This window comes from Paenibacillus sanfengchensis, assembly GCF_036864765.1.
GTDB lineage: Bacteria > Bacillota > Bacilli > Paenibacillales > Paenibacillaceae > Fontibacillus > Fontibacillus sanfengchensis.
This window is the reverse complement of the sequence record NZ_JBAGJC010000001.1, coordinates 230,687-346,029: the sequence shown is the minus strand read 5'-3', so window position 1 is coordinate 346,029 and position 115,343 is coordinate 230,687. Positions and strand designations below refer to the sequence as shown.

At 52.7% G+C, this 115,343-nt stretch carries 110 protein-coding genes, 1 tRNA gene and 1 pseudogene (2 of these 112 running past the window's edge); 103 read left to right on the top strand and 9 right to left on the bottom strand.

What is annotated here, in order from left to right; translation table 11 throughout:
* Positions 1-317, bottom strand: partial view of a hypothetical protein gene (locus V4U84_RS01590; protein ID WP_334073029.1) — the 5' portion only. Its footprint begins 85 nt before the window's first position; 317 of the gene's 402 nt are visible here — the first part of the coding sequence; it begins with the start codon at positions 315-317; the stop codon falls past the left edge of the window.
* 448 nt (positions 318-765) lie between these two features.
* Between V4U84_RS01590 and V4U84_RS01585 the strand changes: the two genes are divergently transcribed.
* From V4U84_RS01585 to coaD, 3 genes are all read left to right on the top strand, one after another.
* Positions 766-963 carry a hypothetical protein gene (locus V4U84_RS01585; protein WP_334073028.1) on the top strand — a complete coding sequence of 66 codons (198 nt, stop codon included), beginning with the start codon at positions 766-768 and terminating at the stop codon, positions 961-963.
* Positions 964-1,542: 579 nt separating this feature from the next.
* Positions 1,543-2,139, top strand: coding sequence for a 16S rRNA (guanine(966)-N(2))-methyltransferase RsmD (gene rsmD / locus V4U84_RS01580; protein ID WP_334073027.1), 597 nt, complete (start codon positions 1,543-1,545; stop codon positions 2,137-2,139).
* A gap of 1 nt (position 2,140) precedes the next feature.
* On the top strand, positions 2,141-2,644 hold the full coding sequence (coaD, locus tag V4U84_RS01575) for a pantetheine-phosphate adenylyltransferase (protein ID WP_334073026.1): 504 nt from the start codon (positions 2,141-2,143) through the stop codon (positions 2,642-2,644).
* Between the two features lie 16 nt (positions 2,645-2,660).
* Here coaD and V4U84_RS01570 read toward each other — a convergent pair whose 3' ends face one another.
* On the bottom strand, positions 2,661-3,878 hold the full coding sequence (locus tag V4U84_RS01570) for a nucleoside recognition domain-containing protein (protein ID WP_334073025.1): 1,218 nt from the start codon (positions 3,876-3,878) through the stop codon (positions 2,661-2,663).
* 83 nt (positions 3,879-3,961) lie between these two features.
* On the opposite strand from V4U84_RS01570, the gene V4U84_RS01565 reads away from it, so the two are divergent.
* Complete coding sequence (locus V4U84_RS01565; protein ID WP_334073024.1) at positions 3,962-5,032, top strand: SepM family pheromone-processing serine protease; 1,071 nt, start codon at positions 3,962-3,964, stop codon at positions 5,030-5,032.
* Positions 5,033-5,037: 5 nt separating this feature from the next.
* Here the strand turns inward: V4U84_RS01565 and V4U84_RS01560 are convergent, their stop codons facing one another.
* Entirely contained in the window at positions 5,038-6,273 is a 1,236-nt protein-coding gene (locus V4U84_RS01560) for a nucleotidyltransferase (RefSeq protein ID WP_334073023.1), read from the bottom strand.
* Between the two features lie 169 nt (positions 6,274-6,442).
* On the opposite strand from V4U84_RS01560, the gene V4U84_RS01555 reads away from it, so the two are divergent.
* The 20 genes from V4U84_RS01555 to V4U84_RS01460 all read left to right on the top strand — a co-directional run bounded on the left by V4U84_RS01555 (position 6,443) and on the right by V4U84_RS01460 (position 24,422).
* Positions 6,443-6,958, top strand: coding sequence for a YceD family protein (locus V4U84_RS01555; protein ID WP_334073022.1), 516 nt, complete (start codon positions 6,443-6,445; stop codon positions 6,956-6,958).
* 59 nt (positions 6,959-7,017) lie between these two features.
* Complete coding sequence (gene rpmF, locus V4U84_RS01550; protein ID WP_148449919.1) at positions 7,018-7,191, top strand: 50S ribosomal protein L32; 174 nt, start codon at positions 7,018-7,020, stop codon at positions 7,189-7,191.
* A 531-nt stretch (positions 7,192-7,722) separates the two neighbouring features.
* Entirely contained in the window at positions 7,723-8,319 is a 597-nt protein-coding gene (gene fapR / locus V4U84_RS01545; protein ID WP_213504851.1) for a transcription factor FapR, read from the top strand.
* The gene (gene plsX / locus V4U84_RS01540; protein ID WP_334073021.1) at positions 8,303-9,301 is read left to right on the top strand and encodes a phosphate acyltransferase PlsX; all 999 of its coding nucleotides are present in this window, start codon (positions 8,303-8,305) and stop codon (positions 9,299-9,301) included. The genes fapR and plsX overlap by 17 nt, the downstream gene beginning before the upstream one ends.
* Positions 9,298-10,284 carry a beta-ketoacyl-ACP synthase III gene (locus V4U84_RS01535; RefSeq protein ID WP_334073020.1) on the top strand — a complete coding sequence of 329 codons (987 nt, stop codon included), beginning with the start codon at positions 9,298-9,300 and terminating at the stop codon, positions 10,282-10,284. The genes plsX and V4U84_RS01535 overlap by 4 nt, the downstream gene beginning before the upstream one ends.
* Positions 10,285-10,329: 45 nt before the next feature.
* Positions 10,330-11,265, top strand: a complete 936-nt coding sequence (gene fabD, locus V4U84_RS01530; protein ID WP_334073019.1) for an ACP S-malonyltransferase — start codon at positions 10,330-10,332, stop codon at positions 11,263-11,265.
* 108 nt (positions 11,266-11,373) lie between these two features.
* The gene (gene fabG / locus V4U84_RS01525; protein WP_334073018.1) at positions 11,374-12,123 is read left to right on the top strand and encodes a 3-oxoacyl-[acyl-carrier-protein] reductase; all 750 of its coding nucleotides are present in this window, start codon (positions 11,374-11,376) and stop codon (positions 12,121-12,123) included.
* A gap of 68 nt (positions 12,124-12,191) precedes the next feature.
* Complete coding sequence (gene acpP, locus V4U84_RS01520; protein WP_018750834.1) at positions 12,192-12,425, top strand: acyl carrier protein; 234 nt, start codon at positions 12,192-12,194, stop codon at positions 12,423-12,425.
* Between the two features lie 133 nt (positions 12,426-12,558).
* Positions 12,559-13,797 (top strand): beta-ketoacyl-ACP synthase II, encoded by a 1,239-nt coding sequence (gene fabF, locus V4U84_RS01515; RefSeq protein WP_334073017.1) that lies wholly within the window; start codon positions 12,559-12,561, stop codon positions 13,795-13,797.
* A 12-nt stretch (positions 13,798-13,809) separates the two neighbouring features.
* Positions 13,810-14,508, top strand: a complete 699-nt coding sequence (rnc, locus tag V4U84_RS01510; protein WP_334073016.1) for a ribonuclease III — start codon at positions 13,810-13,812, stop codon at positions 14,506-14,508.
* A gap of 203 nt (positions 14,509-14,711) precedes the next feature.
* Positions 14,712-18,284: a chromosome segregation protein SMC gene (smc, locus tag V4U84_RS01505; protein WP_334073015.1), complete on the top strand. Its 3,573-nt coding sequence runs from the start codon at positions 14,712-14,714 to the stop codon at positions 18,282-18,284.
* 29 nt (positions 18,285-18,313) lie between these two features.
* Complete coding sequence (ftsY, locus tag V4U84_RS01500) at positions 18,314-19,315, top strand: signal recognition particle-docking protein FtsY (protein WP_334073014.1); 1,002 nt, start codon at positions 18,314-18,316, stop codon at positions 19,313-19,315.
* Between the two features lie 74 nt (positions 19,316-19,389).
* Entirely contained in the window at positions 19,390-20,037 is a 648-nt protein-coding gene (gene trhA / locus V4U84_RS01495) for a PAQR family membrane homeostasis protein TrhA (protein WP_334073013.1), read from the top strand.
* 186 nt (positions 20,038-20,223) lie between these two features.
* Complete coding sequence (locus V4U84_RS01490) at positions 20,224-20,577, top strand: putative DNA-binding protein (protein WP_334073012.1); 354 nt, start codon at positions 20,224-20,226, stop codon at positions 20,575-20,577.
* 45 nt (positions 20,578-20,622) lie between these two features.
* Positions 20,623-21,999 (top strand): signal recognition particle protein, encoded by a 1,377-nt coding sequence (gene ffh, locus V4U84_RS01485; protein WP_334073011.1) that lies wholly within the window; start codon positions 20,623-20,625, stop codon positions 21,997-21,999.
* Between the two features lie 63 nt (positions 22,000-22,062).
* Entirely contained in the window at positions 22,063-22,335 is a 273-nt protein-coding gene (gene rpsP / locus V4U84_RS01480; protein WP_114495920.1) for a 30S ribosomal protein S16, read from the top strand.
* A 22-nt stretch (positions 22,336-22,357) separates the two neighbouring features.
* Entirely contained in the window at positions 22,358-22,588 is a 231-nt protein-coding gene (locus V4U84_RS01475) for a KH domain-containing protein (RefSeq protein ID WP_068780674.1), read from the top strand.
* 108 nt (positions 22,589-22,696) lie between these two features.
* Positions 22,697-23,215, top strand: coding sequence for a ribosome maturation factor RimM (gene rimM, locus V4U84_RS01470; RefSeq protein ID WP_334073010.1), 519 nt, complete (start codon positions 22,697-22,699; stop codon positions 23,213-23,215).
* Position 23,216: 1 nt separating this feature from the next.
* Positions 23,217-23,990, top strand: a complete 774-nt coding sequence (gene trmD, locus V4U84_RS01465; RefSeq protein ID WP_334073009.1) for a tRNA (guanosine(37)-N1)-methyltransferase TrmD — start codon at positions 23,217-23,219, stop codon at positions 23,988-23,990.
* A 300-nt stretch (positions 23,991-24,290) separates the two neighbouring features.
* Positions 24,291-24,422, top strand: coding sequence for a hypothetical protein (locus tag V4U84_RS01460; RefSeq protein ID WP_334073008.1), 132 nt, complete (start codon positions 24,291-24,293; stop codon positions 24,420-24,422).
* A gap of 216 nt (positions 24,423-24,638) precedes the next feature.
* On the opposite strand, the gene V4U84_RS01455 is transcribed toward V4U84_RS01460, so the two are convergent.
* Positions 24,639-24,712 (bottom strand) — tRNA-Pro (locus V4U84_RS01455).
* A 398-nt stretch (positions 24,713-25,110) separates the two neighbouring features.
* Between V4U84_RS01455 and V4U84_RS01450 the strand changes: the two genes are divergently transcribed.
* Positions 25,111-25,656, top strand: a complete 546-nt coding sequence (locus tag V4U84_RS01450) for a GNAT family N-acetyltransferase (RefSeq protein ID WP_334073007.1) — start codon at positions 25,111-25,113, stop codon at positions 25,654-25,656.
* Positions 25,657-25,794: 138 nt separating this feature from the next.
* On the opposite strand, the gene V4U84_RS01445 is transcribed toward V4U84_RS01450, so the two are convergent.
* Positions 25,795-26,157, bottom strand: coding sequence for an excalibur calcium-binding domain-containing protein (locus tag V4U84_RS01445; RefSeq protein WP_334076601.1), 363 nt, complete (start codon positions 26,155-26,157; stop codon positions 25,795-25,797).
* A gap of 170 nt (positions 26,158-26,327) precedes the next feature.
* Here V4U84_RS01445 and V4U84_RS01440 point away from each other — a divergent pair.
* Positions 26,328-27,277 (top strand): annotated as a pseudogene (locus V4U84_RS01440) (IS3 family transposase).
* A 118-nt stretch (positions 27,278-27,395) separates the two neighbouring features.
* Here the strand turns inward: V4U84_RS01440 and V4U84_RS01435 are convergent.
* Positions 27,396-28,166, bottom strand: a complete 771-nt coding sequence (locus V4U84_RS01435) for a hypothetical protein (RefSeq protein WP_334073006.1) — start codon at positions 28,164-28,166, stop codon at positions 27,396-27,398.
* A 721-nt stretch (positions 28,167-28,887) separates the two neighbouring features.
* On the opposite strand from V4U84_RS01435, the gene V4U84_RS01430 reads away from it, so the two are divergent.
* The 8 genes from V4U84_RS01430 to V4U84_RS01395 all read left to right on the top strand — a co-directional run bounded on the left by V4U84_RS01430 (position 28,888) and on the right by V4U84_RS01395 (position 42,445).
* Complete coding sequence (locus V4U84_RS01430; protein ID WP_416367204.1) at positions 28,888-36,486, top strand: pullulanase; 7,599 nt, start codon at positions 28,888-28,890, stop codon at positions 36,484-36,486.
* Positions 36,487-36,703: 217 nt separating this feature from the next.
* Positions 36,704-37,048 (top strand): 50S ribosomal protein L19, encoded by a 345-nt coding sequence (gene rplS, locus V4U84_RS01425; protein WP_114495903.1) that lies wholly within the window; start codon positions 36,704-36,706, stop codon positions 37,046-37,048.
* Positions 37,049-37,217: 169 nt separating this feature from the next.
* On the top strand, positions 37,218-37,844 hold the full coding sequence (gene lepB, locus V4U84_RS01420; RefSeq protein WP_334073004.1) for a signal peptidase I: 627 nt from the start codon (positions 37,218-37,220) through the stop codon (positions 37,842-37,844).
* Between the two features lie 47 nt (positions 37,845-37,891).
* Positions 37,892-38,755: a ribosome biogenesis GTPase YlqF gene (gene ylqF / locus V4U84_RS01415; RefSeq protein WP_334073003.1), complete on the top strand. Its 864-nt coding sequence runs from the start codon at positions 37,892-37,894 to the stop codon at positions 38,753-38,755.
* Positions 38,756-39,115: 360 nt separating this feature from the next.
* On the top strand, positions 39,116-39,733 hold the full coding sequence (locus V4U84_RS01410; protein ID WP_334073002.1) for a ribonuclease HII: 618 nt from the start codon (positions 39,116-39,118) through the stop codon (positions 39,731-39,733).
* A 57-nt stretch (positions 39,734-39,790) separates the two neighbouring features.
* Complete coding sequence (locus V4U84_RS01405; RefSeq protein ID WP_334073001.1) at positions 39,791-41,743, top strand: flagellar hook-length control protein FliK; 1,953 nt, start codon at positions 39,791-39,793, stop codon at positions 41,741-41,743.
* Complete coding sequence (locus V4U84_RS01400) at positions 41,740-42,045, top strand: EscU/YscU/HrcU family type III secretion system export apparatus switch protein (protein WP_334073000.1); 306 nt, start codon at positions 41,740-41,742, stop codon at positions 42,043-42,045. The genes V4U84_RS01405 and V4U84_RS01400 overlap by 4 nt, the downstream gene beginning before the upstream one ends.
* Positions 42,038-42,445 carry a YraN family protein gene (locus V4U84_RS01395; protein WP_334072999.1) on the top strand — a complete coding sequence of 136 codons (408 nt, stop codon included), beginning with the start codon at positions 42,038-42,040 and terminating at the stop codon, positions 42,443-42,445. Before V4U84_RS01400 ends, V4U84_RS01395 begins: the two co-directional genes overlap by 8 nt.
* A gap of 143 nt (positions 42,446-42,588) precedes the next feature.
* Here V4U84_RS01395 and V4U84_RS01390 read toward each other — a convergent pair whose 3' ends face one another.
* The 3 genes from V4U84_RS01390 to V4U84_RS01380 all read right to left on the bottom strand — a co-directional run bounded on the left by V4U84_RS01390 (position 42,589) and on the right by V4U84_RS01380 (position 45,691).
* A complete protein-coding gene (locus V4U84_RS01390; RefSeq protein WP_334072998.1) occupies positions 42,589-43,590 on the bottom strand; it encodes a glycosyltransferase family 8 protein in 1,002 nt (333 codons plus the stop codon).
* A gap of 138 nt (positions 43,591-43,728) precedes the next feature.
* Positions 43,729-45,312, bottom strand: a complete 1,584-nt coding sequence (locus tag V4U84_RS01385) for a YifB family Mg chelatase-like AAA ATPase (protein WP_334072997.1) — start codon at positions 45,310-45,312, stop codon at positions 43,729-43,731.
* Positions 45,313-45,451: 139 nt separating this feature from the next.
* Complete coding sequence (locus tag V4U84_RS01380) at positions 45,452-45,691, bottom strand: DUF6199 family natural product biosynthesis protein (RefSeq protein WP_334072996.1); 240 nt, start codon at positions 45,689-45,691, stop codon at positions 45,452-45,454.
* A gap of 437 nt (positions 45,692-46,128) precedes the next feature.
* Here V4U84_RS01380 and sucC point away from each other — a divergent pair, with 437 nt between their 5' ends.
* The 69 genes from sucC to dpsA form a co-directional block, all read left to right on the top strand.
* A complete protein-coding gene (sucC, locus tag V4U84_RS01375) occupies positions 46,129-47,289 on the top strand; it encodes an ADP-forming succinate--CoA ligase subunit beta (RefSeq protein WP_334072995.1) in 1,161 nt (386 codons plus the stop codon).
* Positions 47,290-47,325: 36 nt separating this feature from the next.
* Positions 47,326-48,255 carry a succinate--CoA ligase subunit alpha gene (gene sucD, locus V4U84_RS01370; protein WP_334072994.1) on the top strand — a complete coding sequence of 310 codons (930 nt, stop codon included), beginning with the start codon at positions 47,326-47,328 and terminating at the stop codon, positions 48,253-48,255.
* A 109-nt stretch (positions 48,256-48,364) separates the two neighbouring features.
* Positions 48,365-49,453, top strand: a complete 1,089-nt coding sequence (dprA, locus tag V4U84_RS01365; RefSeq protein ID WP_334072993.1) for a DNA-processing protein DprA — start codon at positions 48,365-48,367, stop codon at positions 49,451-49,453.
* A 98-nt stretch (positions 49,454-49,551) separates the two neighbouring features.
* Positions 49,552-51,654 carry a type I DNA topoisomerase gene (gene topA, locus V4U84_RS01360; RefSeq protein WP_334072992.1) on the top strand — a complete coding sequence of 701 codons (2,103 nt, stop codon included), beginning with the start codon at positions 49,552-49,554 and terminating at the stop codon, positions 51,652-51,654.
* Between the two features lie 60 nt (positions 51,655-51,714).
* Positions 51,715-53,034: a methylenetetrahydrofolate--tRNA-(uracil(54)-C(5))-methyltransferase (FADH(2)-oxidizing) TrmFO gene (trmFO, locus tag V4U84_RS01355; protein WP_334072991.1), complete on the top strand. Its 1,320-nt coding sequence runs from the start codon at positions 51,715-51,717 to the stop codon at positions 53,032-53,034.
* A gap of 70 nt (positions 53,035-53,104) precedes the next feature.
* Positions 53,105-53,647, top strand: coding sequence for an ATP-dependent protease subunit HslV (hslV, locus tag V4U84_RS01350; RefSeq protein WP_148449862.1), 543 nt, complete (start codon positions 53,105-53,107; stop codon positions 53,645-53,647).
* Positions 53,648-53,663: 16 nt separating this feature from the next.
* On the top strand, positions 53,664-55,070 hold the full coding sequence (gene hslU / locus V4U84_RS01345; protein WP_334072990.1) for an ATP-dependent protease ATPase subunit HslU: 1,407 nt from the start codon (positions 53,664-53,666) through the stop codon (positions 55,068-55,070).
* A gap of 383 nt (positions 55,071-55,453) precedes the next feature.
* Positions 55,454-55,861 carry a flagellar basal body rod protein FlgB gene (gene flgB, locus V4U84_RS01340; RefSeq protein ID WP_334072989.1) on the top strand — a complete coding sequence of 136 codons (408 nt, stop codon included), beginning with the start codon at positions 55,454-55,456 and terminating at the stop codon, positions 55,859-55,861.
* A 6-nt stretch (positions 55,862-55,867) separates the two neighbouring features.
* Entirely contained in the window at positions 55,868-56,317 is a 450-nt protein-coding gene (gene flgC, locus V4U84_RS01335) for a flagellar basal body rod protein FlgC (RefSeq protein ID WP_334072988.1), read from the top strand.
* A 30-nt stretch (positions 56,318-56,347) separates the two neighbouring features.
* Positions 56,348-56,656, top strand: a complete 309-nt coding sequence (gene fliE / locus V4U84_RS01330; protein ID WP_416367196.1) for a flagellar hook-basal body complex protein FliE — start codon at positions 56,348-56,350, stop codon at positions 56,654-56,656.
* A 32-nt stretch (positions 56,657-56,688) separates the two neighbouring features.
* Positions 56,689-58,275 carry a flagellar basal-body MS-ring/collar protein FliF gene (fliF, locus tag V4U84_RS01325; protein ID WP_334072987.1) on the top strand — a complete coding sequence of 529 codons (1,587 nt, stop codon included), beginning with the start codon at positions 56,689-56,691 and terminating at the stop codon, positions 58,273-58,275.
* An 11-nt stretch (positions 58,276-58,286) separates the two neighbouring features.
* Complete coding sequence (gene fliG, locus V4U84_RS01320; RefSeq protein ID WP_148449852.1) at positions 58,287-59,306, top strand: flagellar motor switch protein FliG; 1,020 nt, start codon at positions 58,287-58,289, stop codon at positions 59,304-59,306.
* Positions 59,299-60,150, top strand: coding sequence for a FliH/SctL family protein (locus V4U84_RS01315; protein WP_334072986.1), 852 nt, complete (start codon positions 59,299-59,301; stop codon positions 60,148-60,150). Before fliG ends, V4U84_RS01315 begins: the two co-directional genes overlap by 8 nt.
* Positions 60,137-61,456, top strand: coding sequence for a flagellar protein export ATPase FliI (fliI, locus tag V4U84_RS01310; protein ID WP_334072985.1), 1,320 nt, complete (start codon positions 60,137-60,139; stop codon positions 61,454-61,456). Before V4U84_RS01315 ends, fliI begins: the two co-directional genes overlap by 14 nt.
* A 10-nt stretch (positions 61,457-61,466) precedes the next feature.
* Complete coding sequence (gene fliJ / locus V4U84_RS01305) at positions 61,467-61,910, top strand: flagellar export protein FliJ (RefSeq protein WP_334072984.1); 444 nt, start codon at positions 61,467-61,469, stop codon at positions 61,908-61,910.
* Between the two features lie 42 nt (positions 61,911-61,952).
* Positions 61,953-62,882 (top strand): MotE family protein, encoded by a 930-nt coding sequence (locus V4U84_RS01300; protein ID WP_334072983.1) that lies wholly within the window; start codon positions 61,953-61,955, stop codon positions 62,880-62,882.
* 53 nt (positions 62,883-62,935) lie between these two features.
* Positions 62,936-64,336 carry a flagellar hook-length control protein FliK gene (locus V4U84_RS01295; RefSeq protein ID WP_334072982.1) on the top strand — a complete coding sequence of 467 codons (1,401 nt, stop codon included), beginning with the start codon at positions 62,936-62,938 and terminating at the stop codon, positions 64,334-64,336.
* A 19-nt stretch (positions 64,337-64,355) separates the two neighbouring features.
* Positions 64,356-64,907 carry a flagellar hook assembly protein FlgD gene (locus V4U84_RS01290; protein ID WP_334072981.1) on the top strand — a complete coding sequence of 184 codons (552 nt, stop codon included), beginning with the start codon at positions 64,356-64,358 and terminating at the stop codon, positions 64,905-64,907.
* The gene (locus V4U84_RS01285; protein ID WP_334072980.1) at positions 64,904-65,287 is read left to right on the top strand and encodes a TIGR02530 family flagellar biosynthesis protein; all 384 of its coding nucleotides are present in this window, start codon (positions 64,904-64,906) and stop codon (positions 65,285-65,287) included. The genes V4U84_RS01290 and V4U84_RS01285 overlap by 4 nt, the downstream gene beginning before the upstream one ends.
* 100 nt (positions 65,288-65,387) lie before the next feature.
* Positions 65,388-66,203, top strand: a complete 816-nt coding sequence (gene flgG, locus V4U84_RS01280; RefSeq protein ID WP_334072979.1) for a flagellar basal body rod protein FlgG — start codon at positions 65,388-65,390, stop codon at positions 66,201-66,203.
* 59 nt (positions 66,204-66,262) lie between these two features.
* The gene (locus tag V4U84_RS01275; protein ID WP_334072978.1) at positions 66,263-66,487 is read left to right on the top strand and encodes a flagellar FlbD family protein; all 225 of its coding nucleotides are present in this window, start codon (positions 66,263-66,265) and stop codon (positions 66,485-66,487) included.
* Entirely contained in the window at positions 66,484-66,957 is a 474-nt protein-coding gene (locus V4U84_RS01270; RefSeq protein WP_334072977.1) for a flagellar basal body-associated FliL family protein, read from the top strand. The genes V4U84_RS01275 and V4U84_RS01270 overlap by 4 nt, the downstream gene beginning before the upstream one ends.
* 43 nt (positions 66,958-67,000) lie before the next feature.
* Complete coding sequence (fliM, locus tag V4U84_RS01265; RefSeq protein WP_334072976.1) at positions 67,001-67,999, top strand: flagellar motor switch protein FliM; 999 nt, start codon at positions 67,001-67,003, stop codon at positions 67,997-67,999.
* A complete protein-coding gene (gene fliY / locus V4U84_RS01260; protein WP_334072975.1) occupies positions 67,989-69,206 on the top strand; it encodes a flagellar motor switch phosphatase FliY in 1,218 nt (405 codons plus the stop codon). Before fliM ends, fliY begins: the two co-directional genes overlap by 11 nt.
* A 27-nt stretch (positions 69,207-69,233) precedes the next feature.
* Positions 69,234-69,599: a response regulator gene (locus V4U84_RS01255; RefSeq protein WP_148449831.1), complete on the top strand. Its 366-nt coding sequence runs from the start codon at positions 69,234-69,236 to the stop codon at positions 69,597-69,599.
* A gap of 9 nt (positions 69,600-69,608) precedes the next feature.
* A complete protein-coding gene (locus V4U84_RS01250; RefSeq protein ID WP_334072974.1) occupies positions 69,609-70,151 on the top strand; it encodes a flagellar biosynthetic protein FliO in 543 nt (180 codons plus the stop codon).
* A complete protein-coding gene (gene fliP, locus V4U84_RS01245; protein WP_334072973.1) occupies positions 70,148-70,912 on the top strand; it encodes a flagellar type III secretion system pore protein FliP in 765 nt (254 codons plus the stop codon). The genes V4U84_RS01250 and fliP overlap by 4 nt, the downstream gene beginning before the upstream one ends.
* A 72-nt stretch (positions 70,913-70,984) precedes the next feature.
* Positions 70,985-71,254 carry a flagellar biosynthesis protein FliQ gene (gene fliQ / locus V4U84_RS01240; protein ID WP_148449828.1) on the top strand — a complete coding sequence of 90 codons (270 nt, stop codon included), beginning with the start codon at positions 70,985-70,987 and terminating at the stop codon, positions 71,252-71,254.
* A gap of 12 nt (positions 71,255-71,266) precedes the next feature.
* Positions 71,267-72,055 (top strand): flagellar biosynthetic protein FliR, encoded by a 789-nt coding sequence (fliR, locus tag V4U84_RS01235; protein ID WP_334072972.1) that lies wholly within the window; start codon positions 71,267-71,269, stop codon positions 72,053-72,055.
* 15 nt (positions 72,056-72,070) lie between these two features.
* On the top strand, positions 72,071-73,159 hold the full coding sequence (gene flhB, locus V4U84_RS01230) for a flagellar biosynthesis protein FlhB (protein WP_334072971.1): 1,089 nt from the start codon (positions 72,071-72,073) through the stop codon (positions 73,157-73,159).
* A 23-nt stretch (positions 73,160-73,182) separates the two neighbouring features.
* Complete coding sequence (gene flhA / locus V4U84_RS01225) at positions 73,183-75,219, top strand: flagellar biosynthesis protein FlhA (RefSeq protein WP_334072970.1); 2,037 nt, start codon at positions 73,183-73,185, stop codon at positions 75,217-75,219.
* Positions 75,216-76,649 carry a flagellar biosynthesis protein FlhF gene (gene flhF / locus V4U84_RS01220; RefSeq protein ID WP_334072969.1) on the top strand — a complete coding sequence of 478 codons (1,434 nt, stop codon included), beginning with the start codon at positions 75,216-75,218 and terminating at the stop codon, positions 76,647-76,649. Before flhA ends, flhF begins: the two co-directional genes overlap by 4 nt.
* Complete coding sequence (locus V4U84_RS01215) at positions 76,646-77,533, top strand: MinD/ParA family protein (protein ID WP_334072968.1); 888 nt, start codon at positions 76,646-76,648, stop codon at positions 77,531-77,533. Before flhF ends, V4U84_RS01215 begins: the two co-directional genes overlap by 4 nt.
* 31 nt (positions 77,534-77,564) lie before the next feature.
* Positions 77,565-78,911 (top strand): protein-glutamate methylesterase/protein-glutamine glutaminase, encoded by a 1,347-nt coding sequence (locus tag V4U84_RS01210; RefSeq protein ID WP_334072967.1) that lies wholly within the window; start codon positions 77,565-77,567, stop codon positions 78,909-78,911.
* Positions 78,912-78,940: 29 nt separating this feature from the next.
* Positions 78,941-81,022 carry a chemotaxis protein CheA gene (locus tag V4U84_RS01205; RefSeq protein WP_334072966.1) on the top strand — a complete coding sequence of 694 codons (2,082 nt, stop codon included), beginning with the start codon at positions 78,941-78,943 and terminating at the stop codon, positions 81,020-81,022.
* Between the two features lie 67 nt (positions 81,023-81,089).
* Complete coding sequence (locus V4U84_RS01200; RefSeq protein ID WP_334072965.1) at positions 81,090-81,551, top strand: chemotaxis protein CheW; 462 nt, start codon at positions 81,090-81,092, stop codon at positions 81,549-81,551.
* 36 nt (positions 81,552-81,587) lie between these two features.
* The gene (locus V4U84_RS01195) at positions 81,588-82,181 is read left to right on the top strand and encodes a chemotaxis protein CheC (RefSeq protein ID WP_416367203.1); all 594 of its coding nucleotides are present in this window, start codon (positions 81,588-81,590) and stop codon (positions 82,179-82,181) included.
* Entirely contained in the window at positions 82,174-82,671 is a 498-nt protein-coding gene (locus V4U84_RS01190) for a chemotaxis protein CheD (RefSeq protein WP_334072963.1), read from the top strand. Before V4U84_RS01195 ends, V4U84_RS01190 begins: the two co-directional genes overlap by 8 nt.
* 2 nt (positions 82,672-82,673) lie before the next feature.
* Positions 82,674-83,096 carry a DUF3784 domain-containing protein gene (locus V4U84_RS01185; protein ID WP_334072962.1) on the top strand — a complete coding sequence of 141 codons (423 nt, stop codon included), beginning with the start codon at positions 82,674-82,676 and terminating at the stop codon, positions 83,094-83,096.
* 15 nt (positions 83,097-83,111) lie between these two features.
* Positions 83,112-83,900 (top strand): FliA/WhiG family RNA polymerase sigma factor, encoded by a 789-nt coding sequence (locus tag V4U84_RS01180; protein WP_334072961.1) that lies wholly within the window; start codon positions 83,112-83,114, stop codon positions 83,898-83,900.
* A 45-nt stretch (positions 83,901-83,945) separates the two neighbouring features.
* Complete coding sequence (locus V4U84_RS01175) at positions 83,946-85,352, top strand: DUF342 domain-containing protein (RefSeq protein ID WP_334072960.1); 1,407 nt, start codon at positions 83,946-83,948, stop codon at positions 85,350-85,352.
* A gap of 79 nt (positions 85,353-85,431) precedes the next feature.
* A complete protein-coding gene (locus V4U84_RS01170; protein ID WP_334076600.1) occupies positions 85,432-85,752 on the top strand; it encodes a hypothetical protein in 321 nt (106 codons plus the stop codon).
* A 73-nt stretch (positions 85,753-85,825) separates the two neighbouring features.
* On the top strand, positions 85,826-86,461 hold the full coding sequence (locus V4U84_RS01165) for a hypothetical protein (RefSeq protein ID WP_334072958.1): 636 nt from the start codon (positions 85,826-85,828) through the stop codon (positions 86,459-86,461).
* Complete coding sequence (locus V4U84_RS01160) at positions 86,458-87,075, top strand: hypothetical protein (RefSeq protein ID WP_334072957.1); 618 nt, start codon at positions 86,458-86,460, stop codon at positions 87,073-87,075. The genes V4U84_RS01165 and V4U84_RS01160 overlap by 4 nt, the downstream gene beginning before the upstream one ends.
* A 239-nt stretch (positions 87,076-87,314) precedes the next feature.
* Positions 87,315-88,013, top strand: coding sequence for a 30S ribosomal protein S2 (gene rpsB / locus V4U84_RS01155; protein ID WP_148449811.1), 699 nt, complete (start codon positions 87,315-87,317; stop codon positions 88,011-88,013).
* A 131-nt stretch (positions 88,014-88,144) separates the two neighbouring features.
* Complete coding sequence (gene tsf / locus V4U84_RS01150; protein WP_148449810.1) at positions 88,145-88,795, top strand: translation elongation factor Ts; 651 nt, start codon at positions 88,145-88,147, stop codon at positions 88,793-88,795.
* A 128-nt stretch (positions 88,796-88,923) separates the two neighbouring features.
* Positions 88,924-89,652 (top strand): UMP kinase, encoded by a 729-nt coding sequence (pyrH, locus tag V4U84_RS01145; protein ID WP_148449809.1) that lies wholly within the window; start codon positions 88,924-88,926, stop codon positions 89,650-89,652.
* Entirely contained in the window at positions 89,653-90,207 is a 555-nt protein-coding gene (gene frr / locus V4U84_RS01140; protein ID WP_334072956.1) for a ribosome recycling factor, read from the top strand.
* Between the two features lie 71 nt (positions 90,208-90,278).
* Complete coding sequence (locus V4U84_RS01135; RefSeq protein ID WP_334072955.1) at positions 90,279-91,046, top strand: isoprenyl transferase; 768 nt, start codon at positions 90,279-90,281, stop codon at positions 91,044-91,046.
* 20 nt (positions 91,047-91,066) lie between these two features.
* Positions 91,067-91,870, top strand: a complete 804-nt coding sequence (locus V4U84_RS01130) for a phosphatidate cytidylyltransferase (protein ID WP_334072954.1) — start codon at positions 91,067-91,069, stop codon at positions 91,868-91,870.
* Positions 91,871-91,897: 27 nt separating this feature from the next.
* The gene (locus V4U84_RS01125) at positions 91,898-93,037 is read left to right on the top strand and encodes a 1-deoxy-D-xylulose-5-phosphate reductoisomerase (RefSeq protein WP_334072953.1); all 1,140 of its coding nucleotides are present in this window, start codon (positions 91,898-91,900) and stop codon (positions 93,035-93,037) included.
* Between the two features lie 120 nt (positions 93,038-93,157).
* Positions 93,158-94,432 (top strand): RIP metalloprotease RseP, encoded by a 1,275-nt coding sequence (gene rseP, locus V4U84_RS01120; protein ID WP_334072952.1) that lies wholly within the window; start codon positions 93,158-93,160, stop codon positions 94,430-94,432.
* Between the two features lie 22 nt (positions 94,433-94,454).
* Positions 94,455-95,906: a proline--tRNA ligase gene (proS, locus tag V4U84_RS01115; RefSeq protein WP_334072951.1), complete on the top strand. Its 1,452-nt coding sequence runs from the start codon at positions 94,455-94,457 to the stop codon at positions 95,904-95,906.
* 543 nt (positions 95,907-96,449) lie between these two features.
* A complete protein-coding gene (locus V4U84_RS01110) occupies positions 96,450-100,772 on the top strand; it encodes a PolC-type DNA polymerase III (RefSeq protein WP_334072950.1) in 4,323 nt (1,440 codons plus the stop codon).
* A gap of 153 nt (positions 100,773-100,925) precedes the next feature.
* Entirely contained in the window at positions 100,926-101,387 is a 462-nt protein-coding gene (rimP, locus tag V4U84_RS01105; protein ID WP_213504804.1) for a ribosome maturation factor RimP, read from the top strand.
* Between the two features lie 51 nt (positions 101,388-101,438).
* Positions 101,439-102,536 (top strand): transcription termination factor NusA, encoded by a 1,098-nt coding sequence (gene nusA, locus V4U84_RS01100; RefSeq protein WP_334072949.1) that lies wholly within the window; start codon positions 101,439-101,441, stop codon positions 102,534-102,536.
* Positions 102,537-102,596: 60 nt separating this feature from the next.
* Entirely contained in the window at positions 102,597-102,911 is a 315-nt protein-coding gene (gene rnpM / locus V4U84_RS01095) for an RNase P modulator RnpM (RefSeq protein WP_334072948.1), read from the top strand.
* The gene (locus V4U84_RS01090; protein ID WP_334072947.1) at positions 102,904-103,227 is read left to right on the top strand and encodes a L7Ae/L30e/S12e/Gadd45 family ribosomal protein; all 324 of its coding nucleotides are present in this window, start codon (positions 102,904-102,906) and stop codon (positions 103,225-103,227) included. The genes rnpM and V4U84_RS01090 overlap by 8 nt, the downstream gene beginning before the upstream one ends.
* The gene (gene infB, locus V4U84_RS01085) at positions 103,220-105,874 is read left to right on the top strand and encodes a translation initiation factor IF-2 (RefSeq protein ID WP_334072946.1); all 2,655 of its coding nucleotides are present in this window, start codon (positions 103,220-103,222) and stop codon (positions 105,872-105,874) included. The genes V4U84_RS01090 and infB overlap by 8 nt, the downstream gene beginning before the upstream one ends.
* Positions 105,875-105,889: 15 nt before the next feature.
* Entirely contained in the window at positions 105,890-106,243 is a 354-nt protein-coding gene (gene rbfA / locus V4U84_RS01080) for a 30S ribosome-binding factor RbfA (RefSeq protein WP_148449796.1), read from the top strand.
* Positions 106,244-106,261: 18 nt separating this feature from the next.
* Positions 106,262-107,239, top strand: coding sequence for a DHH family phosphoesterase (locus V4U84_RS01075; RefSeq protein ID WP_334072945.1), 978 nt, complete (start codon positions 106,262-106,264; stop codon positions 107,237-107,239).
* Entirely contained in the window at positions 107,236-108,153 is a 918-nt protein-coding gene (truB, locus tag V4U84_RS01070) for a tRNA pseudouridine(55) synthase TruB (protein WP_334072944.1), read from the top strand. Before V4U84_RS01075 ends, truB begins: the two co-directional genes overlap by 4 nt.
* A gap of 58 nt (positions 108,154-108,211) precedes the next feature.
* Complete coding sequence (locus V4U84_RS01065) at positions 108,212-109,150, top strand: bifunctional riboflavin kinase/FAD synthetase (RefSeq protein ID WP_334072943.1); 939 nt, start codon at positions 108,212-108,214, stop codon at positions 109,148-109,150.
* Between the two features lie 181 nt (positions 109,151-109,331).
* Positions 109,332-109,601 carry a 30S ribosomal protein S15 gene (gene rpsO, locus V4U84_RS01060; protein ID WP_076168040.1) on the top strand — a complete coding sequence of 90 codons (270 nt, stop codon included), beginning with the start codon at positions 109,332-109,334 and terminating at the stop codon, positions 109,599-109,601.
* Positions 109,602-109,854: 253 nt separating this feature from the next.
* Positions 109,855-111,960 (top strand): polyribonucleotide nucleotidyltransferase, encoded by a 2,106-nt coding sequence (pnp, locus tag V4U84_RS01055; RefSeq protein WP_334072942.1) that lies wholly within the window; start codon positions 109,855-109,857, stop codon positions 111,958-111,960.
* 178 nt (positions 111,961-112,138) lie between these two features.
* Positions 112,139-113,125: a polysaccharide deacetylase family protein gene (locus V4U84_RS01050; protein WP_334072941.1), complete on the top strand. Its 987-nt coding sequence runs from the start codon at positions 112,139-112,141 to the stop codon at positions 113,123-113,125.
* Between the two features lie 102 nt (positions 113,126-113,227).
* A complete protein-coding gene (locus tag V4U84_RS01045) occupies positions 113,228-114,481 on the top strand; it encodes a M16 family metallopeptidase (protein ID WP_334072940.1) in 1,254 nt (417 codons plus the stop codon).
* A complete protein-coding gene (dut, locus tag V4U84_RS01040; protein ID WP_334072939.1) occupies positions 114,471-114,920 on the top strand; it encodes a dUTP diphosphatase in 450 nt (149 codons plus the stop codon). The genes V4U84_RS01045 and dut overlap by 11 nt, the downstream gene beginning before the upstream one ends.
* A 129-nt stretch (positions 114,921-115,049) precedes the next feature.
* Positions 115,050-115,343: the 5' end (the start) of a dipicolinate synthase subunit DpsA gene (dpsA, locus tag V4U84_RS01035; protein ID WP_334073370.1), read on the top strand. The gene runs 606 nt beyond the window's last position; 294 of the gene's 900 nt are visible here — the first part of the coding sequence; it begins with the start codon at positions 115,050-115,052; its stop codon lies off the right edge, out of view.

Sequence of the window (115,343 nt, the reverse complement as noted above, 5' to 3'; positions counted from 1 at the left end):
TCGAGATGTACGGTAAAGGAGGAAGTTTGGATTTGCTTCCCCTGATAGAAATGGTTGCCTTGTTCATCCGTCAGGGAAATATCCAGCTGTCCGGCATCCGTGGTTACTTCAAACCCGACATCCAAAGGCCGACCATCTTCCACTTGAATGGTCTTTTCTTTTTGACCTGTAAATTTGGCGTATTTCATGGTCATAGTGGTTGATGTATTTGTCTCCACGGCCATTTGCGTAGATTCACAGCTTGTGAGCAGGAGCGCCGACATCATCAAGGCCAAAATTCCTTTAAACGAAAAGACGTTGCGCCACAATGGACTCATAAAGGAACCTCCATGTTCTAGACTTTTTACTAATATAGATCATACAACAGAATCTGGAATAGCATCTATGAGTTCTTATATATCGGTTGGAACTGCGCATCGATTCCCGACAAAATGATGGAAGCGGCGCGGATCGACGGCTGTCAAACAGTGGAATAACTTCCTCTGGACCTCGGTGATATTAAGATCACAGGAGAGTATGACTTTATCCGTCGCCTTAAAAGCGCTCGAAGAGAGCAACAAATACGCCGTACCATCTGATTATGGCCGGTTCCGTCAAGGGTTAGGGAAGATTAGGAATAGCCATGTCTCTTAAAAACACATCTTGCCGTCGAAAGACGATGAGTTAAGATGTGTTTTTTGTTCGCAAACAAGAACCCAAATCAGTAGAAATTAAGCAAGGCTCTTGGTACAATATCCTCATAAAGTTTAAAAGGAGCGGAGTCAATTGGACAACGGCCTTAAAGAATTGTTGCAGTCTGTTATCCGTGCTGAATTAGTTCCAGTGAATGAACGCTTGGAACGAATTGAAATAGAGCAGCAGGGAATGAAAGAAGAGCTTCAGGGGATGAAGCAAGAGCAGCAAGGGATGAAAGAGATCTGGATTTGGTCAAGCGTGCAGTATTGGAAACCAATGACCGCCTGAAAAATGTGGAAACAATTCTAGAGAATCAACATAAAACCATGAGCTGCTTTCCGCCCGTTCCATCCAGCAGGAAGCTGAACTGAAAAGAATAAGGAACTCGATCCGATGTCGGCGCATCGGATTTTCTTTTCGGCAAAGAAAAGTGAATATCTCTCAATGGTTTTACTTTCAATGTAGTAAGCTACAATGTTGCTATACTTAGCCGCTCATTTTGAACGGTTTTTTAATGATGTAAGACAAGTACAAATTCATAAGATAATTGTGAATTTGGTCATCAATCCATAAAAAAAAGGACAAAAACCTTCGTAGAATTCTTGCTACAAAGGCTTTTGTCCGGGCGCCCCTTGCGGGACGCCCATCATGGGAGAGGAGAAACCGGACGAAGAGCTTATGGGGAAACGTAAGTCTTCTCCGCGGTTGTCTACGACATTTGTGATGTCGATAGTACCATTCTGATCACTTTAAGGGTGGTTTATACATCCGAGCAAAGAAATGTTATGACGTTTCAATTTTTCATTCCCCGTGCGAGTGTGGTACGATAGCGTCAGGCATTTTTGCATGAAGGAAGGGAAGCGTAGCATGAGAGTCATATCGGGCAGCGCCCGGGGAAGAGCGCTGAAGGCGGTTCCCGGCATGGGGACGAGGCCCACGACCGACAAAGTCAAGGAGGCCCTGTTCAGCATGGTCGGGCCTTATTTTGAAGGGGGCAGCGCGCTGGATTTGTTTGCGGGCACCGGCGGCCTCGGAATTGAAGCCTTGAGCCGCGGCATGGACAAAGCGGTGTTCGTGGACTTGGATTATAAGAGTATTGAAGTGGTTCGCGCGAATTTGCGGACGGCGGGGCTTGAGGACAAAGCCGAGGTTTACAAAAATGACGCCGAACGGGCGCTCAAGGCGTTAGCCAAGCGCGAGGCGAAGTTTGATCTAGTCTTCCTGGATCCGCCCTATCGTTTAAAGCATGGGGACAAGCTGATGAATATGATGGGCGAACTGAATTTACTCCATCCCGGCGCAACGGTCGTATTGGAGTATGAATCCTCGTACGCTTATCCTGAGCGGATCGGGGGCTTTGTCGAGACAAGAAAGGCCCATTACGGCGAGACGGCCGTATCTATATACCTTTACAACGACGAGGATCATAAACTCCCGGTTCGAGAAGCGGGGGAGGAGGCATAAGATGGAACAACAAATCAAAAGGCCGCGGGTCGCGGTTTATCCGGGAAGCTTTGATCCGGTGACAAAAGGGCACATGGATATCATTCAGCGGGCGTCCCGCCAGTTCGACAAACTGATCGTCGCCGTGCTGAACAACTTGAGCAAAAATCCTTTGTTTACGGTAGACGAGCGCAAAGAATTGCTGGGCAAGGTTACGGCGCATTTGCCGAACGTGGAAATCGACAGTTTCCGGGATTTGCTCGTCAATTATATGGACTTGAAGCAGGCGCATGTCATCGTCAGAGGAATCCGGTCCGTCACGGATTTCGAATACGAGCTTCAACTGGCGTCGACGAACCACAAGCTGAACAGCGATGTGGAGACGATTTTTATGATGACGAATCCGAAATATTCCTACCTCAGTTCCAGCGTGGTGAAGGAAATCGCCAGCTTCCATGGAGACGTGGGCGATCTTGTTCCGGCGGATGTGGAGAAGGCGCTGAAGGAAAAGTTTGCGAAACTTTGAAGAATAGTCGGCCGCATTAATTCATTTTTTTCTTGTGAAAAAGCGAGATAAACAGAAATGCCGCAACCAAGAACAGCAGCAGCCAGAATTGGGCTTGCACGAGTCGGGAAATTTGTTCCCAGCCCGGAATGGGAAAAGAGTCCGCAGCAACGGGATGGATATCAAATTCCGCCGTAGTGGACTGCGCTTGGGGAATCCACTTGGTCATAGGACTCCAAAGCAGCAAAGTCAATACATAGGCGTATGCCCCGTGCACCAAACGCGTCAGCAGAAAATACCGCGCACCGCCCAGGCCGGCGGGCTTCAGGACCGACCTCGCCTGCAGGAAGGCGCAGATTCCGCTCCACCCAAGCAAAGCACTGAGAAGAGCGCAGACGATCGCCGGAGGAAGCGAAAGCTGGGCGGCTGCGTAGGTTCCCAAATGGACTTCCAGCAGACCGGCTACGAAGAAGGCGGGAACAAATCCGGGCAATATGCCAGTCAACACATGGATGACTACAGCAAATATAAGCATATAACCGCCGGTTGTCATCGAGATCTGTACTCCCGAGCTGACCGCGTCCCCCAGCAGCTTGCCGATACTGCGGCCGTCGGCGTTGCGGGCTTCCTCCATTTGCGCGAGCGCAAGGCGGAAGCGGGACGCCCGGGGCCGGGAGGAAGAGGTGGCGGCCGGCTTTGCTCTGTGTTCCGGGTTCGCGCCGCGATCCAGAAGATGAAGCGTAATGCCCGCGGCCAGGCCGCCGAGCCAATGCGCGGCGAGGAGCAGCAGCCCCCACTCCGGCCGTCCCCAAAAGCCGGTCCCAACCACAACCGCGATGAGCATTGGACTGGCAAAGTGGGCGGCGGCAGCCATCTTCTCCGCCTCAGTAGCCGAGATTTTTCCCTGTTTGTAGAGGGTGGCCGCGGATGCGGCGGCGGCAGGAAACCCGGCCGTAACACCGAGCGGCAGCACCCAGGCAAAAGAACCGGGCAGACCCAATCCTCTTCGGGTTAACGGCTCAACCAAGACGCCAAGCCCGTGAGCGAAGCCGCCGGCAAGCAAAATTTCAGACAGGACCAAAAAAGGCAGCAGGGCGGGAAACACGATCCGCCACCAGATGGATAACCCCTGGCCGGAAGCCTGAAAGGCCTCCCTGGGGTCGAGCATGATACAGACGACGAGCAGGACGGCGGACAGCCCGAAAAACAGCGTCGCCGAGAGTCTGCCTCCGGAAGTGGAGCTCTTGCTTGGCAAGGAGTTCACCTACTTTTTGAAAATTGAATATACAATGATGAATGAATTTGAATAGTACAAGATATGCGCGGGAGGCAAAGTACATGCCTTCGTCAAAGGGCGGCAAAGTCAGAGGGGGGGAGCGGGAATTGCGCAGAAGCAGATCGTCCGTCATTAAAGCGGGGCTTTATTTTATATCGTTGGCAATATTAATTTACGTCTTGGTGTACATGCCCACGCCTTACATGATCCATCAGCCCGGTTCGGCGGAAGAGATCAAACCGATGGTCAGTGTCAAGGAAGGGGATACGGCAGAGAAAGGAACATTTATGCTTACTACCGTTTCCGTCAGCTATGCGAATATCGCCATGCTGGTTACTTCACAGTTCCGGCCTCACACGGAAATCATCCGCAAGGAACCGGATCGGGATGAGGAGGAGTACCAGACCGAACAGCGCTACTACATGAATACCTCACAATCCAGCGCGATCATGGCGGCGTACAAATACGCCGGAGTCGAGTACAAGATCGTCCCGGAATACGTTTTTGTGATCGGTTTTTCCGACAAGATTACCCCCAAGGGAGACTTTCATCCGGGAGATATTATTAAGAAGGTGGATGGAAAAGCGGTTGAGAAGTTCGAGCAACTGGCGGAGCTCATGTCCGGAAAATCGGTGGGAGATCAAGTGGCGGTCGAATTGGAGCGAAACGGAGAAAAGGTTGAACAGCGGGTTGAGTTGGTGAAGCTTGGCGATACAAACGGGATTTCCAAGGTAGGGTTCGGGGTCAGCGTTGGGGAGGTACGAAAAATCCAGCCGCAGGATCCCGGCAAGGAGGTTCATTTTGCCGAAACCCGAATCGGCGGCCCTTCCGCCGGGTTGATGTTCTCCCTGGAAATTTATAATCAACTGACGCCCGGAGACTTGAGTAAAGGCTACCGCGTTGCCGGAACGGGCACGGTGGCCGAGGACGGAACGGTCGGGCCGATCGGCGGGGTCCAGTTTAAAATCGTCGCTTCCGATCGGGAGAAGGCGGATATATTTTTTGTCCCGGAGGACAATTATAAGGAAGCAAAGGCAAAGGCCGACGAGATCGGCACCTCGATGAAGCTGGTTCCGGTCAAGCGGGTCGATGATGCGTTAAATTATTTAAAGGAACTGTCGTACAAATCATAACGGTCTTACAATTGAAGCGGAGGTTGCCGATAGTCCCGCAAAATATCTTCCGCCGTTCTTATGATCATCGCATTTGCGTAAAGAGCGGAAGCTTTTAAATCAAGCGCCAACTGGAAGTGTGCTGTTCCGCTTGCAACCCGGGTTATGACGGGGAGGGCGGCCGTTTTTTTCATCGTTTTCAACAGCTTCCTGCCGGTCTCCGAAAAGCCCAACACCCGCAAGTATTGCGGCCCTTGCTCCAAAGACCAGGGGGACAGGGAATCGGCTGGATGCTGCAGCAATACATGCAGCAGCGTCCGTTGAAGCTTGGTATGCGTGTAGCGCTTTGTTTTGAGTTGCCGGAGCAGTTCGGATACCGAGGGGTGCTTTAAGTCGGATAATTGCTTTTTGATCCGGTACTCCAGCCCCTCGGTCATCTCGTGATGGGCTGCGAGCTCGCCGGGCGAGCAGGCGAGCAGCCGGTGAAACAACTGGGGCGCGAAGCGTTCCCAGTCCATTGGCCCCCGCCCGGCGGCGAACTCGCGGGCCAGTACGGCCGCCGTGAACGGCGGCACGTACGGCTCCGCGGCTGCAAGCCCGCGCGCCTTGGCCAGAAGCGCCCGCACAGCGGTGGCGCTGGCGATCGCGGCGTCCTGTGGCGCCGCGTCGTGGTAGCCCGCGGCCCGCCGCCGCACCGTCAGCGGCGCGATGCCGCTGGACAGCCGCCGCAGCGCGATCAGGTAATGCAGCCCCAAACTGTTGTTGGGCTGCATCAACAGCGCTCGCGCCTCGGCGGCATCGCCGCCCGCGCAGGTGCGGGCGGCCGCGGCGGCGTAGGCGGCGGGGTAGCTCGCACCGGTGGCGAGCTCCTCGCGGACCGCCGCCTGGAGGGCGGCGCTCTCGTCCGCCAGCCGCCCGGCGAGCGGCTGCAGGGCCTCGAGCGCCCCGGCCTCGCTGCCGAAGCAGAGATGCGTGACGACGCCCGTCGCCTGCAAGATGGCGACAGCGCCGTACGCGAACCATTCGGCCGGTTGTACCGCGTAGACCGCCGGCAGCTCCAGCACGAGGTCCACGCCGAGGCGCAGCGCCATTTCGGTCCGGGCCCATTTGCTGACGATCGCGGGCTCGCCACGCTGCAAAAAATCGCCGCTCATCACGGCGATCGCGGCTTCGGCGCCGGCGAGCCGTTTGGCTTCGGCGAAATGATAGGCATGTCCGTTGTGAAGCGGATTATATTCAACGATGAGTCCGACGGTATTCAAAGTTTGATCCCCTCTGCGGCACAGCTTCCCGCATTGCGCTTTAAACTATGCGCGGGCGGTTACTGCACGATGATTTTGTTTATTTAATATGAATAATAACACAGCAGAGCTGTTGACAAAACTTACTGGAAATCGGTATAATAAATTTTGTTTGTTTGGAGTGATACTCATGATCTTAAATTTTCGTCAGTTGGCGTCATCCGACGGCCCGGTGAAGTTCCGCCAGACGCTGGATGTCAGCCAGGTTATCAAGGGACGCAAGGATATTCAGGCGGCCGGACCGCTGAAAGCCGATCTTCAGGCCGAGCCTGCCGGCGGCGGAGTGGTGAAGGTGACCGGAACCCTTGCGGGCGAGCTGGACATGTTCTGTTCCCGATGTCTGAAGCCCTTGAACCACAAAGTCGATATCGAGTTTGAAGAACGCTTCAAGCAAAGCGATCATCCCGAGGCGGAAACGCAGGATGAAGATGAGGAACTGCAAGTGGTAGCCGAAGACCAACTGGATCTGAAGCCGTATTTGGAAGAGTCCTTTCTTCTGAACCTTCCGTTTGCGGCCTTGTGCAAGGAAGATTGCAAAGGACTTTGCCCTGCTTGCGGAACCGATCGCAATGAGCGAGATTGCGGCTGCAATACGGAAGTGATTGATCCTCGTCTGGCCTCGCTCGGCGATTTTTTCAAAAAGTAAACAACGAACAGCGTAAGAACACCGGAAACCCGGGTTGACTTGATAAGGAGGTGGGAACCATGGCAGTACCTCAACGGAGAACGTCCAAAACGCGCCGCGACAAACGTCGTACGCATTTCAAATTGGCTGTGCCGGGCATGGTAAAATGTGAACAATGCGGAGAATTGAAGCTTGCTCACCACGTATGCAAAGTTTGCGGAACATACAAATCGAGAGAAATTATCAACGCGTAAGCGACTGGGATTTCAAGAACTTCAGGTAGTATCTCATTTCGATGAGATACTATTTTTTTTGCATTACCGATCTCTTGGACACGGTCTCATCTTAGCAAGTCTCCACGGTTGCTCTTAAGGACGTAATAGCCGCTACTTTAGCCGAGGTAACCCATGAGAAATTGTAACGGTCATGAGCGCGGTGATTTCCCTGGATTTCCTTCACGACAGCTCTGTTTATGCGAAATAAGCGCTGTGGCGGCCGTTAGAATGGGAAATCGCCGTTTTCAGGGGAAATAACGGCTGTGGCAACCGTTAGCGTAATTTTTGCGAAGCAGGCTATTGTATTTCGATAATAAAGCGCAGATGTCCGGTATCCAAACGACCGGGGTCAACATGACGGAAGGCGGGCGGTTTGAAGCATTGCCTCTTTCTTTTTACGGGGAGATGTTTTATACTAGAATTTAGTACCAGGTTCTAAAAAATGATGTCATTATACTTAGAGTTGAGAATAGATTGAACTGATCCTCGGAGGGGATATCCATCGAACGTTTGCCGAAAAGAGCGAGACAGCAGCAGCTCGTGAAACTTATAGAGGAAAATCCGTTTGTGACGGATCAGGAGCTGACGCGTCAGCTTAAAGTCAGCATTCAGACGATTCGACTGGACCGCCTGGAGCTGGGAATCCCCGAGCTCAGGGAACGGATGAAGCTGATGGCGGAGCGTTCCTACGACCAGGTTCGGTCCCTGCCTCTGCATGAAGTGATCGGGGAAATCGTCGATCTCCAGCTGGACAAGAGCGGGATTTCCATCTTCGAAATCCGGGAGGAGCATGTTTTTTCCCGAACGGGAATTGCCCGGGGACACCATGTGTTCGCTCAGGCGAACTCCTTGGCCGTCGCCGTCATCAACGACGAGATCGCGCTGACGTTCTCCGCCGATATCCGGTTTATCCGCTCGGTTCATTTGGGGGAGAAATGCATCGCGAAGGCCTATGTGCGTCCGATGTCCGGCAACAAGGGCAAGGCTCGGGTCGAAGTATTCACCTATGTGGGAGAAGAGATGGTGTTTCAAGGGAACTTTGTCATCTACCGGTCGACCGCCGATGACAATCAAGAGGGAGGAAATAACCATGCGAATCGCGATTGATGCCATGGGCGGGGACCATGCGCCTAAGAGTACCGTGGAAGGCGCGATGGCCGCGGCCCGGGAATGGAGCGACATTCAAATCGTGCTCGTCGGCCGCAAGGAGGCCTTGGAGCCGCTGATGGCGGGGGCTCCGTCCAATCTGACGATCCATCATGCGGAAGAAGTGATTGAGGCGGAGGATGAACCCGTCAAGGCGGTCCGCCGCAAGAAGGACGCTTCGATGGTTGTGGCCGGACGGATGGTCCGCGAAGGCCAGGCGGACGCGATGATTTCGGCGGGCAATACGGGCGCGCTTATGACGACCGGCCTGCTCGTCGTCGGACGGCTGGAGGGGATCGAACGGCCGGCCCTGGCGCCGATGATTCCTACGCTGGACGGACGCGGCGTATTGGCGCTGGACCTGGGCGCAAATATGGACGCGAAGCCGGAGCATCTGGCGCAATACGCGCTGATGGGCAGTATTTACCGGCAAAGGGTTCACGGCATCGAGAAACCCCGCGTCGGCTTGCTGAACGTCGGAACCGAAGCGAAGAAGGGCAATGAATTGACGAAGGCGGCTTATCCGCTGCTGGAGGAGATGCCGATTGCGTTTGCCGGCAACGTCGAGGCGCGGGATATTCTGACGGGGGCTTGCGATGTGCTCGTTTGCGACGGTTTTGCCGGGAATATTCTGCTTAAAACTTTGGAAGGTACGGCCGGCGCCATGTTCTCCTTGCTGAAGCAGGAGTTCACCAAAACGCTGAAGAACAAGCTGGCGGCGGCAATGCTGATGCCATCCCTGAAGGGGCTTAAACAGACCATGGACTATAAGGAGCATGGCGGAGCTCCGCTGCTCGGGCTTAGCGGCCTGGTCGTCAAAGGGCACGGCTCCTCGGACAGGGATGCGATCAAAAACGCGGTGCGCCAGGCACGAACGGCCCTGCAGAGCCGGTTGACGGAAAGTATCGCGGAGGAAATCGGGAAACGGATGGTGCAATCATGAAATTTCGTTCAATAGGAATCGTAGGGTACGGCAAATATGTGCCCGAGAAGGTGTTGACCAACGCCGATTTGGAAAAAATGGTGGAGACGAACGACGAATGGATCGTATCGCGGACGGGCATCCGCGAGCGCCATATCGCCGCACCGGAGCAGGCGACGTCCGATCTGGCGTACGAGGCGGCGGTCCAGGCGCTGAAAACGGCCGGACTAGCGGCGGAGGATGTGGAACTGATCATCGTCGCGACCGTGACGCCGGATACGACATTTCCATCGACCGCCTGCATTTTGCAGGAGAAGCTGGGGGCGAAGAAAGCCGCCGCTTTCGACCTGTCCGCGGCATGTTCGGGCTTTGTTTACAGCATGGCTACGGCGAACGGTTTATTGCAGACCGGCATGTATAACAACGCCCTGATCATCGGGGCGGATACGTTGTCCCGGATTACCGATTACAGCGACCGGAACACTTGCGTCCTGTTCGGGGATGGAGCCGGGGCGGTCGTGCTGGGCGAAGTACCGGAAGGCCGCGGTTTTCTCTCCTTCGATCTAGGAGCGGAAGGCGCGGGCGGACCTTTGCTGAAGCTCGAAGGCGGCGGGTCCCGCCTCCCGGCATCGGAAGAAACGGTGAAGGGCGGCAAGCACTTTATTTACATGAACGGACGCGAGGTGTTCAAATTCGCGGTGCGGGTCATGGGGACGGCGACGGAGGAAGTGCTCCGCAAGGCGGGCAAGAGCAAAGAGGATATCGATCTTTTCGTGCCGCATCAGGCCAACATTCGGATCATTCAATCCGCGATGCAGCGGCTGGAATTGCCGGAAGAAAAATGCGTGATCAATGTGGACAAATATGCGAATACTTCGGCGGCTTCGATTCCGCTTGCCTTGGTTGAGGCGGCGGAAGAGGGACGGATGAAGGAAGGCGACACGGTGCTTCTGGTCGGCTTCGGTGGGGGATTGACCTGGGGCGCTTCCGTGCTCGTTTGGTAATTCGTGGTTTCTGATAAAGTAGGACAAGGAGGGCGTGATCGAAAGATGGGGAAGATCGCCTTTGTTTTTCCGGGACAGGGTTCCCAAAGTGTAGGAATGGGCAAAGATATGTATGACAGCGTGCCGGAGAGCCGACGCTTGTTCGAACAGGCGGATGAGGTTCTGGGCTTTCCGCTGTCCAAGCTGGTGTTTGAAGGGCCGGACAGCGATCTGAAGCAAACGGCCAATACGCAGCCGGCGCTGCTGACGACGAGTGTGGCGCTTTATCAAGCGTTCGCCGCCAAAGGGGTTAAACCGGACTTTATGGCCGGGCACAGCCTCGGCGAATACAGCGCTTTGACGGCGGCGGGCGCGCTGAAGTTCGAGGACGCTGTCGCAACCGTGCGGGCCCGCGGCGAGTTTATGGAGCAAGCGGTGCCCGGCGGCAAAGGCGCCATGGCGGCCATATTGGGCAGCGAGCGCGAGGCGCTGGCGGGGCTTTGCAAGGAGATCACGGACGGCGGAGACCTTGTCGAACTGGCCAATATCAATTGCCCGGGTCAAATCGTCGTCTCGGGAACCAAGGAAGGGATCGCCAAGGTTGTCGAGCGGGCGAAGGAGATCGGCGCCAAGCGGGCGATTCCGCTGGAAGTGAGCGGGCCGTTCCACTCGTCGTTGATGACATCGGCGGCGGAGCGGCTTCGGGCGAAGCTTGCCGAGGCGCAATTCCGCGACGCCGCGGTTCCTGTAGTCGCCAATGTGACGGCGCGCCCGGTTCAAAGCGCCGGGGAGCTTTCGGACCTTTTGGTTCGTCAAGTGTACAGCCCGGTACTCTGGGAAGACAGCGTGAAGTTTCTGATCGCCGAAGGTGTGGATACCTTTGTCGAATTGGGACCCGGCAGCGTACTGGCGGGCTTGATCAAGAAAATCGACAAGAGCGTCCGAATTCTTAACGTCAACGGGCTGGAGAGCCTGGAGTCATCGGCGGAAGCGCTCCGTTAGAAGATAAGGGCTGACAAGCTCATCCTTTTCTGGTATTTTTAAGCTTGACATTCCGTGGTTTGGAGTCCAAAAGGTATATCCTCTTTGGGGAAGGAGATGAATGACATTATGGCAATACCGCTTGAAGGGCAGAACGCCTTGGTTACGGGCGCATCCCGAGGAATCGGGCGCAGCATCGCCCTGGCCCTCGCCGGGGCCGGCGCGAATGTCGCGGTCAACTATGCCGGGAATGAACAGGCGGCCGCGAGCGTCGTGGCCGAAATCGAAGCGCTGGGCGTCAAAGCTTATGCGGTGAAGGCCCATGTCGGAAGCAGCGAACAGTTTGAAGGGATGGTCAAGGGCGTGCTTGACGCCTGGGGCAAGATCGACATCCTCGTAAACAACGCGGGAATCACTAGAGATAATCTTATTATGCGGATGAAAGAGGAAGAGTTCGACGAAGTCATCGAAACGAATCTGAAGGGCGTGTTCAACGGCATCAAAGCGGTCACGCGGCCGATGATGAAGCAGCGTTCCGGCCGAATCATCAACATCTCTTCGGTCGTCGGCTCGCTCGGCAATCCCGGGCAGGCCAACTATGTTGCCGCCAAGGCCGGCGTTATCGGCTTGACGAAATCGTCGGCCCGGGAGCTTGCTTCACGCGGAATCACCGTCAACTGCATCGCCCCCGGCTTTATCGAAACGGATATGACCGACCAGCTTTCTGAAGAACTTCGGGAAGGCATGCTGAAAGGCATTCCGCTCGCCAGGCTCGGTCAGCCGGAAGAGATTGGCAAAGTGGCCGTCTTTCTGGCGTCGGACAGCGCGTCCTATATGACCGGACAGACGCTGCACGTCGACGGCGGAATGTATATGTGATTTGCCCGCTATCGCTTCTGGCATTTTACTTTTAATTCTCGTATAATACCAAAGAGGAGGTGAACCGGATGTCCGATGTATTGGATCGCGTAAAACGCATTGTGGTGGATCGCCTTGGTGCTGATGAAGCCGAAGTTACGCTTGAAGCTTCTTTCAAAGATGATTTGGGTGCGGATTCTCTCGATGTCGTGGAATTGGTTATGGAACTCGAAGATGAATTCGACCTGGAAATTTCCGACGAAGATGCAGAGAAGATTACGACCGTAGGTGAAGTTGTAAACTACATACAATCTCATACCTAAAGTCATCTTTAAAAGTCCCGTACCTCCTTATTAAGCAGGCGGGACTTCTCCTCATCTTGAGAGGATGTTCAGGTTAGGACAAGGGCAACAACGAAGTAAGATTACACATGAAGTCTATACGAGGTGAGTGTGTTTGAAACATAGAGTAGTAGTGACCGGCATGGGCGCGGTGACGGCACTCGGACACGATCTTGAAACGTTCTGGGGCAACCTTACGCAAGGTAAATCCGGCGTATCCCGGATCGAGTCGTTCGATGTCAGCGAGTATCCGACCCAAATAGCCGCTTCGGTGAAAGACTTCAATCCCGAAGATTATATGGATCGCAAGGAAGCGAGAAAAATGGACCGCTTCGTCCAGTTCGCCGTAGCCGCGGCGACGACGGCTTTGAAGGACAGCGGCCTGAATATAGCCGAGCAGACCGACCCCGAGCGGGTTGGCGTCATGATTGGCTCGGGCATCGGGGGTTTGGGCACGTGGGAGGACCAGCACAACATTTTGCTGCAAAAAGGTCCTAAACGCGTCAGCCCATTCTTTATTCCCATGATGATCGCGAACATGGCCTCCGGGCATGTTTCGATCCTGTTCGGGGCCAAAGGCCCGAACAGCACGGCGGTGACTGCGTGCGCGACCGGAACTCATTCCATCGGCGATTCGTACAAGCTGATTCAGCGCGGCGATGCGGATGTGATGATTTGCGGCGGCGCGGAAGCAACGATCCGTCCAACCGGCCTCGCCGGCTTCTGCTCGATGCGGGCGATGTCGACGCGCAACGACGAGCCGGAGAAAGCCAGCCGGCCCTTCGACGCGGAGCGCGACGGTTTTGTCATGGGCGAAGGCTCGGGTATCCTCATTCTGGAGTCGTTGGAGCATGCGCAGAAACGTGGCGCCAAGATCTACGCCGAGGTGATCGGCTACGGACTTAGCGGCGATGCCCATCACATGACCGAACCGGACCCGAACGGACCGGAGCGGTGCATGAAGATGGCGATTCGCGATGCGGGCATCGATGCCTCCGAGGTGGATTACATCAACGCTCATGGCACATCGACGCCGGTGGGTGACCGCTCGGAGACGATTGCCATCAAGCAGGCGCTCGGTGATCATGCCTCCAAAGTCGCGGTCAGCTCGACCAAATCGATGACAGGCCATCTGCTCGGCGCAGCCGGCGGCGTGGAAGCGGTCATCTGCGGTCTGACGCTGCAGAACGGTGTTATTCCGCCAACGATCAATCTGGAGCACCCGGATCCGGAGTGCGACCTGGATTATGTTCCGAACGTAGCCAGACAAGCCGACGTCAAAGTGGCCATGTCCAACTCCTTCGGGTTCGGCGGGCATAACGCCACGATCATTCTGAAGAAATTCGAAGCGTAAGGGGACAGTCTGTTGAGCGGAGATCTGAAGCAGTTACAACAAAAACTTCAACTGGCATTCCAAAACAGACAGCTCTTGAAACAGGCCTTTACTCATGCGTCTTATGTGAATGAGCACCGGTTCAACCATCATGAGGATAACGAGCGTCTGGAATTTTTGGGAGATGCCGTGTTGGAACTGACGGTTTCGGAACATTTGTATCGGATTTTCCCGGACCGGCCCGAAGGAGAGTTGACCAAGCTGCGCGCGGCAATCGTCTGTGAGCCTTCCTTGGTCAAATTCGCGGAGAGCCTGGAGTTCGGAAAGTACGTCTTTCTGGGTAAAGGCGAGGAGTTGACCGGCGGCAGAACCCGTCCGGCGCTGCTGGCCGATGTTTTTGAATCCTTCATCGGCGCGCTTTACCTGGATCAGGGGCTTGAGGCGGTCACGTCGTTCCTGCATCAATACGTGTTCTCCCAGATTACCTTGGACGGCAAGCTCCAGACGACGGATTACAAAACCGAGCTGCAGGAGTTGACCCAACATCATAACATGGGCGTGCTGGAGTACCGGATCATCGAGGAGCGGGGACCAGCGCACGAGCGGGAATTCGTATCCGAGGTATACATGGAAGGACGGGGATTGGGCCGCGGAAGCGGCAGATCCAAGAAAGAGGCCGAACAGCAGGCGGCAGCCGTAGCGCTGGAGCGGTTGAAGCAGGATCTGTCGTAAGCGGACCATCCTTGAAGAAGAGCCGTGTGCTCTCGATTGCAGCCTTAGCCGGCATTGTGCCGGCTAAGGCTGCTTTTCTTATTCACGCTTTTTCCGTGAAAAGCGATTTTCGGGGCCGGAGAACAAGGAGCGGGGATCTTTTCTTCGCCTGTCCCGGGGGCTTGCGGTATGGTACAATAGTCGTCAGAGGTGATCGTGAACGTATGTTTTTGAAACGGATCGAATTAGCAGGTTTTAAATCTTTTGCCGACAAAACGGAAATGGAATTCGTCCGCGGGATTACGGCGGTGGTCGGGCCCAACGGTAGCGGCAAGAGCAATATCTCCGACGGGATCCGCTGGGTGCTTGGCGAACAGAGCGCCAAATCGCTGCGTGGCGGCAAGATGGAGGATATCATTTTTGCCGGAAGCGATGCGAGAAAGGCGGTCAATTACGGGGAGGTTTCCCTGACGCTGGACAATGCCGATCACGCACTGCCGCTGGATTTCAGCGAAGTGACGGTCACCCGGCGGGTCCACCGGAGCGGGGAAAGCGAATACCTGATCAACAAGCAGTCCTGCCGGCTCAAGGATATTACCGAGCTGTTTATGGATACCGGGATCGGCAAAGAAGCTTATTCGATCATTGGACAAGGGCGGATCGAAGAGATCTTAAGTACCCGGTCCGAGGATCGCAGAGGGATTTTTGAAGAAGCTTCAGGAATTGTCAAATACAAAAGCCGCAAACGCGATGCTCGCCGCAAGCTGGATGAAACGGAGCAGAATTTGCTGCGCATCCACGATCTGGTCAGCGAATTGGAGGATCAAATCGGTCCGCTGAAGGAGCAATCGGAGAAAGCCCATAAGTATAAAGAACTGCGCGAACAGTTGAAACATAAAGAAATTTCATTGTACGTCCACCAAATCGAGCAAATCCACGAAACGTGGAGCGAGGCGAACAGCCGCCTGACCAAGCTTCAGGATGAGCATACCGCCCTTTCGACGGTGGTGTCGGCGCACGATGCCAAGCTGGAGAACGAACGGCTGGCCCTGCGGCAGGTGGAAGATCAAATCGAGCTGCTGCAAGCCCAGCTTCTGGAGTACAGCGAGAGCTACGAGAAGAGCGAAGGCTTCGGCGAGGTGTTGAAGGAACGCGCCAAGAACCTGACCCAAAACCGCGACCAGCTCCGCCAATCGCTTGCCGTGAGCGAGGAGCGGTATGCCCAGCGGGCTGCCGAGATGGAGGCGCTCGCGGCCAAATTCGCGGTTTCGGAGAAACAGCTGACGGAGCTTCGTACCGAGCTGTCCGCCGAGGAAGCAAAGTTGGTCGGAGTGACGGGAGGAATCAGCCAGGAGCAGGAGGAAGGGCTGAAGGGCCAACTCCTGGAGATTATGAACCTGATGGCCCATACCCGGAGCGAGGTCCGCTATGCGGATCAGCAAAAAGAAGGTGTACAGCGCAGAATGGCCCGTTCCGAGGAGGAGGGCGCCAAATGGCAAGGCGAGCTTGATCGGCTCAAAGGCAAGAAGCAGGAGCTGGAACGTACGCTGGAACAGCTTGGAAAAGAAATCGCCGATTTGCGGAACAAGTATATCGCCGAGAGCGAGAAGCACCAGTCCCTCCAAAAATTAATTGAAGAAAGCCAAAACGGGATCCGCAAGTGGGAGCAGAAACGGGAAGGTTTGATTTCCCGCCGAGACACGATGAAGGAGATGGAAGAAGATTTTGACGGGTTTGCGCTGGGGGTCAAGGAAGTGCTGAAGGCGGCCCGCAAATCGGCGCTTCAAGGCGTTCACGGTGCGGTTGCCGAGTTGATCCGCGTGCCGGAGAAGCTGGAGATCGCCGTAGAGACGGCTTTGGGCATGGCGATGCAGCATATCGTCATGGAGAACGAAGCGGTCTCCCGTCAGGCGATCGCTTTTCTGAAGCAGCGCCAGCTCGGCCGGGCGACGTTCTTGCCGCTGGACGTCATTCGTCCGCGGCAGATTTCCGCCTCCGACAAGCGGCTGCTGGAGGAAGCCGACGGTTTTGTCGGCATCGGTGCGGAGCTCGTCGGCTACGAGCCACGCTATGCCGACATCGTCGGAAGCCTGCTGGGCAATGTCGTCTTCGCCAGCGACTTGGAGCGGGCCAACAAAATGGCGGCCCGCTGTCAATACCGCTTCCGCATCGTTACGCTGGAAGGCGATGTCGTCAACGCCGGCGGTTCGATGACCGGCGGCAGCCAGCATCGCAAGAACAGCAACCTGCTGGGGCGCAAGCGCCAGTTGGATCAATTGGCCGCTGACATCGCCGAGAGCGACGAGATGCTGACCAAGCTCCGCCACGGTTTGCGGGATATCCGCGAGCAGGTGGCGACCGCGGAGAAGGAATTGGAGAAGCTGCGCGAGGCCGGTGACCAGAAGCGGACGGAGGAGCAAGGGGTTGCCGGGACGCTGAAGCAGATCGACCACGAGTGGCGCCACGTCTCGGAGCAGTACCAGCTCTACGGCCAGGAGAAAGGCCACTACAACAAGGAGCTTGAAGACCTTGACAAGAGCAAGGCCGAGGCCGAAGCCAAACTGCTCGAACTGGAGAAGGAAGAACAGTCCATTCAGCAATCCATTCAGGCGGCGGAATTCGCCCGTAAAGCCAACGAATCGGCGAAGGAAGAGCTGCAGGATTTACTTACCGGGCTGAAAGTTCGCGAGGGCAAGCTGGATCAGGAGGTGTTCTCGCTCCGGGAGCAGCTTCGGCGATCCGAAGAAGACTGCAGCCTGCTCAAACGGGAGCTTGATCAGAACCGCAGCATCCTCCAGTCGATTGAGGCCGATCTGGCGCAGAACGAACGCCAGACGGTCACTCAGCGGGAGGAATTGAACGACTACAAGCTTAAGAAGTCTCGCGCCGGCGAGCAACTGGAGCTGGAGCGGGCTTCCCGCATGGCGCTCGTAAAGAAACTCGAGGAAGGCGAGAGCGAGACGAAAGAGCAGCGCATCGCGCTCAAAACCGTCGAGGAGCAGTTGCGTCAGACGGAAATCCAGGCAAACCGGCTCGATGTGGAGCTGGACAACATTCTCCGCAAGCTGGCCGATGATTACGAGCTGACGTATGAACGGGCGAAGCAGCTTTACGCCGTACCGGAGGACGTGCCGCAGACCCAGGCGGACATCAAGGAGCTAAAACGGCAAATCGCCATTCTCGGTGAAGTGAACCTGGGCGCGATTGAGGAATATGAACGGGTGAATGAACGCTATCGTTTCCTCAGCGAGCAGAAAGAAGACCTCGTGGAAGCGAAAACGACGCTGTACCAGGTAATCAAGGAAATGGACGACGAGATGTCCAAGCGGTTCAAAACGACATTCGACGCGATCCGCCGGGAATTTGTCATCGTGTTCTCCAAGCTGTTTGGTGGAGGACGGGCCGATCTGATTCTGATCGATCCGGAGAATCTGCTGGAGACGGGGATCGACGTGGTCGCCCAGCCGCCCGGGAAGAAGCTGCAAAACCTGCAGCTGCTCTCCGGCGGGGAACGGGCGCTGACCGCGATGGCGCTGCTGTTTGCAATTCTGCAGGTCAAGCCCGTGCCGTTCTGCGTGCTCGACGAGGTGGAGGCGGCGCTGGACGAAGCCAATGTGGCGCGGTTTGCCCAGTATCTTCGCGAGTTTTCGGAGCAGACGCAGTTTATCGTCGTTACTCATCGGAAAGGCACGATGGAGGAAGCCGACGTGCTGTACGGGGTCACGATGGAGGAAGGCGGGGTTTCCAAACTGGTCTCCGTCAAGCTCGAGGATGAGGAAACGATGGAAATTGCCTGAGACTTCAATATAGATGCAGGAGGGAACCTATGAGTTTTTTTAAAAGACTGAAGGAGAGCATTGCTTCCAAAACCGAATCGGTGACGAAGCAGTTTAAGGAAGGACTGGAGAAAAGCCGCAAGGGGTTTGTCGAGAAGGTAACGGAGCTCATTACCCGGCGCAAAAAAATCGATGAAGAATTTTTTGAGGAGCTGGAAGAAATTCTAATTGGTGCCGATGTCGGCGTGAATACGGTGATGAAGCTGATCGACGAATTGCGCGCCGAAGTGAAGAAGCGCCGGATCGAGGATGCGGCCGAGTTGCAGCCGATTTTGTCGGAGAAGCTGGTGGAGCTGCTGCGCGGCGATGAAGACAACGACCTGCACCTGAACCCGAGCGGCATCACCGTCATTTTGTTCGTCGGCGTCAATGGGGTCGGCAAGACGACGACGATCGGCAAATTGGCGCATCACTTCAAGCAGCAGGGCAAAAAAGTGCTCATGGCCGCAGGGGACACGTTCCGGGCCGGAGCGATCGAGCAACTGGAAGTCTGGGGCAAACGCGTCGGCGTGGACGTGATCAAGCAGCAGGCGGGTTCCGATCCGGCGGCGGTGATGTTCGATGCGGTTCAGGCCGCCAAGCAGCGCGGCGCTGACATTCTCTTGTGCGATACGGCAGGGCGTCTGCAGAATAAATCGAATCTGATGGAAGAGCTGAATAAAATTTTCCGCGTGATTCAGCGGGAGATTCCCGGTGCGCCGCATGAGGTGCTGATGGTTCTCGACGCCACCACCGGCCAGAACGCGCTCAGCCAGGCGAAGCTGTTCGGCGAGAAGAGCGGGGTGACCGGGCTTGTGCTGACCAAGCTCGACGGGACAGCGAAAGGCGGTATCGTAATTGCGATCCGCCAGGAGCTCAGTCTTCCGGTCAAGCTCGTCGGCCTTGGCGAGAAAATGGAAGACCTGCAGAAATTCGATTCCGAGCAGTTCGTTCACGGCCTCTTCGCCGGTTTGATCCGGGATGAGGAAGAAGCCGAGGAAAAGGCGGAGTGACGGATTTGGGCGAACGCCCATATGCTGTTTTATAGTAATGTAGCTCAAAACAAGAATTTCACGGAGGTGAAAAGATGGCCAATACGCATACTTATCCCCGCCGGGAGGAAATCGCCAATGCCATTACCCATGGCGTCGGCGCACTGCTCAGCTTGGCCGGATTGGTGCTGCTGATCGTTTTTTCCAGCATAAAGGGAACGGCCTGGCACGTCGTCAGCTTCACGATCTATGGGGTGAGCATGCTTCTGCTCTATCTGTGCTCTACGCTGGTCCACAGCTTTAAGGAAGGGAAAGTCAAGGATCTGTTCGAGTTTCTTGATCACTCGTCCATCTATATTTACATTGCCGGCACGTACACCCCGTTTCTTCTGGTTGCGATCCGCGGACCGCTCGGATGGAGTCTGTTCGGGATCGTATGGGGGATTGCGCTGCTCGGCGTCGTGTTCAAAGCCTATTTCGTGAAGCGATTCCTGTTCATGTCCACGTTTTTTTACCTCATTATGGGCTGGTTGATCGTGGCTGCCTGGGGGCCGTTGACGGCGGCCGTCCCTGAGCCGGGCATCGTGCTGCTTGTAACGGGAGGCATTCTGTATACGCTGGGCACGGTATTTTATGTATGGAGAGCCTTTCCTTATCACCATGCGATTTGGCATTTGTTTGTCCTGGGGGGTAGCATCACGCACTTTTTTGCGATTTTGATGTACCTGCTTCCGCATCGATAGGCCTTGCATCGACCATTTGGGCAGTGAGCCACAGTCCGTGTTTTCGGGCTGTGGCTCTTTATTTTGGCGGCTATGGCGACACTATTGTTGTTAAGGAGTTTTACTTGACAATGCCTTCGCGATTGGGTATGATTAGGTTCGTTGATGCGCTGTAAAGTGTTTTTCCTTGACGGAGGGGGTGCCCAAATGAGTCAAGAGAATAGGCTTGAGAAGACCAATCGGATCAACTTGTTGTTTGATTTCTACGAAACGCTGCTGACCGAAAAGCAGCAGACGTTTCTCAGATATTATTTTCTCGATGATTTTTCTTTGGGCGAGATCGCCTCGGAATTTGCAATTAGCCGCCAGGCGGTGTATGAACATATTAAGCGGGCCGAAGAGATGTTGGAGGCTTACGAGGAAAAGCTGGGGCTGCTTCGGAAGGACGAAGAGCGCAGCGGGCTGCTGTCCCGTTTGGAGCAAGTGCTGGAGGACAGCGGGATGTCTCAGCTACATAAAGAGACGGCCAAACAGCTGCTCCGGCAAGCAGAACAGCTGTAAAACTAAGCGGTTGGACAAGGACTATGGAACGGAGGTGACCGGTGAATGGCTTTTGAAGGTTTGACGAATCGATTGCAGAGCGTGTTCAGCAAGCTTCGCGGCAAAGGCAAAGTTTCGGAGGATGATGTGAACGAAGCGATGCGCGAAGTTCGCCTCGCTTTGCTGGAAGCGGATGTCAACTTTAAAGTGGTCAAGGATTTTATCGCCAAAGTGAAAGAGAAGGCTGTCGGCAGCGAGGTGATGGACAGCTTCACGCCGGGCATGGTCATCATCGATATCGTGAACAAAGAGCTGACCGAACTGATGGGCGGCAGCCAAGCCAAACTGGCGAAGAACAACCGGCCGCCGACCGTCGTGATGATGGCGGGTCTGCAGGGGGCCGGGAAGACGACGACTTCGGCCAAGCTGGCCAAGCTGCTCTTGAAGGGCAACCATCGTCCGCTTTTGGTGGCGGGGGATATTTACCGTCCGGCGGCGATCAAGCAGCTGCAGGTGCTCGGCGAGCAGATCAAAGTCCCGGTATTTACGCTTCCGGAAGGCAACAGCCCGGTAGAGATCGCCAAACAGGCTTTGCAGCATGCGAAGGACAACGGCAACGACTACCTGCTAATCGATACGGCCGGACGGCTGCATGTCGACGAGGCGTTGATGGAGGAACTCCGTCAAATCCACGAGGTCACGAAGCCGGATGAAGTACTGCTCGTGGTCGACGCGATGACCGGTCAGGATGCGGTGAATGTGGCCGAGAGCTTCAATCAGCAGTTGGAATTGACCGGGGTCGTGCTCACCAAGCTGGACGGCGATACCCGCGGCGGTGCGGCGCTGTCGGTTAAAGCGGTGACGGGCTGTCCGATCAAATTTGCCGCTTTGGGCGAGAAGATCGATGCGCTGGAACCGTTCTATCCCGAGCGGATGGCTTCCCGGATTCTCGGGATGGGCGACATGCTCTCGCTGATCGAGAAAGCCCAGTCCAATATCGATGCCGAGAAGGCCAAGGAAATGGAACGTAAGATGCGCAATGCGGAATTTACGTTTGATGATTTCCTGGAACAGATGGATCAAGTGAAGAAGCTCGGTCCGATCGACCAGATCATGGATATGATTCCCGGCATGGGTAAGATGAAGCAGATGAAGGATATCAAGGTCGACGAGAAGCAAATGAGCCGGGTCGAAGCGATCGTGCATTCCATGACGAAGCAGGAGAAACAGAATCCGGACATGATCAACCACAGCCGCCGCAAGCGGATCGCCGCGGGAAGCGGAACGACGCTGGCCGATGTGAACCGTCTGATCAAGCAGTTTGACGAGATGCGCCGCATGATGAAGCAGTTTTCGGACATGATGGGCCCGAAAGGCAAAGGGTCAAAAATGATGAAGCAGCTCGGCAAGGCAGGCAAAGGTATGAGGTTTCCTTTCCGGTAAGAGTCCTGTACAATTACCGGATGAAATATATGCAAGTTTGATTTTTTAAAGGAGGTGAATTTCGTGGCAGTTCGTATTCGTTTGAAACGCATGGGCGCTCATAAAGCTCCTTTCTATCGTATCGTGGTGTCGAATTCCCGTTCCCCGCGTGACGGCCGTTTTATCGAGGAGATTGGTTTCTACAACCCGGTTGCTGAACCGGCTGTAGTGAACATCGACGAAGAGAAAGCATTGAAATGGCTGCAAGACGGTGCGCAAGCATCCGATACCGTTCGCAATCTGCTCAGCAAAGCAGGCGTAATGAAGAAATTTCATGAGCTTAAGCAGCAAAAATAATTGCTGATTTCGGAGGGTCCTTATGGAACAATTAGTCGGCGTTATTGCGAAGGCTCTTGTTGATCATCCGGACGATGTCCGTGTGGAGGTCGTGGAGAAGGAACATCTGATTGTTTATGAACTGTCCGTACATCCCGATGATGTAGGGAAAGTGATTGGCAAGCAGGGGAGAATCGCCAAGGCGCTCCGCACGGTTGTGGCATCGGCAGCCGTTAAGATGGATAAGCGGGTTACCGTGGACATCATGTCTTAAAAATATACGAAAGCGGGTTAGGATGTTTGTCCTAGCCCTTTTTCGTACATGCTGAAGCTTGAGGGAAACGGGAGAACCCCGATAAGAATAGATTTTTGGGAGGTAAAGATGTCGGACTCATTATTGCAGGTAGGAAAAATCGTGAATACGCACGGCATTCGCGGCGAATTGAAGGTGCTGCTCCATACCGACTTCCCGGAGGTGCGCTTTGCGCCTAAGTCGAAGCTGTTGATGATCGATCCCGAGAAGGGCGGCCAAATTCAGGTAACTGTGGCGGCGGCCAGACCGTACAAACAGATGTATATCGTGAAGTTGGAGGAATACGGAAATATCAATGACGTGGAAAAATATAAAGGCTATGATTTGAAGGTGCCGAAGGAAGAGAGCGTGGAGCTACCGGAAAACGAGTATTACTTCCACGAAATTATCGGGTGCCGGGTCGTGGACGAAGAGGGCCGCGAACTCGGCGTGATCGAGGAAATTTTGCGCCCGGGGGCTAATGATGTGTGGGTCGTGAAGCAGCCCTCGCGCAAGGAGCTCCTGCTTCCTGTTATCGATGAAGTGGTCCTGGATGTGGACGTCAAAGCGAAGCTCGTCAAGATTCATCTGATGGAAGGACTGCTCTGACATGCGCATGGACGTCTTGACCCTGTTTCCGGAAATGTTCGAAGGCGTGTTTCACAGCAGCATTCTGGGGAAAGCTCGGGAAAAAGGCATCGTCAAGCTCCACGCGGTGAATTTTCGCGAATATGCGGGAAACAAGCACGGCAGCGTGGATGACACGCCCTATGGCGGGGGCGGGGGGATGGTGCTGAAGCCGGAGCCCATTTTTCATGCGGTGGAAGATCTGCTGGAAAGGCGGAGGGAAGCCGGGGAGGAAGCCGGTCGCCCTCCGCGGATAGTTCTGATGTGCCCGCAAGGGGAGAGCTTTACGCAGCGGAAGGCGGAGGAATTGGCCGCCGAGGATCATTTGATTTTCATTTGCGGGCACTATGAAGGCTATGACGAACGGATCCGCGAGCATCTGGTAACCGACGAGCTGTCGATCGGCGACTATGTGCTCACCGGCGGGGAACTTCCGGCCATGGTCATCATCGACAGTGTCACTCGCCTGCTCCCCGGCGTACTGGGCAATGAAATGAGCGCCGTAACGGATTCGTTCAGCACGGGTATGCTGGAGTATCCCCATTATACGCGTCCTGTGGAATTCCGCGGCTGGAAGGTGCCCGATATTTTACTAAGCGGACATCACGCCAACGTCGCGGATTGGCGACGCAAGGAAGCGCTGCGCCGAACCTGGCAGCGCCGGCCCGACCTCTTGGAGAATCTGCATTTATCGGCCAAGGATCGGCAGTGGTTGAAGGAATTTGAGGAAGAATCCGGGCGGACCCGGAATGAATAAAAGATCCATAAAGGAAGAACCGCCGATGAGGCTGCGGTTCTTTTTTGATATAGGGAATAGGACGTCGCTTCGTACTCATAGGATGAACTTGGTAACCTGATGTTGAAGGTGAGGTGCGAACGTGATGAGTATATAGAAATTGTCACCTTTTGCAGGCTTGCGGCATATACTGAAAACCTAGTGTGGGGAAGCGGAGTGCTCGTGGTGTTACATTTATGACCAAACGGGGTAAATAAGATTGCAGGACCTTCATTAGATGAGGGTTGCAAGGGTTGCAACGACGTAGGAGGCAAGCGAAATATGGAACAGCAGATAAACCAGACGGAATCTGTACAGCAGCAACCGTTTTCCGATCAGGAAACGACCCGACAGGAAGACGATGTATTTTTGACGGTGGATGATATTTTAAAATTTTACGGTGAACAAACCTGAGTTTTACTTCAAGGAGGTCGTCATTATGCTTGAATTTTTGATCGATCCGCTCGAGACGGAACAGGAATTGTTAAGCGAAGTACTGCCCTACGAATGAAAAAGCGAAAAGATCATCGCTCAGCGGTGTTGGAGACATCTTTTTATAGGATAGACAGAAACAAAACCACCTTGCTCCGGTAGAAACCGGAATAAGGTGGTTTTGTTTGGTTTAAATGATCGGAGTAGCGGGATTCGAACCCACGGCCTCACCCACCCCAAGGGTGCGCGCTACCTGACTGCGCCATACCCCGATAAAGTTACGCGTTAGAACTCCGCATGGTTACACGGTTTCGCGAACATTGTACGATAACCCAGGCGAAGGATTTTCGCTCAAAATATCGTTTACATTACGATTATACAGCATAGGCGCGGACCCTTGCAAGATTTAAGGGCGCACCCCTGAGGATAATTTTTCCTTATAAGCGGAGCTTTTCCGGTCTCATATACCGCAACCCCTTGCGATCATCTCTTCGAGGTATGTCCGCGGCACCACGTAAACAAAGTAGCAATCCTCCCGCCAAACTCGATAATTCCCACTGGACGAACGCGGCCCCACTCATCCGCCACACCCGCAAAGTAAACTTCCCTTTTACTGCTTATAAAATTATATTATTATTGGAAATATTAAAGGAAATAAGGGAGGAATATTTTGGAGAAATTGAGAGAGTTTGAGATTGTCGAAATGACGTGTAATAACAAAAATTATTATGAATGCAAGGATTATCCCTTCACTGTCATAGGCAGGCTTATACCTAAATTAGAAAATCGAAATTGGAGCTATCAAGAAGAACTTTATGAACAATCATATGAGTCAACATACCCTGAACACGAAGAGCTTGATGATTATATAAATAGCGATGACAGCATCGCGTTCTTATACTATTCCGAAGGAAAATGCTTGGGACACATCAGATTAAGCATAGGTTACGAAAATAGATTTGCTTCTATTGATAGACTTATTGTATTCGAAGGTAGCAGAGGAAAAGGAATTGGAACTGCCTTACTAAACAAGGCAAAGGAATGGGCATTACACAATGAGATGAAAGGATTTACGCTTGAAACGCAGGATGTTAATTTACTAGCTTGCCGATTTTATTTGAAGAACGGATTTGAAATTGGCGCTGTAGATACTATGATGTATTCAAACTCAAAATACAAAGATGAAAATACAATATTCTTCTATTTAAAATTCTAATATGTTCAAAAACTAACTAGAGTGTTTAAACAGGTAAAGAACGACCAGGCCAAGGCGCCCGCCAACGCAATAAAAAGAACTCTCCATACAGGGAGAGTTCTTACATCTAACTGCGTCATAATCCTCCCCCTGGTTGCTTCATTCACACGCTACTCCATCGTCGTCGCGGTCCAATTTTTTACGGTATCCCGGATCACCTTTGTACAGGGGCGCTGCACCGGCCTCTCTGGCTACGGAACAGTTTTTGTAATAAACCTCATCGCTCGATTTTTTCGTTGTAGTTGTTGTTTTTTTCTTGGTTGTTGTTTTCTTCGGTTTGGATGTCGTCGTCTTCTTTTTTGTCGTCGTTTTTTTAGTCGTTGTGGCCTTATTCGTAGTTGCTTTCGTTGCCGCCGCTAAGCTGTCGACTTTGATGTCTTTTCCGGCCGCTGTTGAGGCCCCCCCGGACATCGTCAGCACAAGCGTACAGGACAGTATGAAAGTTAGAATTTTCTTGGTCACTTTAACCTCATTTCCTTTCTTGGGTAATTTATTCTCGTTAAATTCGTCATATAGTTCTTTTTTTCTCCCTAAATAAAGAGAAAAAGACCACCTTGGCCGTGATATGCTCCCATCATAGTAGACAGTAGAAAAAACAAAACTCTACTTCTACCATGATGGGAGTTTTTGTAATGTCCAAAAGAAGCCCGATTTCATATGAAATTAAGATTCAGGTTGTAAGGCGTTGCCTGCAACATGAATCCAATCCTAACCACGAGGCAAAACAACTGGGGGTCCATAAAAACACGGTTACCGATTGGATAAGAAAATACAAAGAAGATGGAGAAGAAGGATTAAGAGAATCCAGGGGATGGAAATCTTACTCCAAGGAGCTAAAACTATCCGCCATTCAAGATGTACTCTCTGGTGAACACTCTGTACGAGCGGCGGCGGAGAAGTACCATATTTCGAGTAAATCTGTGTTAGATAACTGGATTTCCAAGTATACTGAAGGGGTGAAAATAAATCCAACTTGGAAAAGGATTGAATCTCCTCATATGAATAAAGGACGGAAAACCACTTACGAAGAACGTATTGAAATTGTACAATTTACCCTCGCTCATGATTTGAATTACCAGAAAGCCATCGACAAGAGCGGATGCCCCCAACCAAAAGTGGTGTACCGATGTAACAGAGTTAAAGTACGGAACTGACCGCAAGGCCTATCTGAGTGCCATTATTGACGGCTATGACAACTCTGTGGTGTCATGGGTGCTCAGCCATTCCAATAACAATGAGCTTGTCATGAATACGGTAAAGAAAGCTTATAAAAGAAACCCTAAGGCTACGCCGCTCTTGCACAGTGATCGTGGTTTTCAGTATACTTCGCTGGAATACAAACAACTTCAAAAGAGATACAAGTTTACAAAAAGTATGTCTCGTGTAAGCCGGTGTTTGGACAACCAACCCATTGAACGATTCTGGGGTACCTATAAAGCAGAAAGCTTTTATCTGGAGAAGTACGATACGTATGACAGTCTCCTTCGAAGTGTAAGAACTTATATCCATGTATTACAATAATTTTCGATACACCGAACGACTAAACGGCTTATCCCCTAACGAATATCGACGAGCAGCATAACTAAGAAAAATAATCCCCTCAGCTTTGATAACCGAGGGGATTGAACACTTATGATTTTGTTTTTTGGTCTGTCTACTTGACAGGGCGCACTTCACGCGGCCGTAGTGGTCGTTCTCGTTTATTTGTTGTATGTTGCAGATGTTGCCGTGTACTCGTTCACTTCAAACGTAAGAATGTTATTAAAGATAACGTAATCCGTCCGCTTGCTAAACGGTCCTTTGTTGTTATCGTGCTTGTTTATTGCGTATTTGGAAGAGCCGCTGCCGGCATCTTTTGCATCATACCAATTGATGAACGCGTTAATTTCATCCATCGAGAGGTCGTACTCTTTTTCAAGGCCGGTCGTCATTGTTACTGTCAGGATTGCTCGGTCCCCGGTTGGATCAGGTGTGGGTGTTGGGTCTGGTGTGGGTGTTGGCTCAGGATTTAAAGTGTTGATCATATCAAACTCATAAATTTTAATGTTTTCATTGTTATCCGAAGCAATTGTTACGTACTGATAAACATTTGTATTCAATGATTTTTCAGTACCATCAGGTATGTCAGTATAACTGTAATCTACACGGGTCCCCCCACTGGAAGACTTATTTGCCGCATATATATTTATTCTTATCTTATTAGAACTTGCTTTTATTCTGTATTTATTTGTAATTACTTCTTTGCCAAGATTAATTGTAATGGTTTTGCCTTTCGGAAGTGTATAAAACGTCGATTCGTCATTATCAGTGATTAACGAGGTAACATCGAGAGTCTCTCCTCCAAACTTGGTGGATACTGTTGCTGGTTTTCCATTTGCATAACCGCCGGCATAGGCGCTAACAGATACCACCGGAATAAAAATGGACATAAATAGAGTAAAGCATAACAATAATCCAAACTTCTTTTTCATACATAATCTCCTTTGAATTTTTTTTGGCGTTTCTAATATAAACCATTTACGTCATCCAGGTCCAAACAATTTTGTCTATATTTATAAAATAATGTCGAATGCAAAAAGGATTTTTTTGTTGCACAAGAACACTTGTTTGGCAATACAGTATTTGTAGAAGTGATTCGGATATGTCAACGAATAAACTTACGCCGGGATTGAATATGCTATGGGAGTCATCGCGCATGATCCTGCCGGAGCATAATGAGGCGATGCTACGCGCACGCCACGAAGAGAAGCGTAAATGTCACCCGGAAATCGACAAACAGTCTTAGGTGAAAATCCTCTCATCGGGATTATCAGTAACGTCCCTGAACAAAAACTGAGGTGGAGATACACTATGTTGTGGGTATAAAGCCTTATGATATTAATAAATCTCTCAAACACTGGACTCCGCAACATCCCTGAGCGAGTCTTTTTTTCGTAATTTCTCACCCCAACTCTGCCACCCCTTCGTAATTTACGGTTGACGGACGAGATAAGGATGAATACAATGATAAATGCAAACGTTTCCAATGAAGCGTTTACATTTGTTTCGTTTAAGCTTCTCTGGAGCTGAAATTGGTGAATTTGTCCGGCTTTGTCCATAAAAGGACCCAGGGAGAGTTAAACTTGTTTGCGCAAGCGTTTGCGCCGTTTTTGTCGATTTCACGAATCAAAAAGGAGGCTATGTACAGTGAGGTTGAGGTTGAATGCACCAGACAGGCGGATTTGGGTTATTATCCTAGCGTTTTCAATGGTTGTCTCGATGATTTGGATCCCTCCAGCCGTGAAGGCGAACACGGACCACGCCAAGGTTGTGGTGACAGGCGATTTGCAAACGCACCTCGGGTCGGACACGAATTGGGATCCCGCCGCGGCGGCTACCGAAATGACGTATCTGGGAGACGGTGAGTACAGGTTTACCGGAACATTGCCGGCCGGGACGTTCGAGTATAAGGTGGCTATTGACGGCGATGGGAAGGAAAGCTACGGGATCGATCATTACAGCCATCCGGACGGAATGGGTTCCGAAGGGAATATCCAGCTTCGTTTGCCCCGGGAAACCGAGGTTACTTTTTACTATAATCACCACACACACCGGATTGCGGATTCCACTTTTTACAAACCGCTTCCGGCGGATCGGTTGCCGCGAGTGATCGGCAGCTTCCAGCATGGGACTGGAGAATCCGAAAATGGGTCTTCGGCGAACGCAGACCTGATCCTGAAGGACGCGGACTATGACCATGTGTATTCCGTAACGGCCGATGTGTACGCAGGCCTTCATGAGTTCCAGATCAGCTTGGGGAATGAACCTGAAAGCGAAATATACCCGACTGCGAAGGAACCGCTTCATTTGACGGAGAATCGCCAAGTAATCTTCTTGTATGACGTGATCGACCATACGGTCTCCGTTGATTACGCAGCTCCGGTTTCCGAAAAATCGGGCCAGATGAACCCGGTGCCCGCCAATCATTTACGGGTTCATTATAAACGGACGGACGGTAATTACCGAAATTTGGGACTGTGGCTGTTCGAGGACGTGGCGGCTCCGTCCGCGAATTGGCCGGCCGGGGCAACAGTTTTCCCCGACGGGCAAATGGATACTTACGGAGCCTATGTCGATATCCCGTTGGCGGCATCCTCTAAAAAAGTCGGGATGGTTATCGTCAATACGGCAACCGGTGACAAGGACGGCGGTGATAAAACCGTTGAACTGGTAACGCCGCAGATGAATGAGGTTTGGCTGAAGGAAGGGACGGATACGGCTTACAGCTTTGAGCCTGCCGAGCTTCCGGCCAATACGGTGAGGATTCATTACGTCAGACAGGATCAGCAATATGACGCTTTTGGAGTTTGGCTATGGGGCGATGCCGAAAGTCCGTCCAGCGGCTGGCCGACCGGCGCAACAATGTTCACGGGCGAGCGGCGCGACAGCTATGGCGCTTATGTGGACGTCAAGCTGAAGAGCGATGCGCAAAGAATCGGTTTTCTGGTCCTTGACCCTTCCAAAGGGGATGCGGGAAAGGACGCGGGCGATAAAAGCTTTACCATGATGGACCGTTTCCGCCACTTGTTCATAAAGGAAGGAAACAATACGGTCTACGTTTCTCCTTATGGGGAGATTCCGACCGGACTCGTCTCGGCGGAAGTTGCGGGAGCCGGAAAGCTGCGCCTGAGTCTTACCTCGACCGATGGCCTGGAGCCCGAGACTTTGAAGCGGGAACTGCGGATCATGGGCAAGGACGGTCAGGCCATTACGGTCCAACGGGTGCATATGACTGGGGAAACAAGCGTAGAGGTGGAAGCTCAATTTACTTTGGACGAAATCCCCCTCCAGGTAACTTACGCGGGCAAAACGGTTTTGGCCGCTAGCGGTTGGAGAATGCTGGATGAGCTGTACGAGTATGACGGCGATGATCTCGGTGCGACTTACCGGGCGGGTGGAGCGGAGCTAAAACTATGGGCACCTCTCGCCGAAAAGGTATCCGTTCAAGTTTATCATAAAGATGATGCGGCCCGTCCCGCCGGGGCGCCCATCGAACTGGCCAAAGGCGACAAAGGTGTATGGTCGCTGGCGTTAAAACCAGGGGACCTGGGGATTCCGGACTTCAAGGGATACTTTTATCAGTACGAAGTGACCCATAACGGGACCGCCAAGAAGGTGCTGGATCCGTATGCCAAATCGATGGCGGAATTCAGAGTTAACACCAGGGGGGAGGCCGGGCCGGATGGGGATCCGGTCGGCAAAGCGGCGATCGTGGACCTGAGTCAAACGGATCCGCCGGGCTATGATTTCGCGGATATTCCGGGTTATGAGCAGAGGGAAGATGCCGTGATCTGGGAAATTCATGTTCGCGACTTTACCTCGGATCCCGCCATAGCCGCGGATCTGCATCAGTCCACCTGGGGAACTTATGACGCTTTTACCAAGAAGCTGGAATATATCAAATCCCTGGGTGTGACGCATATTCAACTTCTTCCGGTCATGGCCTGGTACAACGGAGATGAAGCGAACATGAAAAATCCCGAGGCCGCTTACTCCACCCAAGATAACCAGTACAACTGGGGATACGATCCGCACAGCTATTTTTCCCCGGACGGCGCTTACTCGGAAGATCCGGCAGACCCTCATTTGCGCATCAAAGAGTTGAAGGCGATGATCCATGCGATTCATGAGGCCGGCATGGGCGTCATTTTGGATGTTGCGTATACACATATGGCGAAGGCGGATTTTCTCAATGACATCGTGCCCAATTATTACGCATTCCAGGATCAGAACGGCAATTTTCTTGGAGGCTTCGGCAACAACCTGGCGACCAACCGTAAAATGGCCGAAAAATTAATGATCGACTCCGTCAAGTATTGGTTCACCGAGTACAAAATTGACGGGATGCGCTTCGATATGATGGGGGACGCCACCTATGAGGCGATTCAAAACGCCTACAACGCGGCTTCCGGCATTCATCCGAAAGCCCTGTTTATCGGCGAAGGCTGGAAGACGTTCAGCGGCGCGGTTTCCGATCCGTCCTTGGCCGGCAAAGGAGCGGATCAGGATTGGATGGACCAAACGGACGATGTCGGCGTTTTCTCCGACGAGTTCCGCAATGAATTGAAATCGGGATACGGTAACGAGGGAGAGCCCAGGTTTATCACCGGGGGAGCACGCGACATTCAGACGATATTCAAAAATATAAAAGCCCAGCCCGGCAACACCCCGGCCGATGATCCCGGGGACATGGTCCAATATATCGAAGCGCACGATAATTTGACCTTGCATGATATCATCGCTCAGGCGACCAAGAAGGATCCGGCCGTTCCCGCCAATGAAGCGGAAATATTGAAACGGTTACGGCTCGGCAATTTGCTTACTCTGGTGTCTCAAGGCACCGCCTTCCTCCATGCCGGGCAGGAGTATGGACGGACGAAGCAGTGGCTTGGGGAAGGGGTTCCGGAGCAGAAATATCATGAACTTAGGGATGAAAACGGGAAATCATTCGGTTATTTCATCCATGATTCTTATGATTCTTCCGACGCTGTCAACAAGTTCGATTGGACCAAAGCCACGGATGCGGACACGTTTCCGGAGCAAGTGAAGACCAAAGAGTACACGGCAGGGTTGATCGAACTCAGAAAATCTACGGATGCTTTCCGGCTCGGCGGCCAGACGTTGGTCAATACGAACGTGACATTGTTGCAAATTCCTGAAATAAGCACACAGGATCTCGTTATTGCGTTTAAAAATAAAGCGACGGACGGCACCGGCAATTATTACGTATTTGTTAATGCTGACAATAAGGCCAGAAAGCTATCGCTTTCTGAAGATCTGACCTCAGGCGCCGTATTGGTTGACAATGACGAGGCCGGCAAAGATCCTGTAACGGTAAAGTCCGGATTTACGCTTACCGGGGGCTCGATCACACTGGAACCTTTAACGGCCGTAATCATACGGACCGATGCGGCCGCAGCCGTGATCAAAGACTTGTCGGTCGACAAGGACAGCTATGCTTTGCCCATCGGAAAAACGCACCAAACAGCGGTTTATGCCAACTATGAAGATGGCGGGAAACGGACGGTAACCAAGCAAGCGGTTTACGCCTCCAGCGATCCGAAAGTCGCTTCGGTGACAAGTTCCGGTCTGGTTCAAGGGAACGCGGAAGGCGTTGCTGTCATTTCCGTAACGTACGGCGGGTTCCGAAAAGAGATCACCGTTACGGTTACAGCCGACTCTGTAGACGCCAAGCGGTACGTGCAGTTGAACTACATCCGTCCGGACCGCGATTATACGAATTGGAACTTGTGGGTCTGGAATACTGGAGTGAAGAATGACGAAATCCGTTTTGACAGAATCGAAAACGGTATAGCGACGGCTCTGATCGAGGTGTCGCCCGACGCCACAAACGTAGGGTTTGTCCTGCGGAAGGGAACGGATTGGAGCACGGCCAAACAGGATATCCCGGACGACCGAATCATCCCGCTACTTCCGGGAGAAGGTTTTACGAAGATCAATGTAACAAGTATGGTGCATGAGTTGGATATTTTGCCGAGTATTCTGGGACCCGTTCTTGAGGACGGCAACATTACGTTCCTATATCGGGACGATAAGCTGTTCCGTGAAGGCCGCCTCGATACGATTTCCGAAGTGAAAGTCGTGATCAACGGAAAAGCGGAGACGATGAGATATATCCCGGAAAAAGAGTGGTTCAGCTACACCCTGAAGGGTGCGGCCCCGGGAACGTACGAGTATACGTTTTTGGTCACCCGAGACGGCGTAACCCGCGAGCTGACCGATCCGAAAAATACGGTGAACGGGAAATCCGTCCTTATCTTCTCGGTACCGAAGGTAACCGTTAAAGCGGAGGTGAATCCGGGGGCTTTTGTGACAGATGAAAACGCGGTGCTGCGCATCGAGGCGATTACGTCCGAATCCGTGACTTTTAAGGATGCGTATATCGACCTTTCGGAGCTGGGCGGACCGGTCAAGGCGAAGCTTGATCCGCAGCTTCTTAAGCAAAGCATCGCCGTAAAGGATACGGTGACGCCGGGGAACAAGAGCATACCGGTCACGCTGGTGGACCAGTACGGCAACCGACACACGGGTACGGCGAAAGTGACCGTTAAAACGCGAGCGCAGGCTGGGGAATCCGACGATTTTGACTGGGACGAAGCGCGGATTTATTTTATTTTGACAGACCGGTTTATGGATGGTGACCCCGCGAACAATGCGGATGTGGACAAAAATCACCTGGAAGCCTATCACGGCGGAGATTTCAGGGGCTTGATCGACAAGTTGGATTATATCGATAAACTGGGGATCAATACGCTCTGGATTACGCCGATAGTCGATAATATCGATTATAATGTCGGGGCGGGATTTAACGGTAAACAGTATGGCTACCATGGCTATTGGGCCAAAGATTTTACCCGGATCGACGAACACTTAGGGGACATGGAAACTTTTAAAGAACTGATCGATAAAGCGCATGACCGCGGCATAAAAATCATGGTCGATGTGGTCTTGAATCATACCGGATATGGTTTAAAACCGGGAGATGACGCCCCGGGCATTACCCGGCAGGATAAGGAAAGGTTTGCCGGCAAGCTTCGGACGGACGGCGTCTCGGCAGATACGGACCCGGTAAAAGGCGAGCTTGCCGGTTTGCCGGATTTGTTAACCGAAGATCCGTTGGTCCGGCAGCAAGTGATCGAGTGGCAGGCTGGCTGGCTTGAGCGGGCGAGAACGGACCGTGGGGATACGATCGACTACTTCCGGGTGGACACAGTCAAGCATGTCGATGATACGACCTGGAAGTCTTTCAAAAATGCGCTGACGGCGATCGATACGGATTTTAAGCTGATCGGCGAATATTTTGGAGCTACCGTCCAAAGCGACGGGGGGCAACTGCAGAGCGGTACAATGGACAGTTTGCTCGATTTTGGCTTCAAGCAGGAAGCGCGAAAACTGGCGAACGGCGATGTTGAATCGGTCGAGGCCTATCTCGCCGAACGCGAAGCCAAGCTGGACAATACGAGGATGATGGGGCAATTCCTCAGCAGTCATGACGAGGACGGTTTTTTGACCCATTATGTCAACGGGGATAAAGGCAAAATGATGGCTGCCGCCGCGATGCAAATCACGTCCAAGGGCCAACCGGTCATTTATTATGGTGAGGAACTCGGACGTTCCGGCAAAAACGCAGGGGACATCAGTAAAGGGGAATTCGGTGAAAACCGGAGCGATATGCCGTGGGACCGGCTTGAAGCGGAGAAAAAACTGCTCACGCATTATCAAAAGCTATTGAACATCCGGGCCGATCACTCGAAAGTGTTCTCCAAAGGGGTGCGTACCCCGATTGCGGCGTCCAATAAGGAAGGCTACCTGGCGTTTGCCAAGCAATACGGCGGGGAGCAGCTTGTGACGGCAATTCATGTGAAGAATGAAGCCAAACAGGTTACCTTGCCGGTTCCGTTTACGGCGGGCAGCAAGGTGAAGGATCTGTACGGAGGAACCGAATACCGGGTAAGTTCGGAGCGGAAAGTCACGGTGACGCTCCAGGCTATGACGGAGGGCGGAACGGTTATTTTAGCTCCGGTTCCGGCGGGTGGCGGTGACTCCGGCTCCGGCGGCAGCTCGAGCTCCGGCAACACGGGAGCGGGTGTTCCTACCGCATCGATGGCCGATAACTGGCCAGCCGCGGCCAACCGAAAAATAGTCTCAGGGCAAGCGCTACAAGCCGGTACTTCAAATGTGACGATTTTCCTCGAGGCCGGTGACCAGGAAGTACTTCTTCCGCGGAATGCAGGGGAAATCCTTGTTTCAAGATCGCTTGAGCTGAAGAGAGCCGGTGTCGTATTGACGATCCCGTCCAAAGTGCTTCAGGCCGTGGAGAAACACATCTTGGAGGCTCCATCCCGGGATGCGTTCATCTCGATCAAGCTGCGGGAGTTGGCCAAATCCGAGTTGGACCCGCTGTGGGCGAAAGTGGCGGATTCCGACATAGTACGGCGCGGCAGCGGAATGATTGACCTGGGCATCGCCGTGATTACGAAAGACGGAACAAAGAGCGGGCCGGAACAGTTCCCGCTACCCGTCACGATTTCGCTGGATCCGGATGGTCATATCGACAGCAAGCTGGCCGGCATATACCGCGTGACCGATGACGGCTCGCTGATTTATATTCCCGGCCAGCGGGCGGACGGGAAACTCGTGGCGGATATTGCGCATGCTGGACATTACGCCGTATTGGAACTCAACAAGGCATTCGCCGATCTTACCGGTCACTGGGCGGAGTCCGCCGTCAAACAGCTTGCGGCCCGGCATATCGTAAACGGGACGGGCGGATCGGAGTTCAATCCGGGTCGGCAATTAACGCGGGCGGAATTTGCGGCCATGCTCGTTCGGGGACTGAATTTGAACGCTCAGGAAGGCGGCATATTTAATGATACGGAAAGCTCGGCCTGGTATGCATCGGCCGTCGGCACGGCCCAACTTCACGGTCTAATCAATGGGAAGGACAAGGGCGTCTTTGCGCCGAACGATCCGATTACGCGTGAAGAAATGGCTGTTATGCTGGTGCGTGCTTACCGAATGACTAAAGAAGCGATCGCCGCATCCGAATCGATGACATACACGGACGGAGTGCAAGTTTCCGTCTGGGCGGCCAAAGCGGTCCGGGAAGCCGGGGGACTTGGTCTTATGAAAGGGCAGGGGAACGGCAAGTTCTCCCCGAAGGCTTACGCGACCCGAGCCGAGAGTGCGCAGGCGATGCTGAATTTGCTGACCAAGCTGGAGATGAAGTAGAATAAGAATATCCGGAGTATGCATTTCGACATGAGGAAGATGATGCGCTTGGCGAATCCCCCTTCGCCAGAGCCCAATTAAAATTCCTTGCTATGCATAGAAAATTATGATAAAATTCTTTTTGTTGTGAATTCGGTGGTCCTCTGCGGATGATGAGGGAGAACAAGAGGTTCTCCGGAAGAGGCATGAACACCTGAGTGGAAGGAGGGAGTCCTAGATGAATATCGTACAAGCGATTACGCAAGAACAACTTCGCAAAGATATTCCGAGCTTTCGTCCTGGTGACACTTTAAAAGTGTTCGTAAAGGTTATTGAGGGAACTCGTGAACGTATCCAGTTGTTTGAAGGTGTTGTTATTAAGCGTCGTGGCGGCGGAATCAGCGAAACTTTTACAGTTCGTAAAATTTCGAACGGTGTAGGCGTGGAAAGAACTTTCCCGCTTCATTCCCCAAAAATCGATAAGATCGAAGTGGCTCGCCGTGGTAAAGTGCGTCGTGCGAAGCTGTACTATCTTCGTGAACTTCGCGGTAAAGCAGCGAGAATTAAAGAAGTACGTCGTTAATTCGTTAACGATCAGGGGGGCTTGGGCGATCAAGCCCCTTTACTTTTTTTATGAAGGAATTTTTATATGATTTCAGCAGAGCTGAAGGAACTCCTTTTAAAATACGTCGGTAGACGTTTTTCTTTATAAACAGGCAACTTACATATTTGACGAAGAGAGGTCAGGAACTATGGAGCATCAAGTTCAATCCGAACAACCGGTCTCGTCGGAAACCCCGCAAGATCCGCCCAAGAAGGAAAAGAGCGAGGCGCTGGAATGGCTGAAAGCCATCGTTATCGCTGTCGTGCTTGTACTCCTGATTCGCTGGCTTTTCTTTGCCCCGTTTATTGTGGACGGTCCGTCGATGCAGCCGAACTTCCATACCGGTGAAAGAATTATCGTGAACAAGATTATTTACGACATTCGTGCGCCTAAACATGGCGAAGTCGTCGTTTTCCATGTGCCTTCCGAGGGGCGTGATTTTATCAAACGGGTCATCGGCGTTCCCGGGGATACGGTAAAAGTGGAAGGGGATACGGTTACCGTCAACGGTAAAGCGATTGAAGAACCTTATATTCAGGATATCCTGAATGAAAAACATAGGAATAATGAACTCTATAATACGGAAGCGAATTTTCCCAATGACTTCGTTCCGGAAGGCGTTGTGCCGGAGGGCTATATCTTTGTGCTTGGCGACAACCGGTCCAACAGTACGGACAGCCGGAGAATCGGATTCGTGCCGTACGGGGACATTATTGGCCGGGCGGATCTCGTGTTCTGGCCTTTGAAAGATATCCAATTCATCAAGCACTATTAAACGACATCCGGTTGGCCTGGCTAATCGGGAGCTAGAGGTGAAAGAGCATGACAATTCAATGGTTTCCCGGACATATGACCAAGGCCCGCCGCCAGATCCAGGAAAAACTGAAGCTGATTGACGTGGTGATTGAACTCATTGACGCCAGGCTTCCGTTATCCAGCAGAAATCCGATGATTGACGAGATTTTGCAGGGAAAACCGCGGCTCATTGTTTTGAATAAGGCGGATCTGGCCGATCCGGCGATTACCCGGCAGTGGATCGATTACTTTAAGGAAGAAGGCCATGCGGCCATTCAAGTGGATGCCACGAGCGGGCAAGGCGTGAAGGACATCCCGGTGATGGCGAAGGAACTACTCAGGGACAAAATCGAACGTCAATTGGCCAAAGGAATTAACCCGCGTGCCGTTCGGGCGCTGATCGTGGGGATTCCGAATGTCGGCAAATCGACGCTGATCAACCGCCTGGCGGGACGGAGCATCGCCGCGACGGGCGATCGTCCCGGGGTTACCAAAGCCCAGCAGTGGATTAAGGTAGGAACGGAAATGGAGCTTCTAGACACCCCGGGTATTCTCTGGCCCAAGTTTGAGGATCAGAACGTAGGTTATCGTCTGGCTTTGACCGGGGCGATCCGGGAGGAAATTTTAAATATTGAGGACATCGCTTTTTTCGGGGTCAAATACTTGTCGAAGTATTACTGGAATCCGCTTCAGGAACGATTTGACCTGAAGGAGCAGCCGCAGGATACCGAAAATCCCGACGAGATCGTAGCCGTCATGGAAGAGATCGGTCGAAAACGCGGTTGTATCGTCAGCGGCGGACGGGTGGATTTGGAGAAGGCTTCCGGCATTTTTCTTCGTGAGCTTCGCGCCGGAAAGCTGGGCAGGTATAGCCTGGAAGCCCCTTATTAACGGGCATGGACGGACGCTACGTTCGCTTTTTGTACCAAGCACGAATCCACTGGGATTCGTGCTTTTTTTTCTATGCCCCCCAGGTAGACCGGGGTTCAGCAATAGGGCTAATGGGAGCCAAAGGCTAAGCCGGTGGCTTTAGCTATAGGACAAAAGAAACTGATGTCTAACTTAGGTAAGATGAATTTTAGGCATCTACTCTCAAAATAGAGGTTATATGCCGATAATAAAGGTGATGCGTTGAATTGTCTTCAGTCATGTTCATGCATAACCAGACAAGTCGGCCGGAGTCCGGAAGAACTTGATCATCACAATCCAGAAGAGTAAGCTTGTATAAGGTTGCGTCATGAAGGAGGCACTATGAGCGATCTATTAATGTATGAAAAAGAATATTGGCGGTCATACCACAATATCGCCGGCATTGACGAAGTCGGACGGGGATGCCTGTTTGGCGATGTGGTGGCTGCTGCGGTCATTTTACCGCAAGGGTTAGTTCTGGAGGATGTCAATGACTCCAAGAGGCTAAGTCCGAAAAAACGGGACGTGCTGTATGATCTTATTATGGATCAGGCGGTCGCAGTAGGAATCGGTTATGCGGATTCCGAGACAATTGATCAAATCAATATAAAACAGGCTACACGCCTGGCCATGAAGCAGGCCGTAGAGCAATTGGCGGTAGCTCCGGATTATCTTCTTATCGATGCCGAGAAAATCGACTCGCCGATTCCGCAGTTATCGGTGATTAAAGGGGACGCCACGAGTCAATCGATCGCTGCGGCTTCGATCGTGGCCAAAGTGACGCGTGACCGGCTATGTCAAGGGACCTGGGATGCGCTTTATCCCGAATACGGGATTGCGGTACATAAAGGGTATGCCACGAAGTTTCACAGAGAGCAAATTCTGGCTCTCGGTCCAACGCCTATGCATCGTAAAAGCTTTATGCGGAACTTATTTGTTGAAGAACAAACCTTATTTTAACAAGCCCGCCCCGCAAGGGCGGGTTTTCCATACACTTTGGCGGATGGGAGTGGGATAATGAATATTGGACCTATACTGCGCGGCATGATCGGGGAGAGTAAGCCCGGCACACCAAAGACGTTGGATTTGAAAGCCGGTCAGGTCGTTCGGGGGACGGTGTTAAGTGTTTCGGAAGACGGCCAGGAAGCGGTTATTCAAGTGCAGGGGGTCAAATTGCATGCTACATTGGAGACTCCGCTGAAGGAAGGACAGACTACGTTGCTGCAGGTCCAGCCTCAGATGGAGGATGGGGTCCTAATGTTAAAGCCGATTCAGACTACGCCGGCAGGCACGATGTCGGCGGCCTCTTTAGCCAGCGCTTTGGAAACAATGGGACTGGAAAACACTCCGGAAAACCGTGATTTGCTGCAGTTGATGCAGACGAACGGAATTCCATTGACAAAAGAAAACGTAACGAAGCTCTTATCGTTAAATAGTCTGAAGCCGCCCGAGACTCCGTTGGCGGAGTGGATTCATGCGGCGGGGATTGCCATAAATCGCGCGCTCCCTCTTACGGGGGAAACCGTTAGAGGCCTGCAGCAGGCCGTATTTGGCCCGCCGCTCCATACGCTGTTATCCGCGCTGGAAGAGCAGTTGGGCCAGTGGTTCGGGCAAGTTGCTTCAACGGAAGCCGGTTTGCCTGCCGGAAAAGATGCCGCCGGTACGGCATGGGACGGAAAAGGCGGAATACCGGCCGGAAGAACCGCGGAGCCATCCGGTCCGGAAGCGAAGGCTCTGCTTGGGAAGGCCCCGCAGGCTGAAGGGGCCGTAAGGGCAACTGGCGGCGGCATTCCGGGTGCTCAAGCCGCCGCCGCGGAACCGGAGCCCCCGGCGGCTATGATGAGCCAGGGGGCCAATGTCAAGCCGGAGAGCGGGCTCCCACCGCAGCTTCTGCAGAAGCTGCAGGCCGTGCTCTCCGAAGTGAAGGCGGCCGTGCTGCTGGAAGGCACGGCCGCGGGGAGCGCGTCCCCGCCCGCAGCGGGGACGGCCGGGACCGGCGCCGCCGGCGGGCAACAGCCGCTGGCGGGCGCCGCTGCCGCTGCCGGCGAGCCTGCGGCAGCGGCGGTGCCCGGCGAAGGACCCGCCGGGCCTTCGCCGCAGCAGCGCCCCACCCCCCCGGCGGAGCCGTGGGTGGGGCGCGTGCTGAAGCTGCTCGGTGCGGAGCACGAGCAGCAGGTGCTTCGCGCGGGCGCCTCCGGCGAGCCCGCGGCAAGCGCAGCGCCATCGCCCGCGGGCGCTGCTCCCGGCGGCGTGCAGCAGGCCGCGCCGGGGCAGCCCGGCTTGGCCGGGCCGGCCGCCGCGGCCATCGCCGCCGAGATCGGGGCGGGCCCGCAGGAGTCGGCGCCGGCGCACCCGGCCGGTGCAGCGGCGCTGCCGGGCGCGGCCGCGCAGGAGGCGCCCGACGCCGCGTCGGCTAGCGCCCGCGACACCTTGAAAAGCCTCCTGCTGCAGGTTGCCGCCGCCGATGATCTGCCGGCTCCGCTCCAGGAGACCGCCCGGCAAATCGTCCAGCAGCTGACCGGACAGCAGCTGCTTTTGACGACGGACCGGACCGCGCCTTTTGCCCAGGTGACGATGTTCCTGCCGTTTATCGGGCCGGACGGAGAGCAGACCGCCGCGGTTCACATCGAATCGCGCCGCGGAAGAAAAGGCGAACTTGATGCCGATAACTGCCGGCTTTGGTTTGACCTGCAGATGAAAGCGCTGGGACAGCTCATGGTGGATGTGCAGGTGGCGGATAAAAAAGTGCTGCTCAAAATTTATAGCGAACGGGATATCGCCGGGGTCTTCTTGGAATCCAGGCAGCAGGAGATCGAAGCCGCGCTCGATGCCGCGGGATACCGTCTGCTGTCTTTAAAGGCCGAGCCACTGATTCCGTCGGGGGAAACGGGAGAAAAGCCGGGACACGAGCTGGCCCCATCCCTGTCTTATGCGCCCAGTCCCTATAAAGGGGTGGATTATCGCGTATGAACGAGAAGGACGAACAGCGAGAGCTTTCCTTGAAAAAAGCCGTCGCTTTGAAATACGATCCGCAGAAGCATGATGCCCCGGTAGTGGCGGCCAAGGGCAGCGGACTGCTGGCGGAGAAAATACTGGATCTGGCCCGGGAGAACGATATACCGGTTCAGGAGGATGCGGCTTTGGTCGAGGTGCTGTCCAAGCTCGACCTGGACCGGCAAATCCCGCCGGAGTTATATACGTTGGTTGCCGAGATCCTAAGTTTTATCTACCGCTCGGACAAGCTTGCGGAAAGAGGGATGGATCTTGAGTAAACACTACTCTTCGTCGGAGGACAAGAGTCGTGGACTCCGGGATGAGCGCATAGCCCGGGGCCGGCGGGCCGAGCAGTTGGCGGCCGATTACCTGATCGGCCAAGGGTATGAAATTTTGCATCGGAACTGGCGCTGCAGAAGCGGGGAACTGGACCTGGTGGCGAAAAAGGAGGGCGTACTCGTCGTCGTGGAGGTACGCAGCCGAAAAAGCCGGAATTCAGCCTTCGGCACGCCGGCGGAATCCGTGACGGCCCGCAAGATCAAGCAGGTTCGCGATACGGCTGCGATTTATTTTCAACGAACCGGCAAATCCGCCGCTCTTATTCGTTTTGACGTGGTCGCCGTTACTTTTGGCCTCGGGGACGAGTTGACCCTGGAACATATTAAGGCTGCCTTTTGAAACCGGACGTAAGGAATATGACTTGGCAATGCCAAAAAAGAAGTACAAAACCACATGGTTCTGTACTTCTTTTTTCTACTTAAAAGGGCCCCGTGGCTTTAGATCTGACGAAAGAGAGGTGTCATCCGCTTGTTTTTGTTAGCTTATAGGGGCCGCCGGCGAGTTCCCCTTCTTTTTTTGCGGAGAGTCGCCTTGCGCCTGCCCGCGGATTTGACCGATTTCGAATGGGGTAAAGCGATGCGGGGAATTCTGCTCCTTTTTGATCGGAGTTTTACTCCCGTCGCTTTCCGCTTTCTTCGTCTTATGCGCGTCTGGCCCTTTATCTCCCTTGCAGCAGCGGGTGTCACGAAGTAATGGGGTGCTTGTTTGCTCCACGGCGTCAAACTAAGGTATTTGAGGTACAGTTCCCAGCCTGGGGAATGGCGGTCCCAACATTTATCTTCTCCGGCGAAATGGACGATTTTATTATGATAGTCAGGGTCGGCCGCCGCCATGCTAAAAAGGTTGAAACGCAGGTCGAGCGGAAGGTAATTCCCCCCGTAAACCGCATTCAAGGCATCCTGATCGGGCATGGTAGTACCCGGGAAATTCCGGAAAAAGTTCAGCGTTTCTCCATACCAGTCAGGTTTTTGGCGGATGCTGTTCAAATCGAATAAAATAACCCCTGAGTTGAAATAAAGATCCGGATTTAACCCCATGGAACTGATCGTATGCGTTACATTCATAATGTTCTGGTCCCAAACTGCCCCCAAATAAGCACCATTTAACTCAATTTTCCATAGTTCTTCAATATCCATGTTTACCAGAATATCGCAATCCAGATAAATGATTTTGTCTACCGGCACTAGTCCCGGTATCAGCAACCGATACATGCAGGCTGTTGTCCAGACGTTAACCGAAGCCACATTCTCCATCACCTGGCGCAGGTCTTCAGGAATGGCAACCGGATAAAATTGAATGGTCTGATTAAAGGCGGTCGCCAACTCAAAAAGTTTTTGCCGGTTATCTTCACTCAGTGTTTCATCGTGCAAGATATGAACATTCACCGCGGATTTCGTGTTATGGAAAATCGATGCAAGAACGACACCTGCATGCTCAGCGTACTGCCCATCCTTATCCTGAAAGGCCAAGGCTAGTTCAATCATCTGATTTATCCTCTCTTTAGTATAGTTGTATGCACATTATACGTTAGTGGAGAGGTGGTGGGTAAGGCGCTATCCCAAAGCAAGAAGCCTAAATTTATTTTATTGATCGATAATAAATTTGGAAATTGTTGTATTGGATTATCCCGATACATCCAACTGCCGGCGGTCGAGGTGGCGGTATTGAATTGCTTCTGCAACCTGTTCTTCCCGGATATTCTCCAGTCCCTCCAGGTCCGCAATCGTGCGTGACAGCTTCACGATCCGGTCGTAGGCACGCATGCTGAGTCCCAGGGTTTCAAAGGAGGCATCCAACAAACGTACAGCTCCCGAGCTCATCTGGGCGTATTTTCGCAGCAGGCTGCCGGATAATTCGCTGTTCCGGGAAATCCCCAGGCCCTGGTAACGCTGTAGTTGGATTTGTTCGGCCCGCCGCACCTGCTCCCGCATTTCTTTCGAGGAGAGCGGCTTCGTATCCTCCTGCCAGCGCTGTGGGCGAGGTACCTCCACTTGCATATCCACCCGGTCAAGCAAGGGCCCGGAAATTCTCTCCCGATATTGAGCGATTCGAAAAGGCGGACAGGTGCAAACGGGTTGGGGGAATTCCGATCCGAACCAGCCGCACGGACACGGATTTAACGACCCGGCGAGCAAAAAGTGCGCCGGAAAGGTGAATGCGGCCCGTGAACGGCTGATCGTGACGATCCGCTCTTCCAGCGGCTGTCTGAGTACTTCCAGGACGTTGCGGGAGAACTCCGGCAGTTCGTCCAGGAACAAGACGCCTCTATGGGCGAGGCTGACTTCGCCCGGTTTGGGGATGCTTCCGCCGCCGATAAGGCCCCCACCGGAAATCGTATGATGCGGCGAGCGGAAAGGCCGTTTGGTCATCAAGCCGTCCCGTTGCTTCAACTTGCCGGCGGAGCTGTAAATCTTGGTAACCTCCAGCGATTCTTCGGGGGTAAGCGGGGGTAATATCCCGGGGAGGCGGCGGATGAGCATCGTTTTGCCCGTGCCGGGCGGGCCGATGAGCACGATATTGTGCATTCCGGCCGCGGCGATGGTCAGGGCCCGCTTGATCGGCCGTTGGCCAAGCACGTCTCGGTAATCCTCGCGCAGGGTGTCCGGAAGTTGGGCAGGATTGCCGGCAGGCACGCTGCTTCTCGTTTGCTTTAAATGGTCTAAAGAATGAAGGACAACCGATTCCGTGAGGTTTTGATCCCGTTGACACCCGGGAACCAGTTCACTGAGATGGCCGATGCCGAAGACGGTGACCCCCTCCAGCAGCAGCGCTTCCGAGACGCTGCTTTTGGGTACAAGGACAGCCTGAAAGCCGCGCTTGCGGGCCAGGTCGACCATGGGAAGGATTCCTGGAACCCCGCGCAGTGTTCCATCGAGAGCCAATTCACCGATAACCAGCATGTTTCCGCTCGCCGGAAGGGTGACCTGACCGCTAGCGGTCAATAGCCCGAGCGCGATCGCCAGATCAAAGGCCGTGCCCTCTTTCCGCAAATCGGCCGGAGCAAGATTGATGGTCACCCGCTGCAGCGGAAAGGCAAAGCCGCAGTTCTTGATGGCTGCCCTTACGCGGTCTACCGCTTCGCGAACCGCGGAATCCGGCAAGCCTACCACCTGGGTCTGCGGGATCCCGTTCGCCAAATCCACCTCGACTTCAATTAAAACGCCGTCGATTCCATAAAGACAGGCGCTATACAGTTTTCCGTACAATAAAAAACACCCCTCTCCCGTTGAAAGGCCGGTTAGGCCGAATTCCGGAAAAAAGGTGCTTCCATATTTTCCATATTCTTATGTTCGTATCTTAGAAGTTTCCCGCTAAAAAGTCAACCCCGGGTTTGCCCCCGGGTCATTAAGAAGCCAAGGCCGACCATAAGCTTAGAAGACCACACACCAAAAAGAAGGAGCCAAGCAGAATCGCTACAAAACCCGCAAATTTCATATACTCCAAATAAGATTCGCTCGGTTCCGAGTCGCCCTTGACTTTCCAGCCTTCATTGCTTCTCCAACCGAAAGAAGGCTTTCTTCTGGTAAATATACCATAAAAAATAATCAAAATCCCGATCAACATGAGCACAAGCGCGATAAACACAAGATCAGCTCCTTTTTTATGAATACGGAGTTCGACAGATCCAGTTTCAAGTAAAAATCAGTTCAATTCCAATTATATACTATTTATACAGGAGCTTGCGACATCGTTACCTAGTTCATTACCCAAGATTAACAAGTGATATATATGAAAAAAAGCAAGTGCAGATAGCACAATAATGGATTAAGTGTTTTTCGACAAAATTAAAGGAAATTTGCGGGTTTCATCGAAATTTGGCATAGCTAAAACGCTATCATTGCCGCGATACATCCAATAAACCGGATAAATTCATCTCGGAATGAGATGATTATGATATAAAAAAGTTGTGTATAAATCATGAACTTTTTAAGGAAAGCGTTTTAAAAACATGGTACAATAATTTGGGTTTTACTATTGTTTGACTACCATTAAAACCGCCTGTTGATAGGAGGATTCCAAGCATGAATATCCATGAATATCAAGGAAAAGAAGTCCTTAAGCAGTACGGGGTCGCCGTCCCCGAAGGGCAAGTGGCATTTACGGTGGAAGAAGCCGTAGAGGCGGCGAAAACGCTGGGCAGTCCGGTGGTTGTCGTCAAGGCGCAAATCCATGCTGGAGGCCGGGGGAAGGCCGGTGGTGTCAAGGTCGCGAAGAACCTGGATGAAGTACGCGCTTATGCTCAGGAGATTCTGGGGAAGGTGCTGGTTACCCACCAAACGGGGCCGGAAGGCAAGGAAGTCAAGCGGCTGCTGATTGAGCAGGGCTGCGATATTAAGAAGGAATATTATGTCGGCGTCGTGGTGGACCGGGCGACCGGACGCGTCGTGATGATGGCTTCCGAAGAGGGCGGTACGGAGATTGAAGAAGTGGCGGCGCAGACGCCTGAAAAAATATTTAAAGAAGTGATTGATCCGGCAATAGGTCTACAGGCCTATCAAGCCCGGAGATTGGCATTTGCCATCAACATTCCGAAGGAATTGGTGAATAAGGCTTCCCAGTTTATGCTGGCGCTTTATCGCGCATTTGTCGATAAGGACTGCTCCATTGCGGAGATCAACCCGCTTGTCGTTACCGGCGACGGGGATGTGATGGCGCTTGATGCCAAGCTTAACTTTGATTCCAACGCGCTGTTCCGCCATCCGGATATTTTGGCCTTGCGCGATTTGGAAGAAGAGGACGAGAAGGAGATCGAGGCTTCCAAGTATGATCTGAGCTACATCGCTTTGGACGGGAATATCGGCTGTATGGTCAACGGTGCCGGCTTGGCGATGGCCACGATGGACATCATCAAAACCTACGGCGGGGATCCGGCCAACTTCCTGGACGTAGGGGGCGGCGCAACGGCCGAGAAAGTTACGGAAGCGTTCAAAATCATCCTCTCCGACGCGAAGGTGAAGGGGATTTTCGTCAATATTTTCGGCGGCATCATGAGATGCGATGTCATCGCCTCCGGGATCGTGGAAGCGGCGAAGCAGGTCGGGCTGGATCGTCCGCTCGTGGTTCGTTTGGAAGGCACGAATGTGGAGAAGGGCAAATTGATTTTGGCCGAGTCTGGCCTTGCGATCGTGTCCGCGGATTCGATGGCGGACGGCGCGCAAAAAATCGTTTCGCTCGTATCTTGATCTCATCACCATATCCATGAACGGGAGGCTCGAAGCATGAGTATTTTGGTCGATAAAAATACAAAAGTCATCACCCAGGGGATTACGGGAAAAACCGCCCTTTTCCATGCCAAAGGGGCACTGGATTACGGGACGCAAATGGTCGGAGGAACTTCGCCCGGCAAAGGCGGGACAACGGTGGATATCGCTTTGGAGAACGGAGAAACCGTCAGCCTTCCGGTTTTTAATACCGTCCGCGAAGCCAAGGAAGCTACCGGGGCCAACGCCAGCGTCATCTATGTACCTCCCGCGGCGGCCGCGGATTCGATTCTCGAGGCGGTTGAAGCGGAGATGGATCTGGTCATCTGCATCACGGAAGGAATTCCGGTGCTGGACATGGTCAAAGTAAAGCGTTATATGGAAGGCAAAAAAACGGTTCTCATCGGACCGAACTGCCCGGGCGTCATTACGCCGGGCGAGTGCAAAATCGGCATCATGCCGGGATACATCCATTTACCGGGCCATGTGGGCGTCGTGTCGCGCAGCGGTACGCTCACGTATGAGGCGGTTCATCAGTTGACAACCCGCGGCATCGGTCAATCCTCGGCGGTCGGGATCGGCGGCGATCCCGTCAAAGGTTCGGAATTTATCGATATTCTAAAGAGATTCAACGAGGACGAGGACACTTACGCCGTCATCATGATCGGGGAAATCGGCGGTACGGCGGAGGAAGAAGCGGCGGAGTGGATTCGCGACAATATGAAGAAGCCGGTTGTCGGTTTTATCGGTGGCGTAACGGCGCCTCCGGGTAAACGGATGGGCCATGCCGGCGCGATCATCTCCGGGGGCAAAGGGACGGCCAGCGAGAAGATCGCCAAGCTGGAGGAATGCGGTATCCGCGTGGCGCCGACGCCTTCCGAAATGGGTGCGACCCTGGTTAGTGTGCTCGAAGAGCAGGGCATTTTGAATACCTGCACGACACATTAGGGGATTTCTGGTATAATCAAACCAAAGGTAAGCAACCTTCTGTTCCTAAAGGGATGGAGGGTTGCTTTTTTTATGGATTGATCTTAACCGAGAGGGAGGTAGGGAAGGGATGGATAAACGTTGGATTCTGATAGGACTCCATGAATGCCCCGGTTTGGGATGGAAAAAAATAAAAGGGATCTTGTCGAAGAATGAGGATTGGGCGTTCGCTCTCGATTTCGAACCCGGCGATTGGGTGGAGCGGGATCTTGAACCGGAATTGGCCCTCCGCGTGACGGAGCGGTTTACGGCCGGCTGGATCGAGGAGCGAGCGGAAGTGATGCGGCAGAAGGGTATTGAACCGGTCACGATTTTCGATGAGTCATATCCTATATTAATGAAGGAAACGGGAAAACCGCCTTGGGTTTTGTATACCATCGGGAACCGGGCGCTTCTGAACAGCTTATCCGTCGCCTTGGTCGGCACCCGGGTGCCGACCGCTTACGGCCGCAAAGTGGCCGCCTGGCTTGCGGAGTCTTTATGCAGCTCAGGGGTGACGGTCGTCAGCGGGCTGGCTCGCGGCATCGACGGCGTCTGCCACGAAGCCGCGCTGCGTGCGGAAGGATCGACCATCGCGGTGCTTGGAACGGCGATCGACGTAGCTTATCCGAGGGAGCATGCCGCGATGTACAGGTGCATCGCGGAGCGCGGGCTCCTGGTGTCCGAGTACCCGGTTGGCACCCCGGGGCATCCCGGATTGTTTCCGCAGCGCAACCGGATCCTGGCGGGAATGACGCGGGGGACGGTCGTCGTGGAAGCCGATTCCCGCAGCGGTTCGCTGATCACGGCGGATCAGGCGCTTGAGGAAGGCCGCGACGTGTTCGCCGTGCCGGGCCCGATTACTTCCCCCAAGAGCCGGGGGACGCTGGGCCTTCTTAAGCAAGGCGCCAAGCTGGTCATGGAGCCCGCGGACGTTTTGGAGGAATACGAATCGTTCCTGCCAAGGGCTTATGAGGGTCCCGAGGCCATGCCGTCCGCAGCCGATTTGACAACTGAGGAGCGGGCCATATACCATATGTTGGAGCAGGGAGACATGGCTTTTGAGGAACTGCTGCATCGTTCCGGGTGGGATTTTGGACATTTACATTCAGTTCTGTTATCTTTAATCATGAAAAAAGCGGTAGTTCAGTTGCCGGGTTCTGTTTATAGGATTATATAGTCCATTCTTCGGTGAGTGGTTTCATATTAAGGCTATATATCAAGAATTCAAAATATCGAGAAAATCAGTAGTGAGCTGTATGAGAGGAGGATGAACCTGTGGCGGATTCTCTCGTCATCGTCGAGTCGCCGGCCAAGGCGAAAACGATTGGCAAATACTTAGGGAGCAAATACATCGTGAAAGCTTCAATGGGTCATGTTCGCGATTTGCCCAAAAGTCAGATCGGGGTTGAAGTGGAGAACGACTTCAGTCCAAAGTATATTACAATCCGTGGGAAAGGTTCAGTTTTAAAAGAACTAAAGGATGCCAGCAAAAAGGTGAAGAAAATCTATCTGGCGGCTGACCCGGATCGCGAAGGAGAGGCGATCGCCTGGCACTTGGCCCATGTTCTGGATGTGGACCAATCGGAAAGCTGCCGCGTCGTCTTTAACGAAATTACAAAAGACGCCGTAAAAGATGCTTTTAAAACTCCGCGAAAAATAAATATGGACCTTGTTAATGCCCAACAAGCGAGGCGGATTTTGGACCGTCTGGTCGGCTACAAGATCAGCCCGCTGTTGTGGAAAAAGGTTAAGAAAGGGTTGTCGGCCGGCCGCGTTCAATCGGTTGCCGTGAAGATCATTCTCGATCGTGAGAATGAAATCTCGGCTTTTATTCCGGAGGAATATTGGAGCATTACGGCCAAACTCAAAACCGGACAAACGCCGTTTGAGGCCAAGTTCCATCAATATAAGGGAGAGAAGCTGGAACTCGGCAACGAGGAACAGGTGCAAGAAATCCTGAAGTCCATCGAGAAAGCGGAGTTCCGGGTCGCCGATGTGAAGGAGAAGGAACGGCTGCGTCATCCTGCGGCTCCTTTTACGACCAGCTCCCTGCAGCAGGAAGCGGCGCGGAAGTTAAACTTCCGTGCGGCCAAGACGATGTCCGTGGCCCAGCAGCTATACGAGGGTGTAGACCTCGGCAAGGAGGGCACCGTGGGTCTGATCACTTACATGCGTACGGACTCGACGCGGATTTCCACAACAGCCCAGGAAGAGGCGAAGGAATATATCGTCGGCAAGTTCGGGGGAGACTTCGTGCCTGAATCGCCGCGGCAGTATTCCAAAAAGGCGGCCGGAGCCCAGGATGCTCACGAAGCGGTCCGCCCGACTTCCGCTATGCGAGATCCCGAATCGGTTAAAGCGTTTACCAGCCGCGACCAATATCGGCTGTATAAGCTGATCTGGGAACGCTTTATGGCCAGTCAAATGGCTTCCGCGATTCTGGATACGATGTCCGTGGATATTGCCGCAGGCGACGCGACCTTCCGGGCCGTGGGATCCAAAATCCGCTTTCCGGGCTTTATGAAGGTATACGTAGAAGGCAATGATGATGGAACCACCGAGGACGACAAGTTCCTGCCGCCTCTGCACAGCGGAGATAAGCTGACGCCTGAATCGATTGAGCCGAAGCAGCATTTTACCCAGCCGCCGCCAAGATATACGGAGGCCCGGCTTGTGAAGACGTTGGAGGAGCTCGGGATCGGTCGGCCGAGTACGTATGCCCCGACGCTGGAAACGATCCAGAAACGCGGTTACGTGGCGATTGAAGAGAAGAAATTCGTGCCTACCGAGCTTGGTGAGCTCGTTATTGAACAAATGGAGCAATTTTTCCCGGAGATTCTGGACGTTGAATTTACCGCCCATATGGAGGGTGACCTTGACCATGTGGAGGAAGGCTCCGAAGATTGGGTGAGGGTCCTGGGCGAATTTTACGAGACCTTTGAGAAGCGTCTGGAAGTCGCGGAAGAAGAAATGAAGGAAATCGAAATCGAAGATGAGGTTTCCGATGAGATCTGCGAAAAATGCGGAAAGCCGCTTGTATATAAACTGGGTCGCTTCGGTAAGTTTTTGGCCTGCTCCGGGTTCCCGGATTGCCGGAATACGAAGCCGATCGTCAAGGACATCGGAGTCACCTGTCCGAAGTGTAAAGAAGGGCATGTCGTCGAACGCCGCAGCAAAAAGGGACGCGTGTTCTATGGCTGCGACAGATATCCGGAATGCGATTTCGTGTCCTGGGACCGGCCGTCGCCGAAGCCTTGCCCGAAGTGCAGCTCGCTGCTTGTCGTTAAGCGAAACAAACAGGGGGGCAAGCTGCAATGTACCGCTTGCGATTACACAGAGCCGATTGAAGAGCAGGATGATGAGGCGGCAGTGGAATAATTCCTAAACTTGAATGAACTAGAATATGCGTTACAGCGAGAGATGCGGGGGAATTCAAAAGTGACAGAGAAGAATAGGGTAACCGTCATCGGAGCGGGCCTGGCGGGCAGTGAAGCCGCCTGGCAACTTGCGAGCCGGGGCGTGCCCGTTACGTTATATGAGATGCGGCCGGTTGTCAAAACGCCGGCCCACCACACGGATAAATTCGCGGAACTGGTATGCAGCAACTCGCTCCGGGCAAACGGCCTGACCAATGCGGTCGGCGTTTTGAAGGAAGAAATGCGCATGTTGAACTCGCTTGTTCTCGGGTCCGCGGACCGGAATGCCGTACCGGCGGGAGGCGCCTTGGCCGTCGACCGGGACGGTTTCTCCGGCGAGATTACGAAGACGCTTCATGAGCACCCTCTTGTCGAGGTTGTGAATGAAGAAATCAGGGAGATTCCGCAGGACGGTATCGTCATCGTCGCCACCGGTCCCCTGACCTCCCCGGCTCTGTCGGAGCAGATCCGGAGTTTGACAGGCGAGGACTATTTTTATTTCTATGACGCGGCCGCTCCGATCGTGGAGAAGGACTCTATCGATATGGGCAAAGTCTACTTGGCATCCCGTTATGACAAGGGGGAGGCCGCGTATTTGAATTGCCCGATGACGGAGGAAGAATTCGAGGCGTTCTATGAGGCCTTGATTGCGGCCGAGGTCACCCAATTGAAAGAGTTTGAAAAAGAAGTGTATTTTGAAGGCTGCATGCCGATCGAGATTATGATGCGCCGCGGCAAACAAACGGCTCTGTTCGGTCCGATGAAGCCGGTCGGGCTCGTGAATCCGCACACGGGCAAGCTTCCGCATGCGGTCGTTCAGCTGCGTCAGGATAATGCGGCAGGCACGCTGTACAATCTGGTAGGATTTCAAACGCATTTGAAATGGGGCGAACAGAAGCGGGTGTTCTCCATGATCCCCGGACTCGAAAACGCCGAATTCGTTCGTTATGGCGTGATGCACCGCAATACGTTTATCAATTCGCCTAAATTATTGCAGCCGACTTATCAGTTGAAGGAGCGCCCGACGCTCTTTTTTGCCGGGCAAATGACCGGGGTGGAAGGATATGTTGAATCGGCCGCTTCAGGTCTTATCGCGGGCATTAATGCGGCGCAGGCGTATGCCGGGCGGGAGGGGATCATCTTCCCCGAAGATACGACGCTCGGCAGTATGGCGCGGTACATCACAACCGCTGACTTCAAGCATTTTCAGCCGATGAATGCCAATTTCGGGTTGTTTCCGAAGCTGGAGACCCGGCACCGGAAAAAAGCGGAAAAAAATGAAGCGCTTGCCCGCCGCGCTCTCGATAGCCTGCGTACTTTCATGGATCGTACGGGGCTATAGGACCGGGTTGAGGCATACGATAAAAGAGCGATTCCATCTAGAAATTGAGTAATGAAAGGGAGCGGTAGCTATGGTTCCTAGTTTTCATGCGACCACGATTTGCGCGGTCCGACATAACGGCAAAGGAGCGATCGCCGGAGATGGCCAGGTGACCTTCGGCGAAAGCGTCGTCATGAAGCAGACGGCCAAAAAGGTCCGCCGTTTGTACAGAGGTCAAGTCCTGGCCGGTTTTGCGGGGTCGGTGGCCGACGCCATCACCCTGTTTGAGAAGTTTGAAGGGAAGCTGGAGGAGCATCACGGGAATTTGCAGCGGGCGGCGGTGGAACTGGCAAAGGATTGGCGCCAGGACCGCGTTCTGCGCAAGCTCGAGGCGCTGATGATCGTGATGGATCACTCCGGAATGTTGCTAATTTCGGGAGGCGGGGAGATCATCGAGCCCGATGACGATGTGCTCGCTATCGGCTCCGGCGGGAACTTTGCGCTTTCGGCGGCCCGGGCTTTGAAACGCCATGCCGGGCAGCTGGAGGCCAAAGACATCGTGCGTGAAGCGCTTCAGGTTGCTTCGGAGATTTGCGTGTATACCAACAGCAACATCATCGTTGAAGAATTGTGATCGGGGGAACGAACTTATGCCTAACGCCAATTTAACGCCCAGACAAATTGTCGCCGAATTGGATAAGTACATCGTGGGGCAGAAGCAGGCGAAGAAATCGGTGGCGGTCGCTTTGCGAAACCGCTACCGCCGCAGTCTGCTGAGCGAAGAAGTCCAGGATGAGATCGTGCCGAAGAACATCCTTATGATCGGCCCCACCGGCGTGGGGAAAACGGAAATTGCCCGGCGTCTTGCCAAACTGGTGGGTGCTCCGTTTATCAAAGTTGAGGCCACCAAATTTACGGAGGTCGGTTATGTCGGGCGAGACGTGGAATCGATGGTGCGCGATCTCGTGGAAACCGCGATTCGCACCGTTAAGCTGGAGCGGACCGAGAAGGTGAAGGATAGGGCTGAGGATCTAGCCAATGAACGCTTGGTGCAAATTCTCGTGCCGTCCCCGAACAAGTCCAAGAACAGCCGGAATCCGTTGGAGCTGCTGTTCGGAAACCAGAATGCCGGTGAGACAAAAGGGGCTCAGGAGCAGTCCGAGGAGGACGGCGATCTGGCGGAACGCCGCCGCCAGGTCCGCTTCAAACTGCTTGCCGGGCAACTGGAGAACGACATCGTGGAGATCGAGGTGGAGGACAATGCCCCGACCATGATGGATATGTTTGCCGGCCAAGGGAACGATCAGATGGGTATGAATATGCAGGAGATGTTTGGAAACCTGCTGCCGCGCCGCACAAAGCGCAGAAAGTTGTCCATTAAGGAAGCGAGAAAGGTGCTGACCCAGGAAGAGGCGTCAAAGCTGATCGATCATGACGACCTGGTTCAGGAGGCGGTGGAGCGTGCTGAACAAACCGGGATTATTTTTATCGATGAGATCGATAAAGTCGCCAGCCGGGGCCAAGGTTCCGGTCCGGACGTGTCCCGGGAAGGTGTTCAGCGCGATATTTTGCCCATCGTGGAGGGATCTACGGTGATGACCAAATATGGACCGGTCAAAACGGACTACATTCTGTTTATCGCGGCCGGAGCCTTCCATATCGCCAAACCGTCCGATCTGATTCCCGAGTTGCAGGGGCGTTTTCCGATCCGGGTAGAGCTCAGCAGCTTGTCGTTGGATGATTTTGTCTCGATTTTAACGGAGCCCAAGAACGCTTTGACCAAGCAGTATGTTGAGCTTCTGCGGACCGAAGAAATCGAAATCGAGTTTTCTCCGGAAGCGATTCGCGAGATCGCCGCCATTGCGGCCAGCGTGAATGCCAATACGGAGAACATCGGAGCGAGAAGACTCCATACGATTTTGGAGAAGTTACTGGAGGACCTATCGTTTGAAGCGCCTGAACTAACCTTGGGAAAAATGACGATTACCCCCGAATATGTTCGGGAGAAGTTGGGGGATATAGCCAAGGATCGCGATTTAAGCCAATATATCTTGTAGCAAGTAGGACCTGTTCTGGTTTTCACTATACATTTACAAAGGCCGTAAGACCCAGTCTATCCATCGGGTTTACGGTCTTTTTTCGTATTACCCAGGATTTAACATGGGAATAGGACGTGTCGAAATATTGCGAAAAATTGAAATAATTTCAAAAAGTGCAAAAAATATCGTCAATTTCGTCAAAGATAGTGCTTTTTTCTTATTGTAATAATGTCGATTCTCCCTGAAACTTAGGATATATGACATTCTCCTATTTTTTTCTACATTAGGACATTTGAAAGACGTAAAAAACTAGTTTTTTGTCGAAAAAAAGAGGAATGTTGGAAAGGCCGTTGAATATTTAAAACTTGGTTTATTAATGTATTTACAAGGGGGGAAATTAGATGCAGTTATTGAATGGTATCGGGTTCCAACGCTTGGAAACTGCTTTGCAGGCGGCCAATCTTAGGCAAGGAGTTCTTGTCAATAATATTGCAAACGTGGATACCCCTTACTTCAAACGATCGGGCGTATCCTTTGAAAGTCTTTTGCAGCAGGAAATGAGCGGAGCGACGAGGGCCTTGGAGGGGCGAAGAACTCATTCGAAACATTTTGCAATAGGTCTATCGGCCCGTTTGGCCGGACCTGAAGTTTATACTGATCAGTCAACGATGATGACCAATAACCAAAATAATGTGGATATTGATAGCGAAATGACTCAGTTGGCTGAAAATCAACTCCGCTACAATTCTTACATAGAACAAGTCAATTACCAAATCAAAATGAAGCGAACCGCTTTGGAAGGGAGATAACGCATTTTGAAGATCAGCAACGCTTTTAACATTAGTGCTTCCGCATTGACGGCTCAACGGCTCCGGATGGATGTCATATCCTCAAATATCGCCAATGCCGAAACGACCCGAGCTCAGGTTGTGGGTGGCAAAGCCGTTCCCTACCGCCGCAAGATGGTGGTGCTGTCCCCTATGAAGACCGACTTTGGTCAAGCCCTGGGTTCCGCACTCGGAAACAGTCAGCCGAGCCAAGGTGTAAAGGTTACCCGAATCAAGGAAGATTCGGCCCCGTTTAAACCGGTATACAACCCCACACATCCAGATGCCGACAGCGAAGGTTATGTCTATATGCCTAATGTAGACATTTTGAAAGAAATGGTGGACGTCATTTCCGCTTCTAGGTCTTATGAGGCTAACGTCACGGCTTTGAACGCTTCTAAAGCTATGATGACGAAAGCACTTCAAATCGGTAAATAGAATCTTTCAGAAAGATAGGAGTGTTGAGTTTTGATACAGGCTATGAATTTTAATGCCTTAAAGGCCGTGGACGCCATAGATCAGCCCAGTAAGCCGGTTTCTCCCACGCCCGCGGAATCCCTGAAAGAGTTCGGCGCCTTTCTTACGGAAGCCCTAAACGGGGTAGACGCCCAGGAAAAAAATGTACAGTCCATGAATAACAAATTTCTGCTTGGTGAAGTAAGCGCGGACCAGGTGATGATCACCTCAGAGCAAGCGATGTTAAGTTTGCAGTTGACTACGCAAGTTAGAAATAAAGTGATAGAAGCTTATCAAGAAATTATGCGTACGCAAATTTAATAAAAAAAGCATGCTTCGGATGAGGTGACGTTGTGAATGAGAGAATTGCCCAGTATCGGGATAAATTAACGGGATACTGGAACCATTTCAGCAAAAAACAGAAAATTTTGCTAATTTCCACTGTAGCCATTGTATTGTTGGCGATTGTCCTATTAACGATCCAGTTTTCTAAAACGGAATACGAAGTAGCCTTCACCGGACTGGACTCCACGGATGCAGCAGGGATTATCAAGCACCTGGAGTCGGGAAAAATTCCCTACAAACTCGGGCCGGATGGCACCAGTATCTCGGTTCCCAGCAAAGACGCTTCCCGCGTCAAAGTCGATGTAGGGTCCCAGGGGATCATCCAGAATGGCTCCATCGGCTGGGAATCCTTTAATGAGAGTTCTTCCCTAATCGGGATGACGGACAACGAATTCGGCGTCAAGTATAAGAGCGCATTGAACGGCGAGATCGAGCAACTCTTGAAACGGATGCAAGGCGTAAACGACGCCAAGGTGTTGATCAATCTTCCGGCCGAAAATGTATTTGCCAGTCCAGAGGAACAGGAGAAAGCTTCCGCCTCCGTGGTACTGACGTTTAAGCCGGGCTACCGCCCGACGCAAGAAGCGGTCGACGGATATTTTAACCTCGTTAAAACATCCGTGCCTAACCTGCCGGTCGAAAACATCTCCTTGTCTTCGAGCGACGACACCGTGCTTCTTCCTACGGGGCAAGGCGGCCAAATCGGATCGCTGACGACGGCGGTCCAGGAAAATATGGCTCTTCAGAAAAAATTCGAGAGCGACGTAAAACAAAGCGTTAAACAGTTCTTGTCCAGATTGATGGGTCAAGACAAAGTGGAAGTGCTGGTGACTTCCAAGCTCAATTTTGACCAGGTCAGCCAAAAGGAAAACTTGGTGACGCCTGTAGATACCGAAAATATAAAAGGTATCGAAATCAGTGCTCAAAAAATTCAAAAGAGCTACACCGGACAGGGAAGCCCTGACAGCGGAGTAGCGGGGACCGGTGAAACGGACGTATCGAACTACCCGGGTACCGAAGCAGGAAGCGGGGGCTCCTCTTCGGAAGAATCTTCGTCCACGATCAACTACGAAGTGAACCGAATTACCAAGGATATTGTAGCCAGTCCCTACGTTATAAAAGATTTAACCATTAATGTTGCAGTTGAACCACCCGACGGTCAAGAAAATTTGGATCAGCAGACTCAAACGGATATTAAGAATATCTTGACCAATATTGTCGGTTCCTATTTGGCTGATTCTGGTACTACTTATACAGACGCAGATTTGGAGAGAAAAGTTTCAGTTTACTCCCAACCTTTTCATAATTCTGGGACAGAACGTTCCGGTTTGAGTCTTTCGAGCCCGATCGTATGGGGAATTGGAGCCGCAGCGTTGCTCGCTATCGCGGGGGTCGTATTCCTCTTGATTCGCAGAAAAGGCAAAGCTGAAGAGGTGGAAGAAGAAATCCCGCTGCCGCTTACGCCGGAATTTCCTTCCATTAACTTGGAATCTGTCACAAACGAAAACCAAGTGCGCAAACAGCTTGAGACGCTGGCCAAGAAGAAGCCGGACGAATTCGTCAACTTGCTTCGCACCTGGCTGGCTGACGAATAGAGGTGAACGCATTGTCAAAATCAACAACAAGCCAAGTTTTAAGCGGCAGACAGAAAGCGGCGATTCTGCTGATTACACTCGGGCCGGAAGTATCCGCCCAAATCTTCAAGCATTTGCGTGAGGACGAAATTGAACAATTGACCCTGGAAATTGCCAATGTCCGGAAAGTGGACAGTGCCGAAAAAGAGATGATTATGGCGGAATTTCACCAAATCTGTCTCGCTCAGGAATATATTTCCCAAGGCGGCATTACTTACGCCAAAGAAATTTTGGAGAAGGCGCTCGGCCAGTCGAAAGCGATCGATATCATCAACCGCCTGACGGCCACTCTGCAGGTCAGACCGTTTGATTTCGCCCGCAAAGCGGATCCGAATCAAATTTTGAACTTCATTCAGAACGAGAATGCACAAACGATCGCTCTCGTCTTGTCATACCTGCAATTTGAACAGGCTGCGGTCATTCTGTCTTCCCTCCCTCAGGAGAAGCAGGCCGAAGTGGCCCGGAGAATCGCTGTCATGGACAGCACGTCTCCGGAGGTTATTTCGCAAGTGGAGCGCGTGCTGGAGCAAAAACTGTCCGCTACCGTGACCCAGGATTACACCAGCGCCGGCGGCATCGAAGCGATCGTTCAAATTTTGAACGGCGTCGACCGCGGTACGGAACGTACGATTCTCGACTCGCTGGAAATTCAGGATCCGGAGCTCGCGGAAGAAATCAAAAAGCGGATGTTCGTCTTCGAGGACATCGTCAACATCGACAACCGTTCGATTCAACGGATTATCCGCGACATCGAAAACGCGGATTTGCAGCTTGCGCTTAAAGTGGCGAGCGAAGAAGTTCGTGAGGCGGTATTCCGCAACATGTCGAAACGGATGTCCGATACGTTCAAGGAAGAAATGGAATTTATGGGGCCCGTGCGGCTTCGTGACGTGGAAGAAGCTCAAACCCGCATCGTAGCAACGATCCGCAGGTTGGAAGATGCCGGAGAGATTATAATTGCCCGCGGCGGAGGAGATGACATCATTGTCTAATTTGATCAAAGTATCCCAATACGTTCCGGTGGACATTTTGAAACAGCTGAATTTGGCCAAAACGTATGAGGCATCCGAGGAACAGCGATCAGACGATGATATGGCTACTGTGCAGGAGGAAGTGATTTCGGCACAGGATGCCGCGGCGGAAGAAGCCAGAAGACAGATGCTGGCCGACGCTAAAGAATTTGCGGAAAGCCAGGTGAAAGCCGCTTCCGAGCAGGCTGAGCAGATTTTGGCCGGAGCCAGGCAACAGATTGAAGACTGGTGGAAAGAACGGCGGGAACAGGACGAACATCTGATCGAGGCCGTAAAATCGGAAGCATTCAATGAAGGCTTTGAAGAAGGCCGTGTTCAGGCCGAGGAAGCCCTTAAGCTCAGAATCGATGAAATGATGAGTGAGGCCGGCGCTGTTCTGCAGCAAGCTTATGTTGAGAAAGAGCGGATTATCCAAGAGGCCGAGCCGTTTTTGGTGGAACTGAGCTGTGCGATCGCCGAGAAGATTATCGACAGACAGCTTGAAGTGGAGCCGGACTACTCGGTGGAACTGATCAAGAAGAGCTTGTCGCGAAAACGGGAGCAGGGCGTACTGACGCTTTGCGTATCGCCCTCACAGTTTGCTTTTGTGCAAGCGGCGCGGGAAGAGCTTAGCCTGGTGATCGATTCGCAGGCCGAGCTGCAGATTCTTCCCGATCCATCGGTTCAGGACCGGGGATGCGTCATCCGTTCTTCCTTCGGAAGTGTGGATGCCAGAATCGATACCCAGCTTGCCGAAATCAAGAAGGAGCTGCTGCGGATTTCGCGGCAGACCGAGGAACGGGGAATGACGAATGACGATCATTAATCCGGCTCGATATATCGACCATCTTCGCCAGCTGGACCCGGTTCGGATCAATGGCAAGGTCACCCAGGTTATCGGTTTGATGGTAGAGTCGGAAGGTCCGGATGCGAGCATCGGGGATGTCTGCTACATCTACCCGAGCAAGTCGTCGCAGCCGCTGCAAGCGGAGGTTGTCGGCTTCAGGGACAACAAGGTGCTCCTCATGCCGCTCGGCGAACTGACGTCGATCGGACCGGGCTGCGATGTGGTCGGTACCGGGAAACCCCTGACTGTGCAGGTCGGTTCGGAGCTGCTCGGCAAAGTGCTCGACGGCTTGGGACAGCCGCTTGACGGCTCCGTTCTTCCCTCGCGGATGGGCCACTACTCGACGTATAACAAACCGATGAACCCGCTCAACCGGCCGCGTGTGATTGAGCCGATCAGCATCGGCGTCAGGGCGATCGACGGTTTGCTGACCATCGGGAAAGGCCAGCGGGTCGGGATTTTTGCCGGCTCCGGGGTCGGCAAAAGTACCTTGATGGGAATGATCGCCCGCAACACCTCGGCCGATGTCAATGTCATCGCGCTGATCGGCGAACGGGGCCGCGAGGTCCTGGATTTTATCGAACGCGATCTGGGACCGGAAGGATTGGAACGATCCGTGGTGATCGTGGCGACTTCGGACCAGCCGGCCCTGATTCGGATGAAAGGGGCGCTCATCGCCACGACGATTGCGGAATATTTCCGGGATCGCGGGTTGAACGTCATGCTGATGATGGACTCCGTCACCCGTTACGCCATGGCGCTGCGGGAAGTGGGGCTTGCGGTCGGCGAACCGCCGGCGATGCGGGGTTACACCCCGTCCGTGTTCGCCGCCCTGCCCAAGCTGATGGAGCGGGCCGGCACGGGACCAACGGGTTCGATCACCGCGTTTTATACCGTGCTGGTAGACGGGGATGACATGAATGAGCCTATCGCGGATGCCGTGCGCGGCATTCTGGACGGACACATTGTACTGAATCGGAATATCGCCAATAAGGGGCATTTTCCCGCCATTGATATTTTGGCCAGTATCAGCCGGGTCATGAAGGACATTGTGACCGATGAACAAAACGATGCCGCCGAGAATCTGAAACGGCTTCTGGCCGTGTACAAGGATTCCGAGGATCTCATCAATATTGGGGCATACCAACAGGGCTCCAATGGGGAAATCGATGAAGCGATCGGTTACATCCAGCGGATTTGGGCTTTTGCGAAACAGAAGGTCAATGAGAAAGTGACGCTGCCCGAAGCGCAGGAACAACTTATTTCCGAATTTGCAAGGAGCTGAATAGTAAAGGATGAGATTCCGTTACGTATATCAGAAGGTCGTGGACTTGAAGTCCAATGAGAAGACTCAGGCTGAATGGATGCTGTCTGCGGCCGTAGGAATTCTACAGGCGGAGCAGTGCTCCCTGGAACAGTTGGTGGAGGAGCGGTCACGAATCCATACCGCCATTCAAAATGAGATGGAAAACAAGGCTTCGATGATCAAGCTGCAAGAACTTCAACGGTATATGGACTATCTCGAAAACTGCATCACGCGAAAAATCGGAGATGTGCAGCGGGCGGAAGTCAATGTGGACCAGAAAAAGTCGATATTAAGCACGAAGATGTTGGATGAAAAAGTGTGGCTGAAAGCCAGGGACAAAGCGAAGGAAAAGTTTCAGCAAGAATTGCTTCTTCGGGAACAAAACGAATTGGATGAAATGGCAACGGTCCGGTTCGCCATGAGAGCCCGTTAAAGGAGTCGGGGCCTACAATGGGTTTGCGAAGGAGGAGAAGAAATGTCACAGACTGAACTGGATGAGGAACTGGAGGAGTCAGGCGGAGGGTTATCAAGATTTTTGTTCTTTATGACCCCGATCTTGTTCACGGTCGTACTGCTTGGCGTGTTGTTGACCTTATTCAATGTAAATATCAAACAATCCTTGCTGGATATCGGTGAGAAAATCCCGATCGTCAAAAACTGGATCCCGGATCAAACGGAAGAAGTTGCCAAGGATGCGGAAAAGGATGAGAAAAAGCAGCAGGAAAGCACCGAGGCTACCGTTAAAGAATTGAAAGAGCAGGTGGCCAAGCAGGAAGATGAGTTGAAGCAAGCCAACCAGCTTGCCGCTGAGCAAGAAACGAAAACGAAGGAGCTCCAGGAACAGCTGGATACCGCGCAAAATGCGGAGGAAGAGCAGAAAAAGGCCGAAGAAGAAGCCGCTTATTTAAAGGAAGTCAAAAAACTGGCATCGATCTATTCGGCGATGAGTCCAAGCAAGGCGGCGGCGATTTTTGACAAGTTGACCACCGATGAAACACTTCAGATGTTCAGCGTCATGAGCAACGAGAGCAAAGTGGCTATCTTGGAAAAAATGGATCCCGAGAAAGCGGCGAATATTTCCATCCGGCTGAAAGACGTTAAGCCGGCGGAAGACCTGGCGATTGCGGCGCTGCAATCCCGGCTGAAAAAGGAAGCCACCGAAGAGGCGCCTGCCAAAGCCTCCGGGGCCGCGTTGGATGATGCGCAGCTCAGTCAAACGTTCCGAACGATGTCGGCGGATTCAGCTTCCAAGCTGATTGTCCAGACCTATAAAATCAGTCCGGAAAAGGCTTTGAAAATCTTGAAATCGATCGATGACACAACGCGATCCAAAATTTTGGACGCCATGACCAAAGCGGATGAGAAGCTGTCGGTGAAGATCGTAAACCAACTGGTCGGCAAGTGAGCAGCAGGGGATGACTTTTTGGACGACCTCTAGGGAAAGGAGGTGAAAAGAAAATGAGTCAACCATTATCTAATGTAGGAACTTCAGCTCCCGCAAAATCATTGTGGTTCGGAAGCGCCGGTAAAGTGGCGGGCGCGGAAGGCACAGGAGCTACCTTCGGTCAAACGCTGGTATCGATGCTCGCCGGGGAGGCCGGCTCGCAAGAAGGACAGTTGACCGCACAGTTGGCGATTTTGGCAGGCTTGACGGACACGTCGAACGGGTTGGCGGCAGAAGGCGAGAACGAAAGTTTGAACGCACTGCTGGAAAACCTGCTTGAGCAGTTGGAATCGTTGGATGACGCGCTGGCGGAGAATCCGGAACTCCTCGCGATGCTGCAAGGCTGGCTGCAAAATGCGCATCTCTATCTGCAAAACGTGCAGCAAGCCGACGGTTCCGACGGGGCTCCAAGCGATTCGGGGATTCCGGCGCTGGCCGAGCATGCCGAAACAGTCCGATTCGCGGTTCAGGATACGTTGGTCCAACTGGTGGCGGCTTCAGGTTCAAAACCTTCGGCAAACGCCGAGCTGAATTCGCTGCAGGCGAAAGCTCTTTTGGAATCGCTGCAGACGCTTCTTTCCTCGGCAGGAATCACCGGAGAACATAAGTCACCGTCCGGGAAGTACGCATCGACTCTGGCTGATTTGAAAGGCATTTTGAAGGAGAACTCGTCCGTTCATCCGGATCGGACAGGGACAGCCGCCGACAAGAATGTGGCTGAAGCTCCGAAAGTGCAAGTAGTCTCTCAAGCCGAGACCGCTTCGGTCAAAGCATCGGCATCCACAGTGTTGCTGGCAGGTGAAGATACGGCTTCTACTGCCGTAGAAACCTCGGATGGCGAACATCCGTTTCAATCGGGCAACGTGGTGACGGCGGGGCAATTAGCCCTTCGCGATGCGGCGGCGGCTCCATTAAAGGCACCGGCTCCTCCGGTACCGGTCGAGAAGTTCGGCGAAGAAATGTCCCGCTTCTTGGTGAGCAAGCTGGAGATTATTCAGGCGGGCGGCGTATCCGAGGCGAAAATTTCGCTCTTTCCCGAGCATTTGGGACAAGTAGACGTCAAAATTACGATGCAAAACGGCCAAATGATCGCCCAGTTTATGACGGAGCACGCTTTTGCCAAGGAATCGCTTGAATCCCAAATGGCTCAACTCAGATCGGCATTGCAGTCCCAAGGGCTCCAGGTCAACAAATTGGAAGTGACGCAAAACACGCCGTTGTCCTCCCATATGTACCAGGATGGTCGTCAACCGGGAAGCGGTACGGGGCAACAGCAAAACGGAAAGCGTCGTGAAGTGGTTTCCGAGGAAGAACTGCTGGGCATCCATGATCTGAACGAGGAATGGAACGAGTGGATCTCGAGCGTCAGAGAAACAGAAGGAACGTTAGGAAGTTCCTTTGTGGCTAGAGCCTAGCAGAAAGGAGGCTGATTTCATGGCCGAAATTATACCACCGAAGGTCAACTGGCCGCATTATTCGACCGAGAATGTCGAAAGAGCCAGTAAATTGGATAACAAACTGGGGAAGGACGACTTTCTGAAGCTGATGATGGCTCAGATGAAGTACCAAGACCCGATGTCTCCGATGGATAACAAAGACATGGTTGCGCAGATGGCCCAGTTCAGTTCGGTCGAACAGTTGACCAACATATCCGATCAGCTAAAGGCGATGAGCGCGTCGCTCGGCAACAGTTCGGGCTTGATCGGTAAAATGGTAAGCTGGGCGGGAGAAACGAAGACCGGCAACTACGATATTGCGACCGGGAAACCGGAAGTGATCGCAACGACAGAGAGCGGTTTGGTCGATTCGATTATCGTTCGCGGCGGTGTTCATTACGTGAAAGTTGGCGATAAAGAAATCGAGCTTACCAAGGTTGAAAAGGTGGAGAACGCACCTGAACCGGAACCGGAGCAGCCTGCCGAAGGAGACGGCGGTACGGGCAACAATGCGCCTCCACCGGCAGAACAAGGAGCGGGTGCGGAGTGAGCGACCCAATCCGTATAGGGCACCTGTATACCGGCCGGATTCAGCCGGGGACGGTCCCCTACTCCAGAAATCAGCAGGCTGAGAGCTCACCCAATGGTTTAAGTTTCGAGGAAATGCTCCAGGATCGGCTGCTGCATTTCAGCAACCATGCCGTGAAAAGGCTGGAGCAGCGCGGAATTGAGCTTAAGCCGGAGGAACTGAGCCGCATCGAATCGGCGATCGACAGTGCGGCCGCCAAAGGCGCGAAGGAAACTTTGATATTAATGAAAGATACGGCCCTGATCGTCAACGTGAATAATCGCACGGTTGTTACGGCGATGCATGGGAGCAGCATGAAGGACAATGTATTCACCCAGATTGACAGCGCAGTTATCATTTGACAAACAATTGGCTGGCCCGGATTCGGAAGCCGACAAGGGCCGCGGATCGACTGAAGCGGTCCTAGAAATTACATTTGTCCCAGGGGAGGAATTTTGCAAAATGTTAAGATCCATGTATTCGGGTGTTTCAGGCATGCGCGGGTTTCAAACGAAACTCGACGTGATCGGCAACAATATTGCCAACGTAAATACCGTTGGTTTTAAATCGGGACGCGTTATGTTTAAGGATATTATGAGCCAGACCGTTGCAGGGGTAACCGCACCTACCGACGAAACCGGTGGTATTAACGCTAGACAAATAGGTCTTGGGGTCTCCATCGGATCGATCGACACGCTGCACACCGGCGGCAGCGCCCAGACGACGAACAATCCGCTTGATTTGCGGATCGACGGCGACGGTTTCTTCATGGTGACACTGAATGACGAGCAGGAGGTCCCTTTTCTAACCCGTGCCGGTGACTTCCACCTGGATGCGAACCGCCGTTTGGTGACATCCGATGGTCTGCTCGTTTGTAACGCAGACGGTGAACCGTTGGAGGCTATTGAGGATGATGTTACTGCTTTTTCAATTGGAGCAAACGGTATTATCATGCAGAAACTGAACACCGGGGCTACCGAGGAAGGGCAAACCATCGGGTTAGCTAAGGTAACCAACCCGGAAGGTCTTGAGAAAATCGGGGGCAATCTCTATCGGACGACCTTGAATGCACAAAATGGCGAACTGGTGATGTCCGCTCCGAACAGCCAGGAAACCGGCACTGGCGCGCTCGTACCTGGGCAGTTGGAAATGTCGAACGTCGACCTGACGGGCGAATTCACCGAGATGATCGTGGCGCAGCGCGGTTTCCAGGCGAACTCCCGGATTATCACGACTTCGGATGAAGTGCTGCAGGAAGTAGTTAACCTGAAGCGTTAAGATGAAGGTTAGCGGGGGAAGGGGACTTTCCTTTCCCCGGTCTAATTGGGAGGTTTATCATGATTTCTGTAACCAAGCTCAACGGTGCGCAAATGTGGCTTAACGCCATTATGATCGAAACCGTAGAAGAAACACCCGATACATACGTGACCCTTGTAACCGGCAAGCGTATTATCGTGCTGGAGAAGGCGTCCGAAATTATCGCGATGATCAACGAGTATTACAGCGAGATCGGTATCCACGCAGCAACTATTAAAGTGCAACAAACGGAGGAATTGTCATGAAAAAGATGGCACCATGGCTGATTACGATATTGCTGGCCATAACCCTGATCGTAATGGCCGCCTTTCTGCTCGTCAATCAGATGACGGGACCGGCTTCGGGCGGTGAAGTGAAGGCCGCGGTTGACGAAGTAACCGTTCCTAAACACTTGACTGCGGATGAACTGGTTGAAGTGACTTCAACCATCAATGATATCAAAACGAATCTATCCGATCCGAATTATGTCGTTGTCCTCGATTTTGCGTTCCAGCTCGATAGCGCCGCTTCCAAGGAAGCCTTTGATAAAATCAAGGATTTCAAAATCACGCCGATCATTATTAAAACGCTGGCGGACACCAAGCCGGAAGAATTGAACGGGGCCAGAGGTAAGGACAATATGAGTTCGAAGCTGCTGAACCTGATCAACAAATCGCTGCCGGAAGGAAAATTGATTCAAATCGATATTACCAAATTCATTATGACGGCGATCTAGACTAATATCGGTTTTCGATTACTTTTCCAAGGGGGTGAGTTGTTTGGTAGATGTGTTGTCGCAAAATGAAATCGATGCCCTGCTTGCCGCGCTTTCTTCGGGCGAGATGGATGCCGAGGAATTGAAAAAGGAAGAGACGCAGCGGAAAATCCGGGCTTACGATTTCAAAAGAGCCGTTCGTTTTTCCAAGGATCATATCCGCAGTTTGACGCGTATTCATGAAAACTTTGCCCGTTTTCTCACCACCTATTTCTCGGCACAGCTTAGAACGTTTGTCCAGATCAATGTGGTTCAGGTTGAACAGCTTCCGTATGATGAATTCATCCGGTCCATCCCGAAGATGACGATCCTTAACATTTTTGAGGCTGAGCCGCTGGAAGGCAGAATGGTGCTGGAGGTTCACCCCAATATCGCTTTCGCCATGTTGGACAGATTGCTGGGGGGGATCGGAACGGCACCGTCAAAAATCGGTTCTTTAACGGAAATCGAAACGATTATCATGGAACGAATTTTCAGCCGGGCGTTCGAAAGCTTGCAGGAAGCTTGGAAAACCGTGATTGATATCAATCCGCGGATGGAAGGTCTGGAGACCAATCCTCAATTTATGCAAATCGTTTCGCCGAACGAAACGATCGCGCTGATCTCTTTGAGTACGAAAATCGGGGACACGTCGGGGATGATTAACCTTTGTATCCCTCACGTCGTAATTGAGCCGATTATGCCGAAGCTGTCGGTGCACCATTGGTTCGTCTCCCAGAAAAAAGCGCGGGTGCCTGAAGAGGTGGATGCGCTCCGCCATCGTGTGAATAGAGCCAAGCTTCCGATCATCGCAGAGCTCGGAGAGTCCCAAATTACCGTTCAGGAATTTTTGGAACTGTCCGCAGGCGATGTGATTTCCCTGAATAAATCGGTGCAGGACGGGTTGTCCATCAGGGTTGGCGATCGATTGAAATATATCGGAAGTCCCGGTACGTTAAAAGACCGAGTTGCCGTGCAAATTGATGAAATTGTCAACGAAGGAGTTGAGGAACTTGACGAGTAAAGATTATTTGTCCCAGGAAGAGATCGATGCCTTGCTAAAGCAGTCCAACCCGGACTCGGCACCCGAACCGACGGTCTCCGATTATTTGTCGCCACTGGAGCAGGACGCTCTTGGCGAGATCGGAAACATCACCTTCGGGAGCGCGGCAACGGCGCTCTCTACCCTGCTTAGCAAAAAAGTGGATATCACAACTCCCAAGGTATCCATAATTACGAGATCTCAGTTTGAAACGGAGTTCCCGAAACCGCATGTTGCCATTCATGTTCAATATGTAGACGGTTTTGAAGGCGTCAATTCTCTCGTTATCAAAACTAGAGATGCCCAGGTCATTGCCGACTTAATGTTGGGCGGCGAAGGAAACCCGGCTGATGAGGAACTGAATGAAATTCATATCAGCGCGGTTCAGGAAGCCATGAACCAGATGATGGGCTCATCCGCGACCTCCATGTCGACGATCTTTAACCGGTTTGTAAATATTTCTCCACCGGGGATCGATATTTTGAACATGACGAACGGGGACGGCGTAGCCAGTCTGCCGCCGGATGAAACCTTGATCAAAATTTCGTTCCGGTTGACGATCGGCGATTTGATCGACTCGACGATCATGCAGCTGTTAACCGTCAAATTCGCGAAGGAAATGGTCGACAGTCTCATTAACGGCTCGTCTTCCGAACCGTCCGCTCAAGAGGTTGCAGCCGCAGCTCCGGCGGCCGCGGCACCAGCTTACGAGGCTCCGGCTTACCAACAGCCGCCCGCACATGCACAGCAGCCAATGGCACAGCCGCCGATGCAACAACCGCCGATGCAGCAGCAAGGATACTATTATCCGCCGCAAGAACGGCCTTATGGCGAACCGCAGCATTTTGGCGGTGTACCCGGAAGGAACGTGAATGTGCAGCCCGTACAATTCGCTAACCTTGGCAACCCGGCATACGGTCAAGCCGACATTAATAATTTGAACTTATTGATGGACATTCCGCTTAAGGTCACCGTAGAATTAGGAAGGACCCAAAAGCAGATCAAAGATATCCTCGAATTGTCCCAAGGTTCGATTATCGAGTTGGACAAGCTTGCCGGCGAACCGGTGGACATTCTGGTCAACAACAAGTTGATTGCCAAAGGCGAGGTTGTTGTTATCGACGAAAACTTCGGTGTTCGCGTTACGGATATTGTCAGCCAATGGGATCGCATACAAAATTTACAATAGTAGAAGTTTAGGGAGGATTTTAAATCAATGGCAAACCGAATTCTTATCGTAGACGACGCAGCATTTATGAGAATGATGATCCGGGATATTTTGACGAAAAACGGATTTGAGGTTGTCGGTGAAGCACAAGACGGCGCGCAGGCGGTGGAGAAATTCAAGGAATTGCGTCCGGATTTGATTACGATGGACATTACCATGCCGGAGATGGATGGCATCGCGGCGTTGAAAGAGATCAAGAAGCTGGAACCGAATGCGAAGGTCATCATGTGCTCCGCGATGGGGCAACAGGCCATGGTTATCGATGCCATTCAGGCGGGGGCGAAGGACTTTATTGTCAAGCCGTTCCAATCCGACCGGGTTATCGAAGCGATCAACAAAACGCTCGGATTGTAGGCGAAACCGATGTTTCTATCGCAAACTGACGTTCCGCCGGGATTTAGTAGGGATGTCAACCTTTGGGGGAATTTGATTAATGTCATTGTCGTACTGGCGATAATCATTGTTTTGATCGTAGTCTTAATCCGTTTTTTGGGGAAGAGAAACCGGTTATTCTCCCAAAGCCGTTCGATCCGTACGATGGGAGCTGTCGGTCTCGGTCCGAACAAGTCGCTCCAGGTGATCGAAATCGGCAGCAGCGTGTATCTTGTCGGCGTGGGTGAAGATATCACCTTGCTTGACAAGATTACCGATCCGGAAGAACTGGCGGCTTTGCAGCAGGCTTTTGAAGAGGAGGGGACGGAGTTTGCCGGAGTGACTTCGGTTCTGTCTGGCCTCGTCTCCCGATTCCGCAAAGCGCCTCCGCAGGAAGCGGAGGAACTCGAAGGGACATCGTTTCATGAAATGTTTCATTCCCAGTTGCAAAAAATGCCTAGCCGCAAACGTCAGATGGAGGAACTGCTGAAGGACCAGGAAGAAGAATCTACAGATCGGTTGAGGGATTCATGAAGAACAAAGTTCTAATTGCGACATTACTTTTTACGTTGTGGAGCGTTTTGACAGTAACCATCGCCTCCGCGGCTCCCGTCGATCCTATTCCCGAAATCGGGATACAAATCGGGGGGAATACGGGAACAGAGGGCGGCACCAGCTCGCTATCGCTCATATTGCTTATTACGGTGTTAAGCGTAGCGCCGGCGATTCTGGTTCTGATGACCAGCTTTACGCGAATTGTGATCGTGCTCGGATTTGTCCGCAGCTCGCTGGGAACGCAGACTTCGCCGCCCAATCAGGTTCTGGTCGGCCTGGCGCTGTTCCTGACGCTGTTTGTCATGAGTCCAACGCTGTCAACGATTAATGAGGTAGCGTTACAGCCTTACATTAAAGGGGAAATCACCCAGACGGAAGCTTTAAATAAAGCGGCTGTTCCTATGAAAAAGTTCATGTATTCACACACGCGGCCGAAGGATCTGCAATTATTTATGAGTTATACCAAAACCGAGAAGCCGAGCAGCTACGAGGAAATTCCGATTTCGGTCCTGGTTCCCGCGTTCGCCATCAGTGAGCTGAAGACCGCATTCCAGATGGGGTTCATGATATTTATACCTTTTCTAATTATAGATATCGTGGTCTCAAGTGTGCTCATGGCGATGGGGATGATGATGCTTCCGCCGGTTATGATCTCATTGCCGTTCAAAATTTTGTTGTTCGTCTTGGTTGATGGATGGTATCTGATTGTGAAGTCTCTGCTGGTCAGCTTCAATCCTTAGCGAGACTAGGGTTGAAAGCTGTGGCTATGCGCATATGATGGATTTACTATTTCATAGAGGGGGAAAACGGTTATGAGTTCGGAGTTTATTATCGGTTTGGCCGGACAAGCCGTTTATACCGTTTTAAAGGTTAGCGCTCCGATGTTGGTGATCGGTCTGGTCGTCGGTTTAATTATCAGTATCTTTCAAGCCACGACCCAGATTCAAGAGCAAACGCTCGCGTTCGTTCCGAAAATTGTCGCCGTGCTGTTGGCCCTGCTGATGTTCGGACCATGGATATTAACGACGCTGGTCGATTTCACCTATGGTATTCTGAACAATCTATCTAATTATATCGGTTAGGCTTCGGTGAACATGGAGATCATTTTACACGGAATTTCCGTCTTTTTGCTAATTTTTTGTCGAATGACAGCCTTTTTTGTAGTTGCACCCATATTTTCATCGCGCGGCGTACCCATGAACTTTAAAGTGGGGATCGCGGGAATCATCTCTTTGCTGATCGTGACGATTCAGGGAACGAACCAGGCCATCCCCAATGATCTGGGATATCTTCTGCTCGTTTTTCGCGAGGTCTTGATCGGTTTATTGATGGGCTATGTTGCTTATCTGATCTTTTCCGTCATTCAGACGGCCGGGTCGTTTATCGACATCCAGATCGGATTCGGCATCGCCAACGTGATTGACCCGATGACCGGCGCGTCAGCCCCGGTAATCGGCAACTTTAAATATCTGATTGCCACATTGCTGTTTCTGACGATTAACGGACATCATTATTTGCTGGACGCGGTGATCCGCAGCTACAACTGGATTCCGCTATCGAATGAAGCATTCCAGAGATTATACCACGGCAGTGTATCCGAGTTTTTGGTGCGTACCTTTAGCCAGTCGTTTATGCTGGCCTTCCAGATGTCCGCGCCGTTGGTCGTAGCCTTGTTTTTAACCGACGTTGCGCTCGGTTTCCTGGCCCGGACAGCTCCGCAGTTCAACGTATTTGTGATCGGGATTCCCGTAAAAATCATTGTGGGTTTGGTCGTACTGCTGCTGTTGGTTCCGGGATTTATCGTTGCCTTCGAGAATCTGTTTGAAGTGATGTTTAAGGCGCTACATAATCTGTTCGGTACGCTTGGAGATCGACCGACGTAAGGAGGGGAGTCGCTGATGATCTATCGGTACAGCCTCGATTTGCAGATGTTTGCCGGAGAGAAGACGGAGAAAGCGACACCCAAAAAACGTCAGGATGCGAGAAAAAAAGGTCAGGTGGCCAAGAGTCAGGATGTTTCCGGTGCGCTCATTCTGCTGGCTACATTTATGTGCCTTATGGCCTTCGGCGCTTATATCAAGGAGCGGCTCGTCGCTCTGTTCAGCGATGTTTTTTATCATAGACTTACGACCGATGTGACGCAAGAGAACGTCATGGTGATGCTCGGGGATTACGGGATGCAAATTTTGTTGCTGCTCGCCCCGGTCTTTTTGGTCGTCGTCGTTATGGGCGTCATCGCCAATTATGCGCAAGTCGGCTTTTTGCTCACCGGGGAACCGCTCAAGATGAAATTCAGCAAGCTGAGCCCCATCCAGGGGTTTAAAAAGATCTTTTCCATGCATGCGCTTGTTGAGTTTCTGAAATCGGTTCTAAAGCTGGTGATTATCGGCTATCTGGTTTATTCCACCATTTGGGGAGCCAGGAGCAGTATCGCTGCGATCGGTAAGGTCCCGGTGGAGGAAGCATTTCATTTCACAGCGAAAATTACGATGAGTTTGGGGCTTAAAATCGCCGCGGCACTGTTCGTCCTGGCGGTGCTCGATTATATGTATCAACGATACGAGCATGAGAAAAGTTTGAAGATGTCCAAGCAGGACATCAAGGACGAGTATAAAAAAATGGAAGGCGACCCGCTGATCAAGGGGAAAATCAGGGAAAGGCAGCGCCGGATGGCCCTCCAGCGCATGATGCAAGAGGTGCCGAAGGCGGATGTCATCATCACCAACCCGACGCATTTTGCCGTTGCATTAAAATACGACGGATCGCAAATGGAAGCTCCTCAGGTCATCGCCAAGGGGCAGGATTTCGTCGCCCTTCGAATTAAGGAGATCGCCAAGGAGCATGGCGTTGTGACGATTGAAAACAAACCGCTGGCACGGGCGTTGTTCCAGAGAGCCGAGATCGGGGATATGATCCCGGGGGATTTGTTCCAGGCTGTAGCCGAAGTGCTTGCGTATGTATATAAATTGCAAGGCAAAGTGAAATAAGCTCGGGATCGGAGGAAGAACCGGTGAAGAAGTATAAAGATCTATTCATCCTAGTCGGCATTATCGGTATTGTTCTACTTATGATCGTCCCGATCCCGCCGTTGCTTTTGGATATTCTTCTAATTATTAATATATCGATTGCTCTCATGATTTTGCTCGTCGCCATGAATACCAGGGAGGCGCTGCAGTTCTCCATCTTTCCGGCGATGCTGTTAATCACCACGTTGTTCCGGCTGGCGCTGAATGTGTCGACGACCAAACTTATTTTGGGACATGCCGAGGCCGGTGACGTCGTGGCGACGTTCGGTTCATGGGTTTCCCAAGGGCAACCCGTCGTCGGATTTATCGTGTTTCTGATCCTCGTGGTTGTTCAATTCATCGTCATAACCAAGGGCTCGGAGCGCGTGGCCGAAGTGGCGGCGCGCTTCACCCTCGATGCGATGCCAGGGAAGCAGATGAGTATCGACGCCGACCTGAATGCGGGGCTGATCAATGAACAGCAGGCCCGTGAACGTCGGAGCAAAATCGAACGCGAGGCCGATTTCTACGGTGCGATGGACGGGGCGAGTAAATTCGTCAAGGGCGATGCGATCGCCAGTATCATTATATTGCTTATCAATCTGATCGGCGGTTTTATTATCGGGATGTCCATTCATGGCATGCCGTTTAACGAAGCGCTCTCCACTTATTCGATCCTGACGATCGGTGACGGTCTGGTTAGCCAGATTCCGGCTTTGCTGATTTCAACCGCCGCAGGTCTGATCGTGACGCGGGCTTCCTCCGAGGGGAACCTGGCGGAAGACATCACGGGACAGCTGTTCACCTATCCGAAACTGATCTATGTTGTGGCTGGTACGCTAACCTTGCTGGGACTTTTTACCCCAATCGGACCATGGACCACCCTTCCTTTTGCCGGATTGCTGGTTTTTGCCGGTAGACGGATGCAAAAGAACATGAACCTCAAGGCGATCCAGCAGGAAATCCAGGAGGAGGAGCAGCAAATCGAAGAGGTGCGCAGCCCGGAAAGTGTCATCAACTTGCTCCAGGTCGATCCGATCGAATTCGAGTTCGGCTACGGTTTGATTCCGCTCGCGGATACGGGGCAGGGCGGGGATTTGCTCGACCGGATCATCATGATCCGCCGGCAATGCGCGCTCGAATTGGGCCTTGTTGTCCCGGTGATTCGTATTCGGGATAATATTCAACTAAAACCTAATGAATACGTGATAAAAATTAAAGGAAATCTTGTCGGCGGCGGTGAATTATTACTTAATCACTATTTGGCGATGAGTCCAGGGATGGATGATGACACGATAACGGGTATTGAGACCCAGGAACCCGCCTTCGGTCTTCCGGCCCTCTGGATCGATGAATCTACGAAGGACAGAGCCGAATTATCCGGCTACACGGTCGTGGATCCGCCGTCGGTGGTTGCGACGCATTTGACGGAACTGATCAAGAAGCATGCTCATGAGCTGCTCGGTCGTCAAGAAACGAAGGCATTGGTCGACAATCTCCGCGAGAATTATGCCGTGCTTGTCGATGAATTGATTCCTTCGGTACTTTCGATCGGGGATGTTCAGAAGGTGCTGGCCAAACTGCTGCGCGAGAAAATTTCGATTCGCGATCTGGTGACGATTTTCGAAACGCTGGCCGATTACGGGGCGTATACGAAAGACCCGGATGTTCTTACGGAATATGTGCGGCAGGCGTTGTCCCGGCAAATCACGCAGCAGTATACCCAGCAAGGGGAAACGATGCGCGTGATTACGGTTGGCCCTACGCTGGAGAAGAAAATCGCGGAAAGTGTCCAACAGACCGAACAGGGCAGCTTTCTGGCATTGGATCCGGTTTCTACCCAAACCTTGTTTCAGAAGCTTTCCGATCAGATCAACCGTCTTTTGCAATCCGGTCAACAGCCTATCGTCTTGACATCACCGACCATCCGGATGTATTTGCGTCAAATTATTGAAAGAAGCATGCAAGATATCCCGGTGCTGTCGTATAGTGAGCTTGAGCCGAATGTTGAAATTCAAAGTGTCGGAGTGGTGAACTTATGAGAGTGAAGCGTTATATCGTCGACACGATGCCTGACGCAATGGCTAAAATACGCACAGAGCTGGGAGCCGATGCCGTAATTTTAAGTACGAAGGATTTGAAGATCGGCGGGTTTCTGGGCATGTTCGGGAAGAAGAAAATCGAGGTCATTGCGGCCTCGGAAGGCGAAGACAATGGGGCCGCCCCGCCTAAGCCCCAGCCGCGGCCGACGCGCCCGCCTGCAGCTCCGGTCGTAAGACAAGCGGTGCCGGAGGCGTATCGCAAATCCGCAGAAGCTTTGAATTCCGCACCGGTCGTGATCCCGGAAGAAACGGCAACCCCTCCAGCGCCACCGGCGCGGAGAGAAGTTCCGGAGAGGCCGGCCGCCGTGAAGGCGCCTGCGCCCGAGACGATTCCCTCACCTTTGCCTGATCCTTCGCTTACGGCGGACATCCGGGAAGCGGAAGAGCAGACGGCCGCCAGCCGCTGGGATGAGGCGATTCGGCAGGCCGGACGGGAGTTGGAGAGCCCGCCGGTTTCGCCGCCGTTGATGGCGAAGCCGGCGACAGGCGTGAAGGAAGAAATGGTTTTGGAAGAACTGCGGGAGATGAAATCCTGGATCGGCCAACTGGCAAGACAGCAGCATGAACACCGCGAGCTGCCGGAACCTTTGCCGGAGCTCAAGCAGAGGCTTGCAGCCCATGAAATTTCACCGGAGTTGATCGACAGCTGGATCGACGCCGCCTACCAGGAATGGATCGATTCGGGCAAAACGGCGACGCCGGAATCCCTGTCGCTTAAAGTCCGGGAAGCGGCTGCAGGCTTCCTCGCCGAACGCGTCGGAGAAGGCATTCGGGACGAGACAAACATTGTTTACATCGCCGGTCCCACGGGAGTCGGCAAAACGACGACAATCGCCAAGCTTGCCGCAGATCAAATTTTCAGAGCTCAAAAGAAGGTGGGCTTTATTACGGCGGATACGTACCGGATTTCGGCGATTGAACAATTGCGAACCTACTCCTCGATTTTGAACGTACCGCTCGAGGTTGTTCAGTCGCCGGGGGACGTGCAGAGAGCGATGCAGCGCCTCTCTTACTGTGACCTGATTCTCATGGATACCGCCGGAAGAAACTATCTCAACGAGATTCATGTCGCTGAGCTTCACAGTCTGCTCAGCCCTCATGAGAAAAGCGAAACTTACCTCGTTTTGAGCTTGACCTCCAAGACGCAGGATATGAAAAAAATTACCGAACATTTCAGCCGCTATGGGCTGGATAAAGTGATTTTTACCAAATTGGACGAGACCGAGAGCGTGGGACCCATGTACAATTTGCTGGAGGAATATCCGCTGAAGGTTTCATATATCGCCAATGGACAAAACGTGCCTGATGATTTGTTGTCCGCTAACCAGGATCTGCTCCTCAATCTGATCTTGGGAGACAATCCCTCATGAATGATCAGGCCCAGTCGCTTAGAAATCTGGTTTCATTGCGTGAGAAGCTTGCCGATCAGGGCAGAATCAAAACGCCGGCCCGCATCATCACGGTTACGAGCGGAAAGGGCGGGGTCGGGAAGTCGAATTTCTCCCTCAATTTTGCTTTGGCTTTGAAATCGCTGGGACGCAAAGTACTCATCTTCGATGCGGATATCGGAATGGCGAATATCGACGTATTGATGGGGGTTCGTCCCAGATACAGCTTGTATCACTTGCTGAAAGGCGAGAGGGACATTTCGGAGATCATCGAATTGGGAACTCAGGCTGTTCCTTTCATCGCCGGCGGTTCGGGGATGGCGGATTTGTTCAGCTTGTCGGAGAGCGATCTTGATTATTTTACATCACAGATCGAACATATTTCCGATGAAATGGATTTTATCATTTTCGATACCGGAGCCGGCCTTTCCAAAGAGACGTTGAAATTTATTACCTCGGCCGATGACTGTTTTATCGTCACAACCCCAGAACCTACGTCGATCACCGATGCATACGCATTGATCAAAGTAGTTCACGGGATCGATCCCGAGGTGGGGTTCCGGCTCGTGATCAACCGGGTAAGCGGCGAGGGTGAAGCTAAGCAGGTTGCGGACAAAATCTCCTTGGTCGCCAAGCAGTTTTTGAATCTGGATATCCCGACATTGGGGTACTTGAGCGATGATTCCCACGTTATGCAGGCGGTGAAGAAGCAGGTTCCGTTTTCGGCCGCTTTTCCCGGCTGCGCCGCCTCTAGGGATATCAAGAGGTTGGCCATGAAGTATATGGATGTTCCACGAGAAAGGTCTAATGAAACTTTGTCAGGAATCAAAGGATTTATGCACAAATGGTTAAGGCGAGCAAAATGATTCTGCATGAAGGACAGGAGTGGAACGGAATATGCCTTATCGGGTAATGGTGGTTGACGATTCGGCGTTTATGCGAAAAATCATATCCGATTTAATCGAACAGGATCCGGATTTTCAAGTTAGTGGAACGGCCACGAACGGACGGGAGGCCATCGAAATGATCGGTTCGGTCTCTCCGGATCTGGTGACGATGGATGTCGAAATGCCTGAGATGAACGGGCTGGAGGCTTTGCAACGGGTTATGAAGGAACATCCGCTTCCTGTGATCATGTTGTCCGGGATTAATGAACAGGGGATGCGGGAAACGATTTTGGCTCTTGAACTCGGAGCTTTCGACTTTATCCGCAAGCCTTCCGCGACGACGAGTTCGCATGATATCGAGAAGGTCGGGCGGGACCTGCGGGAGCAAATGCGGGCGGCTATGGCGGCCAAAGAACGCAAGCTGGCCAGGGAGAAGACGTTGAAGCCCAAAGGGTTGGAGCTTCAGCCGCCTACGGAGGACAAAACCCGAGGCCGCAAAAACGCTCCCGTTCTGCCGAAACCTTCGGCGGGGCCGCCAGGATGGGCTTCTGGCTTGGACCAGGTAGCGGCTGCAGAGGCCCCGAAGGAAGCAACGAAGCGAGCGGTGCCGAAGGCGCCCGATCTTCGCGGCGCGCCGGATCGGCCGAAGCCTGCTTTAATGCCGGAGGAGAAGCGGCCGATCGGAGGTGGACAGCCATCTGCGAAGTCCAAGCCCGGCAAAGAGCGGGGTGATGTAGTTGCGAAACCGCCATCTGCGCCCGTTCGGGAGCGGAATATGGCGTTTACCGATCTGGTGGCGATCGGAACTTCGACGGGCGGACCCAAAGCGTTGAAGGCGGTGTTGGAGAAGCTGCCCGCCGATTTCCCGGCACCGGTCGTGATCGTACAGCATATGCCGCCGAATTTCACCAAATCATTGGCTCAGCGTCTACACAGCCTGAGCGCTCTGACCGTGGTGGAGGCCGAGGAGGGCATGGCGTTGCAGGCCGGAACCGCCTATATCGCGCCCGGGGGATTTCATCTCCATGTCGTTTCCGGCGCGAAAGGAAGCTACAAGGTATCGTTATCGAAGCAGGAGCTGCGCAATGGGCACAGGCCGTCCGTTGATGTTTTGTACGAATCGTTACTGCCTTTGACTTCGTTGAAACGGCATATTGTTCTTCTAACCGGCATGGGGAGCGATGGAGCGAGAAGTATGAAATTATTGTATGATTCCGGCGTTTCCTCGACGATTGCCGAAAGCGAAGAAACCTGCGTCGTATACGGCATGCCGAGGTCGGCCATCGAACTTGGCTGCGTCAGCCGGATTCTCCCGCTGCACGAGATAGGCTCCAAGCTTGCACAAGATGTGAAATAAACGGAATCTCTTGAAGGAGGTGCCTCACCATGGACATGAACCAATATTTATCCATGTTTATCGATGAGTCCAATGATCACTTACAGTCACTAAACGAAAATATGCTCGAGCTGGAAAACAACCCCGAGGATTTGAGCATCGTTCAGGTTATTTTCCGCTCGGCCCATACCCTCAAAGGGATGGCTGCAACCATGGGTTTTGAGGATCTTTCCTCCCTGACGCACCAGATGGAGAATGTGCTGGACTTGGTGCGGAACGAAAAGCTGAAGATGCAGGATTTTATTTTCGATACCCTGTTTCAAAGTTTGGATGCTCTGCAGTCCATGGTGCAGGACATTACGCAGGGCGGCGAGGGAAAAGCTGACGTCAGCTCGATCGTGGCGAATCTTCAGGCGATCGTACGCGGAGATATGGCAGCGGGAGGCGGCAGTCCGGGAGCGGGTTCGGACCATTCATCGGTTGCTTCCGGGGAAACCGGCAAGGCGATTCAACTGGATGAATATCAGTACTCCGTTCTGGAGCAATCCATTGCCGAAGGTCACAAGGTGATGTACCTCGAAGTGGCCATTCGAGAAGATTGCCAATTGAAAGCGGCCAGAGCATACCTCGTTTTCGATCTCCTGGAGCGGTACGGGGAAGTCGTTAAATCGCATCCGTCCGTTCAGGAAATCGAGCAGGAACAATTCGACCGCAGTTTTTCCCTCTACTACATAACCCAGAAGGAAGCTGGCGAACTGCAAAGTATGATCATGAACCTGTCGGAAATCGAGTCGGCCCAAGCGGTCGTTCTGGATCATGAGACACTGGGCCAGCTGAACTCGGGAGCCCAAGAAACCGCTGCGGCATCCGCGGTGGTTGAACCTGCCGCGAAAGAACCGGCAGCGAAGGCAGAGCCGGCGAAGCCCGCGAAAGCGGAGTCGGGCAAGGTCAGCTCCAAGCCTTCCGGAACGGCAGCCGCGCCGTCGCGAACCATCCGCGTCGATATCGATCGGCTCGACGTACTGATGAATCTCCTCAGCGAGCTGCTGATCGATCGGTCGCGCATGGAACAGCTGGCGAATGAAGTGAAGCGCGCCGATTTAACCGAGACGGTGGAGCATATGAGCCGGGTTGGCAGCGATTTGCAAAATATCGTACTTAAGCTGCGGATGGTTCCGATCGATACGGTATTCAACCGTTTCCCGCGGATGGTGCGCGACTTGGCCAAATCGCTCGATAAAAAAATCGATCTGATTATTACCGGCGCGGAGACGGAACTGGACCGCACGGTCATCGACGAGATCGGCGATCCGCTCGTTCACCTGCTGCGAAATGCCGTCGACCATGGGGTGGAGCCGACGGCCGAACGGATTTCCGCCGGGAAGCCGGAAACCGGAACGGTGAACCTGCGTGCGTTCCACAGTGGAAACCACGTGTTCATCGAAATTGAAGACGACGGGCACGGCATAAACCGCGACAAAATATTGGCGAAGGCGCTCAAAAATGGCGTCGTTACGGAAGCCGAAGCCGGAGCCCTGAGCGATGAACAGGTGTACATGCTGTTGTTCGCGCCCGGGTTCAGTACGGCGGAAGTGATTTCCGACATCTCCGGCCGCGGCGTGGGCCTGGATGTCGTCAAAACGAAAATCGAATCTTTGAGCGGGGTTGTTTCGGTACAATCCACCCTGGGCCAAGGCACGAAGTTTTCGGTACAGCTTCCGCTGACCTTATCGATCATATCGGCGATGCTGATCAAGGTCGGCTCGGAAAAATATGCGATTCCTTTGTCGTCCATCGTGGAAACCGGGTTGATTAAACGTGAGCAAATCCGGAAGGTTCATGGCTATACGATGGTTCCTTATCGGGATGCTCATATTCCGCTATTGTCATTGGCGCAGCTGTTTGATGTCACCGACTTTGACGAAAGCGCCGAGGAAGAAACGGAAATCGTCGTCATTCGCAAAGGGGAGCGCCTTGCGGCTTTGACGGTGGAGGATTTCATTGGGCAAAACGAAATCGTCATTAAAAACCTTGGAAAGTATCTTCCTGCCATTCAGGGCGTAGCTGGCGCTACGATACTGGGAGACGGGCAAGTTGCCTTAATCATCGATCCGAACTCATTCATTAAATAATGCCGCTTGCTTTTCACCCCCGCCGGAGGATCATGCTCCGGACGGGATCATTAAAGGAGGGATTTCCGTGGGAGAGGAATTAAAAGTTATCGTATTTAAACTGGGCCATGAGGAGTATGGCATCGAAGTGGACAAAGTCCAAACGATCGAGCGGATGATGCCGATTACGCGTGTGCCGAAAACTTTCTCGTTTGTAAAAGGCGTCATCAACCTGCGCGGTGTTGTTATTCCCGTGATCGATTTGCGGGGCCGGTTTGGTCTGCCGGAGGCCGAGTATACCGACCAGAGCCGGATTATTATCGTCGCGGCTAATGAGATGGAAGTCGGTTTCATTGTGGATTCGGCCAACGATGTCATCGATTTGGATTCGGAATCGATCGACACGCCGCCTGATGTAGTCGGCGGCGTAAAAGCCAAATATTTGCAAGGCGTGGCCCGCTTGTCCGATGAGCGTCTTCTGGTGATGCTGAATCTGTCCGAAGTTTTGAATCGCAATGAAATTATCCAGTTGGAAAGTTTAGAGGGATAAGCGGTGGATCTGTTTAAGGACTTTGCGGAATTCAAGATGGATGTTCTGAAAGAAGTCGGCAATATCGGTGCCGGAAATGCGGCGACCGCTTTGTCCAAGTTGCTTGACAAGCCGATCGACATGGCGGTTCCCAAAGTCCAGATGCTGCCGTTTGAGGCGATTGCGGAGCGAGTGGGCGGCGGGGAGCAAATTGTGCTGGCGATCTTCTTCCGCGTGGAGGGAGACACGCCGAGTAACCTGTTCTTCATTTTGAGCCCCGAGGCGGCGAAGAAGCTGCTTCACCGCCTCGCCGGAATCGAAGTGGAGAGCGAGGAGAACTTCTCGGAGATGGAATGGTCCGCGCTTTCGGAAATCGGAAACATTTTGGCGGGATCGTATATTTCCTCGTTGGCCGATTTCACTTCGTTAGCCATGACTCCGACAGTTCCGGCGCTTGCGCTGGATATGGCCGGTGCGATTTTGAGCTACGGACTGCTGCAGTTCGGAGAAATGGGCGACTCCGCCCTATTGATCGATACAACTTTTATTGAAGGCCAGCATGAAGTTGAAGGACAGTTTTTCCTGATTCCAGACCCCGAGTCCTTCGATAAAATATTTGCCGCTCTGGGAGTTCCAACCCATCATGATTGATGAGCAGCACATTGTTAAAGTGGGAATGGCGGACTTGAACGTGATTCGCGGACAGGGGTTAATCCGCACCACAGGGCTAGGGTCATGTGTCGGGGTCACGTTGTTTGATCCGATGCTTAAGGTAGCCGGTCTTGCTCATGTCATGCTTCCTTCCTCGGAAATTGCGAGAGAAGGGGCGCTCAATCTGGCCAAGTATGCAGATACTGCACTGCCTGAGCTTGTGCGCAGGCTGTCGGAGCTTGGAGTAATGAAAAGCCGTCTGATCGCCAAAATGGCGGGAGGTTCCCAGATGTTTACTTTTGCAGGCAAAGGGGATTCCATGAGGATCGGTCCGAGAAATGCAGAGTCGTGCAAAGCGATGTTGAGCGAACTCGGTATTCCGCTGGTTGCGGAGGATACGGGCGGTAATTACGGAAGAACGATTGAATTGGATTGCGAAACGGGTATTTTATTCATACGCAGTGTACAAATGGGTATAAAGGAATTGTAGCCATGTCACGAAAAATGGGATATTATCTTCTATTCGGATTTATCGGTTTTTTGATAACCTATGCGGTATCGGCTGGAAATAACTTGTTTATGACGAGCTTCATCCGCGGCTTGATCGCTTTTGTGGTGTGGTTCTTGCTCGCATTTGCGGCAAACTGGGTTATTACCTTTCTCAAGGAACAGGAGCCGCAGCCTGATGTCAGAGACCTAACGGACGCGCTTAAGGAACAGGATAAAGGTGCCAGCCTCGACCTTACGACACCGGATCAAAGTGAGGAATTAAACGATTTATTGAAACAAACACCAGAGGACCAGTCACAGACTCAAGAGTTTACACCATTGAATCCGCCGAAACTAGTAAAAACACTTGACGATAAAGATCCTGAAGAGCTGGCTAAGGTCGTTCGTCACCTGACAGACAAATAAGGAGGGTGAAGGCAATTGAACGAGCGGAAGACATCCACTCTAAATTATGCCGATGTTTGGGAGCGATGGAAGGAACACGGCGATTTGGAGGCCAAGAAACAACTTATCGAGAAGTATCTGCATATTGTCGACTACGTTTCGGGACGTCTGGCCGTAGGTCTGCCCAAGAACGTTTCCAAAGATGATTTGTCCAGCAACGGGGTGATGGGACTGATTGATGCGGTCGAGAAATTCGACTATAAGCGCGGTCTGCAGTTCGAAACCTATGCTTCATGGAGGGTCAGGGGAGCGATCTTGGACGGATTGCGCCAGGGGGACTGGGTTCCCCGTTCCGTAAGAGAAAAAGCCAAGAAGATTGAAGAAGGCTACCAGCAGTTGGAGCAGCAGTTTCTCCGGTCCGTCACCGATGCGGAAATGAGCAAGCATTTGCGGATCAGCGAGAAAGAGTTCCAAAGCATGCTTCAGGAAGTCGCTGTCATGACTCTCTGCTCCCTGGAAGATCCGATCCGTGAAGAGGAATCTGAGACCCGGCTGACTTTGCTTGTTGACGATAAGGCCAAAAATCCGGATTATAAAGTACAGGAGCAGTTTTTGCGGGAATCGCTGGCCAAGGGAATCGAAAAGTTAACGGAGAAGGAACGGACCGTCGTCTCTCTGTTATATTATGAAGATTTGTCGCTGAGTGAGATCGCCGAGGTGATGTCTTTGTCGCCATCCCGGATCTCCCAGCTTCACTCCAAAGCGATTTTGCGGCTTCGAGGCACATTGGACAAGCAACGTGATCTGCTGATGCGAGAGAATTAGAAAGCGGAATTTCTTAGAATTATGAAGATGGAAGGAGGAACGAAAATGGAATTTACGGCCGATTTAGGGAAACTTCTTAGCGTCACCTTTAATGATGATAAAACCGTCGCTTATCTGCAGTTTACCCAAAAAGACGATACCTTTTCCTGCACTAAGGATGCAATGTATCAATTTTTGCAGCACCACGGCATCAAGTACGGGATCCAGGACGATATTGTCGAGCGGTTTGCCATCAACCCCAGAGAATATTTCTACAGTAAAACCCCCATTGCCATCGGTTTGGATCCGGAGCCCGGGGAGGATGGAAAGATTCGGTACGCCGTCCAGCTTGAGGATGTAAGGTACAAACCTCTGGAGACGGATGACGGCAAGGTGGACTACAAAGAAATCACACGTTTGAACAATGTCCGGAAAGGACAGCTTATCGCCGAATTAGTTCCTCCGCTTCCCGGACGCCCCGGAACGGCGGTGACCGGGGAACCGATCCCCAACAAATCCGGGAAGGAAGCCAGATTCAAAGTCGGGAAGAATGTGGTGTTGAACCCCGAGCAAACCGCGATGTACGCGGCGATTGACGGCTTGGTTACAGTGACCGATAAAGGGAAATTGAATGTATTCCCGGTTTATGAAATCAACGGGGACGTCGACTACAGCACGGGAAATATCGATTTTGTCGGCACGGTCGTCATCCGCGGCAATGTATTGACGGGCTTTAAAGTCAGTGCTGCCGGGGATATTCGTGTTGTCGGCGGCGTCGAGGGGGCCGAGCTGTATTCGGAAGGTTCCATCGAAATTACCGGCGGCATTATCGGATACAATAAAGGCTTGGTCAAAGCGGGCCACTCTGTCAAAAGTTCTTTTATTCAAGATGGCAATGTAGTGGCCGGAGAAGATGTCATCGTTAGCCAAAGCATTATGCATTCGAATATCCGTGCGGGCCGGGACGTCGTTTGCAACGGAACCAAAGGCTTGATCGTAGGCGGAAGCATTCAAGCCGGGGAACGGGTCATCGCCCGGGTCATCGGCAATCCGATGTCGACGACGACCTCCATTGAAGTCGGCGTACTTCCCGAACTACGCAACGAGTTAATGGAACTGAGGCAGAAGGTCAGAGAGATCATGGCGAACCTGGAAAAGTCGGAAAAAGCGCTGTCTCTGCTGGATCAACTCGCCTCTTTAGGGAAGCTGACTCCGGAGAAGGTGGAAATGCGCTCGAAGCTGAATATGACCAAAAAATCGAACATTCAGGAAATGAACGAATTTAAAGAGCGGATGCTTACTATTGAAAAAACGCTGGAGGAAACGGTCAGAGCGCGTGTGGATGTCCTAAAAACGATCTACGGCGGGTCCAGAATCGTGATCGGACGCTATACAAAGTATGTTAAGGAACCTCTATCCCACATGTCTTTTTACTTTAATGAAGGGGATATCACGATGTCCGCCTATGTCTAGTGCCTGCTATCGGCACCGCTTTCGCTCATTATACGAACAGTTTTAGGGCGTCCATAATCCAAGCGATGAGGTGATTTCCATGAATTTGAAAGCCGTAGAAATGCAGATCGCGGTACCCCGGACCAATGAAGCCGGACGGATTCAACAGGAGAATCAGCAACGCCCTGTCACCGATCAGAGCTTGCTCTCTGCGGAGAATATTAAGGAGCGCGAGCTTGAACGCCAGAGAAGCACCAATATTGACGAAAGCGCACACAATACAAAAATAAAACGCGAGGGCAACTCCCCGGACCAAGAGCGACAACATCACTCGTCGCAGGGTGAGCATCAGGAGGAGCAGGAAAAAGAACACCCCGCCGAGCACCCTTTCAAGGGCCGTCATATCGATTTGTCATTGTAGCGGCATCTTCCGCTCTACGCCCACCGGGGCAAGATTTTACGCACTTATTTAAACATCAAAGGTGAGGATTACATTGTCATTTGGAGACCCGTGGTTTTATATTGTATTGCTGGGAGCCGCCGCCCTGGTTTATGCGCTTCTTCTTCCCGGCCGGACGACGGGGGCGGCACCTTCTTCGGGCGGCTCCGCGGAACTGGAAGCTACGCTGGAGCAGTTTATGGCGGAGATTGAAAAGGAAAATGAAGAGCTCATCGATTTGGTAGCCCGGATGAAGCAGGATTTTGCATCAAAGCAGCTTGCCCAGCAGGAACAGATTGTCGAACTGCGCAAGCGCCTGTTGGAAGTGGAGCAAAACTCGCTTCAGTACAAATCCCGGCTGGACGGGCTGGAACAGCGGGTCCTTGCAGCCCCGCCGCGGTTGGCGGGATCCGCGACCGAACCGAAGAGTGAGCCGTCGGCAGCGGACATTCCTTCAGCCCGTTTGCCTGAGAAGGCTATTGTGGAAAATTCACCCGCCGCTTCTGTGGGGACGGAGCCAGAGGTGCCAGAAGAGCCGCCTCGGGCTGAATCGGTCAGGGATCGCTACCCCGAGCTGTTTGATTTGTATGCGAAAGGGAAATCCATCGATATCATCGCCAAATCGGTGGGCATTCAAAGAGGTGAAGTCCAGCTGATCCTGCAACTGGCTAAAAGGGAGGAATCCCGATGATCCGAAACCGCCAATTTATGTTGGGATTGGGCGCAGGACTTATCGCGGGCGCCCTGCTGCTACAGCTAATGATGATCGGCCAAGGGACGGGGAAATTGCAGACCAGGGCACAGATCGAGCAGGCCGCGGCCCTCTTGAATTTGAAAGTCGTGGCAGCCGATCGGGAGCTGCTGACCGAGGAAGAGTGGAAGGAGAAGCAGGAGGGAGCCGGAGGACAAGAGGCGAATCCGGCAAAGGAGCCGAAGGCGCCAAATGTTCCGGGAACTCCGAAACCGCCGGGTAAGCCTGAAACTTCAAAAACACCGGATACCTCGAAAGTGCCTGCAGCCTCCAAAACCCCGGTTGAGGCCGCCACGCCAAAAACCGAAGCTCCGGTTAAGCCGCAGTCACCCCAAAAAACGACGGTAACCTACAAAATTTCTTCCGGCAGTACCCTCTCCGGTGTGGCGGAAGGGCTGGAAAAGGCGGGAGTTATCCCCGATAAATCCGCCTTCTTGAAGGAAGCCAAGAGCAAAAAGATTAATACCAAAATTCGGACCGGCACATTTACGTTTGAACCCGGGGAAGATATCACCTCGATTATCTCAAAAATCACATCCGCTCCGGCAGAATAAGTTATACCCGTAAGCTCCTGACAAGGAGCTTTTTTTGTGAGGCTAACATGAAGATGAAATTTGTCGGAAAAGCCTTGACTCTGGTTGCATCGGTTTTTCAGTTGTGGTATAGTAGTTGACGGTGTTATAACGCACGCTGGTTGATTTCGTTAAGGGTGCTCCCTACCGGGAGTCTTGGCGGAAGATGACACTTGCGGAGGAAGCATCACAATAAAACCAAACTTAGGAGGTGCGTGAAGATGGCAGTAATCTCCATGAAACAACTGCTTGAGGCAGGGGTTCACTTCGGACACCAAACACGTCGTTGGAATCCGAAAATGGATCGTTATATCTTCACCGAAAGAAACGGTATTTACATTATTGACCTGCAAAAAACGGTCAAGAAAGTAGAAGAAGCTTACAACTTCGTTAAGAGCGTAGCTGAAGAGAACGGGACGATCCTGTTCGTCGGCACCAAGAAGCAAGCTCAAGACTCCGTGAAGGAAGAAGCTGAGCGCGCGGGTCAATTCTACATTAACCAACGCTGGCTCGGCGGTACGCTGACCAACTTCCAAACAATTCAAAAGCGGATCGACCGCTTGAAACAACTCGAAACTTGGGAAGAAGACGGAACATTCGAAGTTCTGCCTAAGAAAGAAGTCATCATTCTTCGCAAAGAGAAAGATCGTCTCGAGAAGTTCCTCGGCGGAATCAAGAACATGAAGGGACTGCCAAGCGCGCTCTTCGTTATTGATCCTCGCAAAGAACGCATCGCCGTTGCGGAAGCCCGCAAATTGGGTATCCCAATCGTGGGTATCGTAGATACCAACTGCGATCCGGACGAAATCGACTACGTTATCCCTGGTAACGACGACGCGATCCGCGCGGTTAAACTGCTTACCAGCAAAATGGCGGATGCCGTTATCGAAGCGAACCAAGGCGAGCAAACTACCGCCTAATTTCGCGAACTTGCACAAAGAACAAAGAATGAATTAAATGAAAAGGGTGGTTGGTAGGTGTCAAACCTCTCACTGCCCTTTTTTTAAGATGAAAAGAGTCCCATCATTTTAAATGTGGAGGTTTTATAAACATGGCTGTTGATGCAAAATCTGTAAAAGAACTGCGTGAAAAAACAGGTGCGGGCATGCTGGATTGCAAAAAAGCACTCGAAGAAGCAAACGGTGATTTGACCAAAGCAACGGAACTTCTGCGTGAGAAAGGTCTGGCTGCCGCGGCTAACAAAGCCGGCCGGATCGCTACGGAAGGCGTTGTCGAGTCCTACATTCATGCCGGCGGTCGGATCGGCGTACTTGTAGAAATCAACTGTGAAACTGACTTTGTTGCGAAAACGGATCAATTCAAGGAATTTGCCCGCGACATCGCGATGCATATCGCGGCCATGAGCCCTCGTTACGTTCGTCGTGAAGAAGTGCCGCAGGATGACCTGGAGAAAGAAAAGGAAATTTTGAGAGCACAGGCCCTTAACGAAGGGAAACCTGAAAAAATTGTCGATAAGATGGTCGAAGGCCGGATCGGCAAATACTACGAAGAATTCTGCTTGCTTGAGCAAGCTTTCGTGAAGGATCCGGACAAGACGATCGCGGCGCTTGTAAACGAGAAGATCAGCGCGATCGGCGAAAACATCACCATCCGTCGCTTTGTCCGTTATGAACTGGGCGAAGGTTTGGAGAAGAAAGTGGACAACTTCGTTGAAGAAGTTATGTCCCAAGTAAGACAATAAAATAAATATAATAAACGTCATTGGATCACATGCACGTTTGAAGAGTTGGAACACGTCGTGTTCCTTCTTTTTTAACCTGACACCCTTTTCCCGGTTATACATAGGGGGTCTATAGTGGAGGTATACATTTGGAACAGCCAGTTTTTAAACGAGTTGTCTTGAAGGTTAGCGGTGAATCGCTTGCCGGACAAAATGGATACGGCATTGACGCCGAAACGATTTCGTCCATTGCTCAGCAGGTAAAGGAAGTGACCCAGCTCGGCGTTCAGGTTGCGATCGTTTGCGGTGGCGGCAATATTTGGCGGGGGATTGCGGGCAGTGCGAAGGGTATTGATCGCGCGACAGCCGACTACATGGGGATGTTGGCGACCGTGATGAATTCGCTGGCCTTGCAGGATGCGCTTGAACAAATCGAGGTTCCGACCCGAGTGCAAACCTCCATCGCCATGCAGCAAATCGCCGAACCGTATATTCGTCGCCGCGCGATCCGGCATTTGGAAAAAGGCAGAGTCGTTATTTTTGCCGCCGGTACGGGGAACCCGTTCTTCTCTACGGACACGACCGCCGCTCTCCGCGCAGCGGAAATCGAAGCCGAAGTGATTCTGATGGCGAAGAACAAGGTCGATGGCGTATACTCCGCCGATCCGTTTGTCGATCCGAATGCCGAGAAGTACGAAACGCTTACCTATCTGGAAGTGTTGAACAAAAACCTGGGTGTTATGGACTCTACGGCTTCTTCGCTGTGTATGGACAATAACATCCCGCTGATCGTTTTCGCGATTACGGAACAAGGAAATATCAAGCGAGTCGTCCTGGGAGAAAAAATCGGGACGATCGTCAAGGGGAGTGTAGATTAAATGCCGCAAAGTATCAAAAGTCATGCCGAAGAACGCATGGATAAAGCGATTCAGGCACTTAAACGGGACCTCGCGACCCTGCGAGCGGGAAGAGCAGCGCCTTCCTTGCTCGACCGCATTCAGGTGGATTACTACGGATCGCCGACTCCGATTAACCAGCTTGCCAACATCAATACGCCGGATTCGCGTACCCTGATGATTCAGCCTTGGGACAAATCTTCCCTTGCTGAAATCGAACGCGCGATCCAGAAGTCCGATTTGGGTCTGACGCCGGCCAACGACGGGACATCCATCCGGTTAAGCATCCCGGCTTTGACGGAAGAACGCCGTGTTGAGCTTGTCAAAATGACGAAGAAGTTCGGAGAAGAAGCGAAGGTGGCCATCCGGAACATTCGGCGGGATGCGAACGACGATATCAAGAAGTTGGAGAAAACCGACATCTCTGAAGACGAATCGCGTAGGCACCAGGAAGACATCCAGAAGACCACCGACAAATTCATCGCGGAAGTCGACAAAGTGCTTGCTGCGAAAGAGAAAGAGATTATGGAAGTTTAAGAGACGATAAGCGGCCCCTCCTATTACGGTGGGGTTTTGTCTCTTTTTCATCACCAGCTGGAGGAAAAGCAATGATCAAGTTATTTGAGTCCTGGCGGAAAAAAGGCAGCCGTCCTGCAACCGAGGTCCCGACCGGGGACAATATTCCGAAGCATGTCGCCATAATTATGGACGGCAATGGCCGCTGGGCGCGCAAGCTTGGTTTGCCGCGCATCGTCGGCCATCGCAACGGAATGAAGGCGGTCAAGCGGGCTACGATCGCCGCGGATGAGCTCGGGATCTCCGTTTTGACGCTGTACGCGTTCTCGACCGAGAACTGGAAGCGGCCGAAGGAGGAAGTCGATTTTCTGATGTCGTTGCCCCAAGAGTTTTTGGCCATCGAACTGGAGGAATTGATCGAGAAGAATGTCCAGGTTCGCATGATGGGGCACCCCGATGAACTTCCCGCCCACACGATCGCGGCGATGGAGGAAGCGATTGAGCGGACCAAAAATAATACCGGCCTTATCTTGAATTTTGCGCTCAATTACGGAAGTCACCGCGAAATCACCGAATGCGTCAAGGAGATTGCCGTTCGTGTCCAGAACGGAAGCGTCAAGCCGGAGGATATCACGCAGGAAATGATCGGCTCGGGACTCTTGACCGGGGATCTGCCGGATCCCGATTTGCTTATTCGCACTGGGGGCGAACTTCGGCTAAGTAATTTCATGTTATGGCAAACGGCGTACAGTGAGCTGTGGTTTACGGACCTGTACTGGCCGGAGTTCGGCCGTGAACAGTTGTTTGCCGCAGTGGCGGAGTACCAAAGACGCACCCGGCGATACGGCGGATTATCCTAGCGGATGGAAGGTGTAGACAGTTGAGACAACGGTTGATTACCGGCTTGATCGCCGGGGGCGGATTTTTGGGAATATGTCTATGGGGAGGACTCGGATACCATGCCCTCGTCGTGATTATGGCGCTAATCGGGTTTTACGAGTTCGTTCGCATGATCGGACTGCCGGTATTCGGAGGCACCGCGGCGATCGGGTATGCGAGCGTTCTATATGCCGTGTTCCCCTGGAGCCTGCTCCATCTGCAAATGCCGCTCGGCATGATGGGATTCTTCTGGCTGCTCATGCTGCTGTTTTTTGTGGTGACTGTGGTGTCCAAAAATGATATTCATATCGGCCAAGTCGCCCTGATATTCCTGGGGACCGTGTATATCGGGTCGGGTTTTGCCTATTTGGCGGCAACGCGCAGCGCACCGGACGGCCACGGTTTGTTTTGGACCATCCTGATGCTGGCTGCGATTTGGAGCAGTGACGCGGGGGCGTATTTTACCGGACGGAGATTCGGCAAATCGAAGCTTTGGCCGGCCATTAGCCCGAACAAAACGGTGGAGGGAGCCGTCGGGGGCGTGCTGCTTGCGGTTATCGTCGCGGCCCTGTTCGCGGTATTCTCCGGCGGTCTTCTTTCGGTCGGACGAGCTCTGCTTCTTGGAGGCTCCGCCGCGGTTGTCGGCCAGATGGGGGATCTGATACAGTCCGCTTATAAACGGGTGTACGGGATTAAGGATTCAGGCACACTGCTGCCCGGTCATGGAGGTATTTTGGATCGGTGCGACAGCTGGATTGCGGTTTTTCCGTTCGTACATATTCTAGGCTTTCTTCCGATGTACTAAATCTAAATGAAGCATGGGGGAGACAGGATGAAGAAGATTACGGTGATCGGTTCCACCGGATCGATTGGGACGCAGACGTTGGATGTCGTAAGGCAGCATAAGGATCATTTTGCGGTAGAGGGCTTGGCCGCAGGGACCAATGTCGATTTGTTTGTGGAACAGGTCCGCGCTTTTCGCCCGAAGAAAGCTTCGGTGGCAACCAAAGAACTCGCCGACAAAGTGCGTTCGCAAATTCCTTCCGAGATCCAACTTTTCTATGGGGAAGAGGGGCTTGTGAAGGTCGCGGCCGAAACGGACGCCCATACGGTCGTTACGGCGATTGTCGGCAGCGCGGGATTGCCCGCCACGCTGGCTGCGATCTCCGCTGGCAAGCATATCGCGTTAGCCAATAAAGAAACCCTGGTAACCGCGGGGCATCTTGTAACCGAGCTGGCCCGGAAAAAGGGTGTGAAGCTGCTGCCTGTGGACAGTGAACATTCCGCCATTTTTCAATGTTTGAACGGCGAACGTTCGGAAGCTGTGGAGCGGATCACGTTGACGGCTTCGGGCGGTTCCTTTCGTGATTTGAATCGCGACCAGCTTCGCCATGTAACGGTAGAGGACGCTCTGAAGCACCCGAACTGGTCGATGGGAGCCAAAGTGACAATTGATTCCGCCACGATGGTCAACAAAGGACTGGAAGTGATCGAGGCCCGCTGGCTGTTCGGGATGGATTTCGAGCGGATCGGGGTGCTGCTTCACCCGGAAAGTATCATCCACTCTTTCGTTGAATATCGTGACGGCAGCGTGATTGCGCAACTGGGAACTCCGGATATGAGGGTGCCGATTCAATATGCATTGACTTACCCGGAACGCTGGTTCTCCGAAACCAAGCGCTTGTCGCTGGCGGATGTGGGCAAGCTTCATTTTCGCGAAATGGACTTCGATCGTTACCCTTGTTTAAGGCTGGCCTATGAATGTGGTAAAATAGGAGGCACAGCGACAAGTGTGTACAACGCGGCCAATGAGGTCGCAGTCGCCCGTTTTCTAAATAAGGAGATTCCTTTTCTGCAGATTGAACATATTATCGAAACGGTTCTTTCCAGACATGAGGTCCAGGCCGAACCGGGGCTGGAGGTTATCAAGGAAGCCGACCGGTGGGCAAGGGAGATCGCAAGATCGATTTGACCAAGGCCCTACGTCCGGTGTGGAAAAGTTCCATCCCGGTATTCTCTTGTGCCTGATCGGAGAATAATGATAATCTGAAGGAATATTGGACGATCCGTGGCCAAAGGAGGATGCTAACGATTGGAATTGCTTAAGATCATTTTTATGACGGTTCTCATGTTCTTTGTCATTGTGACGGTGCATGAATGGGGACACTATTACTTTGCCAAACGCGCGGGGATTTTGGTAAGGGAATTTGCGATCGGCTTCGGTCCGAAGTTGTTCTCTTACCGAAGAGACGAGACGCAATTTACACTTCGGCTGCTGCCTTTTGGCGGCTATGCGCGGATGGCCGGGGAAGATCCCGAGCTGATCCAAATTGCAACCGGACAAACCGTGGCATTGCGATTGTCCGGAGATAACGTGAGCAAGATTTATCTGGACCGTTTGGATAGCCGAAAAAACGTGATCCGCGGTGAGGTGACCGAGGTCGATCTGGAGGATCGATTGCTGATCAAACTTGCTGTTGATGGAGAAGTACTGGAATATCGGGTTCATCGACAAGCGATGCTGGTGACGAAGGGGAAAGAAACGCAAATCGCGCCCAGAGACCGCCAATACGGCAGCAAAACGGTAGGCCAGCGCGCTCTCTCCATCTTTGCGGGTCCTTTGATGAACTTTATTCTCGCTTTTGTCCTGTTTGCCCTGCATACGCAGATGGCGGGAATTCCGATGCCGGATCCGACGCATCTTGAGGTCGGGGATGTGATGAAGGGCATGCCTGCGGAAGAAGCCGGCGTGAAGCCCGGAGACATCATCCAGTCGGTGGACGGCAAACAGGTAGGCACCGATGCCAACGGGCTGATCGAGATGATCAAAGGCGCGCAAGACAAACCGATGGTGTGGACGGTGAAGCGCGGGGAAGAGACGCTGAACCTTACGCTCACTCCACGTTCTGTGGAGAACGAACAGGGGGGCAAGGTCGGAAGTACGATCGTCACGTATTTCCCTTCAAGGAGCGCTTCCTTCGGAGAAACCTTTACCGTGGCCGGCCAGAAAATGGTCGACACCACAAAAATGATCTTTCTTGGTTTTCAACAGTTGATTCAAAAGTTTTCTATGGACGATCTCGGCGGACCTGTACGGACTTTCGAAGTTACCGGCCAGATTGCGAAGCAAGGGATCGTGAAATTTACGCAGTGGGCGGCGATCCTGAGTCTGTATCTGGGGATATTTAATCTGCTGCCGATCCCGGCTTTGGACGGAAGCAGACTTGTGTTCCTCGGTGTGGAGGCGCTGCGCGGCAAACCGGTTGATCCGAACCGCGAAGGGCTTGTGCATTTTATCGGCTTTGCGATGTTGTTCCTGCTGATGATCGCGGTCACTTACAATGATATTTTGCGCTTGATAGGTTAATAAACGGGAGGCTAATGGTTTAATGGCAAACGAGGAGAAACAATTCGTAACGGAAATTACCCCGCAGGGAGAAGATTTTTCCCGCTGGTATATCGATGTGATCAAGAAAGCGGATCTGATGGATTATTCGCCGGTCCGCGGGTGCATCGTATTCAAGCCTGACGGCTATGAGATTTGGGAGCATATCCAGGCGGAACTCGACCGCCGATTTAAGGAGACCGGGCATCGCAACGCGTATTTCCCGCTCTTTATTCCCGAAAGCTTTTTCCAGAAGGAGAAAGAGCACGTGGAGGGCTTCAATCCGGAGCTTCCATGGGTAACTGAAGCCGCCGGCGAGAAGCTGGAGGAACGCCTGGCGATCCGTCCGACCTCGGAGACGATGATCGGGCATATGTACGAGAAATGGATTCAGTCCTATCGGGATCTTCCGGTGCTGATCAACCAATGGGCGAATGTGGTTCGTTGGGAAAAGCGGACACTGCCTTTCCTGCGGACGAGCGAATTTCTCTGGCAAGAGGGGCACACGGCTCACGAGAACGAGCAGGAAGCGCGCGAAGAGACGATGCGGATGCTGGAAATCTATCGCGACTTCGTGGAGAATTACTTGGCGATTCCGGTCATCGTCGGCCAGAAGACGCCTTCCGAGAAATTTGCCGGGGCCGTTGACACTTACTCCATCGAGGCGATGATGAAGGACGGACGGGCTGTTCAGGCGGGAACGTCGCATTATCTCGGCACTAATTTCGCTACGGCGTTCGATATCCAATATTTGAATCGGGAAAACGTTCGCGAATATGTTCACACCACTTCCTGGGGCGTAAGTACGCGTTTGATCGGCTCGCTTATTATGGTTCACGGCGATGACCGCGGTTTGGCACTGCCGCCGAAGGTGGCTCCCAAGCAGGTCATGATTATCCCGATCGGCCCGCCTAAAACCCGGGATGCCGTCGTGGGACGGGCGGACGAGCTGTTTGCCGAGCTGAAGAAAGCCGGCGTTCGCGTCGGCATGGACGACCGGGCTGACGTTCGTCCGGGCTGGAAGTTTAACGAGTATGAAATGCGCGGCGTTCCGGTCCGCCTTGAGATCGGTCCGCGTGATATGGAGAACGGAGTTTGCGTGCTTGTTTCCCGAATCAGCGGCGAGAAGAAGGTCATTTCCCAGGAGAACCTGGTGGAGGAAGTCAAGGCGATGCTCGAACAGGTGCATAACGAGATGTACGAACGCGCCAAGGCCTTCCGGGAGGAGCATTTCTACTCCGTCGATACGCTGGAGGAAATGAAAGCCAGCATTGAGGAAAAACGCGGCTTCACCCTCGCCGGATGGTGCGGATCCGAGGCTTGCGAACGTCATGTTAAAGACGAAACGGGCGCGACAAGCCGGAACATTCCGTTCCATCCCGAGGTTACAAAAACTACTTGCCTGGTGTGCGGAGAAGCAGCTCGTCATACCGTCGTATTTGCCAGAGCCTATTAGTCATATCGGAACATGATGGAAGGCTTCCGGCAGGAAACTGTCGGCGGGGGCGCGGGTTCCCCGCCGGCGATTGCCGGGGGCTTTGCTTTTTTGAAATTACGTCGTTATATAGGTTGAACTATTGATTTGCATATTAGATAGCGGTGTAAAGGGCTCTTTTTTTACACTCTTAAGCTAAAACTATTTGTTGGGTTCGAATTAAAGGGAATTCCTCCCGTTAATTTGGTGCGTATGCGGCTGCAGAGGCGAATTAGCTGGAAAACCTCCCGTTAATTCCCCTGAAATTGTGTATATCGGCAAAAAGGGTCGTGAATTAGATGAAGCTTTTCCAGCTAAATCCGATCGAAGAGCCAAGCGGTACATTAACGGGAGATTTTCCCGTTAATGATGTAGACTCCGCCGGTGCGGCTTCATATTTACAATTGTGGATGTTGGCAATGGATCTTTCGAAAACCATTTCATATCCTTGCCCAACGCCAATTCTTTAGTTCAACCTATATAGACGTTTTTCTTGCGTCATATCAATGCGGGGGAGGGGAAATCATGTCCGACGCGAACGCCAAGGGGAAAAGAACGAGGCTCGAGTTATTGATGAAGCAGGCGGAGGTTCCGGCTTCCGTGGTGGACCCTTATTTTCTCGACGGGTTTATCGACCGCGTCGAAGTCAGCCGGACGAATAAGGAATGGAAGATCACACTTCGCAAATCGACGCTCGTTCCCGCGCAAGTCTACCGGACGTTCTGTATGCGTGTGAAGGAGCGGATGGGCCATATCGCGGACATCACTTTTTTGTTCCAGTATGAGAATGATGTAGCCGGTGCGGCCATTGTACAGGAATATTGGAAGATGTTCCTCGAATGGGTGCAGCGGGAGGTGCCATCCGTAAACGGTTGGATGGCCCGGGCGGGCTATGAGGTGGACGGTGATCTGGTGACGGTCACGTTCAGCGACGCTACTTCTTTGGAGCTGGCCCGCAAAAAAAATATCGATAAAGCGATTCCCGCTTTTTACGACACTTACTTCGGCCTTTCGCTCAGAGTGAAACTGCTGTCCGGCGAGAGCAGCAGTGAGGCTTTCGAAGAGTTCCAGCAGCGGATCGTCGAGGAAGAGCGGGAAGTCATCAACAAATTGATGGAAAGCATACCCGTGGAGGCGCCGCCTGAGGAGGTCGATGGCGAGGTCATCAAGCTGCAGGTCGGGTATGACATCAAGGAGCCGCCTGTACCGATTCAGGAAATCAAGGATGAAGAGAAGAAAATTACGATTCAGGGCACCATCTTCGGCTTGGACCGGAAGGAACTGCGCAACGGAAACACCTTGTTTACGTTCTACCTAACCGATTTTACCGATTCCCTGCAAATGAAAATGTTCGCCAAGAGCAAAGACGACTTGAAGGTCATGGGGCAACTGGCCAACGGAAAGTGGGTCAAAGCCCGGGGGAAGGTGGAGTATGACCGGTTTATGCAGATTCCCGAATTGGTGATGATTCCTTCGGATCTTTGCGAGGTATCCGCACCGCCTTCCCGAAAAGATAACGCCGAGGAGAAGCGCGTGGAGTTCCATCTGCATACAATGATGAGTACGATGGACGCCGTTACCTCGATCGGCGACTATGTCAAGACAGCGGCAAAATGGGGACACAAAGCGATAGCCGTCACGGACCATGGCGGGGTTCAGTGTTACCCCGATGCGGCGAAAGCAGCCAAAAAGAACGGAATCAAAATGATTTACGGCGTGGAAGCGAATGTGGTTAACGATAACGTGGCGGTTGTATTGAATCCGCGGCCGATCGATCTGAAGACGGCGACCTTTATCGTGTTCGATATCGAGACCACCGGCCTCTCGGTGACGCAGAACAAAATCATTGAGGTGGCGGCGGTGAAGATGCAAGAGGGCAAGGAGATCGATCGCTACGCCACATTTGTAAATCCGCACGAGCGCATCCCGTATAACATCCAGCAGTTGACCAGCATCACGGACGAGATGGTTCAGGACGCGCCTGATGTGGAGCCGGTTCTGAAACAGTTCGTCGAATTTGCGGGAGATGCGATCCTGGTGGCCCACAACGCCCGGTTTGACGTCGACTTTGTCAATGCCAAGCTGAAGGAACTGGGGATGCCCATGATGGAGAACCCGGTGCTCGATACGTTGGAGTTGGCCCGGATGCTGTTTCCGACCTTAAAAAACCACCGTCTGAACACGCTCGCCGCCAAATACAAAGTTTCGCTGGAAAATCACCACCGCGCCATCGATGATACGGTGGCCCTCGGCGAGATTTTAAACGGCCTGCTGGATGACGCGGCGAAAATCGAAGGCATCACTTCGCTGGAGCGGATGAACGACAAGGTGGGCAAAGATTTGTCCAACGCCCGCCCGTTCCATTGCGGGATCTACGCGCTCAACATGGTCGGCAAGAAAAATCTGTTCAAATTGATTTCGATGTCCCATACGGGATACTTTAAGCGGGTTCCGTGCATCCCGAAATCCAAACTTTTGGAAATGAGAGAAGGGCTTCTAATCATTTCCGGCTGCGAAAAGGGCGAGTTTTTCGAGGCCGTTCTCAACAAGTCGGTGGAGGAAGCAGAAGGCATCGCGGAGTTTTACGATGTCTTGGAGATTCAGCCGCTCACCATGTATATGCATTTGGTGGATAAGGGGCTTGTCGGCAGCGTTGAAGAAGTGAAGACCGCGATTCGTAAAGTGGTGGAAATCGGTGGAAAATTAGGAAAACCGGTTGTGGCTACAGGGAATGTGCACTATTTGGAGCCACGGGACAAAATCTACAGGGACATCACCATCCACGGTATCACCGGCTTCAGCCCGCTGAAGGATATCCGCAAGCCGGACGCGCATTTCCGGACGACGGACGAAATGCTGGAGGAGTTTGAGTTTTTGGGGAAGGACAAGGCCTTTGAAGTGGTGGTCAAAAATACATCAGAATTGGCCGATACCTTCGAGGAGCTTGAGCTGTTCCCGGACAAGCTGTACACGCCGATCATCGAAGGGGCGGACGAGGAAATCCGCAATACCTGCTATGCGACGGCCCGGACGATTTACGGGGAGGAACTCCCCGAGGTGGTCGTCAAGCGATTGGAGAAAGAGCTGGAGCCGATCATCAAGTACGGCTTCTCGGCGAACTATTTGATTTCCGAACGACTGGTTAAGAAATCCAATCAGGACGGCTATCTCGTAGGTTCGCGGGGGTCGGTCGGCTCCTCGGTCGTGGCGACCTTCCTGGGAATCTCCGAGGTGAATCCGCTGCCGGCCCATTACGTTTGCTTGAACTCCGAATGCAAGTACAGCGAATGGTTCCTCGACGGCAGCGTGCCGAGCGGGTTTGACCTGCCGGACAAGGATTGCCCGAAATGCGGCCGGAAGCTGAAGGGCGAAGGGCAGGATATCCCCTTTGAAACGTTCCTCGGGTTTAAGGGCGACAAGGTTCCCGATATCGATCTTAACTTTTCCGGGGAATACCAGCCGCATGCCCATAACTATACGAAGGTGCTTTTTGGCGAAAAAAGTGTATTCCGGGCCGGAACGATCGGTACGGTCGCCGAGAAGACCGCTTTTGGCTTCGCCAAGAAATATGAGGAAGAGCATCATAAACATTGGCGCGGCGCCGAGTTGAACCGCCTGGCTGCGGGATGTACCGGGGTCAAGCGCAGCACCGGCCAGCACCCTGGGGGAATCGTCGTCGTTCCCGATTATATTGAAGTTGAAGATATTACACCGGTTCAGTACCCGGCCGACGATACGAGCGCGGAATGGATGACCACGCATTTCGATTATCACGCCTTCGATGCCAACCTGCTCAAGCTCGATATTCTCGGGCACGATGATCCGACGATGATGCGGATGCTGCAGGACTTGACGGGCGTTGACCCGACGACGATTCCGATGAACGATCCGAAGGTCATGAGCATGTTTAACTCTACGGAGGCACTCGGGGTTACTCAGGAGCAAATCCGCACCCCTGTAGCCACCTACGGGGTTCCGGAGATGGGGACGAAGTTCGTGCGCCAGATGTTGGTGGAATCGCAGCCTTCCAGCTTTGCCGACCTGCTGCAGATTTCCGGCCTTTCCCACGGAACCGGCGTATGGCTGGGAAATGCGCAGGAACTGATCAAAAACGGCACCTGCAACATTAAAACTGTGATCGGCTGCCGGGACGACATCATGCTTTTCCTGATTTACAAAGCCGGCATGGATGCCGGGCTCGCCTTTAAAATTACGGAAAGCGTCCGTAAAGGGAAAGGCTTGACGCCTGAGTGGATCGAGGAAATGAAGAAATGCAAGGTGCCCCAGTGGTACATTGATTCCTGCCTGAAAATCCAGTACATGTTTCCGAAGGCGCACGCCGCCGCTTATGTCATCTCAGCCGTTCGGACCGCCTATTTCAAGCTGTATCATCCGATCGAATACTATGCGACCTATTTCTCGGTACGGGGCGAGGATTTCGATATCGAACTGTTCTGCCAAGGGTATGAAGCGATTTACCGAAAAATCGAAGAGATCGAGCAAAAAGGCTTCCAGGCCCTGCCGAAGGAGAAAAACATGCTGCCGATTCTGGAGATGGCCCTGGAGATGACCGCTCGCGGCTTCCGCTTCAAGAATATCGACCTCTACCGCTCCGACGCCACGAAGTTTATTGTGGACGGCGACTCCCTGATTCCGCCGTTTTCGGCACTTGCCGGAATCGGCGAGAACGCGGCAAAGAACATCGCGGCAGCCAAAGAGCAAGGGGAATTCCTCTCCATTGAGGATTTCCAGCAGAAATCCAAGGCGAGCAAAACGATCGTGGAGTTGCTCGGCACGATGGGCTGCTTCCGCGGCTTGCCGGAAAGCAACCAGCTCTCCCTGTTCTAAGCTTGTCGTCAAGGCGTTTTACTTGTCACTCTTACCGGACTATGTTATAATTTTTTTGGTAATCATGAAGATAGAACCGTTGTTTAAAGAGTGGGGAAACCCACTCTTTACTCTTTGGTATACAGGAAAGAACCATATGGAGGTAATGTACGCTTGAGCACACCGAAGATCAAAGCGGCCGTGGAAGAGATGGTCAACCCTTTTTTGGAGGAACATGGCTTTGAACTGGTAGACATCGAGTATGTAAAGGAAGGAAGCAACTGGTTCCTGCGCGTATTTGTGGATAAAGACGGGGGCATCGACATTGATGACTGCGGTCGGATCAGCGAATATCTCAGCGAGAAGCTGGATCAAAACGACCCGATTCCATCCGCCTATTTTCTTGAAGTTTCTTCTCCCGGCGCGGAGCGCCCGCTGAAGAAGGCGGAGGACGTGAAGAAAGCCGTCGGCAAGGATGTATTCGTCACTACATATGAACCGGTAAACGGCTTGAAAGAGTTTGAAGGACGGCTCCTTTCGTTTGAAAATGAGGAGCTGGTCGTCGAAGTCGGCAAGAAGAGCCATGCCATTCCATACAGCAAAGTTGCCAGCGCCAGGTTGGCCATCATTTTTTAGCAGGCTTTCAACTGCACTGCAGGAGACTATGAAAGGGGGAACACGAGGCAAATGAGTATGGATTTTATCGAGGCCTTGAATGAACTGGAAAGGGAAAAGGGGATCAGCAAAGACATTATATTTGAGGCGATCGAAGCCGCTTTGATCTCCAGTTATAAACGCAATTTCAACACCGCTCAGAACGTGCGCGTGGATATGAACCGCCATACCGGGGCGATCAAAGTGTTTGCCCGCAAGCTGGTGGTCGAGGAAGTGCTCGACCCGCGAACGGAAATTTCGCTGCCGGCTTCCCGGGAAATCAATCCGAACTTCCAGCTTGAGGATATCGCGGAGATTGAAGTGACGCCTCGGGACTTCGGGCGGATCGCCGCTCAGACCGCCAAACAGGTCGTGACGCAGCGGATTCGCGAAGCGGAGCGCGGCCTGATCTACAACGCTTTTGTCGAGAAGGAAGAGGATATCGTCACCGGAATTGTGCAGCGCCAAGATTTGCGGAACATTTTTGTGGATCTCGGGAAGGTGGAGGCTCATCTGCCTTTGAATGAGCTGATGCCGAACGAGAAGTTCAAGCACGGTGACCGGATCAAGGCCTACATCACCAAAGTGGAGAATACGACGAAGGGTCCGCAAATTTTGTTGTCTCGTACTCATCCCGGTTTATTGAAGCGGCTCTTTGAGCTTGAAGTGCCGGAGATTTTCGACGGGGTCGTGGAGATTCGTTCCGTCGCCCGGGAAGCCGGTTTCCGCTCGAAAATTGCGGTGTATTCCCGCAACAGTGAAGTGGATCCGGTCGGTTCCTGCGTCGGACCTAAAGGTACACGGGTCCAAACGATCGTGAATGAGCTCCGCGGGGAGAAAATCGATATCGTCAAATACTCCGACAATGTGGAGGAGTATGTGGCTAATGCGCTCAGCCCATCCCGGGTGCTTGAGGTTCAGGTCTTCGAAGCGGAGAAGATGGCCCGCGTCATTGTTCCGGATTATCAGCTTTCTCTGGCGATCGGGATCAAAGGGCAAAACGCCCGCTTGGCCGCCAAGCTGACCGGCTGGAAAATCGATATCAAGAGCGAAAGCCAGGCGGAAGAGGAATTCGGAAGAGAGAAGACCGATCAGGAAGAAATGCCTCAAGATTCCGTTTCCATCGATTAGGCGCCGAGAATTCCAAGCTTAATCAACCGACCTGTTTAGTTAGGAACGGGGGTCTGTACCATGAAACCTAGAAAAATACCGCTGCGTAAATGCGTGGCTTGCCAGCAGATGATGCCCAAAAAATCGCTGATCCGCGTCGTTCGGTCGCCCGAAGGGGAAGTATTTATTGACCTGACCGGCAAAAAATCGGGACGCGGGGCGTACCTTTGCGGTCAAGTCTCCTGCTTCAAGCTTGCCCATAAGAACCGCGCGCTGGACCGGGCGCTGAAAGCGCCGGTGGGTCCGGAGGTTTATGAACAACTGGCCCGGGATTTTCTGGCGGTGGAAGAGGAATTCATCGCCAGCCGGGACCAAGGGGAGGAAGGCGATGAGTAAGCTGCTCAATCAGCTGGGACTCGCCACCCGGGCCGGGAAGTTGGTGACCGGGGATGAACTGGTGTTGAAAGCCATTCGTTCCTCCGAAGCCAGGCTAGTTATCGTTGCGGGCGATGCCTCCTCCAACACCCGGAAGAAATTCCGGGACAAGTGCGCAACGTACAAAGTTCCCCTGATGATTGGCTTTGACCGCGAGCGGCTGGGAACCAGTGTTGGACGCCCGGAGCGGGTTGTGCTTGCGCTCACCGATCAGGGGTTTGCCGATATGATTGCTAAAGAAATCGTGAAAACGTCGGAGGTGGAGTATATTGAGTAAACAAGATAACAAAGATAAACTCAGGGTGTATGAATACGCCAAATCACTTAATATGAGCAGTAAAGAAATTATTACCATTCTTAAACGGCTTAATATCCCGGTCAATAACCATATGAGTGTCATGGAGAACGACGCGGTTTCCCGGGTAGAGCAGTTCTTCAAGGATATTAAGAGCAACGCCGCTGCGAAAAGAGAAAACCCGGGACGCGCTGAAGCTGCAAGCAAATCGCCGGCTCCGGCTTCCGCAGGAGGAAGCCAGACACCGAAAACATCCGCCGGGGACAAAACCGGTCAGCGTGGAGAACATGTTCGCATTTCCCAGAATCACCAAACCCAAGGGACTCAAACCTTTGGAAACAATAAAAATCAACAAGAAAAGCAGGTAAGCATGAATAATAAAACAAATTCCAATCACACGTCTGCCTCAGGCAGCGCACAAGCCACACAGGAAAGAACGAATCGTCCGTCAGGCAATCAGCAAGGACAAGGGGGACGCCCGCAGCAAGGCGGCGGCTCTTCCCAAAATCGCAATGCCCAGCAAAATCGCGGCCAAAATCAAGGGGGCGGACCGCGCAATGATTCCTCCCGCCCGGGGAATGGAGCCGGCGGGAGCCGCGGCCCTCAGCAAAACCGGAATACCGGTTCGGGCGGTAATGGAGCCGGGAATGCCAACCGCGGTCAAGGTAGCCAAGGCGGCCAAGGTGGCCAAGGTGGCCAGAACCAAGGCTTCCGTAAAGGAAATGGCGGCGGCTTTAACAACAACAATAATAGATCCGGAAGAAACTTTGACGATAACCGTCAAGGCGGGTTTAAGAACAACCGCGGCGGAAAAGGCGGCCGTGGAGGAAGAAATAATTATAATCAGCAGCCTCCCCGCGAGAAAATCGATAATACGCCGAAGAAAATTATCGTTCGCGGTACGATGACTGTGGGCGAGACAGCTAAGCTGCTCCATAAAGATGCTTCCGAGGTGATCAAGAAGCTGATTTCGCTCGGCGTGATGGCAACGATCAACCAGGAGCTGGACATCGACACGATTCTGCTTCTGGCCGGCGATTTCGGCGTTGAGGTCGAAGTGAAGATTCCGGTCGAGGACGACCGTTTCGAAACGATCGAAGAAGTGGACGATGAGGCCGATTTGCTGGAACGTCCTCCGGTCGTTACGATTATGGGCCACGTTGACCATGGTAAAACGACGCTCCTCGATGCGATCCGTTCGACGAATGTTACCGGCGGGGAAGCCGGCGGGATTACCCAACATATCGGGGCCTACCAGGTTGAGATTAACAACAAGAAAATCACGTTCCTCGATACCCCGGGTCACGAAGCCTTTACGGCCATGCGCGCCCGCGGTGCCCAATTGACCGATATCACGATCATCGTGGTGGCGGCCGACGACGGCGTCATGCCGCAGACGGTGGAGGCGGTCAACCATGCCAAGGCAGCGGGGCTGCCGATTATCGTGGCGGTAAACAAAATCGACAAACCGGACGCCAATCCGGACAAAGTGAAGCAAGAGTTGACCGAATACGGTCTCGTTCCGGAAGAGTGGGGCGGGGACACCATCTTCGTTAATGTGTCCGCGAAGCAAAAAATGGGTCTGGAAGATCTGCTTGAAATGATCCTGCTCGTAGCCGAAGTCAACGAGTACAAAGCGAACCCTGATAAACGCGCCCGCGGCGCAGTTATCGAGGCTGAGTTGGACAAAAATCGCGGGCCTGTTGCCCGCATTCTGGTGCAGCATGGTACGCTCAAAGTCGGCGATGCTTTCGTGGCCGGCAACTGCTTCGGACGTGTCCGCGCGATGGTGAACGATAAAGGACGCCGCTTGAAAGAAGCCGGACCGTCCACGCCGGTGGAAATTACGGGATTGACGGAAGTGCCGCAGGCGGGCGATCCGTTCATGGTGTTTGAGGATGAACGCAAAGCGCGTTCCATCGCCGAGAAACGGGCCATTACGCAGCGCCAGTCCGATCTGGGAGCCAATACGCGCGTGACGCTGGACGATCTGTTCCGTCATATCAAGGAAGGCGAGATCAAGGACCTCAACGTCATTATCAAGGCGGACGTGCAAGGTTCGGTCGAAGCGCTGAAAGGATCCCTGGAGAAAATCGAAGTGGAGGGCGTTCGCGTCAAAATCATTCACAGCGGCGCCGGCGCCATTACGGAATCCGACATTATTTTGGCCGCTGCTTCCAATGCGATCGTCATCGGCTTCAACGTTCGTCCGGACAGTCAGACCAAGGCCACGGCCGAGCAGGAAAAGGTCGATATCCGTTTGCACCGCGTCATCTACAATGCGATCGAAGAGATCGAACAGGCGATGAAGGGGATGCTCGATCCGGTATACAAAGAAACCGTCATCGGTCACGCCGAAGTGCGCAATACGTTTAAAATCAGCAAAGTCGGCACCATCGCGGGCTGTATGGTTACCTCGGGCAAGATTTCACGCTCGGCGGAAGCCCGGTTGATCCGCGACGGAATCGTCGTTTACGAAGGCAAAATAGACTCGCTTAAACGGTTTAAGGATGATGCTAAGGATGTTGCGCAGGGCTATGAATGCGGGATTACCCTTGACAATTACAATGACCTCAAAGAGGGCGACGTAATCGAAGCGTTCATCATGGAAACCGTCGAACCGAAATAAGGTGAGGTGTCACAGATGGCAAAAAATCGTACCGGCCGCGTAGGGGAACAAATCAAGAAAGAACTTAGCGTGCTGATCCAAAATGAGGTGAAGGATCCTCGCATTGGATTTGTCACCGTGACCGGGGTCGATGTGACAAGTGATTTGTCGCAAGCGAAAGTGTATTTGAGCGTATTCGGGGATGAGGAAGCGAAGAGCGCTTCCTTAAAAGGCCTCGAGAAAGCGGGAGGCTTCTTGCGGACCGAGCTCGGCAAACGGATACGGCTGCGGCATACACCGGAATTGATATTCAAAATTGACGAATCGATAGCTTACGGCAGTCGGATCGAGAAGCTTCTTGGCGATATTTCGCACGAAGAGGAAAATTAGAATTTAAAGGAGACGGCAATGCAGACCAATGAACGGGAGTTCCGGCAAGCCCAGCGGTTTTTGACGGAGCATGACAATTTCCTGGTAGTGGCGCATATACAGCCGGACGGAGACGCAGTCAGTTCTACCCTTGCGGTGGGCTGGCTTCTCTCATGTCTGGGTAAAAAATACGTTATGGTGAACGAGGGGCCGATCCCAAAGCGGATGGAGTATTTGTGGGAAGCGGACAAGATTGTCAATCTTTCGGAAGCTCCGCTCGAAACTACCTATAACCATGTCATTTGTGTGGACTGTGCGGATTTCAAGCGAACCGGCAAAAGCAGTCTCTATTTTGCCGAAAATGCCGAAATCTTGAATATCGATCACCATCCGACGAACGACGGTTACGGGACCTGCAACCTTATTGTTCCGCATGCGGCGGCGACGGCTGAGATATTGTTTGATCTGATGACTTTCATGAATCTGAGCTTGGACAAACATGCGGCGACTCTGATTTATACCGGTTTGTTAACCGATACCGGCGGCTTCCGTTATTCCAATACCACGCCGAAGGTCATGGCGACCGCATCCAAATTGCTGGAGTATGGCGTCGACGGCCCGGGCTTGTCCGAGCTGCTGCTTGAGCAGATGACGCTGCCGCAGCTCCGGTTATTGACCCGCGCGCTGAACGGCTTGCAAATCACGGAGGATGGCAAAATCAGCTGGGTTTCCGTGGATGATGAGGATTTGCGGATCACCGGAGCGATTAATGAGGATCTGGAAGGCATCGTGAACTACCCGCGGAATATTCAAGGGGTGGAGGTTGGCCTGCTGTTTAAGGTTATCAGCGAAACTGCCGTCAAGGTCAGCATGCGGTCGGCCGGCAAGGTCGATGTGGCTCAGGTTGCCCAAAGCTTTGGCGGTGGCGGCCATGTTCGGGCTGCGGGGGCTCGCATCGAAGGGACGCTGGAGAGAATCGTGCCTCAAGTGTTGGAGCAGGTGAAACGGCAGCTATGAACGCATACGAAGGAATTTTGCCGGTCTGGAAGCCCGCAGGTTTTACATCGCATGATGTCGTAGCGAAATGCCGGGGGATTCTGAAGATGAAGCGGATCGGTCATACCGGCACGCTGGACCCGGCGGTTACCGGAGTCCTCCCGTTATGTCTCGGCAGGGCGACGCGAATGGTGGAATATTTGCAGGAATTGCCTAAAGAATACGAGGCTACCCTCGTACTTGGTCTGGCAACGGATACCGAAGATATGACCGGTACTGTAATAGAGCGCGCGGAACAAGTAAAAGTGCCCGAAGCCGAGGTTAAACAGGTGCTTGAACGTTTTGTAGGGCAGATCTCGCAAATTCCGCCGATGTATTCGGCTCTGAAGCAGGACGGCAAACGTCTTTATGAACTTGCCAGGGAAGGCAAAGTGGTGGAACGGCAGCCCCGCCAGGTCACGATACATGAACTGGAGCTTTTGCGGTTTGAACCCGACCCGGTACATCCGAAAATCTCTTTCCGCGCGTTGTGCTCCAAAGGGACCTATATCCGTACGCTATGCGTTGATATCGGCCGTGCCCTGGGAGTACCGGCGGTCATGGAAGAGCTTAAGCGGACGATGTCCGCCGGGATCGGGGAGGACCGTTGTCTGACCTTGGAGCAGTTGGCGGACCTCGTGCGGGAAGGCGAACTGCAGTCACGCCTGATCGCGGTGGATGAAGCGGTGAGCCATCTCCCGGCCCACACCGTCGCAGAGGAGAAGGTAAAGGCGGCATTACAAGGACAACGCTTGTCCCGCGCAGTGGTCCAGCCTTCGGTACGCCCGGGTGAGGTGATCCGCTTGTACAACCCCGAGCGCAGGTTTTTAGGAATTTACCGCTCGGAGGAAGGAACGGGCGCAATAGCCCCCGTGAAGGTGTTTTTACCCGAATAGCCGGGCAAATAGAGCGCTCTGCAAAGCGCGAATCCGAGTGAAATAGCAGGTGAGACGAGTGAAAACGATAAACCTAACTTATCCTTTGACGGATGAAGTCATCAACATTGTGGCAAAACCGCAGGTTCTGGCGATCGGCCAGTTTGACGGACTCCATCTCGGACATGCAAGCGTCATTGAAACAGCGGTGCGGCTTGCCCGCCAGACGGGGTTTCCCTCGGCGGTGATGACATTTCACCCGCATCCGAAGGAAGTCATGAAGAAGGGCGATTATGAAGGGTATTTAACCCCGCCGGAAGAGAAGGAACGAATCCTCCGCAGCATGGGAGTGGACTATCTTTATATTGTCGAGTTTAATGATGCGTTTTCGCGGGTAAGCCCGCACAACTTTGTGTGCGGGATGCTGGTTCCCCTGCGCATCCATACGGCGGTCGTCGGGTTTGATTTCCGTTTTGGCTACCGCGGCGAGGGACATGCCGGAATGCTTCGGGAACTGAGCGAGAACACCATGGACGTCCTTACGGTGCCGCCTTTTTTGATCGACGGCGAGAAAGTGAGCAGCTCGGGCATCCGCAAAGCGCTTCAGGAGGGCGACATTCGTTTGGCAAGCCGGTGGCTGGGACGTCCTTATGCGGTGAAGGGAACGGTTATGCACGGCGAAAAGCGCGGGCGACAGCTGGGCTTTCCCACCGCCAATCTCCAGCCGGATGAGCATTACGTCCTGCCGATTAAAGGGGTCTTCGCAGTGCGCGTTGAATATGAAGGTAACACCCTGGAAGGCGTGATGAATGTCGGCGTGAAGCCGACGTTTCACGATCAGGCTACCCGCCCTAATCTGGAAGTCCATTTATTCGATTTTAACGGTCATTTGTATGACGAATCGCTTCGGGTCGAACTGATCGATTTTATTCGGGAAGAGCGGAAGTTTAACGGCATCGAAGAGTTGATTGCGCAGATTACCAAGGATGCGGAAACCGCAAAACAACGGCTAAAATAGGGGATCGCGGAATAATCGGGTAAAAAGACACGTCATTTACTTTTATATATAATCTGTGTTATACTTGTTTAGGTTGTTTATGTGGGCTTTTTTGACATAGACAAGATAACCTTGGCTTGGTTGCCGGTCTCACCGTCCGACTACTAGGCTAACGGCGATTTGAAAAAAGGAGGTGAACAGGATGGCATTAACACAAGAGCGCAAGCAACAACTGATTGAAGAGCACAAAACTCATGAATCCGATACCGGATCCCCAGAGGTGCAAATTGCTATCCTTACGGAGAACATCGTGAATTTGACGGACCACTTGCGTACGCACAAGAAGGACCATCATTCCCGTCGCGGTCTTCTGAAGATGGTAGGTCAACGTCGTAAGCTGTTGGCTTACTTGAAGAACAAAGACGTAAAACGCTACTCCGCTTTGATTGAGAAGCTTGGATTGCGTCGCTAATTTGCCTTTGTTTAACCGAAGCAGCCTGGTCGCCGCCGGTTCCGCTGAAGAAGCGGACGGCGCGCTTCTTGGTTGCTTTTTGCAAAGTAAATACATGTATGCCCACCAAGCTCCGTCAGGAGCTTTTGTTGTGAGTTGGACAGGTTTAAGGACCCGCTTTCGATTCGTGAACCTTCTTTTGTTTATGAATCGGGCAAAAGCAGGAAATAATGAGACTTGTACCGAACTTTTATTTGTGATAAGGAGGGGTTTCATGGAAAAACATGTGAAAATGCAGTTGGGAGGAAGACCTCTTATACTGGAAACCGGACGTTTGGCCAAACAGGCCAATGCGGCTGTAATGGTAAGGTACGGAGAGACCGCGGTTTTATGTACGGTAACGGCTTCGGCCGAACCGAAGGACCTCGATTTTTTTCCGCTGACGGTGAACTATGAGGAAAAGCTGTATGCGGTAGGTAAAATCCCCGGCGGCTTTATTAAGCGCGAAGGACGTCCTAGCGAAAAAGCGATCCTGGCCAGCCGGTTGACGGACCGTCCGATTCGACCGTTGTTCCCGGAAGGGTTCCGCAATGATGTGCAAATCGTAAATTTGGTCATGAGCGTGGATCAGGACTGCGAGCCGGAGATTGCCGCCATGATCGGTACTTCCGCTGCGCTGAGCATCTCGGACGTTCCTTTCAACGGGCCGATCGGCGGGGTGGCCGTGGGCCGCGTCAACGGGGAGTTTGTGATTAATCCCGATATTGCCCAGCAGGAAGCAAGCGACATTTACGTGGTCGTTGCGGGGACGAAAGATGCCATTATGATGGTGGAAGCCGAAGCCAACGAGGTTCCGGAAGATGTCATGCTTGAAGCCATCATGTTCGGTCACGAAGAAATTCGGAAGATCGTTGCCGTGATTGAAGAACTCGTGGCGATGGCCGGTAAAGAGAAGATGGAAGTGAAGCTCCATCAAGTAAATGAGGATGTCGACCGGGAGGTTCGTGCCTATGCGGCGGACCGTCTGATCGAAGCGGTGAAGGTCGTCGAGAAGCACGCCCGCCAAGACGCCATCGATGCAATCAATGACGAAACGGTAGCTTATTTTGAGGAGAAGTACATAGAGTCTCCGGAACTGCTTGGCGATGTGAAGGAAGTACTGCACGACATCGTCAAGGAAGAAGTGCGCCGTCTGATCACCCATGACAAAGTCCGTCCCGACGGACGGAAGCTCGATGAGATTCGCCCGATCGAGTGCGACATCAGCTTGCTGCCGCGGACGCATGGTTCCGGCTTGTTTACGCGGGGACAAACTCAAGCGCTTAGCGTATGTACGCTTGGAGCGTTGGGCGACGTACAAATCCTCGACGGGATCGACCTGGAAGAGTCGAAACGCTTTATGCATCACTATAATTTCCCGCCGTTCAGCGTGGGGGAAGCCCGTCCGCTGCGCGCACCGGGACGACGTGAAATCGGACACGGGGCGCTTGGCGAAAGAGCGCTTTCGAAAGTGATTCCGCCGGAATCGGAATTCCCTTACACAATCCGTCTCGTTTCGGAAGTGCTGGAATCGAACGGTTCCACCTCCCAGGCGAGTATCTGCGCCAGCACACTGGCCATGATGGATGCGGGGGTACCAATCAAAGCTCCGGTTGCCGGCGTGGCTATGGGGCTGATCAAAGACGGTGAACATGTCTCGATTTTGACGGACATCCAGGGGATGGAAGATCATCTCGGGGACATGGACTTTAAAGTAGCCGGAACGTCGGACGGCGTGACGGCAATTCAAATGGATATCAAGATCGACGGGATCGACCGGCAAATTTTGACTGATGCGCTGGCCCAAGCGAAGGAAGGCCGCATGTTTATCCTTTCGAAGATGCTGGAACGCATTCAAAAGCCGAAGGAGCAGCTGTCACAATATGCGCCTAAGATTACGATCATGAATATCAATCCGGACAAAATCCGCGATGTCATCGGCGCAGGCGGTAAGATCATCAACAAGATCATTGAGGAAACCGGCGTGAAGATCGATATCGAACAAGACGGCCGCGTGTTTATCGCTTCGGCCAATGAGGAAATGAACAACAAGGCTCGTTCGATCATCGAAGGCATCGTCAAAGAAGTTGTCGTCGGCGAAATTTATGTGGGTACGGTAAAACGGATTGAGAAATTCGGAGCTTTTGTGGAAATTTTGCCGGGCAAAGACGGCCTCGTGCATATTTCGCAGCTTTCCACGGAACGTGTAGCCAAGGTAGAGGATGTAGTCGCGATCGGCGATACTGTTACGGTAAAAGTGACGGAAATCGACCAACAGGGAAGGATTAATCTTTCCCGTAAAGCGGTGCTGACCGCCGAAACGGAAAAATCGACATCCTGACACACCTATAGAACCGTACGGGAAAAGAGACAGAATGTGTTATTCTGGCTCTTTTTTTACATAGCGCTTTAAGCCCCAGTTAATGGGGTTTTTTCATGGATGCCGAACAGGGGAGCGACATATTTGCAGGCTTGTTCTCATAAAATGAGGACAAAACCCTTGAAGGGATGAGCCTGTTATGAATCGGAAAAAACTCGCGGTTGTCGGAATATGCGCGGTCCTCGTGTTGATGCTGGGGGAGTTCACAGGGATTCGCTCTTTCGTTGATCACGCGCTGTGGCCGAATGGGGAGCGGGATGCTTTCGGAAGGCTGGCCGACAGCCAAGGGGAGGAAGAATTGCTTGGACGAATCCGTCGCGAAGCGGAAGGTTTGCGAAAGGAGCCGGTCGATGCGGTGGTGGACCGTGTATGGAAGGCCATTCCCGGGTATAACGGCCGCGAAGTGGATATCGAGAGTACGTTTCAGAGGGCAAGATTAAAGCCGGAGGGCGCGGAAATCGAGTACCTGTACAAGGAAATCAAGCCGAAGGTTAGCCTGGATGATTTGGGACCTCATCCCATCTACAAAGGGAACCCGAACAAGCCGATGGCGGCTTTTATGATCAATGTGGCCTGGGGAAATGAATATATCCCGCCCATGCTGGACACCTTGGACCGCCACAACGTGAAGGCGACATTTTTCTTTGATGGCAGTTGGCTGAAGAAAAATCCCGAACTGGCCAAAGAGATTCAAAGAAGAGGGCATCAGCTTGAGAATCACGCTTATTCCCACCCCAATATGAGCCAGTTGAGCGACAGCCTCGCGCGGCTTGAAATATCAAAGACTAAAGATGTGTTGAAGGATACGCTTGGCGTGGAGAACCGCTGGTTTGCTCCCCCTTCCGGCGATTTCAACCAGAGGACGGTTGATCTGGCTGCCGAGCAAGGCTTGAAAACGGTGCTGTGGACGGTTGATACGATCGATTGGAAAAAGCCGCCGGCTACCACGATCGTTCGACGGATCTCGGAGAATGTGGGTCCCGGCTCGCTGATTCTAATGCATCCGACAGCTTCGTCGCGGGATGCGCTGGAAGGCATGATTCAGGCGATCCGCAGCAAGGGGTTACAATTGGGAACGGTGGAACAGACGCTGTCATCGGACCGGGTAGAAATCCCGCAGAGTTGAGGAATCCGTTTTTTTTTGATAGGATATTGTTGCATTTAAAGCTTATACTTAGATAAGTAGAATTTTGTTTTACGTCCGTAAAACGTTTAGGAGGGCCAGTTCGTGAATAAAACGCAGTTGAAAAACGGCCTTCGGGTGGTTATGGAAAAAATCCCGACCTGCCGCTCGGTGTCGTTCGGCATTTGGGTGAAGACCGGATCGCGGAACGAAACGTCCGAAATGGGGGGCATTTCGCATTTTATCGAGCACATGCTGTTCAAGGGAACGGAACGTTACAGCGCCAAGGACATCGCGGAACAGTTCGATGCGATCGGCGGCAATGTGAACGCCTTTACATCGAAAGAATACACGTGTTATTACGCCAAAGTGCTGGACGAACATCTGCCCATCGCGGTGGATGTACTGGCCGATATGTTTTTTCGGTCGCTCTTTGACGAGGAGGAATTGCGGAAAGAAAAGAACGTGATCGTCGAAGAAATTTCGATGTATGAGGATACCCCGGACGATATGGTCCATGACTTGCTCGCCGAAGCGGCTTACGGCAGCCATCCTCTTGCGCTGCCGATTTTGGGGACGGAAGAGAAGCTGCGCCGGATGGGACCCGACCATCTTCGGGCCTATATGAAAGAGAAATACACCATCGAGAACACCGTGATTGCGGTTGCGGGCAATATCGATGACAGCATCATCGACTTGCTTGAACGCTATTTTGGCGATTTTGACAATCGGGGCCAAAACGATGAATTGGGGAAGCCCGAATTTTTGGGCGAACTGAAGTTTCACCGGAAAAAGACGGAGCAAAACCATATCTGCCTTTCGTTCCCCGGCTTGCCGATCGGGGATCGCAATCAATATGCCATGGTGCTTCTGAACAATGCGCTTGGCGGGGGCATGAGCTCCCGGCTGTTTCAGGAAATCCGCGAGAAGCGGGGGCTGGCATATTCGGTTTATTCCTACCATAGCTCTCATGCGGATAGCGGACTGTTCACCGTTTATGCCGGTACGGCGCCGAAGCAAACCAAAGAAGTGCTTGACCTGACCAAGGAAATTCTACATGACGTGGCCACGCGCGGACTGATCGACAGCGAGTTGCGTAAAGGCAAGGAGCAGTTAAAGGGAAGTCTGATTTTAAGCCTGGAGAGCACGGGCAGCAGAATGAATCGTCTGGGCAAAAATGAACTGATGCTTGGACGACACTATACCCTTGATGAAATGATCGCCCGGATTGAAGCTGTTACGATGGACCATGTCAATGAAGTCATCAAAACCATGTTTGCGCGTCCTTACGCGCTCGCCATGGTGGGGGCTTCCGACCGCGTGCTGTCGGATATAAGGAGAGATGAACTTGTTATATGACGTACAAATTAATTTAATCCCCGGAAATGAGGATATCGAGCTGCCGCGCAAAATGTCGGAGCTGGCTTCCGGCTTTGATCTCTACGCGGCCGTGACGGAGGAGGTCGTGCTGCAGCCCGGTCAGCGCAAGCTGGTCCCGACCGGGATCGCTATCGCAATGCCGGCTGGTTTGGAAGCGCAAATCCGCCCGCGGAGCGGCTTGGCGTACAAGCATGGCATCACCTGCCTGAACACGCCGGGGACGATCGACGCCGATTACCGCGGCGAGATCAAGGTGCTGCTGATCAACCTGGGGCAAGAGCCGTTCGCCATCAAGCGCAACGAACGGATTGCGCAAATGGTGTTTCAAATCGTACCCGAAGTAAATCTGATCCGGGTAGACGCTCTTTCGGAAACCGTCCGCGGTGCCGGCGGCTTTGGGCACACCGGAACAAAATAATTCGCATTTTGGGGAAGACCTCGCCGTACGGCGAGGTCTTTTTGTTATTTGGTAATTACTTTTCACCACCCCGCTCTTTCCCGCATAGGATGGTCTATACTGTATTGCCTGGAAGGAGTGCCGATCTTGATGCTGACCGGTCTAACTATCGTCTTTTTGGGCGGTGACGCCCGCCAGGTGGAAGTGATTCACAAGTGTATAGAGTTGGATGCGTCGGTACGGGTCGTCGGCTTTGATAAGCTTGAGCAAACGCCCGCAGGCGTAACGAATGAAAATTTAACTCCGGAACTGCTCAAGGAAGCGGATGTCGTTGTTCTGCCGGTGGTGGGCTGCAGCGATCAGGGCGTGATCAGCGCGCCGTTTTCAAGTAAAGAGCTCGCGGTGAAAAAAGAGTTGTTTTCCGCACTGCGCCCGGGAACACCG

What these genes read in the sequence shown, in the direction of transcription:
- V4U84_RS01275 (WP_334072978.1), top strand. Translation starts at nt 66,263, where the DNA reads ATGATTTCTGTAACCAAGCTCAACGGTGCGCAAATGTGGCTTAACGCC.
- trmD (WP_334073009.1), top strand. Translation starts at nt 23,217, where the DNA reads ATGCGCATGGACGTCTTGACCCTGTTTCCGGAAATGTTCGAAGGCGTG.
- rnpM (WP_334072948.1), top strand. Translation starts at nt 102,597, where the DNA reads ATGAAACCTAGAAAAATACCGCTGCGTAAATGCGTGGCTTGCCAGCAG.
- V4U84_RS01250 (WP_334072974.1), top strand. Translation starts at nt 69,609, where the DNA reads ATGTTTCTATCGCAAACTGACGTTCCGCCGGGATTTAGTAGGGATGTC.
- V4U84_RS01435 (WP_334073006.1), bottom strand. Translation starts at nt 28,166, where the DNA reads ATGAAAAAGAAGTTTGGATTATTGTTATGCTTTACTCTATTTATGTCC.
- V4U84_RS01175 (WP_334072960.1), top strand. Translation starts at nt 83,946, where the DNA reads ATGGAATTTACGGCCGATTTAGGGAAACTTCTTAGCGTCACCTTTAAT.
- hslU (WP_334072990.1), top strand. Translation starts at nt 53,664, where the DNA reads ATGCCTAACGCCAATTTAACGCCCAGACAAATTGTCGCCGAATTGGAT.
- fliI (WP_334072985.1), top strand. Translation starts at nt 60,137, where the DNA reads ATGACGATCATTAATCCGGCTCGATATATCGACCATCTTCGCCAGCTG.
- V4U84_RS01390 (WP_334072998.1), bottom strand. Translation starts at nt 43,590, where the DNA reads ATGATTGAACTAGCCTTGGCCTTTCAGGATAAGGATGGGCAGTACGCT.
- coaD (WP_334073026.1), top strand. Translation starts at nt 2,141, where the DNA reads ATGGAACAACAAATCAAAAGGCCGCGGGTCGCGGTTTATCCGGGAAGC.
- V4U84_RS01565 (WP_334073024.1), top strand. Translation starts at nt 3,962, where the DNA reads ATGCCTTCGTCAAAGGGCGGCAAAGTCAGAGGGGGGGAGCGGGAATTG.
- fliP (WP_334072973.1), top strand. Translation starts at nt 70,148, where the DNA reads ATGAAGAACAAAGTTCTAATTGCGACATTACTTTTTACGTTGTGGAGC.
- V4U84_RS01405 (WP_334073001.1), top strand. Translation starts at nt 39,791, where the DNA reads ATGAATATTGGACCTATACTGCGCGGCATGATCGGGGAGAGTAAGCCC.
- V4U84_RS01400 (WP_334073000.1), top strand. Translation starts at nt 41,740, where the DNA reads ATGAACGAGAAGGACGAACAGCGAGAGCTTTCCTTGAAAAAAGCCGTC.
- V4U84_RS01535 (WP_334073020.1), top strand. Translation starts at nt 9,298, where the DNA reads ATGAAATTTCGTTCAATAGGAATCGTAGGGTACGGCAAATATGTGCCC.
- flhF (WP_334072969.1), top strand. Translation starts at nt 75,216, where the DNA reads ATGAGAGTGAAGCGTTATATCGTCGACACGATGCCTGACGCAATGGCT.
- rbfA (WP_148449796.1), top strand. Translation starts at nt 105,890, where the DNA reads ATGGCAAAAAATCGTACCGGCCGCGTAGGGGAACAAATCAAGAAAGAA.
- V4U84_RS01490 (WP_334073012.1), top strand. Translation starts at nt 20,224, where the DNA reads ATGAGTCAAGAGAATAGGCTTGAGAAGACCAATCGGATCAACTTGTTG.
- fliR (WP_334072972.1), top strand. Translation starts at nt 71,267, where the DNA reads ATGGAGATCATTTTACACGGAATTTCCGTCTTTTTGCTAATTTTTTGT.
- tsf (WP_148449810.1), top strand. Translation starts at nt 88,145, where the DNA reads ATGGCTGTTGATGCAAAATCTGTAAAAGAACTGCGTGAAAAAACAGGT.
- V4U84_RS01205 (WP_334072966.1), top strand. Translation starts at nt 78,941, where the DNA reads ATGGACATGAACCAATATTTATCCATGTTTATCGATGAGTCCAATGAT.
- V4U84_RS01075 (WP_334072945.1), top strand. Translation starts at nt 106,262, where the DNA reads ATGCAGACCAATGAACGGGAGTTCCGGCAAGCCCAGCGGTTTTTGACG.
- pnp (WP_334072942.1), top strand. Translation starts at nt 109,855, where the DNA reads ATGGAAAAACATGTGAAAATGCAGTTGGGAGGAAGACCTCTTATACTG.
- V4U84_RS01300 (WP_334072983.1), top strand. Translation starts at nt 61,953, where the DNA reads ATGTCACAGACTGAACTGGATGAGGAACTGGAGGAGTCAGGCGGAGGG.
- nusA (WP_334072949.1), top strand. Translation starts at nt 101,439, where the DNA reads ATGAGTATGGATTTTATCGAGGCCTTGAATGAACTGGAAAGGGAAAAG.
- V4U84_RS01410 (WP_334073002.1), top strand. Translation starts at nt 39,116, where the DNA reads ATGAGCGATCTATTAATGTATGAAAAAGAATATTGGCGGTCATACCAC.
- V4U84_RS01185 (WP_334072962.1), top strand. Translation starts at nt 82,674, where the DNA reads ATGTCACGAAAAATGGGATATTATCTTCTATTCGGATTTATCGGTTTT.
- hslV (WP_148449862.1), top strand. Translation starts at nt 53,105, where the DNA reads ATGGTTCCTAGTTTTCATGCGACCACGATTTGCGCGGTCCGACATAAC.
- fabG (WP_334073018.1), top strand. Translation starts at nt 11,374, where the DNA reads ATGGCAATACCGCTTGAAGGGCAGAACGCCTTGGTTACGGGCGCATCC.
- truB (WP_334072944.1), top strand. Translation starts at nt 107,236, where the DNA reads ATGAACGCATACGAAGGAATTTTGCCGGTCTGGAAGCCCGCAGGTTTT.
- dprA (WP_334072993.1), top strand. Translation starts at nt 48,365, where the DNA reads ATGGATAAACGTTGGATTCTGATAGGACTCCATGAATGCCCCGGTTTG.
- ylqF (WP_334073003.1), top strand. Translation starts at nt 37,892, where the DNA reads ATGACAATTCAATGGTTTCCCGGACATATGACCAAGGCCCGCCGCCAG.
- V4U84_RS01210 (WP_334072967.1), top strand. Translation starts at nt 77,565, where the DNA reads ATGCCTTATCGGGTAATGGTGGTTGACGATTCGGCGTTTATGCGAAAA.
- ftsY (WP_334073014.1), top strand. Translation starts at nt 18,314, where the DNA reads ATGAGTTTTTTTAAAAGACTGAAGGAGAGCATTGCTTCCAAAACCGAA.
- acpP (WP_018750834.1), top strand. Translation starts at nt 12,192, where the DNA reads ATGTCCGATGTATTGGATCGCGTAAAACGCATTGTGGTGGATCGCCTT.
- V4U84_RS01110 (WP_334072950.1), top strand. Translation starts at nt 96,450, where the DNA reads ATGTCCGACGCGAACGCCAAGGGGAAAAGAACGAGGCTCGAGTTATTG.
- V4U84_RS01170 (WP_334076600.1), top strand. Translation starts at nt 85,432, where the DNA reads ATGAATTTGAAAGCCGTAGAAATGCAGATCGCGGTACCCCGGACCAAT.
- V4U84_RS01160 (WP_334072957.1), top strand. Translation starts at nt 86,458, where the DNA reads ATGATCCGAAACCGCCAATTTATGTTGGGATTGGGCGCAGGACTTATC.
- V4U84_RS01135 (WP_334072955.1), top strand. Translation starts at nt 90,279, where the DNA reads ATGATCAAGTTATTTGAGTCCTGGCGGAAAAAAGGCAGCCGTCCTGCA.
- flgG (WP_334072979.1), top strand. Translation starts at nt 65,388, where the DNA reads ATGTTAAGATCCATGTATTCGGGTGTTTCAGGCATGCGCGGGTTTCAA.
- V4U84_RS01270 (WP_334072977.1), top strand. Translation starts at nt 66,484, where the DNA reads ATGAAAAAGATGGCACCATGGCTGATTACGATATTGCTGGCCATAACC.
- plsX (WP_334073021.1), top strand. Translation starts at nt 8,303, where the DNA reads ATGCGAATCGCGATTGATGCCATGGGCGGGGACCATGCGCCTAAGAGT.
- V4U84_RS01090 (WP_334072947.1), top strand. Translation starts at nt 102,904, where the DNA reads ATGAGTAAGCTGCTCAATCAGCTGGGACTCGCCACCCGGGCCGGGAAG.
- rpsO (WP_076168040.1), top strand. Translation starts at nt 109,332, where the DNA reads ATGGCATTAACACAAGAGCGCAAGCAACAACTGATTGAAGAGCACAAA.
- rsmD (WP_334073027.1), top strand. Translation starts at nt 1,543, where the DNA reads ATGAGAGTCATATCGGGCAGCGCCCGGGGAAGAGCGCTGAAGGCGGTT.
- V4U84_RS01050 (WP_334072941.1), top strand. Translation starts at nt 112,139, where the DNA reads ATGAATCGGAAAAAACTCGCGGTTGTCGGAATATGCGCGGTCCTCGTG.
- V4U84_RS01460 (WP_334073008.1), top strand. Translation starts at nt 24,291, where the DNA reads ATGGAACAGCAGATAAACCAGACGGAATCTGTACAGCAGCAACCGTTT.
- fliQ (WP_148449828.1), top strand. Translation starts at nt 70,985, where the DNA reads ATGAGTTCGGAGTTTATTATCGGTTTGGCCGGACAAGCCGTTTATACC.
- frr (WP_334072956.1), top strand. Translation starts at nt 89,653, where the DNA reads ATGCCGCAAAGTATCAAAAGTCATGCCGAAGAACGCATGGATAAAGCG.
- V4U84_RS01255 (WP_148449831.1), top strand. Translation starts at nt 69,234, where the DNA reads ATGGCAAACCGAATTCTTATCGTAGACGACGCAGCATTTATGAGAATG.
- V4U84_RS01555 (WP_334073022.1), top strand. Translation starts at nt 6,443, where the DNA reads ATGATCTTAAATTTTCGTCAGTTGGCGTCATCCGACGGCCCGGTGAAG.
- sucD (WP_334072994.1), top strand. Translation starts at nt 47,326, where the DNA reads ATGAGTATTTTGGTCGATAAAAATACAAAAGTCATCACCCAGGGGATT.
- rpsB (WP_148449811.1), top strand. Translation starts at nt 87,315, where the DNA reads ATGGCAGTAATCTCCATGAAACAACTGCTTGAGGCAGGGGTTCACTTC.
- smc (WP_334073015.1), top strand. Translation starts at nt 14,712, where the DNA reads ATGTTTTTGAAACGGATCGAATTAGCAGGTTTTAAATCTTTTGCCGAC.
- trhA (WP_334073013.1), top strand. Translation starts at nt 19,390, where the DNA reads ATGGCCAATACGCATACTTATCCCCGCCGGGAGGAAATCGCCAATGCC.
- V4U84_RS01475 (WP_068780674.1), top strand. Translation starts at nt 22,358, where the DNA reads ATGGAACAATTAGTCGGCGTTATTGCGAAGGCTCTTGTTGATCATCCG.
- fabD (WP_334073019.1), top strand. Translation starts at nt 10,330, where the DNA reads ATGGGGAAGATCGCCTTTGTTTTTCCGGGACAGGGTTCCCAAAGTGTA.
- V4U84_RS01290 (WP_334072981.1), top strand. Translation starts at nt 64,356, where the DNA reads ATGGCCGAAATTATACCACCGAAGGTCAACTGGCCGCATTATTCGACC.
- flhB (WP_334072971.1), top strand. Translation starts at nt 72,071, where the DNA reads ATGATCTATCGGTACAGCCTCGATTTGCAGATGTTTGCCGGAGAGAAG.
- V4U84_RS01295 (WP_334072982.1), top strand. Translation starts at nt 62,936, where the DNA reads ATGAGTCAACCATTATCTAATGTAGGAACTTCAGCTCCCGCAAAATCA.
- V4U84_RS01195 (WP_416367203.1), top strand. Translation starts at nt 81,588, where the DNA reads ATGGATGTTCTGAAAGAAGTCGGCAATATCGGTGCCGGAAATGCGGCG.
- rimM (WP_334073010.1), top strand. Translation starts at nt 22,697, where the DNA reads ATGTCGGACTCATTATTGCAGGTAGGAAAAATCGTGAATACGCACGGC.
- fliJ (WP_334072984.1), top strand. Translation starts at nt 61,467, where the DNA reads ATGAGATTCCGTTACGTATATCAGAAGGTCGTGGACTTGAAGTCCAAT.
- lepB (WP_334073004.1), top strand. Translation starts at nt 37,218, where the DNA reads ATGGAGCATCAAGTTCAATCCGAACAACCGGTCTCGTCGGAAACCCCG.
- proS (WP_334072951.1), top strand. Translation starts at nt 94,455, where the DNA reads ATGGCAAACGAGGAGAAACAATTCGTAACGGAAATTACCCCGCAGGGA.
- rplS (WP_114495903.1), top strand. Translation starts at nt 36,704, where the DNA reads ATGAATATCGTACAAGCGATTACGCAAGAACAACTTCGCAAAGATATT.
- V4U84_RS01125 (WP_334072953.1), top strand. Translation starts at nt 91,898, where the DNA reads ATGAAGAAGATTACGGTGATCGGTTCCACCGGATCGATTGGGACGCAG.
- sucC (WP_334072995.1), top strand. Translation starts at nt 46,129, where the DNA reads ATGAATATCCATGAATATCAAGGAAAAGAAGTCCTTAAGCAGTACGGG.
- flgB (WP_334072989.1), top strand. Translation starts at nt 55,454, where the DNA reads ATGCAGTTATTGAATGGTATCGGGTTCCAACGCTTGGAAACTGCTTTG.
- rpmF (WP_148449919.1), top strand. Translation starts at nt 7,018, where the DNA reads ATGGCAGTACCTCAACGGAGAACGTCCAAAACGCGCCGCGACAAACGT.
- V4U84_RS01190 (WP_334072963.1), top strand. Translation starts at nt 82,174, where the DNA reads ATGATTGATGAGCAGCACATTGTTAAAGTGGGAATGGCGGACTTGAAC.
- V4U84_RS01215 (WP_334072968.1), top strand. Translation starts at nt 76,646, where the DNA reads ATGAATGATCAGGCCCAGTCGCTTAGAAATCTGGTTTCATTGCGTGAG.
- ffh (WP_334073011.1), top strand. Translation starts at nt 20,623, where the DNA reads ATGGCTTTTGAAGGTTTGACGAATCGATTGCAGAGCGTGTTCAGCAAG.